Here is a 112,367-nt window from a genome sequence, read left to right on the forward strand (position 1 = left end):
GGGGTGGATGGCGTGGTCATTGCCGGGGCCGCCGGTAGCAGTGATGCACTGCAACAGTTGGCCGCTGATAAAGGGATCCCGGTGGTATTTGCATCACGCGCCAGCTACCTGGATGACGCAGACACCGTCAGGCCCGATAACATGCAGGCTGCACAGTTACTAGTTGAACATCTTATCCGCCACGGACACCAGCGTATTGCCTGGCTGGGCGGGCAGAGTTCTTCATTGACTCGCGCAGAGCGCGTCGGCGGTTATTGTGCAACCTTACTAAAATATGGTTTACCGTTTCATAGCGACTGGGTGTTGGAGTGCTCATCCAGCCAGAAGCAGGCCGCAGAAGAGGTAACGGCGCTGTTACGCCGCAATCCCACGATCAGCGCGGTGGTGTGCTACAACGAAATAATCGCCATAGGCGCCTGGTTTGGCCTGATGAGAGCAGGACGTCAGAGTGGTGAAATTGGTGTCGATCGCTATTTCGAACAGCAAATATCGTTGGCCGGATTCGCTGATGTGGCGGAAAACGCGTTGGACGATATCCCCATTACCTGGGCCTGTTCGCCCGCGCGTGAAATGGGATACACCCTTGCTGAACGTATGCTACAACGCATTGCCCACGATGAAGGTCATTCACGCAATCTGACGCTTTCCGCTCGTCTGGTGGCGGCGAAATAAAAAAGCCCGATAAACTCTGTTATCGGGCCTGTCACCGACGAGTGATTATTGTTGCGGGATGGCAGGGGCGTCCGGCTGTGTAAGAGAAGGCATACCGAACATACCAACAAACTCATCCAGCGGCATTTTTTGTCCGTTCAGCGTCACCTGGCCGTTTGCGTATTGCAGGCTGGTGCCGATAACGTTGTCCTGCAAAGTCGTAATGCGGAACATCTGACCCATCGCCGCCAGGCCATTAACCTGTTGCTTCGCCAGACCAGCCGCTTCTTCCTGCTGATATCCTTCCAGTTTGGCAATTTGCGTCATGAACTCAGTCGCCATATCGACAGGGATGGTCAGTTTCGCATCCAGCGATTTGACGGAACGATCCACTTCCTGGGCCAGCGTTTGCGGCTCCACCATGTTTGCGGTCGGATCTTTTAGCAGCAGTGACAGATTAAATGTGGTTTCACCTTTTGCATTCTTCCAGCTCAGTGGAGCAATGGTGACAACCGGTTCGCCTTTCATCAGAATCGGTAGCGCATTAAAGAAGGCTTCGGTGACTTTCTGCTGATAAAGCTCAGGATTTTGGACCACATCAATCTGCGCCATCAGCGCTTTGGTTTGGGCGCTGTACTGCTGGCTGAACTGGTGCAGCGCTTCACCGTCAATCTGGCCAACTTTCAACGTCAGCTTACCGCTCCCCATATCCTGGCCCTGCAATTTAAGGCTGTTCAGGGTGTAATCCAACTGGCTGTTGACGGTTTTGCCATCGTTAATCAGATCGGATTTGCCATCGATACCCATGCCTTCCAGCACCGCCAGCTCTTTGCCCTCGACTGAAATCGACAGTTTTTCGAGGGACAATTTCTGATCGCCGATGCGCTCACCAAAGCTTGCAATACTGCTGGAACCTTCAGTTTTCAGGTTATTGAAAGTAACTTGTACTTTCTGATCATACTCATTGACGGCGTTAACCAGGCCACTTTGCGCCTCGCCAGTCAGCGACACCGCATTACCATCCTTATCTGCCGTAAACTGGAACTCCCCGCCGCTAAAGGCCACTTTTTCGTCGCCTTTCTCGTAGTTCAGCGGTTTGAGGGAGAGATCGGAACGGGTATCCCCACTGTAGCCAATACGGGAATTAATGATGAATGGCGTCTCACCTTTGGCAATATCAAACAGCGGCTTCGTCACGTCGTTATTGACCAGAGTCGTTTTCACGGAGGCCATTGCCGGAACAAGATTCAGTGATTTCAGCTGAGCCAGCGGGAAAGGGCCGTGATCCACGGTTTCATTCAGGACGATGCTTTGTCCCGGTTTCAGCCAGGAATCTGCCTGCCCGGCGACAGGTTTCACCACCAACTGCAGTTGGCTATTGAACACGCCGCGCTGGTAGTTTTGATAACTCAGTTCAATGCCCGCCTCCGGGGAGTAGCGTTTTAACTGATCGTTTGCCTGCGTCACCATCTCGGCGAGATGCGTTTCGAGTTTCTTTCCTGTGTACCAGGCGCCGCCCGTCCAGACGATACCCAGTGCAACCACCACACCCGCAGCTACCAGCGATTTTTTCATTTTGATATCCATAAAATAAAACCAGGCGTTTGAAGACGCCTGGAGGAGTGACATGTCTTTAACTCACTACAGCTTAGCAAGAGTTGTTAAAAATATCAGTATCTTGCTACAGCTTGTTATAAACCCGAGCTAAACGGCCCGTGCCGCTGACGTTTACCGGCGATTCATTCGCGCTAATAAAGGCCGACTCACCCGGCTGCAGCACCAGACGATGCTCGCCCTTGCTCAGCACGGCTTCACCCTCGACGCAGAACAAAATGGCCGCACTTTGCTGGTTGATATCTGCGCCATTGGCGGTCAGTTCATGCAAGGAGAACGCGAAATCGTCGACCGGAATGGGGAAATCCAGTTCGCTGTCTGTCTTAACTGGCGTGGTCAGCAGTTGATTGGCTGGCTTAGCGACAAACTTAACGTTGGCGACCAGCTCCGGGATATCAATGTATTTTGGCGTCAGTCCGGCGCGCAGCACGTTGTCCGAGTTAGCCATTACCTCCAGCGCCACACCTTGCAGGTAGGCGTGTGGGGTTTCGGCAAATAAGAACATCGCTTCGCCAGGATTGAGTTTCACCACATTGAGCAGCAGCGGGGAGAAGAGCCCGCTGTCATTCGGATAGAAATCGGCGATCAGGCGAATGGTTTGCCACGGTTCACCCTGCTGGCTGTTCAGCGCCGATTTCAGGATCGCCAGCGCATGGGATTTCTCCTCATCCTGCATATTCAGCAAGCTGGCGAAAAGATAGCTCAGACGTTCCGCGCTCGGTTCCTGCAGGAAATGCGCAATAGCCGGATGCGCGGCGGAAACCGGTTGTAACAATGCGACAATGTCAGAGAACTCGCGGAATGCGTTCATCGCCAGGAACGGTGTCAAAGCAAAAACCAGTTCCGGTTTGTGGTTAGGATCTTTGTAATTGCGCTCGGCGGCATCCATCGGGATCCCCGCCGCGTTTTCTTTGGCAAATCCGATTTCAGAGTTGTGCTTGTTAGGATGAACCTGAATCGAAAGAGGTTGCGCGGCGCACAGCACTTTAAACAGGAAAGGCAGTTCACCAAAGCGTTTCGCAACAGCATCGCCTAACAGTGCGGATTTATCGTGTTCGATGACATCACGCAGAGCGACCGTCTGGCCGTCAGCGTTCAGAACCTGTGAACTGCTTTTCGGATGCGCGCCCATCCACAGCTCAGCCATCGGTTGCTGAGTGGGGTTGGCAATCCCATAAAGTTCCGTTAACGCAGTTTTACTTCCCCAGGCGTAGTTCTGCACTGAGTTGATGAGTTTTTGCATTCTCAAGCCCTGTTTCAATGTGGAATTTTCTACGGCTATTAAACCAAGAAACCCTGAGCGAAGTAACCTGCACATGTAAAAAGTCGTACTTGTCTCAGTTTTTGTTAAAAAATTGTGTAGGATATGGTGACTCGCTTTTAATACCCTGAGTAATTCCGGTTGCAGAAAGCCTTTCCTTCTACAACCCGACCTGCGGCAGGGAAGCAGGGCAATGGAACATCTGCCCAGAGAATAACCAGACCGAGCAGTAAGTGAGAGCACAATGTCAAATAAACCCTTTCATTATCAGCATCCTTTCCCCCTCAAAAAGGATGATACCGAATACTATCTGCTGACCAGCGACCATGTCTCCGTTGCCGAATTTGAAGGGCAGGTGATTGTTAAAGTCGCGCCGCAAGCCTTAACGCTGCTGGCTCGTCAGGCCTTCCATGATGCATCGTTTATGCTGCGTCCTGCGCATCAGCAGCAGGTGGCCGACATTCTGCGTGACCCGGAGGCCAGCGAAAACGACAAATATGTGGCCCTGCAATTCCTGCGGAACTCTGATATTGCGGCAAAAGGTATTTTGCCAACCTGTCAGGACACCGGCACCGCGATTATCGTGGGTAAAAAAGGTCAGCACGTCTGGACCGGCGGCGGGGATGAAGCTGCGCTGGCGCGCGGTGTGTATAACACCTACATCGAAGACAACCTGCGCTATTCACAAAACGCCGCGCTGGATATGTATAAAGAGGTGAACACCGGTACCAACCTGCCGGCACAGATAGATTTGTATACCGTCGATGGCGATGAATACAAATTCCTGTGTATTGCCAAAGGAGGTGGTTCGGCGAACAAAACCTATCTGTACCAGGAGACCAAAGCGCTGCTCACGCCGGGCAAATTAAAAAATTACCTGGTTGAGAAAATGCGAACGCTGGGAACAGCGGCCTGTCCACCGTATCACATTGCGTTTGTGATCGGTGGAACGTCAGCGGAAGCCACGCTGAAAACGGTGAAACTGGCGTCGGCTAAATATTACGATGAGCTGCCGACCGAAGGTAACGAACATGGTCAGGCATTCCGCGATGTGGAGCTGGAAAAAGAGCTGCTGATTGAGGCACAGAATTTGGGGCTGGGCGCGCAGTTCGGCGGGAAATACTTCGCTCATGATATCCGCGTGATCCGCCTGCCGCGTCACGGGGCGTCGTGTCCGGTTGGTATGGGCGTTTCTTGCTCAGCCGATCGAAATATCAAAGCTAAGATCAACCGAGAAGGTATCTGGATCGAAAAACTGGAGCATAATCCAGGCAAATATATACCAGAAGAGTTGCGCCAGGCGGGAGAAGGCGAAGCGGTACGCGTTGACCTCAATCGTCCGATGAAAGAGATCCTGGCTCAGTTGTCGCAGTACCCGGTTTCTACACGTCTGTCGCTTAACGGCACCATCATTGTTGGCCGTGATATTGCGCATGCGAAACTGAAAGAACGGCTGGATAACGGCGAAAGTTTGCCGCAGTATGTTAAAGATCATCCGATCTATTACGCTGGCCCGGCAAAAACGCCGGAAGGCTATGCCTCTGGTTCGCTTGGACCAACCACGGCAGGGCGTATGGATTCGTATGTTGACCAGCTTCAGTCCGCAGGTGGCAGCATGATCATGCTGGCGAAAGGCAACCGCAGCCAGCAGGTGACCGATGCCTGTCATAAGCATGGCGGCTTCTACTTAGGCAGTATCGGCGGCCCGGCAGCGGTGCTGGCCCAGGGCAGTATCAAGAGTCTGGAGTGTGTGGAATACCCTGAACTGGGGATGGAAGCCATCTGGAAAATTGAAGTGGAAGATTTCCCGGCGTTTATCCTGGTGGATGACAAAGGCAACGATTTCTTCAAGCAGATTCAGACGTCGCAGTGCGCACGCTGCGTTAAGTAACGTCAGCCGCCCTTCGGGGCGGTTTTTTTTACCGCACGAACCACCAAACGACAGATTAATCCTCGTTAATACTCATAAGACCAATGCAAATAGGCAATGTCGAAACATAACCTAATCAATTGTTAATGTAAGGAGCAGGTAATGGTAACGGTACGCCGCGAGAATGATTCAATGGGGGCGATTGATGTTCCAGCCGATAAGCTTTGGGGCGCGCAAACCCAACGTTCGCTGGAGCATTTTCGTATCTCTACGGAGAAAATGCCGGTCTCGCTGATCCATGCGCTGGCGCTGACGAAACGCGCCGCAGCAAAGGTTAACCAGGATCTCGGGCTACTGGCGGAGGATAAAGCCAGGGCTATTATGCAGGCCGCAGATGAGGTGTTGGCGGATAAACACCGCGATGAGTTTCCGCTGGCCATCTGGCAAACCGGGTCAGGAACACAAAGCAATATGAACATGAACGAGGTGCTGGCAAACCGGGCCAGCGAGTTGCTGGGCGGCGTGCGGGGGATGGAACGGAAAGTTCACCCCAACGATGATGTTAATAAAAGCCAAAGCTCGAATGATGTGTTCCCGACCGCAATGCACGTTGCCGCGCTGCTGGCACTGCGTAACTCACTGATCCCGCAGTTAAATGTGTTAACCAAAACGCTCAGTGATAAATCACACGCTTTCGCGGATATCGTCAAAATTGGTCGTACACATCTGCAAGATGCAACCCCGCTTACGCTCGGCCAGGAGATTTCCGGCTGGGTGGCAATGCTTGAACATAACCTCAGACACATTGAAAACAGCTTACCCCACGTGGCGGAACTGGCGCTGGGAGGAACCGCGGTAGGGACCGGACTGAACACGCATCCGGAATATGCCCGTCGGGTCGCGGATGAATTGCGGGACATTACCTGTGCGCCGTTCGTTACCGCACCGAATAAATTTGAAGCGCTAGCTACCTGCGATGCACTGGTTCACGCCCACGGCGCGCTAAAAGGGCTGGCGGCGTCGCTGATGAAAATCGCCAACGATGTGCGCTGGCTGGCATCCGGTCCGCGTTGCGGGATTGGCGAAATTTCGATTCCTGAAAATGAACCGGGCAGCTCCATTATGCCGGGTAAGGTCAATCCTACCCAGTGTGAAGCGCTGACCATGCTTTGCTGTCAGGTAATGGGCAACGATGTCGCCATCAACATGGGCGGAGCGTCAGGTAATTTTGAGCTCAACGTTTACCGTCCGATGGTCATCCACAATTTCCTGCAGTCGGTGCGTCTGCTGGCTGACGGTATGGAAAGCTTTAACGAGCACTGCGCGACAGGAATCGAGCCTAATCGTGAACGAATCGATCAACTGCTCAACGAGTCGCTAATGCTGGTGACCGCGCTCAATACCCATATCGGTTATGATAAAGCCGCTGAAATTGCCAAAAAGGCGCACAAAGAGGGGCTGACGTTAAAAGCCTCCTCCCTGGCGCTGGGGTATCTAACCGAAGCGGAGTTTGACAGCTGGGTACGCCCGGAACTGATGGTTGGCAGTATGCGGCCAGGCAGTTAATCCGCAACGTACAGGTGCAGCCGGGGAATAATCAATCTCAACGGCTGCGCCTGAGGTTTAAAACGATGCTGAACATTGTCGGCATCATAATTCAGTAACTCGCCGATATCTGGTACGGTCATGCCGTTTTCATTGTTGAGCAACGCGATCAAGGGCGTCGGGCAGGCATATTGCACCTGCTTTTGTTCTCCTTTGAACCAGACGCGGGCGATGGGCTGCACTTTTACCGGCCGTTTAATCTTCAGGCGCGCCTGCTGGCCCAGGGCGGCGACATCCTGATATTCCCGTTCAAGTTTCGCCTGCCACTCTTCCCGCGTCCAGGGATGTACGCTGCGCGGCGACGTCAGGCTTTTTTCCAGTTGCTGTAGTACTTCATCGCGTTTCAGATTTTTAATAATGTGTTTGTTGGCCCAGCCAAATCGCAGGGTGGCAGGCTCTCTGACAAGGGTGAGCGTACGATAGGCATTCAGCGTAATCAGTCCCGGCAGGTGGCGATGCACCCATTCAAAACGCGCTGCCGGTGCCAGCCCTGATTCCACCGTGACAATGCGCTCGAAGGTGGTTTTTAGCTGGTTAATACGCTGTATTTGCTCTTCCAGAGCGCGCTGAGCTGCGTTATCTACCTGATAACACAGTACGCCTGGCAGGCGGACGGCCGCTTTGCTGCTACGATTCTCGGACTGTTGCTGGATAAACAGATGACGATAGTGGCGTAGCGCCAGCGTTTCAGCCTCTTTACTTAAATGCTGCTTAACATCAATGTTCTGCAGTGGAGCATGCTCTGCCTCTTTGACCACTTCCGGTAACGAGAAGACGCGCGCAATCAGCAGCGTCTGCTGCAAAAGATTGTTGTTCAGAAGCGCCAGTTCTTGCTCCATCTGGCGGAAGGTGCCGTTCAGGCGGTCGACGAGATCGTAACGGGCCATAGATTTACCATTTTAGTTACAACATACTTTTTTATAGCACAACCTCCACCATTTGACCACCGAGCCGAATGGGTCAGGCAGCTGAAATTTCAGGAATGTTATGCCAGACGGGCCAACTGAAACAAAAGCGGGCGCCGCCGAGTTCACTTTCATCACAAACGACCGTACCGCCCATAGCCAATGCGATCGAGTGAACAATGGCTAGCCCAAGCCCGCAACCACCGGTCGCCCGGTCACGGCTGGGGTCAAGGCGTACAAACGGTTCAAAAACCTGTTCGCGGGCGTCTGGAGCAATTCCGGGACCGTCATCCTCCACAACCAGCGTCGCCTGATTGCCATTCAATAACAGGCTCGCTTGCACCGTAGACTGGCAATAGCGCAGGGCGTTATTCAGTAGATTATCCAGTACGCGCTCCATCAGGCGCATATCCAGCGCGCCGTAGTCACCAATATTAAGATGGCGTAAGTGCACCGCACGCTCAGGGTTTACGCTTTGCACATCCTCCAGATGGGTTGTCAGCCAAACGGCCAGATCCGGTACGCTGAGCTTCAGTTCATTTTGCGGGCGGTCCAGCCGGGCATAGGTCAGTAATTCTTCGATTAACCCTTCCAGTTGACCAATATCGCGATTCAGCGCCTGGGATTCCTGCGCGGTGAGGTTATCACTCATTTCCAGACGATAACGTAGGCGTACCAGTGGGGTACGAAGCTCATGGGCAATGCCATCGATAAGTTGTTTCTTACTGGCGATTAGCGCATTGATATTGTCTGCCATCTGGTTAAACGCGATACCCAATCGCTCAAAGCTGGAACCGCTGTCAAAATGGAGGCGTTCGCCCAGATGTCCTTCCCCAAAACGCTGTGCAGCAGCTTCCAGTCGTAGCATTTCCTGCCAGTGCGGACGCATCCAGATAAGTACCGGAAAGGCCAGTGAGATAGCAATAAACGCCATCAACGCGATGTCCAGCAAACGCATTTGATGGAGAAAATAGAGATAGGGAAGCGGGCCGACGGCCAGCACGTAATGGCTGCGTGGGATCCGTTGAATAAATGTGTACTGATCGTCAAGCGCCACGATATCGCCTTCGCGCAAACGTTGCATTGTTTGAACGTCCAGCGTGTACTTATTTAGCGGTTCAACGCGCAGGTCAAAGGAGAGGTTCAAATCCATCTCCTTCAGCGTTTTACCCCAGTCACGTGGCGGGATCTCGCGAAGCTCGCTGCGCATCAGGTATAACGAGCTTTTCATTAAATCGTCGAGGGATTGTCTGCCTGCGCGCTCTGCAGTGAATTTATAGACCAGGCCGACCAGCAGGGTCATCACCAGAAAGCAGACAAACAGCAGGAGATAAAACTGTACAAACAGCTTCTTCATAAAAAATCACCGAATACATAATATAATGCTCACCGATACTCTCAAAATTGCTGTGATATAAAAATATGAATTTCAATCGCTGTTGTTATTTACTACTTATTTTCGCAGCGTTAGGCTGCATTTTCACCTCGCATCCCTTTGTTATATGGTTTTTGCTCGCCAACATACTGACGTTGGCAATGTACGGTGCGGATAAAATGGCAGCGCGCAGGGCCTGGCGCCGAGTGCCGGAGTCCACTTTGCTGCTGTTTGGCGTTATTGGCGGGTGGGGGGGCGCGATAGCCGCTCAACAACTCTTTCGCCATAAAACACAAAAACAGCCATTCAAAACCTACTTCATTATCAGTGTGATAGTGAATGTGTCTGTCATCGGAGCGGCCTATCATTTCTATCCCATTTCATCCTGGTGAACGTCAGTGACAGGCAGCCTGCTTACTTGAGACAGGAAACGTACTTTTCACCTGAGCGCTGCACGATGTCATCGGCATTTTTCGTTATGTCTTTCCCTTCAAACGCGCCATAGAGTTGCTTAAATTTCACCGTACTCAGGCGGTGGGTAATGTCGCTGACCGTTGCGGCTGGCAATGGCAACATATTGGGGTAGCTCCACATAAAGGAGACGGCATGCGCCCCAGGGGTGACCTGAACGATATCGCCGGAAAGCACCACGCCTTCATCTCGCGCCCAGTGCAGAACGCAGCCGCCAGCAAAGTGTCCGCCGAGGCGTATCACACTGACGTCGCGTGTCAGTTCCAGGGTGTCGCCATCCCAAAATTTAATCCATGGGCTGTCGCGCATTACCCACTTGCGGTCATTGGCATGGAGATAAATGGGAGCGTTAAATTCGTCAGCCCAGTCTTGCATGGTGGTGTAGTAATGAGGATGCGAAATCGCGATGGCCTTAAGCCCGCCCAGGGACGTTATTAGCATTTTTGTGGCGTCGTCGAGCGTGGCAATGCAGTCCCATAAAATATTGCCTTCCGGAGTACGCAGAATAAACGCCCGTTGATCAATTGCAAAACCAGGAACGGTGCGGATGCTGAGGAGGGTGCTGTCATGTTGCCGCCACTTATTTGTGTGCGAAGCACAAAGTGCGGCAAAATCGACCCATTCCTGCCCGGTCGCGGGGACATACTGACGTTCGTCCTGGCAGATATCGCAATGTTCAGGAAGGGCGTCTGCCACCTCATAGGATGTTCCACAGGCTTTGCATAACGTGATCATCGTGTCTTCCTCTATTGAAAAAACACAGTCAGCATGGCACACCGATACGCAAGGGTGTGCCCTTTAGTGCTCTACACGATAAGCCAGGAATGGTGGGCGTGGGTCGTTGTGGCCCAACCAGCAGAAAGCAGGAATAATGTCTACACCGTCCCTGTCGAGGGTCATTTCCGGCGAAAAAAATGAGGATAATGTTTGGAAAATAGTCTGTTCAACTCCTGGCTCAGCCGTTGGGGACTTACTCCTGATGGCCAACCGCTTGAGACGCACACATCACAGCTTTTGCCCGTGGTGACCAAAGATGGTCAGAAAGCCATACTCAAACTCACCGACGATGACAGTGAACGAAACGGCTGCGAACTAATGGTCTGGTGGAACGGGAATGGTGCTGCGAAAGTGCTTGCTCATGCAGCAGGGGCGATTCTGTTAGAACGTGCAACCGGGGCGGGGTCTTTAGCGGACATGTCCTGGTCCGGCAATGATGCGCAGGCCTGTCGCATTATTTGCCATGCAGCCAGTCGACTCCATCTCCCCCGGAATGCGTCAACGCCTGCGTTAACACCGCTACTTTATTGGTTTCGCGATCTGGCTCCTGCCGCGAAAAAGCATGGCGGCATCCTGACGCATTGTGCAGAGGTGGCAAAGGTATTGCTCTCCTCTCCCCAGAATGAAGTCGTATTGCACGGTGACTTACACCACGGCAATATTCTTGATTTCGGAACGAAAGGATGGCTGGCTATCGATCCTAAAGGGCTGGTGGGCGAGCGTGGCTTTGATTACGCCAATATTTTTACTAATCCCGATCTTGCCGATCCCACCAAACCTGTCGCCATTGAGCCAGAAAGATTCGCACAACGGGTAAATATTGTGTCTGAAATCGCGAGGATTGAACGGCAGCGTTTGCTGATGTGGATTATTGCCTGGTGTGGGTTGTCGTCTGCCTGGTTTCTGCAAGAAGGAGACTGCGCCACGATACCCCTGCGCATCGCAGAGTTAGCGAGCGCGGAACTCGCTTTTGGGGGTAATCAATTTTGATCTACGACACTGGGCTGGTAATTCTTTAGAGTTATCATTAGCCTGGTAAATGTTTTATTAATCAATCAGTGAATGGCGGTGTAGTGTGTTTTTTAGCGCAAATTTGACAGGCTGTGAGCAATGAACGCATTGTTTTTATTATTAAAAAAGCGCCCGAACATTATTTTGTTGATGGTCTTACTCATCGGGGCAAACATCGTGGCGTGGCTGTGGGCTTTCACCGCGTTTAGCAACAACACGTCGTTACTGGCGCTTAGTCTGATCGCATGGTGCTATGGTTTGCGCCATGCTGTTGATGCCGATCATATCGCCGCGATAGATAGCGCTACGCGCAAACTTATGCAGCAGAAAAAACGCGCCCTGACGACGGGAGCCTGGTTTTCCCTGGGGCATTCCACCATTGTGGTACTGGCAAGCATTGGCATTGCGTTGACCACCAGCGTGTTTAAGCAACACATGGCATGGTTTCAGAATGTCGGCGGTCTGATAGGTACCACGGTCTCTGCCGTATTTCTGCTGATTCTGGCTACCATTAATCTCGTTATTTTCTGTCATGTCTGGAAGGCTTTTCGTCATCTAAAACGCACCGGTACTTACGATGGCACCACAGAGGATATGACAGTTTCAGGCCCGCTGAACTGGCTTTTCCGCTCGGCGTTTCGGCTGGTAGGCAAAGACTGGCATATGTATTTTGTCGGCTTTTTGTTTGGCCTGGGTTTTGATACCGCTACTGAAATTTCTCTGCTCGGAATTTCTGCTTCAAGCGCGTCCAGTGGCATGTCGGTGTGGTCAATTCTCGTGTTCCCGGCGCTGTTTACCTGCGGCATGGCGCTGATTGACTGCCTGGACAGTATCCTGATGGTTGAGGCCTACGGATGGGCATTCAATAAGCCGCAGCGTAAGCTCTATTACAATATGACCATCACCGGGACCTCGGTAATTGTTGCGCTATTTATTGGCGGGCTGGAGGCGCTGGGGCTTCTCTCTGACGCATTTTCGCTCCAGGGAGGTTTGTGGGATACCGTCAGCGAGTTGAGTGACCATATGGGGAATGTCGGGTTTGCGATTATTGGCGTCTTTATCGGCTGCTGGATTATTTCTGCAGTAAATTACCGTTGGAAAAAATACGACGGGCTGACGTTTAGTTGACACAAAAGAAAGCCTTCCGTGAAAGGGAAGGCTTGGATCTTACTTGAGGGCTGACTAATTCGCGGTGATGATACACACCATCTTTATCACCCAAATCTGGGTGATATTAAAAGTGACGGTGTAACGTATAATGGTCGGCCCGGAGGGATTACATTTGAGGTTCATCGTCCCAGGCGTGCGGTGCGAACAGATAACCTTTGTTGCGCACCGTTTTGATTCGATAGGGTTCAGTCGCGTTATCGAGCAGTTTTTTGCGTAACCGGGAAATTGCGACATCAACGCTGCGATCCATGCCGTCATAACTTACGCCGCGCAGGTTCTTCAGCAGCGCATCGCGGTCCATAATTTGCCCGGCATGGGTTGCCAGCTCCCACAGTAATTCAAAATCTGCGGTGGAGAGTGAGACTTGCTCGCCGCCGAGCAGCACGGAACGATTGGTTGGGTCGATAGTGAGTGTGCCAAAGCGCAGCGTCGTGTGCGGCGTGATGGTTGCCGCCTGAATGCCTTTAGACTGGACTGAATGTTCATTCTGGCGCAGATGCAGACGCAGGCGAGCAAGCAGCACTGCTGGCGGCGTTGTCTTCAGAATATAGTCACAGGCACCCATTTCCAGCGCCAGAATATGGTTCATATCGCTGTCCAGCGAGGTGAGCAGGACAATAGGACCCTGCCAGCGTCCGCGCAAATCGCGGCAGATAGTCATCCCATCTTTGCCCGGCAGCATGATATCTAATAACACCAAATCGGGTTGAACTTGCAGGATTTTCTCCTCGGCTAAATCACCTCGAGGCTCAACGATAACCTCAATATCATGCCGGGCCAGATAGGCCGCAATCAGCGAGCCAACTTCGGGATCATCTTCAACAAATACGATGGTGTTCATATCATTCATTTTGAATATAAAACGCCAACATACACCGCCCCGGTTTTTCCTTCCATTAATCTTTTCTAAACAAGAACGCTTCCGTTATGCTAGAGGCTGATGTTATTGATGTGTTAAGGCAGGGTGATGGGACTCGTTATAAAAGCGGCGCTCGGTGCGCTGGTGGTGGTGTTAATTGGTGTGCTGGCGAAAACAAAGAACTACTATATTGCCGGATTAATTCCGTTGTTCCCGACCTTTGCGTTGATTGCCCACTATATCGTGGCCAGTGAACGTGGGATCGAAGCGTTACGTACAACCATTGTCTTCAGCATGTGGTCGATTATTCCCTATTTTGTCTACCTCGTTTCGCTGTGGTATTTCACCGGATTTATGCGCTTACCCGTTGCGCTCGGCGGTTCAGTGGTGTGCTGGGGCCTGAGCGCATGGTTGCTTATTTTTTGTTGGATTAAATTGCACTAACGCAGATGACGCCCGCCATCAAGGGCAAAACTACGCCCGGTGACAAAACAGCTGGTCAACAGATAGTCAATTAAATCAATGACCTCTTTTTCACCCGGCGCTGTTTTCATCAGTGATTTGTTCAATGCCTGCTGACGATACTCTGCATCGTCACCCTCGTTAAACAGGATTAGCGAGGGGGCAATCGCGTTCACTTTCACTTCTGGTGCCAGTTTGCGCGCGAACGAGCGGGTCATGTTGTCCAGCGCCGCTTTGCTGGCTGCATAAGCGATGTGCTTATCGCTGCCACGCTCCACAACATAATCTGTAAAATGGATAATATCGCTGGCCGCATGTCCATGCCCGCGCAGCAATCCTTCCAGCGCGTGGTTGAGCAGGTAGGGGGTATTGACGTGAATCTGCATCATGGCCGACAGCACTTCGGTTAACGGCGCACCGGGCTTTTCTGCAAGCCAGGCACTGGCATTATGCACAATACCGCGCAGGCCATCCGTCTGTGCTTTGACCTCATCCGCAAAGGCCAGTACGCCCTCATCGGTGGAAAAATCAGCCTGGATACACAGCGCGCCCGCATCTCGCAGGCCATCAATAGTTGGATAATGCGTACGGTAGCTGACGATAACTGGCTGTTTTTGATTAATAAAGTGCCATGCGACGGCGAGGCCGATACGTCGACCTCCTCCGGTGATAAGAATTGGCAAAGGGGGTTTTTTACCCATCGTAATCTCCATGTGTCGCGAACGATGGGGACAATGTTACCCCATCAACATCCAGGTCGCCGGAACAGCAGCAACTAGCAGCAGGCCGATCAGCGCCATTTCCTGGCGTTTTAATACGTTTTCATGCGCGTGTGTTTTACGGGCATAAAGGAAGACCAGCAGCCCTGGCGCATACAGCACCACAGACAGCAGCAGGTGCATCGGACCTGACGCATACAATAACCATATGCCATAAATACTCGCTCCGATACCGACAGCCTTATGAATTGGACGAGTGGCAATTTTCAGCAGAAATGCGCCGACCAGTAAATAGGGCACCAGAATCATTTCTGAGGCGATGGTTAATAACGTATTGTAGTCGGAACCTGTGAGCCAGATCAGCACCAGGCAAATCTGTACGCAGATATTGGTTAGCCACAGCGACGCCGATGGCGCGCCTTGCGCGTTCTGCCGCGCAAAAATGCGTGGAAACGCTTTGTGCGTGGAGGCGAGGAACGGCACTTCCGCCGCCATAATCGTCCAGCTTAAATAAGCACCGCACACGGAAACAATCAGGCCTGCGGCAATAATAATTTCACCCCATGGCCCCATCATTTTCACCATCAGACCGGCCATTGACGGGTTGCGGATCTCCGCCAGTTCGGGACGCGCGACAACGCCCAAAGACAGCAGGGTGACAAGCAGATAAACGCCCAACGCGGCGAGTACCGCCAGCAGCGTAGCGCGTCCGACATCGCGTTTGTTTCTGGCACGAGCTGAAACCACCACCGCGCCTTCCACACCGATGAAAACCCACAGGGTGATGAGCATGGTGTTTTTTACCTGCTCCCAAACGGGAACGCCCAACGCTACGCCGGTAAAATCGAGGGTAAAGGTGTCGAGCTTAAACAGCATAAACGCCAGCACGATAAACAGACCAAGCGGCAGTAATTTCGCCAGCGTCGCCACCAGGTTAATACTGGCTGCTGTTTGCACACCACGCAGCACCAGAAAATGGACCACCCACAACAGCACCGATGCGCCAACAATCGACTGCCAGGTATTACCATCGCCAAACAGACGTAACTCCGGCGTGTCGGTAAAGAAGCTGAGCGCAGAGAAAACAATCACCAGATACGAAACGTTAGCGATAACAGCACACAGCCAGTATCCCCACGCGGAGCAAAAGCCAATCAGCTCACCGAAACCTTCACGTGCATAGGTAAATATGCCGCCATCCAGTTCAGGACGGATACGCGTCAGAATCAGCATGGCAAAGGCAAGCAAAAGGATACCCGCACCGGTAATCGCCCAACCAATCAGTAATGCAGCCGGGCTTGCTACCGCCGCCATATTTTGTGGCAGGCTGAAAACACCAGCGCCGAGCATTGAGCTTAAAACCAGCGCGGTGAGTGCGCTCAGACCCAATTTCTTTTCCATTTGTATCCAGTGACAAAAACGAGAGTGAGAGAATAATTATTTTGGCAAACCGCATAAAAATGGTGAAAGCCACTAAGGCGCGGGATTTTACGGAGAGAAGAGAACGCATGCAATGGGGATAGAGAGATTTGTGACTAATAGTGTGAAAAGTAGTCTTAATACTGCTGTTTTTGTTTCGCCCGAGGGGAGGATGGCGGGAAATTATCAGGTCTACAAGGCTGTAGACCTGATAAGGTACTGAGTATTACTTATACAGGTCAGCGCTGATGGTCATGTTATTACCACGTTCAGACCACTGGCGGGTGATGTGATAATACTTAGCGCCTTTCTTCGCTGCGCGTTTGGCAACCTGGTAAGAGATTTCAGTCATGTTGCCATAGTTACCGGTGAACTTGATGCTGTCGAACGGCACCATCATAGCGGCGGTTGCTTTATTCAGTTCTTCAACTTTGGTTCCATCCGGCAGCGTGACAGTGTAACGCCCACCTTTGGTGGATTGCGTTTCGAAGAAACGACCGACTTCAGCGCTCGGAGACGCGGTAGTCGCAACGCCTGGGATCTCAACTTTCTTCGCGGCTTCGCCACCGGCGGCTAATGCGGCACGTCCGGCATCTGAATCTGCTGGGATCGCATCAGGGCTTTGTACTACGCGTTTTTTCGCATCAGCTTTATAGATGAATGCGGTAATACGCTGGTTACCACCCTGGTTGGCATCGACCTGGCGCACGATGTAGAAGGAGTAAGCGCCTTTCTCTTTCGCTGCTTTGGTGATGGCATCGTTCACTTCAGGCTGGCTGCGGTAGAAGCCCTGCACCGTAACGGTATCGAATGGTTCTATCAGAACGGCCTGATCTTTCGGTAATTCCATCACGCCGTTAATGACACGGTTTTTGGACGCTTCCGCTTTTTCAGCATCGGCTTTATAGATGTCGGCTACAACGCGCCAGTTACCGCCGCTGCCAAAATCTGAGGTATCAACAACATAAAAGGAGGCTGCACCGTCTTTATCTGCACGGCGTGATACGGCGGTCACCGCGTCACCGATAGCATTAAAACGACCGGTAACCACAATGCGGTCATAGGGTTTCAGGGCAGCCGCTTGCTCCGGCGTCAATTCTGTCGCTGCATTTACAGAAAAAGCAGTCGCAGAAATAAGTGCGGACGCCAGGAGAGTGTTCTTAAGCTTCATAAAAATAATCCTTCGCCTTGCGCAAACCAGGTACTGGTATTGTTATTGACTAGAAACGTCGCTGATTATTGCATTTAAATTGTGTCAGTGTCTGCGTCATTTTTCACTCATCGTGCCACGTGACGTAACAACACAGATAACATTTTGTGATATGTCGAAAATTTCGGCGTTTGGCGACCAAAACTGATAAAGCAGTTGAATTTCATAAGTTAATTTAATGTTAATCAATTGTTTTTGGCAGGCACGTAATCATGTTTTGCCGCTTCGCTTGAGCGAATTATCGGCCTTTGTGGGCTATTTTTAGGGTATTTTATCTGCCAGCGGTTCGATTCATCTCTATTTCGCGAATTTCATAATAAATACTGTTTTTTGGCGCTAGATCACAGGCGTCATTTTCAGTAGGTTATACAGAGTTTGTTACTGTTTTATTTTATTGGGGTAACACTGACCTCTTTCGAGAGTGCGCGCATGCCTCGTGCGAACATTGATAAACCATCATCACAAATACAGATGGAAGGGAACATTATGCGAATTGGCATACCAAGAGAACGGTTAACCAATGAAACCCGCGTCGCAGCTACGCCGAAGACGGTTGAGCAGCTGCTTAAGTTGGGTTTCAGCGTCGCGGTTGAAAGCGGTGCAGGTCAACTGGCAAGTTTTGACGATAAGGCGTTTGTACAAGCAGGCGCAGAAATTGTTGACGGAAATGCCGTCTGGCAGTCAGAGATCATCCTGAAGGTCAACGCGCCGGAAGAGGCGGAAATCCCGTTGCTCAACCCGGGCACGACGCTGGTGAGTTTTCTTTGGCCCGCGCAAAACCCTGAGCTGTTGCAGAAGCTGGCAGAGCGCAACGTGACGGTTATGGCGATGGATTCCGTGCCGCGTATTTCGCGCGCGCAGTCGCTTGATGCCTTAAGCTCGATGGCGAATATCGCCGGGTATCGTGCCATTGTTGAAGCCGCTCATGAATTTGGCCGCTTCTTCACCGGGCAGATCACCGCCGCGGGCAAGGTTCCACCTGCCAAGGTCATGGTGATTGGTGCGGGTGTGGCAGGTCTGGCTGCTATCGGTGCGGCAAACAGCCTGGGCGCTATCGTTCGTGCTTTTGACACCCGTCCGGAAGTGAAAGAGCAAGTTCAGAGTATGGGCGCTGAATTCCTCGAACTGGACTTTAAAGAAGAGGCCGGCAGCGGCGACGGTTACGCCAAGGTGATGTCCGAAGCGTTCATCAAAGCCGAAATGGCGCTCTTCGCCGCGCAGGCGAAAGACGTTGATATTATCGTTACCACCGCGTTGATTCCGGGCAAACCGGCACCGAAACTGATCACCCGTGAAATGGTCGATTCGATGAAGGCGGGCAGCGTGATTGTCGATCTCGCCGCGCAAAACGGCGGTAACTGCGAATATACCGTGCCCAACCAGGTGACCACCACCGAGAACGGGGTGAAGGTTATCGGTTATACCGATCTGCCAGGCCGACTGCCGACGCAGTCTTCCCAGCTTTATGGCACGAACCTCGTTAACCTGCTCAAGCTGTTGTGCAAAGAGAAAGACGGCAATATCACCGTCGATTTTGACGACGTGGTCGTACGTGGCGTTACGGTGGTTCGCGAGGGTGAAATCACCTGGCCTGCGCCGCCTATCCAGGTTTCAGCTCAGCCGCAGGCTGTGCCAAAAGCCGCGCCCGCGCCGAAAGAAGAGAAAAAACCGGCCTCACCGTGGCGCAAATATGCGTTGATGGCACTGGTAGTCATACTGTTTGGCTGGCTTGCTGATGTCGCGCCGAAAGAGTTCCTGGGTCACTTTACGGTGTTCGCGCTTTCCTGTGTAGTGGGTTACTACGTGGTCTGGAATGTGTCGCACGCGCTACACACTCCGCTGATGTCCGTGACAAACGCTATCTCCGGGATCATCGTTGTCGGGGCGTTATTGCAAATTGGCCAGGGTGGCTGGGTGAGTTTCCTGAGCTTTATCGCGGTGCTTATTGCCAGCATTAATATTTTCGGTGGCTTCACCGTGACTCAGCGCATGCTGAAAATGTTCCGGAAAAACTAAGGGGTAACATATGTCTGGAGGATTAGTTACAGCTGCATACATTGTTGCCGCGATCCTGTTTATTTTCAGCCTGGCGGGGCTTTCGAAACACGAAACCTCTCAACAGGGTAACAACTACGGTATCGCCGGGATGGCGATTGCGCTGATTGCCACGATTTTTGGCCCGGAGACCGGCAACGTTGCGTGGATCCTGGTGGCGATGATCATCGGCGGCGCGATTGGTATTCGTCTGGCGAAGAAAGTCGAGATGACCGAGATGCCGGAGCTGGTGGCGATTCTGCACAGCTTCGTCGGTCTGGCGGCGGTACTGGTGGGTTTCAACAGCTACCTGTATCACGACACGGGCCTGGAACCGATTCTGGTGAACATTCACCTGACGGAAGTGTTCCTTGGTATCTTCATCGGTGCGGTGACCTTTACCGGTTCCGTGGTGGCGTTTGGCAAACTGCGCGGTAAGATCTCCTCTAAACCGCTGATGCTGCCGAATCGTCACAAAATGAACCTGGCGGCGCTGGTTGTTTCTTTCCTGTTGCTGGTGGTGTTTGTTCGTACCGAAAGCGTGGGTCTGCAGGTTCTGGCGCTGCTGGTGATGACCATTATTGCGTTAGCCTTTGGCTGGCATCTGGTGGCGTCCATCGGCGGTGCGGATATGCCGGTCGTCGTTTCAATGCTTAACTCCTATTCAGGATGGGCGGCGGCGGCGGCGGGCTTTATGCTCAGCAACGATCTGCTGATCGTCACCGGTGCGCTGGTCGGTTCTTCCGGTGCGATCCTGTCTTACATCATGTGTAAGGCGATGAACCGTTCGTTTATCAGCGTGATTGCCGGTGGCTTTGGTTCTGACGGTTCTTCTACGGGGTCTGATGAAGAAGTCGGTGAGCATCGTGAGATTAATGCGGAAGACACGGCAGAAATGCTGAAGAATTCGCACTCCGTGATAATTACCCCGGGCTATGGCATGGCCGTGGCACAGGCGCAATATCCGGTTGCTGAAATCACCGAGAAACTGCGCGCGCGCGGCATCAAGGTACGTTTCGGTATTCACCCGGTAGCAGGGCGCTTGCCAGGTCATATGAACGTGCTGCTGGCGGAAGCCAAAGTACCCTATGACATCGTGCTGGAAATGGATGAAATCAATGATGATTTCGCCGATACCGATACCGTGCTGGTGATTGGCGCCAACGATACGGTAAACCCGGCGGCGCAGGACGATCCGCGTAGCCCAATCGCCGGTATGCCAGTGCTGGAAGTATGGAAAGCGCAGAACGTTATCGTGTTCAAACGCTCTATGAACACCGGCTATGCTGGCGTGCAGAACCCGCTGTTCTTTAAAGAAAACACCCATATGCTGTTTGGCGATGCCAAAGCCAGCGTGGATGCGATCCTGAAAGCGCTGTAATCGTCAGCGCAAACCAAGACGGCCTCTGCGGAGGCCGTTTTTTTAATACTCCGCTATTCATGATTACCACTCATAAACCCATACGGTTTTAACCGTCTAATCACCGTAAAACGCCGTGTATATACTGCTTCCTGACTTTTTAGAACATAACAGGGCGCTATGCGTACACGTAAACATGCCTCACCGGCGGCTATAGCAAGCCAGACTGGTCTTACTTTTATTCTGATCCTCAGTGGCCTGATGGCCTTTGCCTCGCTTTCCACCGACATTTATCTTCCGGCAATGCCGACAATGGCAGAGGATTTATATGGCAATGTAGAACTGACGATCACCGGTTTTTTGGTAGGTTTCGCCATTGCGCAATTGATTTGGGGGCCGATAAGCGATCATCTGGGACGGCGTAAACCGCTGTTAATTGGCATGGTGCTTTTTATCATCGGCTCCGCAGGATGTGCGATGTCCACGAGTATTACGCAAATTGTTTTCTGGCGAGTTTTTCAGGCGCTTGGGGCCTGTACCGGACCTATGCTGGCGCGAGCGATGATCCGCGATCTCTTTGCACGTACTCGCGCGGCGCAAATGCTTTCAACTCTGGTGCTGGTCATGGCGATTGCGCCAATAGCAGGACCGTTGATTGGCGGACAAATTATTCGCCTGAGCACCTGGCATTCTGTTTTTTGGCTGCTGGCGGTGATAGGGGCGCTGATGTTTATCTCCTTAAACTGGCTGCCGGAAACATTGCCGGAAGAGAAACGGGTGAAAGCTTCTTTAGCTGGCGCATTTCGTAATTATCGTTCGTTATTCGCCAATGGACGTTTTATGCGCTACACCCTGAGCCTGACGTGTTATTACGTTGCCGCGTATGCGTTTATTACCGGTTCGCCGTTTGTTTATATTAGCTATTATCATGTTGAACCACAGCATTACGGCTGGCTGTTTGCGCTCAATATTGTCGGAGTCATGGTCATGAGCGTAGTAAACCGTCGTCTGGTGCAACGGCATTCTCTGGAGCAACTGCTAAAGTATGCGACGATGCTGGCAGCGCTGGCTGCAGTGGCGCTTGCAGTGCTGGTTAAGCTGGAGTCTGGTGGCGTTGAAGCCATTATCATCACCGTTTTTCTGTTTTTCTCAATGAATGGCATTATTGCTGCTACTTCAACCGCTGCCGCGCTGGACGCGGTACCGAGCATCGCCGGTTCAGCCTCCGCGCTGATTGGCGCGTTACAATACGGTAGCGGCATTATCTCGTCATTGCTGCTGGCCGCCTTCAGCGACGGAACGCCATGGACTATGGCCTGGATAATTGCGTTATTTACGTTGTGTAGCGCCGTTCTGGCGCTACGTGCTATGCGCTAAACGATAAAAATGCCCGCAATGGCGGGGCGAATTCACTCTTTATTGAGATCGCTCAGCAACACGGCAATGCTTTGACCGCCGTTGGTTTGCTCAAGCGCGATTTTCACGATGATGGTCAGCGGTACAGAAAGCAGCATCCCGACAGGCCCCAGTAACCAGCCCCAGAAGATTAACGACAGAAACACCACCAGCGTAGACAACCCAAGTCCACGTCCCATGATCCGCGGTTCGAGGATATTCCCGAACACCAGGTTAATGACCAGATAACCTGCGAAAACCACCAGGGCGTCATAAAGGCCGCTAAATACCAGCACCTGAGCAATAGGGGGAATGGCGGCCAGCACCGAACCGATATTAGGAATATAGTTGAGCGCAAACGCCAGCAGTCCCCAGACAAAAGCGAAACGCACGTCGAGTGCGGCGAGCATGCCCCAGGCCACCAGCCCGGTCACAATGCTGATCGCCGTTTTGAGCACCAGATAGTGGGAAACGCTGTCGATGGCGCGTTGAATCGCCGCCATTCCCTCAATGGGACGGCTCATCATTTGTTTGAGTTTGTTGGGTAACTGCGGTACTTCCAGCAGCATAAAAACCACCGTCAACAGCAGTAAAAATATCGAAGACATGGCATTAGACAACTGCGCCAGTAAATTGGTCACCAGCGTCATTGCCGCGTTCGGGTCGATATATTTGACGAGTTCATCCACGGAAACGCCGATCCCTACGCGCTGTAACCACGGCTCAAGGTTTTTGAGTGGGATAACCAGTGAAGAGCGATACTGCGGCAGCGTTCGCGCAAGCTCATTTAAGGATGTACCTAAATACGCTAATAGCAACACCATTAGCATCACAATAATAACAATGAGCAATGATACCGCTATTACGCGCGGTATGCGAAGTTTGACCATCCGCTGCACCACGGGGTTAAGCACGACGGCAATAAATAACGCCAGAATAAATGGGACGATGATATCTGCGGCAACGCGGATGCCGCTCAGGATGATAACCAGCATGCCCAGCATAATGACTATTTTTAGGCCGTTAAGCGTGATGATCGGTTTCGCCATGTGTATTCCTGCATTTTTCATTTTTGAATCTGAATAATAATGTGATTTGCGTCGAGCCGTTATAACAAAAATCAAATGGGGCAGGTAAAGAAGTGAAAAGACTTTGAGTTCGCATTGAAGCTATGGTACAAATCATCTGTGTTTAACTACCGAGGACAATTATCATCCGCGATGATGAGAAGCAACACTGCGGATAATTGTAATATTATGGACAATATGTTCAGGATGTTTTTGCGTTTACCTTCACTTCTTCGTACCTCCTCCACTTTCTTGCTTGCGGGTGAGCAACACTGGCGCAACGCGCTTTAGTCCCTTCTTCTGCCTGAGCTGGCGCTGTGCGCTGAGCTAACTAATTTTATTTTTTGGTTTACTGCATGCAGTAGGCCCAAAGGACTATATTCTCAAGCAGGAGAAGCATTATGTTTTACTGGATATTATTAGGTCTGGCCATCGCGGCTGAAATTACTGGTACGCTGTCAATGAAATGGGCAAGTGTCGGTCATGGTAATTCGGGCTTTATTTTAATGCTGGTAATGATTGCCTTATCGTATATTTTTCTCAGTTTTGCCGTTAAAAAAATTGCCCTTGGTGTGGCCTATGCCTTATGGGAAGGTATCGGTATTTTATTTATTACGCTGTTCAGCGTGCTGTTATTTGACGAAACCTTGTCCACGATGAAGGTGGCTGGACTGGTCTCGCTGGTGTTAGGTATTGTGCTGATTAAATCCGGTACACGAAAACCGACAAAGGCGGGCAGAGAGGTGAGCCATGCAGCAGTTTGAGTGGGTTCACGGCGCATGGCTTGGCATAGCCATTGTGCTCGAAATCGTCGCTAACGTCTTTTTGAAATTTTCAGATGGGTTTCGCCGCAAGACTTATGGCGTGCTGTCGCTGGTAGCCGTGTTAGCGGCCTTTAGCGCGCTGTCCCAGGCGGTAAAAGGTATCGACCTTTCTGTTGCCTACGCCTTGTGGGGCGGCTTCGGGATTGCCGCGACGTTAGCGGCAGGTTGGGTATTGTTTGGTCAGCGCCTGAATCATAAAGGTTGGATCGGTGTGGCGCTGCTGCTTGCCGGAATGGTAATGATTAAACTTGCCTGATCTCAGTGCTGCCCGTTACTACGGGCAGCATAGGTTATTCCTTCGCCAACTCATCCAGCTTATCGCGAAAACCGGTCACGGATATGGCGCGATTATCGGCCCGCCAGCGATCTTTCGCCGCCGGAGCGGAGCTTTGTACGCCAATCAACTGCCAGCCAGTATCTGTCTTCAACATTAATGGTGAACCGCTGTCGCCCGGGAGTGTGTCGCACTGATGCGACAAGACGGTATTCTGTGCCCAACCGGTCACCACGCAATCCTGATGCGTGTACAAATCATCGAGATGATCTTCCGGGTAGCCCGACTGCGTAACTTTACGATCTGCGGTTTTCAGCGCCGCGGTTAATGCCGCTTTATCACCTTCAAATAATGGCAGCGGTGTGATGCCAGAAGGTGGGTAACGCAGCACCACCAGACCAAAATCCCACGGGGCAGCGGAAGACGGCACAATCCAGCCATCGCCATCGGCTTTTAAACGTTTTCCGAGCGAGGGATCTACCCGTCCTTCAATGCCGTGGATCTCGTAGCGCCAGACACCCTTTTTCGACACGAAGCGTAATGCCACGGCTTTATCCGGCTTGCCTTTCGGGGGGGTGAGTAAGCAGTGTCCGGCAGTCAGTGCCAGACGTGGTGATATGAGCGTGGCGGTACACAGGTTACCGCTGGCGGTTTCCAGTTGCCCGATAGCGTCCCAAGGAGATTGCGTTGGGTCAGTAACTTTTATGCGATCGTCATGACCAAAAAACAGCGTTTTTACGTTTTCAGCTTCAGCGCTGGCCGTTGCAGGCTGGTCCGCATGCGCAACGACAGGAAGTAAACAAATTGAACCCAGTAACACAGCAATGGTTTTATGCATATCACACTCTGGTGGGGAATTATGATTTTTAACAGCAAACCCTCAGTTAATACTATAGACGGGACGGCGGGAAAGTGGGAGTAAAATCAGATAACTACACTCAGGAAAGATAAAAATGCATGGCAATGAGGGCGCAAATTATCAGGGTAATAAGAATGAACTCAAAGCGATAATGTGACACCATTTTACCCTCCAAAAGGCGGCGCTAAATCAGGTCGATTTAGCGCCGTATGCTATGGCGTGGGGGACGCCATAGTAACTACAAATGTGTTATGCAGCTGGCTGAGCAGCGGGTTTAGCGGTGTCGTGTTTTACGGCTTTTTTGGTGTGTTTTTTAGCTGCCTGAGCTTTCTGCTCTGGTGCTTTTTGTTCTGCAGCGGGTTTGGTCGCTGCTTTTTTGGTGTGTTTTTTAGCAGCCTGAGCTTTCTGCTCTGGCGCTTTCTGTTCTACAGCCGGTTTTGTGGTGGATTTTTTAGCGTGTTTCTTGGCAGCCTGCGCTTTCTGCGGCGCTGCTTTGTGCTGTTTTTTATGATGAGTGGTTTTTGCCGGAGCTGCTTTGGTGGTTGCAGCAGCAGCCGGAGCGGTGGTAGCAGTTGTTTCAGCAGCAAATGCAGCAGAAGACAGACCCATAGCAGCGGCAACAACCAGAGCTAATACTTTTTTCATTCTCATACCCTCGATTTGGTTTTTCATTCAACCCCACTGCGGGGCCGTTGAAATAACTATATCGCTGTAATCACAGGGCTTCCGTGAGTCATTGGTTTCGGCGTGTAACGATATGTACAATGACTCACGGTATGAGATTACAAATAGCGGGCTTCCAGATGAGCGCGGAAATAACGGCTGCTGAGCGGCTCTCCGGTGGCCTGGGTAATAAGCTGTTCAGTGGTGAAACGGCTGCCATGCTGCCAGATATTCTGACGTAACCAGTCAAACAGGGCACCAAACTCACCTTGCGCAATAGACTGCTCTAAATCAGGCAATGCGCGCTTAGCGGCACTGAATAACTGCGCCGCATACATGGCGCCTAAAGTATAAGAAGGGAAGTAGCCAAAGCCGCCGTCGGTCCAGTGAATATCCTGCATACAACCGTTACGATAGTTGCCGATGGTTGACAGTCCCAGCCAGGACTGCATTTTCTCATTCCACAATGCCGGGATATCATCCACTTCAATATCGCCATTAATGAGCGCGCGTTCGATTTCATAACGCAGGATAACGTGAGCAGGATAGCTCACCTCGTCGGCATCAACACGGATAAAACCGGGTTTAACCTGCTGGTTCCAGGCGATGAAATTGCTTTCTTCAAACGCAGCCTGATCGCCAAAGTGGCGCGTCACAGCAGGAATTAACCGCGTCAGAAATGCTTTACTGCGCCCCAGTTGCATCTCAAAGAACAGACTCTGGGACTCATGAATGGCGGTTGAGCGTGCCAGGGCGATAGGTTGCCCTGACCAACTGTGCGGCAGATTTTGCTCATAGCGGGCGTGACCGGTTTCATGGATCACGCCAAACAGCGCGCTAAGTAATTCGTTTTCATCATAGCGGGTGGTGATACGCACATCTTCAGGTACGCCACCACAGAAGGGGTGCGCACTGATATCCAGTCGACCAGCCGTAAAATCGAATCCCAACTGCGCCATCGTTTCAAGGCCCAACTCTCGCTGGATTGCGGTTGGGAAAGGACCAACCGGGGCGATGAGCGACTGCTGAGACTGCTTTGCCACCACCTTGTTGAGCAGATCCGGTAACCAGCTCTTAACGTCTGCAAACAAGACATCCAATTGGGCACTGGTCATCCCTGGTTCGAATATGTCCAGTAGCGCGTCATACGGCGAACAGCCTGTGGCTTCGGCACGCAGCCGGGCTTCTTCACGACTGTGCTTCACGACCTCTTTCAGGTTTTCGGAAAATCCCTCCCAGTCATTGGCTGGTCGCTGGCTGCGCCAGGCATGCTCACAGCGGCTACCCGCGAGTGATTTCGCTTCTACCAACGATTCAGGTAGTAAGGATGCCTGATGATGCAGTCGCGACATTTCGCGCAGGTTGGCTTGCTCAACATCGTTAAGGTCTTCCTGTTGGGCTGCGGCGATCCACGTTGCCACCTTCGGGTCGGTTAACAACTGGTGCTCAAGCACGCTCAGCTCGGCCAGTGCTTCGCCGCGAGCTTTGCTGCCGCCAGATGGCATCATGGTAAACATGTCCCAACTGGCGATTGCCGAGAGGTGGGAGAAGCGAGAGAGCCGCTGGAACGTGCGGGTGAGCTGATGGTAATTATCATTGTTACTCATTTTTTGTTCTCGTTCTGTTTAGGTGTGGTGAGAAGTTTACCGTGATTCATTCACTTTTCATAAACACACCTTTGTACCCGACTTTGCGTAACAGCTTTTTATAGCGAAAAGCCAGTAGCACGAGAAAACAGAGGGCATAAATAATGGGGAACGGTGATAACACTTTTACCGACCACAGATAATGCAGCGGAAGCAAAACGGCCGCCAGGTAGACGTAGTTGTGCAATGTTTGCCAGCGTTTGCCCATTTTACGTTGCGCGGCTTGCGTGGAGGTCAGCGTCAGCAGGAATAAGATTATCCAACCAGTCATGCCCAACGTTAGCCATGGGCGTGAAACCAATTCACGTCCCAATAATCCCAGATTTTGTATACCCAACTCCAGCAGCGCATAGCTGGTCATATGCAGCGTGGCCCATGCAAAACACCATAACCCTAATAATCGACGGGTGCGATACAACAACGGCTGCTTTGCGTAGCGGGCAAGCGGTGACACCAGCAGGGTAGCAAGCAGAAACTTCAGCGCGGTGATGCCCGTAAAGTGTTGGATATCTTTACCCGGGTCGGCCCCCAACTCACCACGCTGTGCGGCCCAGAAGAGCCATAGCAGGGGTAAAAAACCGGCGAGATGCAGCAGTACTTTCAGGCCGGTTATCTGTTTTGCGGTTAACCTCACTTAAAAATACTCCCGTAGATCCATGCCCTGATATAAAGAAGCCACCTCATCGGCATAACCATTAAAAGGCAACGTGGGCTGTCGCTGAACATCGAGAATGCCACCCGAACCGATAAAACGCTCTGTGGCCTGAGACCAGCGGGGGTGATCGACTTGCGGATTGACGTTGGCGTAAAAACCGTATTCGTTAGGTGCCGACATATTCCAGGTCGTCGGCGGCTGTTCACGCGTCAGCTTAATACTGACTATCGATTTAATTCCCTTGAAGCCGTACTTCCAGGGTACGGTCAGGCGTATTGGCGCTCCGTTTTGCGGCGGCAACGCTTTGCCATAAACGCCCACGGTCAGAAGGGTAAGCGGGTGCATGGCCTCGTCCAGACGTAAACCTTCAACATAGGGATACTTCAACCCGCCACCAATGAAGCGATCTTTCTGGCCGGGCATTTCATCAGGCGCGTAGCGTGTTTCAAAGGCGACGTATTTGGCGTGGCTGGTGGGTTCAACCAGCGCCAATAATTTATGCAAAGGAAAGCCGACCCACGGTACAACCATCGACCACGCCTCAACGCAACGCATCCGGTAAATACGCTCTTCTAATGGAAAACGAGTCGTCAGCGCATCATGATCCAACGTTAAAGGGTTGTTCACTTCACCGCTGATGGTTAACGTCCAGGGATCGGTTTTCAGGCTACCGGCATTCGCGGCAGGATCGGCTTTATCCAGACCAAATTCGTAGAAATTGTTGTAGCCCGTTACCTTGTCTTCCGGCGTCAAGGGAAGATTGTTTTGCCAGATCTCGGGTTTTGTGAACTCGAGCGGTTTGCCCGCCGGTGCAGACGGACGATCGTTGCCTTTAAACCAATTCAGCAGACCGGCCTGTGTCGGGGAAGAGAACGAAGCCGCCGCCGCACCTATCCCAAGAGCTTTGAGGATCTGTCGTCGTTGCATAAAAAAAACGGACTCGGCGGTAACATCAGCTTCCCGAAGTGGATGTTTTTTCTGCATAACTTTTCCTTTTTATTTTCATGTTAAGGAAAACAAATCGACGTTTCCCTGTTGATGCCTGACCTATCTATAACGTCATACTGGACGCATGCGTATCCCTGATTCCTCACGAAAAGTTAAAAATTTTGTGATAACTTCCGCCCCTTGCCTGAGGTAAGCTTTCAGCATGACGAGAGGGGGATGACACTGATGGCAGGCGCAAAAAAGATATTTTTGGTGGAAGATGACAGCGATATTGCCTCACTTTTGCAACTTAGCCTGAAGGATGAGGGGTACGAAATTATTCATGAGGCTGATGGGGCACGAGCGGTCGAGCGACTGGAGAAGCACGTCTGGGATGCCGTTATCCTCGATTTAATGCTGCCGGGGGGGGACGGTCTGGAAATTTGTCGTCGCATTCGGCAAATGAGTTTCTATCTACCTGTCATTATTATCAGCGCTCGCACCAGTGAAACTCACCGCGTACTGGGGCTGGAAATGGGCGCTGATGATTATTTAGCCAAACCTTTCTCGGTGCTGGAATTGATGGCCCGGGTGAAGGCGTTGTTTCGCCGTCAGGAGGCGATGAGTCAGAACCTGCGTATGGAGGCGGGGATTATCACCGTCCATGGTGTGGAGATTGATCCATTAGCCCGGGAAGTCCGCCTGCAGGGTAAATCCCTCGATTTAACGCCGCGTGAATTCGATCTGCTCTATTTTTTCGCCCGCCATCCCGGGGAGGTCTTTTCGCGTCAGGCGTTGTTAGACCAGGTGTGGGGCTACCAGCACGAAGGATATGAGCATACGGTGAACAGTCATATTAATCGCCTGCGCACCAAAATTGAAAAAGATGCTGCGGAGCCGGAAATTATTCTTACCGTTTGGGGACGAGGCTATAAGCTTGCTGCGGTTAACGCGGAGCATCAACCATGATTTATCGATTGTCGCTGAGCCAGCGTCTGACCCTGGTCTTTACCGCTATTATGTTGATTTGCGCGGTTGCGGTCAGCGTTGTCCAGATCCGCAGCAGTAAACAGTATGGCGACGCCATGGTGCAAAGGCTCTCGCTGGAATTGGCAAGCAAAATTGTCAAAAGTGAGTCGCTTATTGATGCCAGCGGGCAGGTTGATCGGCAGACCTTAAAAGGACTGTTTAATCACCTGATGACGCTCAACCCTAGCGTGGAGCTGTATCTGGTTTCACCGTCAGGCGAGATACTTGCTGATGCCGCTCCGCCTGGGCATATTCAGCGCCAGAACATTAGCGTACAGCCGATCCAGGTTTTCCTTAATTCGGACGAGCTGCCCGTTTATGGCAATGATCCGCGCAGCAGCCAGCAAAAGGTATTCAGCGCCGCGCCAGTTTTATTTAATGGCAAGCTGCATGGCTATTTGTACATTATTCTCCAGGGCGAAGATCTCAATATGCTGGCGAATACCGCCTGGCAAAAAACGCTTTGGAACACCGTGACCGGGACGTTAATACTGGTTTTATTAGCCGGTGCAATCGCGGGGTACCTGGTGTGGAGATGGGTGACGAATCCGGTGAAAAGGCTGACCGGTCAGGTGGTTAATCTGGAGCAGGACAGCATTAGCGTCATCAAACAGCTGGCGCATAAAAAGCCCGATTTAACTCCGGCGAATGAAATTGCGTTGCTGAACAATGCATTTATTGAGTTAGCACAGAAAATTGCTCACCAATGGGATTTATTAGCTGACAGCGATCGTCAGCGCAGAGAGTTTATCGCTAATATTTCGCACGATTTACGTACGCCGCTCACTTCACTGCTGGGGTATCTGGAAATGCTGTCACTGAAAGCCGATACGATGACGCCGGAGGAAAATCGGCATTATCTAAGCATTGCACTGCGCCAGGGGCATAAGGTTCGCCATCTGTCACAACAGCTTTTTGAGCTGGCGAGACTTGAGCATGGCGGCATAAAACCACAGCGTGAACGTTTTGCTATTGGCGAGCTGATCCAGGATGTGGCACAGAAATTTGATCTACCCGTTGCCACGCGTCATTTGCAGTTGCACCTTGACGTAATTGGTCCGTTACCGCTGGTGAATGCCGATTTATCGATGATGGAAAGAATCGTCACGAATTTGCTGGATAACGCTATCCGTCATACGCCTGACGGGGGCGAAGTGTGGTTAAAAGTCTGGCGTGAGGAAGACCGCTTGTTAGCAGAAGTGCAGGACAGCGGGCCTGGCGTCGAAGAGGCTGTTCGCGAAGTATTATTTCAGCGCCCGACGGCGTTACTACCCCGTGAGCAGCGGGCTGAGCGTGGTGGTCTGGGCTTACTGATCGTGCGCAGAATGCTCGAACTGCATGGGGGAGATATCCGCCTGATTAATTCGACGGCAGGGGCCTGTTTCCGTTTTTCGTTGCCGCTGGCGGAATCCCCACTGAGTAGCTGATGAGAATGTTCCGCTGAAAAGAGTCTGTAACGCTATACGCGTTGTAAATCGTGGGCATTGCGTAAAAGTTGGTAGGTTGTCAGTGATAATGAGAATTTTTATCATATATTGATAATTCATCAAGTTATCTTTGATAAGCGCAAGGAGATCGTATGTCACTGGATGCCGACAACCTGTATATCGTCAGGACCCAAGCGGTTGCTGGCTGTTTTACCATGTTTTTGCTGATGTTTGGCCTCACGTTTCTTCCGTTGTTTTTCCCCGCCAGCCAGGTTCTGCTTGCCAAAGGGCTACTTTTTCCGCTGCTGTTTGCGCTGGAATTTGTTGTGCTGGTCCCGCTGTATTACTTCTTCTTTAGAAAAAGAGAGGGGCTGGGAAAGGGAATTTTCAACGCCAGATGGTTTGTCATTTTGTTCGTGGCGCTGCTGTTTATTCAGCTTATCCTGCCATGGTTTCTGGGCCTCAGACAAACCGAAGCGTGGGTAACCAGCCAGATATCCCTAAACAGCTACGCGCTGTGGTTATCCACTCTGACCCTGATATTTATTGCGCCAGTGTATGAAGAGATTGTTTTCAGGGGCTGTTTATTCAATGCATTCCAGTATTGGTTCAATAATAAAACCTGGCTGTCGTCGGTGGTGGTATCGGTCATTTTTGCCATCATGCATACCCAGTATGTGGATCTGCGCACGTTGCTGATGCTGTTTCTTGTGTCGCAGGTTTTGATCATCGCCAGACTGAAAAGCAACGGCCTGTTGATGCCGGTTATACTCCATATAGCGATGAACGGGACGGTTATTGCCCTGCAAATGGGGGCTCAGACGTTACAGCCTGGTTGATGAAGGTGATGCCCGGAACCCGGGCATCGTGGATTATACGTGCAGACGATGGTGCAGACGTGCACCGACCAGCAACGCCAGCACCAGCATCAGAGCGATAAATCCGCCCACGCCGTTCCAGCCGTAGCTGTGCCAGAATACGCCACCCAGCGTACCGGCAATACTGGAACCCAGATAATAGCTGAACAGATACAGGGAAGATGCCTGGCCTTTAGCGCGTTTTGCCCGTGGTCCAATCCAACTGCTTGCCACGGAGTGCGCGGCAAAGAACCCGGCTGAAAAGAGCAGCATCCCGGCGAAGATCAGCCACAGCGACGTGAACAGGGTCATCAACAGTCCAACTAGCATCACGCCGGTTGAAAAGAGCATTACCGGACCACGTCCATAGCGGGTGGTCATCGACCCCGCTTTCGGTGAGCTCCAGGTCCCGGTCAGATAGGCCACGGACAACAGACCGACAACCGCCTGGCTGAGTTCCCACGGCGAGAGCATCAGACGGTAGCCGATGTAATTAAACAGCGTGACAAACGACCCCATCAGTAAAAAACCTTCCGCAAACAGCAGCGGCAACCCTCTGTCGCGCCAGTGCAAACGAAAGTTGATAAACAGCGTTTTCGGTCGCAGCGACGTTGGTCTGAAATGACGAGATTCCGGCAAGATTTTCCAGAACATCAGCGCGGAGGCGAGGGCAAAACAACCGATCGCCGCCAGCGCGATACGCCAGTTAAAAAAGTCGGTAAACACGCCGCTTATCAAACGGCCACTCATACCACCAATCGAGTTACCGCTGATATATAAGCCCATTGAGAAGGCGACGAAGCTGGGATGTATTTCCTCGCTCAGATAGGTCATTCCCACTGCCGCCACGCCGCTGAGCGAAAGACCTATCAGCGCACGCATGATTAAAATACCGTGCCAGCTGGTCATCATCGTCGAAAGCAATGTACAACAGGACGCGAGCAGTAGGGCGGTAACCATCACCGGCTTGCGGCCTATCGCATCGGAAAGTGGACCGGTAAACAGTAAACCGATCGCGAGCATCGCCGTTGAGATGGAAAGCGAAATACTGCTGCTGGCGGGAGAGACCCCAAACTCGTGCGAGAGCACTGGCAGTATGGGTTGCACGCAATAGAGGAGAGCAAATGTCGCCAGCCCGGCCGAAAACAGCGCCAGCGTGACGCGCATAAATGGGGATGTTCCGCGTTTGATAAAACTATCCGGCGGGGTAACTCTCTGTTCATCAACATTGCTTGTCGGCGCGGTATCGACAGTTGTTGTACGGCTCACTTGAAATCCTTGCTCAATCAATTACCTCTACATGACTAGCTTTAAGAGTATGAAAATCGCATTATTCTGTCTAATATATTAATAATCTCAAATGATATTTTAAAAATATGAATATCGAGCTGCGTCATTTACGTTACTTTGTAGCGGTTGCCGAAGAATTGCATTTTGGCCGGGCGGCGGCACGGCTGAATATTTCGCAACCGCCGCTGAGCCAGCAAATCCAGATCCTCGAGCAGCAGGTCGGCGCCCGACTTCTGGCGCGCACTAACCGCAGCGTGGCGCTGACCTCAGCCGGAAAGCAGTTTCTGGCAGACAGTCGGCAGATCCTGGGGCTGGTTAATGAGGCCGCTGCCAGGGCTGAGCGTCTGCATCTGGGTGAAGCGGGGGAATTGCGTATCGGCTTTACGTCATCGGCACCGTTTATCAAAGCGGTTTCAGATACGTTATCCCTCTTTCGCCAGAGCTACCCCGCTGTACATATGCAAACCCGTGAAATGAACACGCGCGAGCAAATTGCCCCGCTCAATGAAGGAACGCTGGATTTGGGACTTCTGCGCAACACGCAGCTTCCGGAAACGCTGGAGCGTGAAATCATTCTGCATGAGCCGCTGATGGCGATGATCCCGCGCGCGCATCCGCTGGCGCAAAAGCCGGTGGTCACATTGGCGGAGTTGGCCAATGAGCCATTTGTCTTTTTTGATCCGCATGTGGGGACGGGGTTGTATGACGATATTCTTGGCCTCATGCGTCGCTATGGACTGAAGCCGACTATCACTCAGGAGGTTGGCGAGGCGATGACTATCATCGGGCTGGTGGCCGCAGGATTAGGTGTTTCCATTCTTCCCGCTTCCTTTAAACGGGTGCAATTGTATGAAATGTGTTGGATCCCGATAGCGGAAGACGATGCCGTTTCGGAAATGTGGCTGGTGTGGCCAAAACATCATGAGCAAAGTCACGCCGCGCAACGCTTTCGCGAGCAACTGTTGGCGGCCGTTCAGGCGATTAATTTAGTTTAAAAATGGGCGAAAATGTGCAGTAAATCACAAGGCTAAGTAAAAAGTTGACGGAAGCCATTGAAGTGCTTCACCATAGCCCGCAGATTATTTCGGAGCGCGAAAATAAAGGGAGTAAGTGGTGGTTGCTGATAGTCAGCCTGGGCATATCGATCAAATTAAGCAGACCAATGCGGGCGCGGTTTATCGCCTGATTGATCAGCTGGGTCCGGTATCGCGTATTGATCTCTCTCGCCTGGCACAATTGGCGCCTGCCAGTATTACTAAAATTGTCCGCGAAATGCTCGAAGCGCACCTGGTGCAAGAGTTGGAAATCAAGGAAGCGGGCAGCCGTGGACGTCCGGCCGTTGGGCTGGTTGTGGAAACGGAAGCCTGGCACTATTTATCCATTCGTATCAGTCGCGGCGAGATCTTTCTGGCGCTGCGCGATCTAAGCAGCAAACTGGTGGTTGAAGATTGTCTTGAAATGGCGCTGGTCAGTGAAACACCATTGCTGGAACGCGTTATTACCCAGGTCGATCAGTTTTTCATCCGCCACCAGCAAAAGCTGGAGCGCTTAACCTCCATCGCCATTACCTTACCCGGCATTATTGATACTGAAAACGGTATCGTTCATCGCATGCCATTCTACGACGATGTCAAAGAGATGCCGCTGGGTGAAGCGCTTGAAAATCATACCGGCGTGCCGGTCTATATTCAGCACGATATCAGCGCCTGGACTATGGCCGAGGCGCTTTTTGGCGCATCGCGCGGCGCGCGCGACGTCATTCAGGTGGTGATCGATCATAACGTGGGGGCCGGAGTAATCACCGACGGTCATCTACTGCATGCCGGCAGCAGTAGCCTGGTGGAAATTGGTCATACCCAGGTGGACCCCTACGGCAAACACTGTTATTGCGGCAACCATGGTTGCCTGGAAACGATCGCCAGCGTCGACAGCGTGCTCGAACTGGCACAGGTACGCTTGAAGCAGTCGATGAGTTCTTCTCTACACGGGCAACCGTTAACGGTAGACGCGCTGTGTCTGGCGGCGATGCAGGGGGATTTATTGGCGAAAGATATCATTAGCGGCGTCGGGACCCATGTTGGACGGATTTTGGCCATCATGGTGAATTTGTTCAACCCGCAAAAGATATTGATTGGTTCTCCGCTCAGTAAAGCGGCGGATATTTTGTTTCCCACTATTGCTGACAGCATTCGTCAGCAAGCGCTCCCGGCCTACAGTCAGCATATTGTCGTCGAAAGTACGCAGTTCACCAATCAAGGGACGATGGCAGGGGCGGCGCTCGTGAAGGACGCGATGTATAACGGTTCTTTGTTGATTCGTCTATTACAGGGTTAACATTTTTTAACTGTTGTACGAAAAATTGCGCTATCTCAAGCCGATTCTCGTCGTCATACCTTAGACTTTCTCCACTGTATTATTTTCCTGACTTATATTTTCAAAGCATAACGGTGGAGTTAGTGATGCTGAAGCGTTTCTTTATTACAGGTACAGACACTTCTGTTGGGAAGACCGTGGTTTCCCGCGCATTACTACAAGCGTTAGCGTCAGGGGGTAAAAGCGTTGCGGGCTACAAACCCGTGGCCAAAGGAAGCAAAGAGACACCTGAAGGTCTGCGCAACAAAGATGCGCTGGTGCTGCAAAGCGTCTCCACTATCGAACTGCCCTACGAGGCGGTCAACCCGATTGCGTTGAGTGAGGATGAAAGCAGCGTAGCGCATAGTGGTCCGGTCAATTACACCCTGTTATCCAACGGCCTCGCAAGCCTCAGCGAAAAAGTGGATCACGTAGTTGTGGAAGGCACCGGAGGCTGGCGGAGCCTGATGAACGATCTGCGTCCGTTATCTGAATGGGTGGTGCAGGAACAACTGCCGGTGCTGATGGTGGTGGGTATCCAGGAAGGCTGTATTAATCATGCCATTCTCACCGCGCAGGCGATTGCCAGCGACGGACTGCCTTTGATTGGCTGGGTCGCGAACCGAATCAACCCGGGGCTAGCGCATTATGCGGAAATCATTGATGTGCTGGGCAAAAAATTACCCGCACCGCTGATCGGTGAACTGCCTTATCTGCCTCGTGCAGAGCAGCGCGAGCTGTCTCAGTACATCCGTCTGTCAATGCTCGGCAGCGTGTTGTCGGTAGATAGAGTCCTGGCGTAACGTTCGCGACAGCACAGACGCCACCACACAGGCAATCAGCAATCCGGGGAGCAGACGATACTCCCCGGTCATTTCACAAACCATCAGTGTCGACATTATTGGCGCATGCGTGGTCGCTGCCAGCAGCGTGGCCATCCCCGTTAATCCCAGCAGAATGGCAATCTCATCCGGACCCGGAAGCCATAATCCCCACACTCGTCCCAGCAGCATACCCACCGAAAGACCGACAAACAGCGTTGGCGTAAACACACCGCCAGGCGCACCGGAACCACTGCTGGCAAGCACCGCCAGTAATTTGCAGATGAAGATCCCGCTCACCACGGCCAGCAGCGGTGGGGAGAGTAAATATGACTGCACCACGCTGTAGCCGTTACCCCAGACCGCAGGCGTGAGCAATGACAGCAGGCCAACGATCAGCCCGCCGAGCGCCAGTTGCCACGGGGGCGAGAGTTTTAAGCGCAAAAACCCATTATGGCTGGCGGTCATCAACCACATGAATAGCGGTCCGCAAACGCCGGCAGCCAGACCGGTGCTGATGATCATGACGTATTCCAGCGCATGCAGTTCCCGTGTGAAGTGCACGGCATACAGCAGCGCATTGCTGGCGCTCAGCATATTGGTGGTGAGCAAGGCGACGACGGCGGATACCACCACCGGTCCCAGTGACGCGAGGATCAACGTGCCAAACAACACTTCAGCAATAAATAGACTGCCCGCCAGTGGGGCATGATACGCTCCGGCCATACCCGCAGCGGCTCCGCAGGCAATCCATAACTTCCATTCTGTGCGCGGGGTGAAGCGTTGAGCAAAGCTGGAGGCTGCCAGCGCTGCCAGTAAAATCATGGCACCTTCGCGCCCGATGGCACTCCCGCTGGAGACGACCAGTAACGAGGCAAGCGATTTCACCAGGCTTGCACTGACGTCAAATTGTCCGTTAGTTTGCAAGGCTTCCATGTAATCAGTGGGAGCCTGCGGGCGTAACCGGTTGAACGTTTGCCATCCCCAAAGCAGCAAACCCGCCGCCAGCCCTCCTAACGCAGGTGTCAGCATGCGTCTTACAGGGGAAAGGTTTGTTGCCGCGTTGACCAGACTCCCTGTGTCATTGCTCAGGAACAACCATTCAAGAAGGAGCATGGCGTGGCGAAATCCTGCGACGGCCAACGCAGCAAGGATACCAATCAGCGCAGCAATCAGCAGGCGGCGGAACATGGCGCGCAGGTCAGGATAAGCATGTAAATGATGCATGAGTGGCCAGACAGGAAATTTCAGACGCTTTATTTTGCGGCTATTTGGCAACAGAAGCAAAAGCTCAGCGTGCGCAACAGGATGCTACACAGGCAGGACACATCCTGCCTGTGATGAAACTAACGGAAAAGTGGCTTATCGGCTATCGGGATCAGTAACTGCGACTGCCATTGCGCCAGCGTCAGACGGGCCAGCTCCCCCAGCGCCTGGTAAAACGGGTGATCAGCTTTTTCGATAAACACATCAAGGAAGCGGGATGACCACGGGAACAGATGCCAGGCCAGTAGTTGTTCGCACTCGGTGTGGCGTTCATTTTCAGCAAGCCAGGCCGTCAGCAACAGCAGTGAACCAAAGTGATCTTCTGGCTCATTTTGCTGCATGGCAAACTGGATGCCGTTGTCCCGCATCCACTGACGGAGTGCCAGCGTAGAGTCGCCAAACAACACGTTTTCACGATCCAGCCAGACGGATCCCCAGGGCGGAGAGGGTAGCGCATATGGACCGACAAACAGGCGTTGCCAGGCCTGCGGGAGAGGCTCATCGACCTCGGCTTGTAGCCGTGCAGCCAGCGGGAAAAGCATTGCCTGATCGAGCGGCCACTGCGCCTGCCAGCCATCGGCTCTTAACGCGCTGACTAATGCAGTGGCTTCCGCGCTATCTGGCGCATAGTAAAACAGTGCGCCGAGTACGCGCGCCGCGGTAGAAAAGTTGTCACCTTGCGAAAAATGGGTCATGCAAACAATCCTGAACAGTGCGGGTTGCCCCGCACCCGAAAGTTAACCTGCAACAGCCATTCCGACTGTCATATGTAAACCGTAAAACAATCCGCGGCCAATGATTTCACCGGCGAGGACTAACACCAAGCCCAGCGCCAGGCCGCCGACGGATGGTGCTTTACGACGGATCAGCGGGCATATCCAGCAGCCCAGACCGGCGGCTAGCAGAATGATGCGCCAGACCTGCAAGCTTCCGTAGTCGGGAACCAGCGCGCTGGCGGATTGCACCGAACTGTGGATCCCGCCGAGAGACAGCCCCTGCAGAACAATAACCGCCACGATCACCAGTAGGGCCAAAACGCTTACGTAGGCGAATCTGGCGGTGCCAAAGGAAACACCCGCAGCACGCAGCAGCAGGGCGGCAAACAGCGGTCCGCTCAGCAACATCGTCATAAAAAATGCCACCGTAGTGTAGCCGTTATACCAGGTCGGGACAGTGTCTATCTGGTAGACGCTGGTCATCGCCAGCATAAATACCAGACCCAGCAGCATGCCCACCAGCAGCCAGATTTTACCTAACACTGCGGGCATTTTACCGAGAAACGCCACCAGCCACCACAGGCCACCGACGGCGAAAAACAGTGAACCACTGGCGATTTCGTTACTCAGCGCAGATGCGCCAACTCTGTTCAGCGAGTTAAAGGCGCGCAGTGGCGAACCCAGGTGCATTACCGAGGCGAGAAAGGCGATGCCCATCACCAGCCACAGAAAAAACATGCTGCGCACGATACGTTGTTTTGCCACCTCGTCTTTAGCGGTCAGCCAGCCATAGCCACTCACTATCAGCGCTCCGGCCACGCACTGGCCCAGCACCGTAAACAGGACCAGCGGCCATTCATGCCATCCATTGCCCATGTTACACCTCCTGCGGATTCGCCAGATAACCCGTGGTATCCCCGGTCGGGCGGCTATTGGCGTTGGGTTTGATCACAATGTTCGGTTTGGTGAAGTGCGCACCTGGCAGCGGAGCGACCGCCGCCAGTTCACCGTGCTTTTTGCGCAGCTCATCAATTGGACCAAAGTCCAGCGCGCGCAGCGGACAGGACTCGACGCAGATGGGCTTTTTGCCGTCGGCCACGCGGTCATGACAGCCATCGCACTTGGTCATATGACCTTTGGCGGCATTGTACTGCGGTGCGCCGTAAGGGCAGGCCATGTGGCAGTAGCGACAGCCTATGCATACGTCTTCATCCACCACCACAAAACCATCTTCACGCTTATGCATAGCGCCGCTGGGGCAAACCTTGGTGCAGGCCGGATCTTCGCAGTGGTTACAGGCAATGGAGAGGTAATAGGCGAAGACATTCTGTTGCCAGACGCCGTTATCTTCCAGCCAGTCGCCTCCAGCGTATTCGTAAATACGCCGGAAACTGACGTCGGGAGTGAGATCCTTGTAATCTTTGCAGGCCAGCTCGCAGGTTTTACACCCCGTGCAACGGCTGGAATCAATAAAAAATCCATACTGAGTTGTCATGGGTTAGTCCTTATGCCTTCTCGATCTCGACCAGGTTAGTATGCTGTGGGTTGCCTTTTGCCAGCGGCGACGGGCGCTGAGTTGTCAGCGTATTGACGCAGGCGCCATGGTCAATCTTATCGCCAGCCATATCGGCATCGTGCCATGCACCCTGGCCCATTGCGCTTACTCCGGGCAAAATTCGTGGCGTTACTTTTGCTGGGATACGCAGTTCACCGCGATCGTTAAAGACTCGCACCATATCGCCATTTGCAATCCCCCGTTTTTGGGCATCGATGGGATTTATCCATACTTCCTGACGACAGGACGCCTGGAGAACATCTATATTGCCGTAGCTGGAGTGGGTGCGGGATTTGTAGTGGAAACCAAACATCTGCAGCGGGAATGAACTGCGTTTCGGGTCATCCCAGCCTTCAAATGTGGATGCATAAACGGGAAGCGGACTGATTACTTCGTCCTTTTGCAGTTCCCATGTACTGGCAATTTTCGCCAGTCGGCTGGAGTATATTTCAATCTTGCCAGACGGCGTTTTGAGCGGGTTGGTCTGTGGATCCTCGCGGAATTTTCTATAGGCGACAAAGTGTCCGTTAGGATCTTTGCGTTTATAGATCCCCATTTTTTCAGCTCGTCATAAGTCGGGAGCGCGGGGTCTTTAGCCAGCATTTTTGCATACAAATACTGAAGCCACTGCTCCTGGGTACGGCCTTCAGTAAACCGTTGATAGACATCATCGCCAAGACGTTTTGCGACTTCACTCATTATCCAGTAGATCGGTTTGCGCTCGAACTTAGGCGACGTCGCGGGTTGAATAAAAATGAGGTAACCCATGTTGCCTGCATAATCGTTAGGAATGATGTCTTCCTGTTCGACGGTCATTAAATCAGGCAGCAGAATATCGGCATATTTGGCCGAAGAGGTCATGAAGTTTTCAATGACCACAATCATTTCGCATTTCGTGTCGTCCTGAAGGATCTCATGCGTTTTATTGATATCTGAGTGCTGATTGGTGATGGTGTTGCCCGCGTAGTTCCAGATGGACTCCATTGTCAGACGGATGGACGGACTTGAAGTAGTTGACTTAACGCTACTTAAGGTCTTGATATGACTGACATTAATCATGATAATACTGTATATCCATCCAGTTGTTTGCTAGGGTCTCCCTATCTGTATGGGCAAGGTTACACCCCAAGTCCTGACACAAGGCTGACACAAATCAAGGACCTTGCAGTGCCTCAGATAGTCCGCAGAGCTAACGGTCGGTATACTATCCGTCTACGGCTTAAAGGGGACACCAAGCCATTTCTTTCAGTATCGACCCGCAATACAGACAGGAGAGTCGCCGTCATGCGTCAGAAAGAGTTAGCCGCTACAGCTAAAGCATTCATGTTGGATAAGCCGGAAGTCTCACTACGGGCTCTTACAGCCCACCTGAGGTCTATGGCTGAGCAGTTCCTGACAGACGCTAGTGATGATTATTGGAATGGGGTAGATGTTGCTACTCTGGTCGACGAGAAGTCGAACCTGAGGGAGCTAGCCGCAACGCAGGCGCTGAGTGTTGACCAGCAGAAGGGCATAAGGTTGGCGCTGGAAGTCCTGACCGCAGCGCAGCAGCGCGTAGACACTGGGGATACCTCCGGTCTGATTGATATTGTGATGAATAACCATACAGGTTACTCAACTATAGGTGACTCTACGGCAATTCTGAGTAACGAGCAGGGGGGCAGCCCAGAAGTATTCACGCAGGAGCGCCAACCTGAGGTCGCTATCTGTAGTTTTTCTGAGCTTGTGTCCTCACTGCTGGCTGAGAAGGTCCAGACCTTGAAGTCATCCAGCTACAAGGACCTGTCGTCCTCACTGAATACCGTCTCCCGGTTCCTTACTTCTGGCATGGACCTGATGTCCCGCTCTGAGTGGCTGGCAGTGAGGGACGCTATGCTGTCTGCTGAGGTGAGACCATCGACGATTAACAAGCTGCTGACCAAGGCGAAGATGTGTCTTGATTATGGTCTGATGAATGGGCAACTTGAGGGCCGCAATCCGATTGAGCGCATGAAGCTGACCAAGGATGTCGACTCGAAGCGTAGAGCATTCACTGACGAGGAGCTGGAGAGACTTCTTGTCCGGGTAGAGGCTGAGTATCAGTTCACACGACACACCGCTCACACGACCTCTGAGGCTCGCAGATGGGCGACTTTGGTCTCTGTGGTCACGGGCGCTCGGTCTGCTGAGGTCTGCCACCTGACTAAACGTGACATTGTTACTATCGACGATATGGTTTGTATCGACATTAATGAAGATGGGGACGGGAAGTCCGTAAAGAACAAGCATTCAGTCCGACTTGTACCGCTGACCAGTGGTGCCTATGGGTTCGACCTTGAGTCTTTCCAGCAGTGGGTAGACACTCAGCCTGATGATGGTCCTCTCTTCGGGATGACACCGAGCGCCTACTCTAGCTGGTTTAACTCAAGGGTCCTGACTGAGGCCCTGCCAGACGCTGATAACGTCTCACTTCATAGTCTGAGGCATTGGCTGGCGACCCGCATGAAAGAGCGTGGTGTCAATCTGGTTGACGCTCAGGGCATCTTGGGTCATAGCTCGCAGTCAATCACTTACGACCTGTACGGGAAGGGGCACGCGGTTGGACGTCTGGCTGATGCGCTAAATCTGGCACTGGTAGGGATGTGAGTGGAGAATCGTAATGGTTAAAGAGTTTAAAGTCCGTAAAGAAAATAAGCCGTCATATGAATGTATGATTACTGCTGAAACCTGTTTGGGGTTAGCAGGTCTGGCGACCGAGGAGTGGGAGCGTGAGCACCATTATCGTACAGGTATCATATTCACTGCCTTTGCTATTGAGGCTATGTTCATCTTCTATAGAAAACAGGTTGACCCCGGTTACGATAAGACGAAACCAGAGTGCAGAAAGACAATGCACAAGAAAACGTTAAAATTGTGCGGCTTTACTAATTATATGGGGACAAAACCTTATCAAATTATCAAAGAGTGTCTTGAGGTAAGAGATGCAATTGCTCACGGCGATTCGTACACTTCCAGCTTTAATTTCTCAGCGGATTATTTGGATAACCAAGACGATATTGCAAGAGGTGTCTTGGCGGTAAACTCCGAACAATTCCGGGGATTAACTGCCGACCTCCTTAAGAAATACATTGAGATGGCAAAGCATATTGACCATGAGATTTATGATAACGGTTACAGGCCTTCTGAAGAGGACCTCCCGGCAGCCGAGCGTAGAAACCTGATGTTAGCTTTCGGCGTCAGTGGGGTGTCAATGTGGCCTAGCGCCTGAACGTAGGGGCTTAACTAGCATTTTGAGAATAGATATGGTTCTGCGAAATATTATAATTGATATAGTTTACAAGTGTTACAATTAGCGGGCATTATACCCTCACTATAGGGAAGGGGACTAAACTATCACTATAGGGGGCCCCTAGCCCTCGACCCATACACACATTCATTTAGTCTCAGGCTTCCGGCAGCGGACCCGATTGGAAACCATCCGCAGACGCCTAGTGTTAAATCACCTTGGCCTGAGACCATTCTCTTTTAACGTAGCTATCTCTCTCCTTTGACAGGCGGAGAACATCAGACCTCAGCGGAACTTCCGTCTATGAGACCATCGGTGTGCGAGATTGTGAAGAACCAAGACATCATTGCTGAGGTCTGCCATCCATTTGTGGACAGGCGGAAACTCAAAGAGGTTAGACCAGTAGTGGTGTCTGAGGTTGGACTTTGAGTCCTGACCAGCAGGCTGGAGAGACCATGAGTTTATCTTGTTATGGATTGTGTTATCACAATTCCAATAAAGAGAACTTTAAGTCCAGCCTGCAGTCCTGTCAGCCCGAAGTAAACTATGGTCGCTATGATGTGGTCTCCATGCTTCGGGTCTAACTGGAGGTCAGATTATGGCCTTATCAGGTAGCAAATCTTATACCCTCACTATAGGGACTGGACCCTTAGCTATCACTATAGGGACCATACATTCCGCCTCTGGCCTTGATGCGTCAAGTTATGCGGAAGCTCTCCCGACATTAAGTCTTTCTCCATACCAAGGCTAGCAAGACAGCCTCTGTCAGACTCCCAGCCCGTTAGCGTTCTCGTGTCTTCATTATGACTTGGGTCTATCGCCGCTCACCATCTGGACGTCGGACATGCTGTCTTGCACCTTTATCACTACTGGTCATCGCAGACCACATCACAATTACCCCAAGTCATTCTGTTTGCGTCCTGTTGCCTGCTGGTCTCCCTTTACGTGGGGGCTTGAGTAGGTCAGTGGGGTGCGACTTCAGGGTGCAAACAAAAGGAGTACACGTAAATGTCCCAACAAGAAATCAGCATCATTAACCTCGACCAGCTTGTGTCCATGACCTCAGTTGAAATTGCGGAGCTGACAGGCAAGGAGCACCGAAATGTCCTGCGTGATATTCGCAATATGGCTGAGGAGCTTAACGTCCTCAAAACTGAGCAGTGCTCAAAACTGAGCAGTCATATCGGGGTGACTGAAGATGTCTATCTAAACGCGCAGGGAAAACAGCAGCCGCTGTATCGTCTCGACCGTAAGCATACTTTTATTCTGGTCGCTGGCTATTCCGTTCACCTCCGCGCCAAGTGTTACGACCATATTCAGACGTTAGAGCGTCGAGTCCTTCAACTGGAAGACCAGAAGACGCGAGCAGCCACTCAGTCTGCTAACCGTCGAGGCGTGACTTGGGGCGACTACTGCAAAACCTATGGTCTACCCGCTCAGAAGCTAATGACCGCACTTCTTCAGCATCGTGGTCTATTTCGTAAGAACCCAATCAGTAACGAGTGGTCTGTAAATCCGAAGTATTCCGACTGCTTTCGTATCCTTAAGCCATCTGACCAGAAGTTCTCAGCAGGTGGTTTTAACTTCCGGTTCAACCCTAAGGGGCTTGAGGTCTTCGGTAAGCCTGCGACAGTCGATAAACTGAGAGGCATCCTTATTGCCTTTACTGGCACCGACCAGCAGAAGCAAGAGCACCTCCTGAAGCAGGCCCAATCCGGCAAGCTGGAGGGACTCTGAGATGATTGACCCGCGCACACCTAGCGGTAAATTAACCCTGCGTTACCGGGGTCTTCCCACTTCTATTCTATTGTCGATGCTTGGTGTAGATAAAGAGGCTACGAATGACCGACCATTTTATTCTCGTAATGAGCTAATAGAACAGTTGGTCATTCGCAATATGTCAGTTAACCGAGAAAGTAAGTAAGAAACTTTCTGGTCACTGCGTCAGTAAATCCTATAAGTAATGCGATAGCCGAAGGGATGATATTAATTGCTGCGACTGAAAGTGATTTCATTATTCCTTGTCTTCTAGGTGAGTTTATTAAAACCGCAAAGATAAACACTGGAATGAATGCAAGTAGGGCTACGGTGATTATGCGTTCAAGCATATACAGTGTGTGCCAAGTTATCCCACCTGTTATATATCCAGCGCCGTATCCAACCGCATAAAAGCAGGCTAAGTAAAGCAATAAGCTAATAGCTAATTTAGGCATGAAACATTCCTGAGTGTCTTTGTAAAGGTTGTCGCAGCTTAGCAAATAACCACATACCTATTGATCGTTTGTTCCAATCGTAATGTCTTCAATTGATCGTTCAGAGTGATCAAACCTAACCGTTAGTAGCTCGCCTACTCACTACCCTATTTAAAACCTTTTGAGATGACCGATGCGGGGAGACCGTAGGCATAACTGTGCCTGCGCGACCGATAGTCTCAACCTTCTCAAGAGGAGTATTAACAATGTTATTCGACCAAAACGACTGGAAACTCCAAGTCACCGACATCGACCTTTACGCAAATACTTGCAAGCTGGACGGTGAGCCATACCTGTTATCACTGGCGTTAAAGACTCTCATCCCCGGCTATGTGTCTGGATTTAGTCCGCGAGCTGCCGAACCGATGGAGCTGCTGGAAGTCCTCGCTGAGGCTGGCGTGACCATCGCTAACTTCTTCGGCAAAGACCTTATGTCCGCATATCGTCTCCGCCAGCAGGCCAAGACCAAAGCTGCTGCTGAAGCTGCTGAGACTGTACGCATTCAGGCTGAGCGTATGGCTGAGCTGAACATGACCCCAGAAGAGAGACTCGCAGCGGCCCAGAAGCGTGACCAGCAGAAAGCTGAACGTCAGGCCTATGGTGACTCTATTCGCAACGCTGTGTCTTCCACTGGTCGCTCACGAGCCTCTAAGCTGGTGGAGATTGACGGCATGGACAACTGGATGGACAGCTTGTAATCACAGCCACATTCGGTCCCGGACTTAAAGCTGGGACCTCAAGTATTTACGATTAAGGAGATTGATTATCATGACAACTATTAAAGACGCTTTCCAGTTCGGCATTGAGCCAGCCCGTATCACCAACACTGACAACATTCAGGTCTCTGAGCAGACAGCTACCGAGCCGCAGGTCTACGCGCTTCAGCTAGCCAAGACCGTCAAGGCTATGCTGAATGCAGCACTTCAGGACGCAGAGTCTAACATCCCGTTCCCGGTTGAACTGCTGCCGACCCGTAACAGTTTACCGACCCCGATTATTGCCCATACTCTGGCTGACCGTTCTGTGGTCGTTCCGATGGGCGGTGGTAAGGCTCCTGCTGTAGTTACTGCTGCGGCTGGGACTGAGATAACTGTTGAGCCGATTGAGCAAGCAATCCTTGTCAGCTATCAAACCAAGCTCTGGGACACTAAGACCCTCTCTGGCTTCACGACTGGCACACTTCAACAGGACGCCCTGAACATCTGCGAGTCTGTCGTTCGGTCCATCAACTCCAAGATGGTTGACGTGCTGATGACCTCCCGTCTGGTGAAGACACATCACGAGGTCCCTGTGACCACTGGTAAGATGGTTGATTACGCAGAATCACTGCTGGATGGACTGTATGCCTATACCGAGTCCTCTATGGGCGCTTCGCTGTGTGACTACGGAATCCTGATGCACGAGGACGAGATTCGTGCTCTGGGTCGACTGGCTACGTCTAAGGGCTTCGGTGGTGAAGACGCAATTAAGGATATGCTGGGAACTGACATCGCCTACTATAATGGTCGAGACCGAGGGGCCTTCATGCTGGCTAAAAGGTTCACTGCGCTGAGCTTCGGTTGTCTGCGTACTGATGGCGAGCATATCAATGTGGTCCTGTCTCGTGATGGTAACAGCCAGTCCCACGACCTAGAGATTCGCGGTAAGGTTCACGTAGTCGCAGAACCAGCGGCGACCATTAAGATGGGGACGGGCAGTGTTAACGCTCTGCTGTTTGTCGTACAGCGTCTCGTCTGGGACCGCACTAATCCGTAAGAGCTAACAACTGGTCAGGACCTTCGGGTCTTGGCCTTATTTCAGGTATGGTAGTATATCAATGGTGGGAGGTAGACACATGGACCTACACAAAGTCTATCTCGTGGTCTTCCTCATCAAGATGGCGCTGGTGGTCGTGCTGGTGTCAGCTCGCTGATGGTGGTTCTTAGACGATGAGTTTTGACTGAAAAATGTGAGGACCCATATCACTCTTTAAGCAGACGACAGCTCCCCCATAGGCCCTGCTGAGAGTCCAATAGACCGGGGGTCGGACGGATAGTCCCTCACCTTAGGCTGGTGGTCGAGACGCTGCTAGCTGACTACAAGCACTGGAACTGGATGCCTGAATGACACAAGGCTGACACAAAGGCTGACACAAGGTCTTGACTCAATGTAGGACCTCAGGTGTAATGCGGTCTCGCTTCAAGTCCTTGAAGTTCCAGATAAATTTAATCGGCACGTCGAGCTTATCTTTCCCACGTACGCCATCGCGGGTAGCGGTCATTTCCGGGCCCCGGACGATTGCGTCGGTCCAGTTAAAGCAGGATATCTGGGTCTTAATGGGATTTTCTGGCAGCGGCATACGCTCAATCGTGATGGTGTAGGTTGATTCTCGTGCACCGCTATTGCCGCCGTTGATGCCAACGTTGCCGGTCAGGATCGGCAACATCGCGATTGCGCGTGAGGTCAGCTCGCCGTTAGCCTGGCGTTGCGGACCCCAGCCCTGACAAATATATGCGGGTTTTGTACTGCCGATTTCCCGAGCCAGTTTGATAATGCGCTCGGCTGGGATCCCGGTAACATGTGAGGCCCACTGGGGAGTTTTAGCGATACCGTCATCACCGTTGCCCAAAATATAGGCTTTGTAGTGCCCATTAGCGGGTGCGTCGGCGGGCAGGGTTTTCTCGTCGTAACCGATGCAGTATGTATCCAGAAACGTCTGGTCAACGAGATCTTCGTGAATCAGGACCCAGGCGATTCCGGCTACTAATGCGGCATCGGTCCCCGGACGAATAGGGATCCATTCATCTTCACGACCCGCTGCGGTATCGGTATAACGCGGGTCGATGACGATCATCCGGGCATTAGAGCGCTCCCTGGCCTGTTCCAGGAAGTAAGTTATTCCACCTCCGCTCATACGCGTTTCGGCGGGATTATTGCCGAACATCACCACCAGCTTCGTGTTTTCGATATCGGAGGTGCTGTTGCCTTCGTTTGAACCATATGTATAAGGCATTGCCGCCGCGATTTGTGCGGTACTGTAGGTGCCGTAATGACTCAGGAATCCGCCATAGCAGTTCATCAGGCGAGCGACCAGCGAGGCATAAGGGGAGGAGCGAGTAATGTTGCCGCCTACAATGCCAGAGGTGTAGTTGATATACACGGCCTCGTTACCGTATTTGTGCACGGTATTTTTCAAACTGGCACTGATGGTATCCAGTGCTTCCTGCCAGGTTATACGCTCAAATTTACCTTCACCGCGTTTGCCCACGCGCTTCATGGGGTAATTCAGGCGATCCGGATGATTGATCCGTCGACGGATTGAGCGGCCACGCAAACAGGCGCGAACCTGGTGTTGACCATAAATATCGTTCCCGGTCGTATCGGACTCCACCCATACGATTTCATTATCTTTGACGTGGAGTTGCAGGGCACAACGGCTGCCGCAGTTTACGGAACAAGCGCCCCAAACCACTTTTTCTTCAACGGGTTGTATCGCCTGCTGTACCGCTGCGGCGGCAGTGCGCATTCCGAAAGGTAACGACAGCCCACCCGCGGCAAGCGCCAGCGAACCGATTGCCGAGGATTTCACTAACGTCCTGCGGCTAATGCCTCCATATTGCTCAGTTTTTGACATTACTCACCCCATTATAGTTATCGCTATATATTAATTTCTATAACGAAATTAATAGCATGCTAATAATGGTTTGAGTTTACCCACTTATGGGTATGTCATCTTAATGCATATCAAACTGGAGTGACCCTCCGCGCACGGAGGGCGTGATTTATTGCGGTTCGGCGACGTGCCCGTCCTGGGCAGGGGTGCTATTGGCAGGGGCGTTGCCACTGTTGGTTCGGGTATAGAGAATTTTGTGCGTATCGTTTGCACAATGTCCCACGACCAGTGAATCAGGCTGATCGGCCTGATCGTTGGGAACAATGTTCAGCGTAAAGCTGGATTCAGCAACGCCATTATTAATGATCCGCTGTTCGATATCGCTTTTCACGCGTTCACATGACGCCGGTGCCGCCAAAACCTGCGGGGACGCGACGGCCAGTAAGAGCGCGGCAATTCCTGTTATGTATTTCATCATCAGCTCCTTTATGATCGACCTGGACTAAGATTAGCATTTCTGGTGTAAATAACTGTATTTGCTAATATGATTGAGAATTATCTTCTTATCCCGGTGAAAAATGTGAAGAAAAAGATCTTATTAGGTTTCCTGTGCGTCGTGCTGGCCGGGTGTGATAACGCCAAAGGCCTGGATTCCTTTACGCCGGAAATGGCCAGTTTTTCCAATGAATTTGATTTCGATCCGCTGCGCGGGCCGGTTAAAGATTTCAGCCAGACGCTGCTTAATGACAAAGGTGAAGTCACCAAGCGCGTTGTCGGTACGCTCTCACAGGAAGGGTGCTTCGATACGCTTGAATTGCATGATATTGAAAGCAATACCGGCATGGCGCTGGTCCTGGATGCTAACTATTACCGGGACGCCAAAACGCTGGAAAAACGGATCCGCTTACAGGGTAAATGTCAGTTAGCAGAACTGCCTGCGGCGGGCGTGGTATGGGATACCGACGATAACGGTTTTGTCGTTTCCGCCACGGGAAAAGAGATGAAGGTGCAATATCGCTATGATGCGGAAGGTTACCCGCTGGGTAAAACCACCGTCAATAAGGACAATACCTTGCAGGTTGATGCCAAACCGTCGGTTGACCCGTTGAAGAAGCTGGATTACACCGCGGTAAGCCTGCTCAATAACCATCCGTTAGGTAATGTAAAACAAACGTGCAAGTATGATGACTATGCTAATCCGGTCAACTGCCAGCTTATTATCGTTGACGAGAGCGTGAAGCCGGCAGTTGAACACCATTACTCGATTGAAAACACCATCGATTACTATTAGTCAGTCTTTATTGAGCGGTAGGTTGCAGCAGGTTGGGACCTGACGTTTTATGTTCTGCCAGATACTGCTGCTGGAAGATACACATGCGGATAGTGTTGCGGTATTGACCGTTGATAAAGAATTCATGAATCAGCTCGCCTTCGACCATAAACCCGAGTTTACGGTAGATGTGGACGGCTTTTTCGTTCTCTTTATCAACGATCAGATACAGCTTATATAAGTTAAGTACGGTAAAGCCGTAATCCATCGCCAGCTTAGCAGCCCGGGAAGCCAAGCCTTTGCCCTGATACTCCGGCGAAATAATGATCTGGAATTCTGCCCGGCGGTGCACATGGTTAATTTCAACCAGCTCCACCAGTCCGGCTTTTTCACCGTCGCATTCCACAACAAAGCGACGTTCACTTTGGTCGTGGATATGCTTGTCATACAGATCTGACAGCTCAACAAATGCTTCGTAAGGTTCTTCAAACCAGTAACGCATTACGCTGGCGTTGTTATCAAGCTGATGGACAAATCGTAAATCTTCACGCTCCAGCGGGCGCAGCTTAACACTGAGGGCGCTAGTCATATCGTATCCTTTCAATATCTTTCAAAGTGCAATCATTATGGGGCAACGGTGCGGCCAGTGCGGCGGTCGAGGCAGCGCAAGGTGTTGGGCTCCCAGTACGCATTAATATTAGCGCTCTGTTCGCATTTATCACGGCTATCGAAAGCTGCGTCGGTTTTGTCCCACTCTTTCTCTGCACGCTTGTTGACCTTCTGGCGTAACTGACGCGTATCGTTCCATTGTTCCTTTTCCATTGCTGCCTGTTGACGACTTTGCGCACTGTCCCCGGATTCAATGATCAATTTACTGGTTTCAGCAAATGCGGAAGAGGTGTACACAGCCGCAGCCAGCGTCAGCATAGCCGTCAGGCACAGGCGTTTGGTCAGTGTAATATTCATGGTGAATTCCTTTTATGGGAAAGGGAAAAAACAATAAAACAGGGCTAAATTCTACACTATTCTGGCTTGCGGGCATACCCACTCTGCGGTGATGGATACGCTAACGACATTCTGTCGTATCATGGTTAAACCGAAGGTAACTGAATAACATCAATGCTTAAGACCACATTCCTTTTTTTCATCACCGCGTTATGCGAAATCATTGGCTGCTTTTTACCCTGGCTCTGGCTTAAGCGAGGGGCTACGGCCTGGCTGCTGATACCCGCCGGGATGTCACTGGCCTTATTCGTCTGGTTACTGACGCTGCATCCGGCAGCAAGTGGGCGTGTGTACGCGGCCTATGGTGGAGTTTACGTGGTGACTGCGTTGCTTTGGCTACGCATTGTTGACGGCGTAAAACTTAGCCTGTACGACTGGTCAGGTGCGCTGGTGGCCCTGTGCGGCATGCTGATTATTGTGGTTGGATGGGGGCGCGCATAGCGCCTTTTTTGTGATCAATCAGCGCTTTTTTGATCTTCATACTTGTATGGTAGTAGCTCAGTTGGGTAAATTTCCTGCATCACAAGAACAAATGCAAGGAATAAGAGATGAAGATTGTTGGGGCTGAAGTGTTTGTCACCTGTCCGGGGCGTAATTTTGTCACGTTGAAAATTACGACAGACGATGGGATCACTGGGCTGGGAGATGCCACGTTAAACGGACGCGAGTTATCCGTAGCGTCCTATCTGAAAGATCATGTTTGTCCGCAGCTGATTGGTCGCGATGCGCACCGAATTGAGGATATCTGGCAGTTTTTCTACAAAGGCGCGTACTGGCGTCGTGGTCCGGTCACCATGTCGGCGATTTCCGCGGTGGATATGGCATTGTGGGACATCAAAGCGAAAGCGGCGAATATGCCGTTGTACCAGCTGCTCGGCGGTGCATCTCGTGAAGGCGTTATGGTTTACTGTCACACCACAGGCCATACCGTTGATGACGTACTCGAAGATTATGCGCGTCATAAAGAGATGGGCTTTAAAGCAATTCGCGTGCAGTGCGGCGTGCCGGGTATGAAAACCACTTACGGTATGTCTAAAGGCAAAGGACTGGCCTACGAACCCGCCACCAAAGGGCAGTGGCCAGAAGAGCAGTTATGGTCAACGGAGAAGTACCTCGATTTCACACCAACACTGTTTGAAGCCGTGCGCGACAAGTTTGGTTTCAACGAACATCTTTTGCACGATATGCACCACCGTCTGACGCCAATTGAAGCGGCCCGTTTCGGCAAAAGCATCGAGCAATACCGTCTGTTCTGGATGGAAGACCCAACCCCGGCTGAAAACCAGGAATGCTTCCGCCTGATCCGCCAGCATACGGTCACGCCGATTGCGGTAGGGGAAGTTTTCAACAGCATCTGGGACTGCAAACAGCTTATCGAAGAGCAATTGATCGACTATATCCGCACCACCATCACCCATGCGGGCGGTATCACTGGCATGCGTCGAATTGCCGATTTCGCGTCGCTGTATCAGGTACGTACCGGTTCGCATGGACCTTCCGATCTGTCTCCAGTATGCATGGCCGCCGCGTTGCACTTTGATCTGTGGGTGCCGAACTTCGGCGTACAGGAATATATGGGGTATTCCGAGCAAATGTTGGAAGTGTTCCCGCACAACTGGACCTTTGATAACGGCTATATGCATCCTGGAGACAAACCAGGTCTTGGGATCGAGTTTGATGAAAAGCTGGCGGCGAAATATCCGTATGACCCTGCATATCTGCCTGTTGCTCGTCTGGAAGATGGCACGTTGTGGAACTGGTAAATATAAATTTTACGTACGAAAGATGTTGATTAACTCAATACCCTACAGAAGGTAAAACTTATGGTTAGTTCAGTCGATATTAAAAATAACGTAGATAATAAACCCATTATTCGCAGAGTGGCTTCAGCCTCCGCAATTGGTACTGCTGCCGAATACTATGACTTCTTTGCATATGGGACAGCAGCCGTACTCTTTTTTGGTCATTTATTTTTCCCAAGTGACGATCCGTTAATTAGTACGCTGGCTGCTTTTGCAACCTATGCCGTTGGTTTCCTGGCTAGACCATTAGGAGGAATTGTCTTTGGGCATATTGGCGATAAGGTCGGGCGCAAAAAAGCACTGGTTATTACTATATTAATCGTTGGCTTAGGGACATTCTGTATTGGGTTGTTACCTACATATGAAAAAATAGGTGTATGGGCTCCAGCTTTACTTATATTTATTCGTGTATTACAGGGCTTTGGTGTTGGAGGAGAACAAGCCGGTGCAGTATTGATGACTGCTGAATATTCTGAGCCCAAACATCGTGGATTTTTTTCGAGTTGGGTTCAAATCGGTGCCCCAGTTGGTTTTCTTCTGCCGTTAGCACTCTTTGCGTTGTTAAATGCCACACTTTCTCCAGAGGCAATGATGGATTACGGGTGGCGTATACCGTTCCTGTTAAGTCTGTTGCTGGTTATTGTTGGGTTATTTATCCGCTTAAAAATTGATGAATCACCAGTCTTTGCTCAGATTAGGGAGACAAAAGCAGAAGAATCACGTCCATTAGTTGAAGTTATCCGTGATTTTCCGGGAATTGTCGTTAAGGGAGTATGTGCGAAGCTGATTGAGGCCTGCACATTTGCAATGTTTACAGTGATTGTCCTTGCATACGGTAAGGCAAACAATCTCGATCCAAATATCTTGATGGAGACAATGATTGTTGCGGTGATTATAGAAATAATTGCAATACCGATGATGGGCTCGCTATGCGACAAAATTGGGCGTAAACCAGTTTATATTATCGGCGCATTGCTCCAGGTTGTTATGATTATTCCTTTCTTCCTTGCAATCAATCAGGATAGCTTTTGGCTTACGCAAATAGTAATGATCCTGGTACTGAGCGTTGGGCATAGTATGTGTTATGCACCTCAGGCATCTTATTTCCCAGAGCTTTTCCCGACTCATATTCGTTGTAGCGGAATAGCATTAATTTGGCAGTTGGGATCGCTAATTGGTAGTGGGATTCTTGGTTTAGTAGCAGTAAAAATTCTGCAAGTAACTGGTGGACATTATTATGGACTCGCAACCTATGTGATTGTACTTGGCGTCATCTCAGTTATTGGTTTGCTGATGATGCCGGAAACTGCACCGCAAAGGCTTAAACGTGAATACCAGCAGTGGCAGAAACATTAATATCCTTTGGCGGCAATATGCCGCCAAATTTACCTTTTATGGTACACAGCTTTAAGTGATGTCATACCAATCATTAAAAGCTTAATGCAAATCAAAACATACAACCATACAGGCGTTACTCTGAATCAATCCTGATTTCATTGATAAGTAGGTCATACCATGCAAAACAAGCTCTTAACGGCAAAGGCTGCACTTCCCGACTACGATCGTACAAAATTGGTCCCGCGTATTGTTCATCTGGGGTTTGGCGCATTTCACCGCGCACATCAGGGGGTTTACGCTGACATTCTCGCTGCGGATCACGGCAGTGACTGGGGCTATTGCGAAGTGAACCTGATTGGCGGCGAGCAGCAGATTGCCGATCTGAAACAGCAAGATAACCTGTATACCGTTGCAGAAATGTCTGCGGATGCATGGACTGCAAGAGTCGTGGGCGTGGTGAAAAATGCGCTGCATGCGCAGGTTGATGGTCTGGAAAGCGTACTGGCTGCGATGAGTGAACCGCAGGTTGCGATTGTTTCCCTGACCATTACCGAGAAAGGGTATTGCCATTCTCCGGCGACCGGTCAATTGATGTTAGACAACCCGATGATTTCCGCCGATCTACAAAATCCAAAACAGCCAAAAACTGCGCCAGGCGTTGTGGTTGAGGCGCTTGCACGCCGCAAAGCTGCGGGGTTACCCGCTTTTACCGTGATGTCCTGCGACAACATGCCGGAAAACGGTCATGTGATACGCAATGTTGTCACCGCGTATGCCCGGGCGGTGGATGCGGAACTGGCTGCGTGGATCGAACAACATGTCACATTCCCGTCGACTATGGTTGACCGTATTGTCCCTGCAGTTACCCAGGATACGCTGGACAAAATTGAACACATCACCGGCGTACGCGACCCGGCAGGCGTGGCATGTGAACCGTTCCGTCAGTGGGTTATTGAAGATAACTTTGTCGCTGGCCGCCCTGAATGGGAGAAGGCGGGAGCGGAGCTGGTTGCTGATGTCATTCCGTTTGAAGAGATGAAACTGCGTATGCTCAACGGCAGCCACTCTTTCCTTGCTTATCTGGGATATCTGGCGGGATATCAGCACATTAACGATTGCATGGGCGATGAAAATTATCGCCTCGCCGCGCGCGCGCTGATGTTGCAGGAACAAGCGCCCACGTTAAAAGTGAAAGGTGTGGATCTTCCGCACTATGCCGATCTGTTAATTGAGCGCTACAGCAACCCGGCACTGCGTCATCGCACCTGGCAGATCGCGATGGACGGCAGTCAAAAACTGCCGCAGCGTATGCTGGACTCCATTCGCTGGCACATTGCGCACGGTAGCCACTTTGAACTGCTGGCGCTGGGCGTTGCCGGCTGGATGCGTTACGTCGGCGGTGTCGATGATCAGGGTCAGGCGATTGAAATCAGCGATCCGCTGTTACCGGTGATCCAGAAAACGGTGCATAGCAGTAACGAGGGCGAAGATCGTGTCCAGGCGCTGCTGGCGATCGATGCTATTTTTGGTCGTGAACTGCCGCAGGTAGAATTGTTCAAGAACCAGGTCACACAAGCCTATCTTGCTTTACTGGCTGAAGGGGCGAAAGCAACCGTTGCGAAGTATGCTGCAAAACTGAAGTAACGAGAACATCATTTAAGTCGCCATCTGGCTATAAACAGGCCAGATGGCGCATTGTTTTTTGGCATTCACACCAATTAGTTCATGCCCAAACGAATCAGTTCGAGGGGGGCATATTTACCTTCACACCCTTCGATTTCCACTGTTTTCCCGCGGCGAATTTGCTCAGCGGTCAGGCCATCGGTATCTATCGCTGTAATGCGGCCTGTAAGTCCGGTGTCGCTAATCATGACGCGGCTGCCAGTGGTGATTGCGTTACGGTTACGATCGTATGTTTTCATGGTGTTTTCTCCTTTCCAACTTACCGTCAAAGCCCGTGGGCTCTAGTCCCACGTAACGGGCGCAATATAAATACGCTTCTCGTTAATGATTTTTTTTGTTTTCGATCAAAATCACAGCTTTTTTTATGCAGATGTGCGGGAGAGGGGGAAGGCAGGAGAAACTCACCTCGGTGTGAGGTGAGCGTAATATTAATCTTCGCTGAACCAGTCGCTATTTTCCTGACGGATTAGCTGAACGGACTCACCAATTTCCTGGAGATGCAGCATCATTGCGCGCTCTACGGCATCGCCATCATGTTTCTCAAGTGCGGTAAAAATATCGTGATGCTGACGCAGCAGCATTTCAGGCGGAGAGATATGATCCAGGCTCATATAACGAACGCGGTCAATCGTGGCCTTAATATTCTCAACGGTGTCCCAGGCGAGTTGGCACTCGGCGATTAAAGCCAGTTTCTGATGAAATTCGTCATCTAGCTGGAAGAAATCATTGATTTGTTTTCGATCAATCGCGATGCGCTGCTGATGCAGATTTTGTTCGAGCTGATAGCACTGTTTATCAGTGATCAGTGATGCGGCGCGGCGGACCACGGCACATTCAATTGCCTGGCGAACAAAACAGCCGTTCTGCACCTGCGACAGCGAAATTTTGTTTACGTAGCTGCCACGCTGCGGGCGGATCTGAATCAGACCGTTCTCTGCCAGTTTGATGAATGCTTCTCGTACCGGCTGGCGTGACACATTAAAGCGTACGGAAACCTCTTTCTCCGACAGCGGCGTACCGGGTGCAATCAGACAGTGCACGATATCACGACGAAGAATACGGTAAATCTGTTGATTTACCGGTTGTGTAGGGTTGAGCTGCGTTTCTACGGTCATTCATTCTTACTTTTTAGAGAGTTAACCCGGAGATCTTATCACTTATTTCAGGCTATCTATACCCGGCGCAAGGCCGGGCAGAGAAATTAGCTCCGATGAATACTCAGTCCGGCAAAAGACTGTGTGACAGGCATCATTTCAAGGGTGTTAATGTTGACATGAGCGGGTAAGGACGCCACCCACCATACCGCTTCTGTAACATCTTGCGGGGTCAGCGCAGTGGTATTTTCGTAGGCTTTTTCAGCTTTAGCGTCATCGCCTTTAAAACGTACGTTAGAGAATTCCGTACCGCCAACCAGACCAGGTTCAATGTCGGTAACGCGAATCGCAGTGCCGTGTAAGTCAGTACGTAAATTCAGGCTAAACTGGCGAACAAACGCTTTGGTCGCACCGTAGACGTTCCCACCAGCGTATGGCCAACTTCCCGCGGTAGAACCGATATTGATAATATGACCGCGGTTGCGCTCAACCATGCCTGGCAGAACGGCACGGGTCATATAAACCAGGCCTTTGTTGTTGGTGTCGATCATATTTTCCCAGTCTTCAACGCTGGCCTTGTGGGCTGGCTCAAGGCCCAGCGCCAGACCCGCGTTGTTGACCAGAACATCAATATCGCGCCATTCAGCGGGTAAGGCGTTCAGCATCTCTTCAATTGATGCACGATTACGTACGTCCAGTTGCGCGGTATAGAGGCGGTCACCCAGCTCATCTTTGAGTTCCTGCAGGCGCTCCTGGCGGCGTCCGGTGGCAATAACTTTATGCCCATTCTCAATAAAACGACGCGTAATGCACTCACCAAAACCTGCGGTTGCTCCGGTTACTAAAACGATCATCTCACTGTTCCTCAACGCTTTTTATGTAGTACTACCATAGCACGTCATTTCCGTTCAGAGCTATTCCTGCTTAACGCGATTGCGGTCGATTCCCGGGAAGTCTACTCTGGTAAACAAATCGTTTTCAGGAGTGAAAGATGTCGTTAACGAATCCATTTTTACACCACAGCACATTGCCGTATCAGGCGCCGCAGTTTGATCAGATCGACGTGCAGCATTATCGTCCAGCGTTTGATGAAGGCGTGAGGCAAAAACGCGCCGAGATCGACGCTATTGTGCAAAACTCACAGGTTCCTGATTTTGCTAATACGTTGCTGGCGCTTGAACAAAGCGGGGGGCTGCTCACGCGCGTGACCAGCGTTTTCTTCGCGATGACGGCGGCGCACACCAACGATGAACTACAGCGCCTTGACGAAGAGTTTTCCGCAGAGCTGGCGAACCTTGCCAATGATATTTATCTCAATGGCGCGCTTTTCGCCCGTGTCGAAGCTGTCTGGCAACGGCGTGGTACGTTAAGTCTGGATAGCGAATCAATACGTCTGCTGGAGGTCGTGTATCAGCGTTTTGTACTGGCCGGCGCCCGTCTGAACGAGACCGATAAAGCTAAACTTAAAGCGCTCAATACGGAGTCAGCCACGCTGACCAGCCAGTTCAATCAACGGTTGCTGGCAGCAAACACGTCAGGTGCTATGGTGGTGGATGATATCCGGCAGCTGGAGGGGCTGAGCACAGAAGAAATTGCCGTTGCTGCCGAAGCTGCAAGGGCGAAAGGGCTTGAAGCGCGTTGGGTTATCCCGCTATTAAACACAACACAGCAACCGGCGCTTGCGGTTTTACGCGATCGTCAGACCCGCGAAAAACTGTTCACCCGCGCATGGACGCGGGCTGAAAATGATGATGGCAACGACACGCGAGCTATTATTCAGCGACTGGTAGCAATCCGGATGCAGCAGGCGCAACTGCTTGGTTTTGCCAATTACGCAGCCTGGAAAATTGCCGACCAGATGGCAAAAACGCCGGAAGCGGCACTGACATTTATGCGATCTATTGTTCCAGCCGCGCGGGCGCGGGCGTTGGATGAGCAGGCTGAAATCCAGAACGTTATCTTTCAAGAACACGAGTCGTTTAGCGCCGAGGCCTGGGACTGGTCGTTTTATGCCGAGCAGGTCCGTCGTGAGAAATATGACCTTGATGAGGCACAGCTCAAACCTTACTTTGCCCTGGATTCGGTGCTGAACGAGGGCGTTTTCTGGACGGCCAATCAACTCTTTGGCATCAAATTCGTTGAACGATTCGATATTTCGGTTTATCACCCGGATGTTCGGGTATGGGAAATATTCGATCATGATGGCGTAGGGTTGGCGCTATTTTACGGTGATTTCTTTGCCCGGGAATCAAAAAGCGGCGGAGCCTGGATGGGCAATTTTGTCGAGCAATCGCTGCTTAACGAAACCAGACCGGTTATTTACAACGTCTGTAATTATCAAAAACCTGCGCAGGATCAGCCTGCATTGCTGCTGTGGGATGATGTTATTACGCTATTTCATGAATTTGGACATACATTGCACGGTCTGTTCGCCACTCAGCGTTATGCCACGCTTTCTGGAACCAACACTCCGCGTGATTTTGTCGAGTTTCCTTCACAGATCAACGAACACTGGGCGAGCCATCCTCAGGTCTTTGCCCGTTTTGCCCGACATGTTGATTCCGGGGAGCAAATGCCGCAGGCATTGCGGGATAAAATGCAGCGGGCCAGTCTGTTTAACAAAGGTTACGACATGACCGAACTGCTCAGCGCTGCATTGCTGGATATGCGCTGGCACTCTCTGGAGTTGAGCGAGTCATCTCATCCGGTCGATCAATTTGAACAGCAGGCGCTGGCGGCGGAAGGTTTGGATCTCAAGGCCGTGCCGCCGCGTTATCGCAGCAGTTATTTTGCCCATATCTTCGGTGGCGGTTATGCCGCAGGTTATTATGCCTATCTGTGGACGCAAATGCTGGCCGATGACGGCTACCAGTGGTTCGTAGAGCAGGGCGGATTAACCCGTGAAAACGGACAGAAATTCCGCGAAGCAATTTTGTCCCGCGGAAACAGCACTGATTTAACTGAACTTTATCGCCAGTGGAGCGGGCGTGAACCGCGCATGGAACCCATGCTGGAACATCGTGGCTTGAGCGCTTAAGACAGGTCAGCCAGAAAATTGAACCGGGCGTGGTGCCCGGTTGTTAGCTGGATTTTTTCTTCAGCAAAATGAATCGTTGTTGGGTATTGATGCCTTGCATCTCATAGAGACGCTCGGGTAGGGAGTGCTGCTGGTGAAAGGTCGGCATTGTTTTCCTGTCCTTACGTTACTTGACTGGTTTGCTTTGGGAAGGAAGGTAGGTATTGCCGCAGTTGGGGCAGACTAACGTTATGTTGTTTTTTATTCTCGACAGGCTGTGCATTGACTGGCGGCAGCAGTGAGGACAGGTACTTTTCACTGGTCGTAAAGTACGCATCTTAATATCTTTGAGTATCGACATATTGATTGTCCTTGTGATGGGGTGCTTACCATACACTATGAAGCAATAAATAGCTCATTTTATAACCATTGCGATGACATGGATTACTGTACGGTTTGCAAGAATCTCATTAGCGGCCAACATGTCTTATAGAAGGTAGTTACGTTTCGTTTAACGTTCATTGGGGTTGTCGATGATAGATTAGCCAACTATCCGTTATCTTCGCAGGGAATTGCCAGGTAGCGTATAAAAGCAAAACACAAATCTATCCATGCAAGCATTTACCGCTGGTTTATCCGGCGGTTTTTTTTATCTGTACATCAGGGAAAAGGTGCCGGGAGGGGGAGTTCAGGTAAAAAAATGGCCCCTTGTGCAGCTACGCAGCAAGGGGCCGGGTCGGTTCAGGACTATCTCCGTTCATCAATCATCCCATCTGTGGCTAAAATACGCGGCCAGGAAACCGGAAAATAAAATAATTCCCAGAACAGCCATAAAAATATTCATATTACCCAGCATAGTAAATGCTCCTTTATTTGTGAGTTTCCTCTCTTACCTTAAGTTCACCTCGCTTATGACTATAGTAGCAATTCAATCTTAAACAAAGGCTGAACTGTGTGATTATTTCGGCGGAAAAGTAAAATTTTGACGTGATTACGTCGGGAAAAATAAATAATAGTGACAAGGCACGGTTATCTGCGAACAAATAACCATGTTTTTATACCGGGGCACGCCGTTATGACCGTGTGTGACAGACACAGATTGTTGCACGTTTATAATGCAGAGTTGTCTCATTGTGGTTCAATGTTTCACGCGATTAATCCTTCTGGCGGCAAAAATTAATACTGCTTTTTGTGCCTAAAATTATAATTCATTGATTTTATATGATGTTTTAATATCTGGCATCGTTTTTGCCTTATCACTTCTGAATACCCTTAATTTGCACCGTTTTGTCTGCCCGGCTGCACCGGAGCTTTCAACAAGACTAATTTCAGGAGTGAAACTATGCAGCGTCGTACATTTTTAAAAGCTTTTGCGCTTTCCGCCTCTGTTGTCGCAATGGGAATGAGTTTTAGTGTTCAGGCGGCCGATACTATTAAGGTTGGCATCATGCATTCGTTATCCGGCACCATGGCTATTTCCGAAACGCCGCTGAAAGATGTGGCGTTGATGACTATTAATGAAATCAATGCGCAGGGCGGTGTATTGGGCAAAAAGCTGGAACCGGTGGTGGTTGACCCGGCTTCGAACTGGCCGTTATTTGCTGAAAAAGCACGTCAGTTACTGAGTCAGGACAAGGTAGCGGCGGTTTTCGGCTGCTGGACATCGGTTTCGCGTAAATCGGTTTTACCGGTATTTGAAGAATTGAACGGTCTGCTGTTTTACCCGGTGCAATATGAAGGTGAGGAGATGTCGCCTAACGTCTTCTATACCGGCGCTGCGCCTAACCAGCAGGCGATCCCGGCGGTTGAGTATCTGATGAGTGAGGACGGCGGCAGCGCTAAGCGCTTCTACCTGCTGGGTACGGACTATGTCTATCCGCGTACGACTAACAAAATTTTACGCGCCTTTTTGCATTCGAAAGGCGTGGCCGATAAAGACATCGAAGAGGTGTATACCCCATTCGGACACAGCGATTACCAGACCATTGTTGCCAGTATTAAAAAATTCGCCGCAGGAGGAAAAACGGCGGTGGTATCGACCATCAACGGGGATTCTAACGTTCCATTCTATAAAGAGTTAGCGAACCAGGGCCTGAAAGCCACGGATGTTCCGGTGGTGGCATTCTCTGTGGGTGAGGAGGAGTTGCGCGGTATCGATACTAAACCGCTGGTGGGCAACCTGGCTGCGTGGAACTACTTTGAGTCTGTAGATAATGCGGCCAACAAGAAGTTCGTCGCGGATTACCGGGCGTATGCTAAAGCGCATAAGCTGCCGAATGCTGATTCGGTGGTGACCAACGACCCTATGGAAGCCACTTATGTTGGCCTGCATATGTGGGCGCAGGCAGTAGAAAAAGCCGGAACTACCGATGTGGATAAAGTCAGGGCGGCTATGGCAGGACAATCATTCGCGGCACCATCAGGATTTACCCTGACCATGGATGCGACCAACCATCACCTGCATAAACCCGTCATGATTGGCGAGATTGAAGGCAACGGCCAGTTTAACGTGGTGTGGCAAACCGAAGCGCCGGTTCGCGCCCAGCCGTGGAGTCCATATATCGCCGGTAATGATAAAAAATCTGAACAGCCCGTTAAAACCGCCAGCAACTGATCTTACGCCCTCCTGCGGGAGGGCAACGCTTTGGAGAATGCTCATGAAAGCCATGCGCTTTATTCGTGGTGTGTTGTTGCTGACGTGGCTTTTGCCGTGGATAGCGCAGGCCGCAGATGCCGATACCTTTACCGCCGCCAACCGGACTCAGCAGGCCGCCTTGCTTGAACAATGGTCGGTAAAACCCGACGTTCAACGCTTGCCGGTGCTCAAAGCGCTGAGTGATGAGAACCTGCTGACAGATAACGCGAAAAACGCGTTCATCATGAACGGCTCGCACGTACAACCGCTAGGAACGGCGGCAGGCCCGAACGGCGAGCTAAAAAAAATCCGCCTGACTAACCGCCTGCGTAATCTGGTTGCCGGAACCTTGGCCGTCCACCAGCTCTTAAGTGACAGTGTCACGCAAAGGGGCGGGGCAGCGCGTGCATTACAGCGTGAGGCCCAGCCGGGGATGCTGCCGTTTTTGCAGCAACGACTGGCCCAGGAGTCCGATGCTGACGTGAAATCCTTACTGGCTATTGCACTGGCAAACCTGCAACTGACCAGCACCTCGCCTGAAATCAGACGTCAGGCAATCGTACTGCTAGGGGCGTCGAACGATCCTGAAACCCAGGCGCGTCTGCAGCCATTCACCCATGCTGAACATGAACCTGATGCCCGCGTTCGTGCTGCCGCTGACGAAAGCCTGAATGCCATCGCGCATCGCATGAAGGTTGGCGATCTTCTTGGACAGGCATTTATGGGATTGTCGCTAGGCTCCATTTTGCTGCTGGCGGCATTGGGTCTGGCGATAACCTACGGCTTACTTGGCGTCATTAATATGGCGCATGGTGAGATGTTAATGCTCGGCGCTTACGGTACCTGGATGGTGCAACAGCTGATGGGCCAGTTTTTCCCGCAATGGTTGGCCTGGTATCCGGTTATTGCGCTTCCGGTCGCCTTTTTGCTTACCGCTGGGGTTGGAATGCTACTCGAGCGCGGAGTGATCCGCCATTTATACGGGCGTCCGCTCGAAACCCTGCTGGCAACGTGGGGGATCAGTCTGATGCTTATCCAGTTGGTGCGTATGTCCTTCGGCGCGCAAAACCTTGAAGTCGCTAATCCGGATTGGCTTTCCGGGGGCATTCAGGTTTATGCCAATCTGATTTTGCCGTGGAACCGAATTGTGGTGTTTGGCTTTGCCATTCTGGTGCTGTTCTTCACCTGGCTGTTGTTGAATAAAACCCGTCTCGGACTGCGCGTACGTGCGGTGACGCAAAATCGCAATATGGCGGCCTGCTGCGGCGTACCTACCGGACGAGTGGATATGCTGGCCTTTGGTCTTGGTTCAGGGATTGCCGGACTGGGGGGCGTAGCGCTCTCGCAGTTAGGCAACGTAGGACCGGAGCTGGGGCAAAGCTACATTATCGATTCGTTTCTGGTGGTGGTGCTGGGCGGCGTGGGACAACTCGCGGGGAGTGTAGCCGCTGCGTTTGGGCTTGGGATTTTCAACAAAATTCTTGAGCCTCAGGTGGGAGCGGTTCTCGGTAAGATTATGATTCTGGTGCTGATTATTTTGTTTATTCAGAAACGTCCTCAGGGGCTGTTCGCGTTGAAAGGGAGGGTTATTGACTGATGACGATGCCAATGACATTAACGCTGGCGCGTAAAGCGCCGCGCGCGACACGCGTCCTGGGGCTGGGTTTACTGCTGGCGCTGATTATTCTGCCGTTTCTGGCGCTGTTACCTGCGGATCATCCGCTGGCCATATCGGTGTGGACATTGACTCTGGCCGGGAAAATTCTCTGTTATGCCATTGTGGCGGTGGCGCTGGATCTGGTGTGGGGCTATGCGGGAATGCTCTCGCTGGGCCACGGTATTTTCTTTGCGCTGGGGGGATATGCGATGGGAATGTATCTGATGCGCCAGGCTTCCGGCGAAGGATTACCGGCCTTTATGTCGTTTCTGTCGTGGACCGAGCTGCCCTGGTTTTGGTGGGGAACGCAACATTTTATCTGGGCGATGTTGTTGGTTGTGCTGGTGCCGGGCCTGCTGGCGCTGGTATTTGGCTGGTTTGCCTTCCGTTCAAAAATCAAAGGGGTCTATTTCTCCATCATGACTCAGGCCCTGACTTTCGCCGGAATGTTACTGTTTTTCCGCAACGAAACCGGCTTTGGGGGAAATAACGGTTTTACCGGTTTTACCACCATTCTGGGATTTCCGGTGACCGCGACCTCAACCCGTATCGCGCTGTTTCTGGCGACGGTCATGCTGCTGGTGCTGGCAATATGGCTGGGACTGGCGCTGGCCCGCAGTAAGTTTGGTCGAATTCTCACTGCCGTGCGCGACGCCGAGAACCGTCTGATGTTCTGTGGTTACGATCCGAAAGGGTTCAAGCTGCTGGTGTGGACGCTTTCCGCTGTGCTGTGTGGCCTGGCGGGGGCGTTGTATGTCCCGCAGGTGGGAATCATTAACCCCAGCGAAATGTCGCCGACCAACTCGATAGAAGCGGCGATTTGGGTTGCCCTCGGCGGGCGTGGAACCCTGATTGGCCCGGTATTTGGCGCCGTACTGGTGAACGGCGCTAAAAGCCTGTTTACCGTCATTATGCCGGAATACTGGCAACTGTTTCTTGGCCTGATCTTTATTGGCGTTACGTTGTTTTTACCTCGTGGTGTGATGGGTCTGTTTCGCAAGGGAGACAAATAATGCAGCCAGATGAAGGGCTTTTTACTCGCCAGATGCCAGGCGATCGGTTTCGCAACCAAACGGACCCGGTGCTCCAGCTGGAAAAAATTAACGTTAACTTCGATGGATTCCAGGCGTTAACGGATCTCACGCTCAATATTGGCGTTGGGGAGCTGCGTTGCATCATTGGTCCCAACGGTGCCGGAAAAACGACGCTAATGGATGTTATTACCGGTAAAACCAGGCCGCAAAGTGGTCGGGCGATATACGATCAGTCGACCGATTTAACAACGCTGGACCCCATCGCCATTGCACGTCAGGGGATTGGGCGGAAGTTTCAGAAACCCACGGTGTTTGAAGCGTTAACGGTAGAGGAGAATCTGGAGCTGGCGCTGAAAAGCGATAAATCTGTCTGGGGTTCTTTACGGGCGCACCTCACCGGCGAACAACGGGATCGTATAGATGAAATACTGGCGCTGTTGCGGCTGGGCAACGAGCGGGCCCGCCGCGCCGGGCTGCTTTCTCACGGGCAAAAACAGTTTCTCGAAATTGGCATGCTGTTGGTACAGGAGCCGCATTTACTGCTGCTGGATGAACCCGCGGCGGGCATGACGGATGCGGAGACGGAATACACTGCGGAGCTGTTTCGTAAGCTTGCCGGGAAGCACTCGCTGATGGTTGTTGAGCACGATATGGGATTTGTCGAAACCATTGCCGATCGCGTCACGGTCTTACACCAGGGACGCGTTCTGGCTCAGGGAAGTCTGCGCGAAGTGCAGGCCAATGAGCAGGTTATTGAAGTTTATCTCGGGCGTTAAGGAGCACAGATGCTGCAGGTGAAAGAACTGAATCAATATTATGGTGGCAGCCATATTCTGCGAAGTGTGAACTTTGAGGCGCGTATCGGCGAGGTGACATGTCTGCTGGGGCGTAACGGCGTGGGGAAAACGACGCTTCTGAAGTGCCTGATGGGGCTTATTCCTGCCCGCAGCGGGAGTGTGTTCTGGCAGGAGAAAAATGTCACTCACTGGAAGCCGCATCAGCGGGTCAGGGCCGGTGTGGCGTATGTACCACAGGGTCGCGATATTTTCCCGCGTCTGACGGTAGAAGAGAACCTGCTGCTCGGCCTTTCCCGTTTTTCAGCACAGGAGGCCAGACGTGTGCCGGATGATATCTATGCGCTTTTTCCGGTGCTACAGGAGATGAAACATCGGCGGGGCGGAGATTTGTCCGGCGGGCAACAACAGCAACTGGCGATTGGACGAGCGCTGGCCAGTCGCCCGCAGTTGTTGATCCTCGATGAACCCACGGAGGGGATCCAGCCGTCAGTGATTAAAGAAATTGGGCAGGTGATTTCTCAACTGGCGCACCGGGGTGACATGGCCATTTTGCTGGTGGAGCAGTTCTATGATTTTGCGCAGCAACTGGCCGACAAATACTTACTCATGTCGCGAGGCAGCATTATTCAAAGCGGTGACGGTAAAAATATGGAATCCGAAGGCGTTCGAGGGCTGGTCGCCATTTGAGATTCGCGACAGAGCGGCTTTGGCTCTGTCGCGATCATCATTAGCAGACCGCCGTCTGGCCCCAGGGTTTGGCGCGCATGCCTTTTATCATTAGCGCCCAGGCAAGAACGATCGCCACCATCAGCGCCACAAACAGCGACCACGGCGGCAATGTGGTTAAAATGACGCCGCTGACTAATGGGTTTACCGCTGCGCCCAACCAGCCTAACGACTGGGCGGAAAAATAGCTGGCTTTCATTCCTGCAGGCGCGATGTTGTCGATGAGCATGTATTCACCCGGTGCGTAAATGACTTCGCCGATAGTGAAAAAGGCTGCAGAAATGCCCCATAACACCAGGTTGTTGCCGGAGAAGGTGAAGCCAACCAGACCGACCACAAAGAACAGCGTGCCTAAAGTCATTAGCGGGCGGATATTGGTGGCGGTGAGCCTGCGCCCGAGGGCATATTGCAGTGATACCACAATGGCGGCGTTAACAGGCAGGACGACTGCCACCACTTTCTCGGCAAAATCGCCGTCTGCAACCACCATAACGTATTGCGAAATACAGGACGCAAAGGCACCACCAACGAATGACGCCAAAAATGCTGACAGCGTAAACCAGAATAATGCTCTGTCGCGCAGCAGTACCGAGGGGGACCAAACTGCGGCGTTCAAACCTTCTGATGCTGCTGGTGAACGTTTTACCCAGGTCTGGATAAACACCAGAGGGAATGCTGAACATGCAGCAGCGAGCCAGAACGGCAGGTTAATGCTTTGCATCACCAGTAGCGTGCCCAGCGGTGGGCCTACGGTCCAGCCGATGTTCAGCACGGTATAGTTAAGCGAGAAAATTTTAGTCTTGTTGGTCGCAGAGAGATTATCGGCAAACCAGGCTTTCAGCACCGTGGCGAAGACGGAGTAGGCGCAGTTGATCAGGGCAAAGAGCAAAACCACTACCACTACGTTATGCACCAGTGGAATAGCAATAAAGCCAGAGGCAAAGCCGCAGATAGCCAGCAGCATATAGCGTTTTTTATCAAACTTGTCGGCCAGAATACCAAAGCCAAGGCTGAACACGACGCCAATGGTCAGTGCGACCGTCATCGCATAACCGATCAGGTCAACGCTCAGATTGTACTGTCGGCTGAGGTAGATCGTCATAAAGGGCAGCGTGGCGCCACGCCCAATCGTTAATAACAATGATGACGCGAGTAACGCGAGAGTGGACCTTCTCAGAGAGATATTCATTTTCCTGCCCGACAATGCATGTTGTTATGTTTTTTTAGATATCAGAAACAAATAGCATGCTAAAAGTGTGATGTACACTCAATAAGTTGTCCGAAAATGCCCTGTGTGGCCTACCTGAATTAATGATCTGTTACGGCACAACGATTTCCGTTACTTTAATTTGTTTACAAAAATTTAATATTCGCAGGGGCGGTGGTATGTCGCGTAAAGACGGGTTATTAGCGTTACTGGTTGTTGTGGTTTGGGGGCTGAACTTTGTCGTCATCAAAGTGGGGCTGCACAATATGCCACCGTTAATGCTGGCAGGGTTGCGTTTTTTACTGGTGGCATTTCCGGCGATTTTCTTTGTTGCCCGGCCGAAAATTCCGCTTTCACTGCTGCTCGGCTATGGGTTGACCATCAGTTTTGGGCAGTTCGCGTTTCTCTTTAGCGCCATCAAATTCGGTATGCCTGCCGGGTTAGCTTCTCTGGTATTACAGGCTCAGGCGTTTTTCACCATCATTCTGGGGGCATTCGCCTTTGGTGAACGTCTGCAAGGTAAACAACGGGTAGGAATCGCACTGGCCATATTTGGCGTGCTGGTGCTGATTGAGGCCAGTCTGAATGGACAGCATGTTGGCATGCTCGGTTTTATGCTGACGTTGGCGGCGGCGCTAAGCTGGGCCAGCGGTAATATCTTTAATAAAAAAATCATGCAGCATACGTCACGCCCGGCGGTGATGTCGTTGGTGGTATGGAGTGCGTTGATTCCTGTTGTCCCATTCTTCCTCGCCTCAATACTTCTCGATGGCCCAACGCAAATTATCCAAAGTCTGGTGACGATAGATATGACCACCATTCTGTCACTGGTTTATCTGGCGTTTGTGGCGACCATTGTGGGTTATGGCATCTGGGGATCTTTACTCGGGCGTTATGAAACCTGGCGTGTCGCGCCGTTGTCGCTGTTGGTGCCGGTTGTTGGACTGGCGAGCGCGGCCGTGCTGCTGGATGAAACGCTTACCGGATTACAACTGCTCGGTGCGCTGCTGATCATGGCAGGATTGTACATTAATGTGTTTGGCTTTCGGTTGCGTAAGACTGCGCAGGCGAGAGGGTAAAAAAAAGCCCCGCAGTGACGGGGCAAAAAAATTACAGGTTGCGCATATTGTAATAAGGCACACCTAATTCGTCGGATTTGTCGCTGCCTGCACCCATATGATTAAAATCGAACGGGGACCGATCGTGCGCAGGCGGCATAATCATCGCGTCACGACTGTTTTGTGTGGCAGGTTGCGCGGTCTGTTCCGCCATGCTCTGGCCCGAAACAACATACAGCAGGGCCAGCATCGCATAAGACAGAAGTTTCATGATTTCCTCGGTTACGTCGTTAACTGGCGATTAGCAATTACATTGATTGAGTGGCAGCAAATAGCGTGATTCGCCGTGCATATTCGTCATACGGTACTTATGCGGCGGAACATCAAAATAGTTTTTGAATGTCCGGGTCAGCGTTTGCTGGGACTCAAAGCCGTAACGCTCCGCCAGATAAAGGATTGGCTCGTTACTCTCTTTTAATTTTTGCGCTATTTCAGTCATTTTACGGCTACGGATGTATTGACCCAGTGAATGACCGGTTTCTTTTTTAAACATCCGTTGCAGGTGCCATTTGGAGTAACCTGAACGCTCTGACACCTTTTCCAGCGAGAGCGGCGATTCAAGGTTATTTTCGATCCAGTCCAAAATGCTATGAATAGTGATTGTGTCAGTATTGCGTCTGGACATCGTCATACCTCTTTCTGTTTACGGCAGGATTTTCTTCAGCAAATGCTCAAGCGTGGTCACTTCATCCGCCGTTAAGTTTTTTGTTAGTTCCTGGTGCAGGTCTTGCCCTACTAATTGATGACACTGCTCGCAAATTGCCGCGCCATGCTCGGTGAGTTTCACCAGCACGCCTCGCTTGTCATGTGGATTCGGAAGCCTTTCTATCCAGCCTTTACAGGCCAGCCTGTCCAGCATCCGCGTCAGGGCACCGAGATCGACAGACAGCACTTTTTTCAATTCGACAGGGGTAATACACACCGCGCAACGGATGGAGCAGAGCACCTTGAACTGTGATGCCGTGATATCCAGCGGTGACAGATAGTCGTTTAGTAAACGATCTTTTTTCTGATTAACCATGTAGATCAAACGACCCAGTGGGATGATTTCGTTAAACAGAGCACTGGTGCTTTTCACAATGGTTGCCCTGGCAAGTAGTTAGTCACGGCTGATATTATTGCTTAGGCAAATATAAGTCAAATGAATGGGTCAGCAAATGCCACGTTTTGCTAAATCATCAGACTCAATTTTTGGCGAGTGGAATTTTAACGGTTTGAAAATTATGGCTTATACGTGCGGATGAAAAATGAATCCTTACACCGCGAAAATGGCTTATCTCCCGGATTTCACCGTATACTTGCCGTTGACGATTAACGCACAGGAAAGATGACATTATGATGGACTTGTTTAAAGCAATAGGACTGGGGCTGGTAGTCCTGTTACCGTTGGCAAACCCGTTAACCACCGTGGCGTTGTTCCTCGGCCTTGCCGGCAACATGAACAGCGCAGAGCGTAACCGTCAGTCACTCATGGCGTCCGTTTACGTGTTTGCCATCATGATGGTGGCGTATTATGCCGGACAACTGGTGATGAATACCTTCGGGATTTCGATTCCCGGGTTACGTATCGCGGGTGGGTTAATCGTTGCGTTTATCGGCTTTCGAATGTTGTTTCCACAGCAGAAGGCACATGACTCTCCGGAAGCGAGAAGCAAATCAGAAGAACTGGAAGATGAACCGACGGCGAATATTGCATTTGTTCCGCTGGCCATGCCAAGCACCGCGGGTCCGGGTACGATTGCAATGATCATCAGCTCGGCGTCCACCGTGCGTCATGGGGCTGAGTTTCCTGACTGGGTGATAATGGTCGCACCGCCGATTATTTTTGCCGTGGTCGGGGTTATCCTGTGGGGCTGTTTGCGCAGTTCTGGCGGAATTATGCGCCTGGTCGGTAAAGGTGGTATTGAGGCGATCTCCCGTCTGATGGGCTTCCTGCTGGTATGTATGGGCGTGCAGTTTATTATTAACGGCGTGCTGGAAATCATTAAAACTTACGCTTAAAACAACGTGCCCGGTATTGTCTACCGGGCACGCTTTTATGAATGCTGAGGCTGCTCTTCCAGTGATACTGGCCATTTACGGAAGATAATCACCGACCATATGAACGCCACAATCGCAGGCACTGCACCTACGTAACCAATCGTAGACATTGACCAGTGCAGACTCACCTGATTTCCCACCAGCGCGCCAGCGCCTATCCCGATATTAAAGATACCAGAGAAAAGGGCCATTGCGACGTCGGTGGCATCCGGGGCCAGCGCCAGCACTTTGACCTGCATACCCAGGCCTATCAACATAATGGCGATGCCCCAGAATATACTCAGGACGGCCAGATGCATTTCGCTGTCCGCTGCGGGCAGTAACAGCACCAGGCACACCGTCAGCAGGGCAATGGCGCTACTAATCAATACGGAAGCATGTTGATTACCCAGCTTGCCAAAAATGACGCTACCGACAATACCTGCGCCACCCAGAACCAGCAGCAGCACGGTGGCAAAGTTTGCGCTCAGCCCGGCGACGGTCTGTACAAACGGTTCGATATAGCTGTAGGCCGTGTAATGCGCGGTGACCACAATCACCGTCAGCAGATACAGGCTCATCAATGCCGGACGGCGGAATAAAACCGGCAGGCTTTTTAATGAACCGGAATGCTCACTGGGTAATTTTGGCAGGAGCTTAATCAAGCAAAGTAGGGTGACTAACGCCCCCATACCGATGGCGAAGAAGGTAGTACGCCAGCCAAAATACTGGCCAACGATGCGCCCGATAGGCAGGCCTAACACCATCGCCAGCGCGGTACCGGTCGCAATCAGGCTGAGAGCCTGCGCGCGTTTCCCGGCAGGAGCCAGGCGAATCGCCAGCGATGCGGTGATCGACCAGAAAATCGCGTGGGCAAAAGCAATACCAATACGGCTGATCACCAGCACGGTAAAATTCCATGCCAGGAAAGAGAGAACGTGGCTGGCGATAAAAACGACAAACAGGCAGATCAGAAGTTTGCGGCGTTCTACCTGGCTGGTAAGCAGCATGAAAGGCAGCGACATCAGGGCGACAACCCAGGCGTAGATCGTCAGCATGATCCCGACCTGAGCGGTCTGCATATTAAAACTTTGTGCGATGTCGGATAACAAACCGACAGGGACAAACTCAGTGGTATTGAAAATAAAACCGGCAATGGCAAGCGTAACTACCCGAAGCCACGCGACCTTGCGGGAAACAGTGTCTGTTGTCATATCAATTAGGTGGATTAGCTGCGAAAAGGTAAGGCCACGATCTTAAAACTTTTGCTGGCTAAAATACAATCATTTCGTGATGCAGATCTCATTTCATTGACTGGGTGGCAAAATTGACTGCCGAACATTTCGCGTAATTTTAACTATTTCATTATTAATGAAATTCCGGACGTGCGAATTCACCCGGAACGCTATTTATGGCGTTGTTTGAGAATCGCGAATTATTCCGTGCTTTTCGACAACTGAGGGTTCAATACCTCAATAAACGCTTCCAGTTGCCTCGTCATTGCCCCTCTGCGCCAGACCAGCCACGTATTCAGCCAGCGCCAGTTTTCGCTTAGCGGCCAGGCGTGGACCTGATGGTGTCCTGGCATGCTCTCCAGCATCGAACGCGGGATCAGCGCGATACCCGCACCGGCAATGACGCAAGCCAGCATGCCGTGATACGACTCCATTTCATGAATGGTGCCAGGCATTGCGCGATCGGCATGAAACCAGCTTTCAAAATGGCGACGATAGGAACAGTTGGCGCGAAAGGCGTAAATGCTGCAACCGTTAACGTCGCTGGCCCGCTGGATAGGGGGATGACCGTGCGGAGTGACTATCATCATCTCTTCACGGTAGACCGGCATTCCTTCAAGACCTGGATGAGTAATTGGGCCGTCGACAAAGGCGGCGTTCAGCGTCCCGTCGAGCACGCCGTCCAGCATCGTGCCTGAAGGACCTGTCGCCAGCGCAAACTGAATTTTGGGGTAACGCTGATTATATTCAGCCAGCGTGGCAGGGATCCGCACAGCGGCAGTACTCTCGAGCGAGCCAAGAGAGAACAACCCCTGCGGTTCATCGCCGGCGACGACCATTCTCGCCTCGTCAACCAGGGCGAGGATCCGCTGGCTGTAGCGTAAAAAATTGTGCCCGGACGGGGAAAGCCGCAAACGCTGATTTTCACGAATAAACAGATCGACGCCAAGGTCGGCTTCAAGCTGGCGAATACGGGTGGTGAGATTGGATGGCACGCGATGCACCTTCGCGGCGGCCTGCGTAATACTGCCTGTCTCCGCGACGGCGTTAAACATTTCCAGTTGCGTCAGATCCATAATATTCTCTGTTCGTGAATGGTGTGGTTAATATTATTCATTTTTCAGAAAGAGTAAATATGCGCATGATATGACCATACCCTGCGATAAAGAGAGGCATTTATGACTATCACAGCAGCAACACATGCGATTTCCGTTAACCCTACCAACGGTGAAAGGTTGGCGGCAATGCCGTGGGCCAGTACTGAAGAGATTGCACATGCGCTGAGCCTTGCCGCGAATGGCTACAGTGAATGGAAACACACTGCCGTTGAGCACCGTGCGCAAACGCTGCGTCATATCGGGCAGGCTCTGCGTCATCGCGCGGAAGAGATGGCGCAGTGTATCTCACGTGAAATGGGGAAACCCATCAAGCAGGCGCGTGGTGAAGTTGCCAAATCAGCCGCATTGTGTGACTGGTACGCCGAACATGGACCGGCGATGCTCAACCCGGAACCTACGCTGGTGGAGAACAACCAGGCGGTGATTGAGTATCGCCCCGTTGGAACTATTCTGGCGATCATGCCGTGGAACTTCCCGCTCTGGCAGGTACTTCGCGGCGCCGTTCCAATTCTGCTGGCCGGAAATGGCTATCTGTTAAAGCATGCACCAAACGTAACCGGCTGTGCTGCGATTATCGCGCAGGTTTTTGCTGATGCGGGCGTTCCCGCGGGTGTTTATGGTTGGGTGAATGCCGATAACGCCGGGGTAAGTCAGATGATCAATGACCCGCGTATCGCGGCGGTAACGGTGACGGGCAGCGTTCGAGCCGGTGCGGCGATTGGTGCTCAGGCGGGTGCGGCGCTGAAAAAATGCGTGCTTGAACTGGGGGGTTCCGATCCGTTTATTGTTCTTAATGATGCTGACCTCGATCTGGCCGTTAAGGCGGCGGTCGCCGGTCGTTATCAGAATACCGGGCAGGTTTGTGCGGCAGCAAAGCGCTTTATTATCGAAGAAGGAATTGCGGCAGAATTTACGGCTCGTTTTGTGGCGGCCGCGAGCGCGCTCAAAATGGGCGACCCGCTGAACGAAGAAAACGATCTGGGTCCGATGGCAAGATTTGATCTGCGCGATGAGCTGCATCAGCAGGTCGAAGCCTCCCTTGCCGAAGGCGCGCGGTTACTTCTCGGCGGGGAAAAAATCGCGGGTCAGGGCAATTACTATGCCGTGACGGTTCTGGGGGATGTCACCCCGGAGATGACGGCTTTTCGTCAGGAGCTGTTTGGCCCTGTTGCAGCGATTACCGTTGCAAAGAATGCGGAACATGCCTTAGCGCTGGCTAATGACAGTGATTTCGGCTTATCAGCCACGGTGTTCACCGCGGATGAAGCTCTGGCGCAGAAGATGGCGTCACGCCTGGAGTGTGGGGGCGTATTTATCAATGGTTACAGCGCCAGCGATGCCCGCGTTGCTTTTGGCGGCGTGAAGAAAAGTGGTTTTGGCCGCGAGCTTTCACACTTTGGTCTGCATGAGTTTTGTAATGTACAGACCGTCTGGAAAAACCGCCTCTGATGGTGTGGGTGCCTCCGACGGGGGCACCGGCCTTAATTCTGCAATGTTTCTGTCTACGGCATGAATCTCACCCGCTCATGCAGACCGTGGCCAGATTCCGCCTTCCGGCCTGACGCTGCGTATTCAGCTCTGTTATACTCGCAGGCCTTTCATACCTGCGAGCAAGGAGCATGTTGTGGCCAGGGCCATGGACAATTCAATTTTAGAGACCATTGTGCAGCAGGTTCGTCCGCTGATTGGTCAGGGTAAAGTCGCTGATTACATTCCTGCCTTAGCTTCTGTCGACGGTTCAAAACTGGGTATTGCTATTTGCACCGTCGATGGACAGCACTATCAGGCGGGGGATGCGCAAGAGCGCTTTTCAATTCAGTCAATTTCAAAGGTGCTCAGTCTGGTCGTGGCGATGCGTCACTATCAGGAAGATGAGATCTGGCAACGTGTCGGCAAGGATCCTTCCGGGCATCCTTTTAATTCCCTGGTGCAGCTGGAAATGGAGCAAGGGATCCCACGCAATCCCTTTATCAACGCCGGGGCGCTGGTGGTTTGCGATATGCTGCAAGGACGTCTGAGCGCACCGCGTCAACGGATGCTGGAAGTGGTACGGGCGCTAAGCGGCGTTTCGGATATCGCCTATGATGCGACGGTGGCGCGTTCTGAGTTTGAGCACTCGGCGCGTAACGCGGCTATTGCCTGGTTAATGAAGTCCTTTGGCAATTTTCACCATGACGTGACCACCGTTTTGCAAAATTACTTTCACTACTGCGCACTGAAAATGAGCTGTGTGGAGCTGGCGCGCACGTTCGTCTTTCTGGCAAATCAGGGACATGCTTTTCATCTTGCTGAGCCCGTGGTGACGCCCATGCAGGCCCGGCAAATCAACGCGCTGATGGCGACCAGTGGCATGTATCAGAACGCAGGGGAATTTGCCTGGCGAGTGGGCTTACCGGCGAAATCTGGTGTGGGGGGCGGTATCGTGGCTATCGTGCCTCACGAGATGGCGATTGCCGTCTGGAGTCCGGAACTGGATGCGGCGGGAAATTCGCTGGCGGGTATCGCCGTGCTGGAACAATTAACGCAACAACTGGGGCGCTCGGTTTACTGATGAACACGCTCGATCCTCTTTTTGCCCGGCTGGCGAAATCAACATTTCGCTCGCGGTTTCGCCTTGGCCAGAAAGAAAGGCAGTATTGTCTGGATAAAGGCGCGCCGGTTATCGAACAACACGCCACGGATTTTATTGCCAAACGGCTGGCGCCTGCGTTTCCTGCCAATGACGGTAAGCAGACGCCCATGCGCGGGCATCCGGTATTTATCGCTCAACATGCCACGGCGACCTGTTGTCGGGGATGTCTGGCGAAATGGCATGATATCCCTCAGGGTGTGGCGTTAAACGATGAACAGCAGCGTTACGTTGTCACGGTTATCTATCACTGGCTAGTGATCCAGATGAACAAGCCATAGATAACATAATCCTATGATATGACTCCTTGTGTTGTGCAATTGTTAAAAGCAGTATGAAGGGGTCATTCTAAGGAGAAAAAAATGGCTTCCTGTAAACCCTGCTTTGTGCTGAGTGCGGCCCAGATTCTGTCGAGAATCGATGAATTCAGCGACATCCTTGAAACATGCGTCAATGATGGCGCCTCTGTCAGCTTTATGCTCCCTTTTAGTGGTGATAAATCACGGCCTTTCTGGATAAGTGTCGCGCAAAGCGTTGACCGTGGAGAAAGGATTGTTCTGGGAACGCAGAACGCACAGGGGGGGCTTGTCGGTACCGTCCAGCTCATTATCGATCAACCCGAAAACCAACCTCATCGTGCTGATGTCGCCAAGCTGCTGGTTCACCCCTCAGCGCGGCGCGGTGGTGTTGCCCGGACGTTGATGAACGAACTCGAAAACTGCGCGCGTCAGCAAGGGAAAACGCTGCTGGTGCTTGATACAGCGACGGGCAGCAGCGCTGAGTTGTTCTACCACAATTGTGGATGGCAAAAAGTAGGGGTGATACCGGACTATGCAAAAATGCCTGACGGGAAGCTGACCGGGACCACACTTTTCTACAAAACTCTCTAATTTGTCGCCGGGGATTGATCAAAACAGGGTTTCAATGTATTAAAGTTTGCTAACCTATTGGACCAATTCAATCGGGTTGTATGACTAATTAAAAAGGGAACCCATTGTGCAAACACTAAATCGTCGCGATTTCCCCGGTGCTCAGTATCCTGAACGCATTATTCAGTTTGGTGAAGGAAACTTCCTGCGCGCCTTTGTTGACTGGCAAGTCGATTTGCTGAACGAACATACCGATCTGAACGCTGGTGTAGTCATTGTTCGTCCTATCGAAAGTACCTTCCCGCCATCGCTGAGTACGCAGGATGGTCTCTATACCACCATCATTCGTGGTTTGAATGAGAAGGGCGAGGCCGTAAGCGATGCCCGTTTGATCCGTTCGGTTAACCGCGAAATCAGCGTCTATAGCGAATACGATGAGTTCCTGAAGTTGGCGCATAATCCAGATATGCGTTTTGTGTTCTCCAACACGACTGAAGCTGGCATCAGCTACCACGCGGGCGATAAGTTTGAGGATGCACCGGCGGTGAGTTATCCGGCTAAACTGACCCGACTGTTGTTCGAACGCTTCAGCCATTTTAACGGCGCGTCGGATAAAGGCTGGATTATCATTCCTTGCGAACTGATTGATTACAATGGTGATGCGCTGCGTGAACTGGTCCTGCGCTACGCTCAGGAGTGGGCGCTGCCGGAGGCATTTATTCAGTGGCTGGATCAGGCCAACGCATTTTGCTCCACGCTGGTGGACCGCATTGTTACCGGTTATCCGCGTGACGAAGTGGAGAAACTGGAAGCTGAGTTGGGCTATCACGATGCCTTCCTCGACACTGCAGAACACTTCTATCTGTTCGTTATTCAGGGACCGAAGTCATTAGCTGCAGAGCTGCGTCTGGATAAATATCCGCTTAATGTCCTGATTGTTGATGACATCAAACCGTACAAAGAACGAAAAGTGGCGATTCTCAACGGGGCACACACCGCACTGGTTCCCGTTGCCTGGCAGGCAGGGCTGGACACCGTGGGTGAGGCGATGAATGACGCAGAGATTTGCGCCTTCGTTGAAAAAGCGATTTATGAAGAGATCATTCCGGTACTGGATTTACCCCGCGATGAGCTGGCGTCTTTCGCCAGCGCGGTGACCGGTCGATTCTGCAACCCGTACATCAAGCATCAGTTGCTGTCGATTGCCCTGAACGGCATGACTAAATTCCGTACCCGTATTTTGCCCCAGCTGCTGGCAGGGCAACAGGCCAGCGGCAAACTGCCGGCGCGCCTGACGTTTGCGCTTGCCGCGCTGATTGCTTTCTATCGTGGAGAGCGTAACGGTGAGGCTTATCCGGTCCAGGATGATGCGCACTGGGTGGCACGTTTTCAACAGCTGTGGTCCCAGCATCATGACCGCCAGATAAGCACCGACGAGTTAGTCAAATCGGTACTGGGCGTTAAAGAACACTGGGAACAGGATCTGACTCAGGTTTCCGGACTCGTGGAGCAGGTTTCAGCCGATCTGGATACCATTCTGGCCAAAGGCATGCGTGAAGCCGTTAAGCCATTGTGCTAAGAAGACAACCCGGCTCAGGCCGGGTTTTTTATAGAACATTCATTAGTTACAACATACTATTGTTTATTAATAACTACACCGTTCTGTAACTCCGGTGCGCGGTGGTTCTGGCAGCGCAAAAGTTGTTTAGTTAATGTTGCGATTAACTTGCAACATTGATCATGATCGCGTCTAATGTGATGGATTTCACATTTTCCCGAAGAAAACCATGATCGTTCGCCCCCAACAACACTGGCTACGCCTGATATTCGTCTGGCATGGGTCAGTATTATCCAAAATGCCAGTAAAATTTTGCCATTTTCCTGCAGTGGATATTGCTCCTGAAGTAGTTCGTGGTAGCGCGCCAGATACTGACGTTGCTCGCTTTCTCTCAAATCCTGTAACCAGGGGCGCAGGCCTGTAGAACTTACCCAGTCGATAATTGCTTGATGAGAATCCATAATGTGATAATACGTGGTGCGCCAGATATCCACCTCACAGCCAGTTTCGGTCAAAATATCATAGTAGGCATGTACGCCAGGAAGTGGCGCACGGCCCCGGTCCGGGAAACCCTGTTCATAAGCCACTTCGCGCATCAGAACATGCGTGGGTTCCAGCCAGTTATCCGGCATTTGTACGGCCAGAACGCCGTTGCGACCCAGCAGCGATACCAGGTTCGGCAACAGTTCATAGTGATCGGGTACCCATTGTAAAGACGCATTTGCGTAAAGCAGATCCACAGGATGCTCGGGCTGGAACTGACTGATATCCGCTTCAATAAAATGGCATTGCGGTAATGCGTTGCGCGCTTCATTCAGCATGGCGGGTGAGGAATCAACCCCGTTTATTACAGCCGAAGGCCAGCGCTGATGCAGTAATGCCGTGCTGTTTCCCGGACCACAGCCAAGATCAACAACTGAACGAACACTCTCTAACGCCACTCTGTTGAGTAATTCCGCTGCGGGTCTTGAACGTTCAGTTTCATATTGCAGATAAAGCGAAGGGTTCCAGTCAGCCATGAATGAATCTCCAGTATGAGAGAAAAAGGCAGAAAGGACCGCATAAGTCCTTGCCGGTGAGCCATTTCATTTAGAAGATTATATGATAATGAAGGATAAGGGCAGAAATATGCCAGGAAGACAGATTGGCATGTCTGTGGTTTGCCTGCGTGAAATACAGTTATCAATTTTGATGTTCAGTGAGTGATGTGGCAGAGGTCGAAAATGGTTAGCGCTGGTAACGGCATTTGAAAAGAGGTTTGACCATCATTATCGAGCAGCACAAGGATTACCATAAAGCATCAGATTCTACCTTACTCAACACTAGTGCGCATAATGTCAACGCGTTATGTTGAAAAGGCCGCTGCGAAAATAGAATCCCGCAGCGGCCTCTTTAGCATAACGTCATTATGCGCATTAGGGCGTCATTCCTCAGGGTTTCTTCTTCCAATCCCCTGTTTTTCATGGCTTTCTTTTATCATGTTAAAGTAGTGGTTTTCTGCCGCATCTACAATTTTTCCCATGCTGCGCCTTTCTGGGCCATCACGTCCGTCCAGACCTTCACCTTCTGGCCTCTCCATTTTGACAAAATTGTAGATTGTTTTTACGAGGAATCTTGCTAATTCTGCTCTTGCTACGGGGCTGTCATTCTCTGTTTCATTAAGTACTTGTATTATCTGGTCTTTGTTCATTACCTATACCTTTTATAGTGCGTCATTTGATCTTTGCATAATGGCGTATTTTTGTTTAATCGTTTGACGTCCAGCTTATCTTAATTCCGATTTCGCAAGCTCTGCTGTTGTTCGTTTTTTCGCCGCGAAGCGGTTCGGGGTTCTGTGACACCCGAACTTTAGTACGGTTTCCCGTATTTTCTCCCTGCTCGCTTATTTTTTTTTGCTTTCTGTCTTCAGGAACTTGCGGTAGTCGTCTTCTGTGATCGTCTCTAGCCCTTTGGCGATTATCCATTCGAGCATTTTGGTATCTTTAACTGGAACAGCTAGAGTTGATACCGCTCTAACGGTTTCTTTCTCTATTTTTCGCCATTGAACATCGTTTATGTGCTTTGTAGGCATGCTCTTTCCTCATTCTGCTAGCTTTGCATCATATCTCTAAATTCTTAGAAATGTTGACACTTAGTTTCTCAGGTCTTATAAAAGCACCATGAAATAATTTCTGAGAATCTAAGAAAGGGCGCTATGTTCTTCGACTGGTTAAGTATTGAACAGGATTTCGGCTTTCAACTTCCTATTCTCTCGGATGTTGCTTACCAGCGTATTCATCTTGAAAGTGGTGAGGCTAGTGCGCTTTCTCAGCCAACTTTTCAGCACCGGGGATCTTTCTGTGATGTCGTTTCTATCTCTATCCGTGGATCTGTTCTAAAAATGACGGGCAACCCTTCGCGGTGGGGGCGGCTTGATAATTTATTTGGCTTACCTACCGTTGATGCTTGCGTTATGGTTTTCAATAAGATCCTTCTTGATCTTAAATTGCCTGTTTTCACAAAATGCACTCGTTTAATGCCCGGTCAGTCTAAAGAAACCGAAAAATCTCATATGGTCACTGATGGGGCGTTAATTAAAGAGCTTCACATAACATCTAATAAATCTGTTGGCAAAGGGAATGAGGACGATTATATTTCAGGGCTTTCGACTCAACCCTATAGGAATAGTGTCCCACGGTTGCATTCAAACGGTAAATCTGTTGACTGGTTGTCTAAAAAAGGGAATGTTAATCTTATTTATCCGACTGTATATAATAAGTCACATGAGATTGAGTTACATAGTTTATTAAAAATAAAAAATAAATTCTCTGAGCAGTCAAAAGAGTTTAATTATATTGTTAGTGTGATTGATTATTGTAAGGAAAATGGAATAGTCAGATTTGAACAAAAATTGAAGTCTCGTTTTATTCAAAAACACTCTCTAGGTTTTTGGGGGTTATCTGATTATTCTGTGTTAAATAAGTTACATTCTGATTTTCTGGCGCTTGATGAAAAGTTATCGGTGAATGCTATGGATTTTGAAACTATTAGTGAACATCTTATTACCCGTGGAATAGTTGAAACTACACGGGCAGCTAATACTACAGCTATGTACGCGATCCAATGGTTTCATGGTCATGTTTTTGATTTAAGTAAAAATCAAGTGCGTATTCATCGAGCAAGACTCCGCAAGATTGGTATTGACATTGCGCAAAAATGTAATGTTTCGAAATTCTCTCCTGTTGTTGTCAAGCAAACGCGAGAGATTAAAGTTTCTGATTGTGTTATTCCATCGTGGTATGTAAAACCGTCTCATTTACGAGTTGCATAGAATATAAGGTGTTATTATGAGTAATTTACTTAATTTAGAAACTACTGTTACCGGAAAGATTAAACGCTTTAATAATAGTGGCGGTTTTTATTATACAACAATTGTTTCTCCTGCGGCTGATGCTTATAGCTTTCCGCCTGTCATTCGTATTAAATCAAAGAAATCATTAGGCCGTATTGGTGATGAAATTACAGACGTACATTGCCGTATTACTGGTTATGAACGGAGTTTCCCATACACTGATAAGCAGACAGGTGAGCAGTCTAAAGGGTATAACGTTGATATGCTGCTTGAATTATTAGAATGAGTTAAGGCGATACTTTTATGTCAGATGAGGTAATCATCAAGACAAAATATTGCAATCCGAATATGAGCTTTGGTAGCCCTGACGGATGCGATGAAGTGACTTTGAAATTACCGAAGTCAGAAGTTGTTAAATTACAGTCTTCGGTAGTTTCTCAGGATAAGCCTGTTCCCGATATTGATTATTCAGTCGCGGCGCAATTCTGGGGGCTGGCTTTTACGACAACCTTTTTCCTGTGGCTCTTTGCAAAGGGAATAGGTGAAATTCTTAAACACGTAAGAAATGCATAAAAGGAGTTTTTATGTTTGGTAAGACTAAACAGGCTTTAACCCGTATTGGTGCTTTTACTCTGGCTGTTGCTGCACCTGCTGTATTTGCTGCTGAAGGTGATGTTGTTGGTGGTAAAGTATTGACCTTACGCCGCTGACTAACAGCGTTAATTTCGGTTCCGTCCTGACCGGAATTATGGCGGTAGCGGGTTCTCTTATTGTTCTGTATGCAGGTTCTGCGGGCGTCCGCTGGATTTTGCGTATGGTTCGTGGCGCTTAATTCATAAAGGTAAGGGGCGTAACAGCCCCTTTATATTTATGGCTCAATATCTTTTTGATTTTATGTGTTTTTTATGGGGGCTTTTATGCGCCTGGGCGGTCATTCAGGGTCTGGAAGGTTAGGTATTACTATATTGTCCTTACTGGTTTCATCCGGTGTACATGCTGATGCAGTAACAGCAGACGGATTTGGACGTGTAATTCAGCAAATGGTTGAAACCCGTGAAGCTCAGGTTGTTTCTCAATCTGCGGGGCGTGTATTCGCAACGGGTGCCAGTTCTCTCGGTATGGGCGCGGGTATCGCTGTCGCTGCGGAGGTTATACGCGAACGTCCTGACGTTTTTGATTCAATCCGCATGTGTGGCGAGAAAGTTGGCAATCCTCAGCTTTGCACCGGAACGTCAGTTTTCGCGGCTGCTTATGGCCTTGCGAAGCATACAATTGACGATTCGATATCTACGGGTATTTCAAGTTTTGGCAGTAATATGATGGCTGCCGGACAGACAACATGGGGATTGCTGGGGCAGGCTGCGGGTGTTATTTCCGTTGCTGACCTTGCTTTAAAGCAGGGCGCAAAAGCTGTTGAATATATTACAAGTGGAATAAAACAGGATGATGGAACTTATTTACTTAATTTGTCCAATGGCGCTACTGTTACTTCTTCTGTTGCACCTTCACCTAAAAGCCCTGTTGCTGTTTATTTGCCCTCTGATGCTACTGGCTTTTCTGCGAAGAATATTCAGGACTCGATAACCCCTTATAATCAGCAGGTTAAACCTGTTCAGATTGCGCCAACCTATTACAATATTGACGCACCACCGCCGATAAGCCAGCCATTTCCGAATGATGTATATCGTGTGTCAGTAAAGGTACGAAATATCCTTATTCGACTGATATCAGGGATGCAAAGGGCGATGCTGTACTTGTCAGTGATAATCCGGTAATGATTGCGCTTTATAAGTCGATTAATGGTTATTCTCATTCCAATGTGACTTATCATGAGGCTTCTGACGACAATAACTTACATATCAGGATGCCAAGAAATTTTAAGGTTTATTCGGTTTCCGTTAAAGACTTTCAGTATGAAAAGCCGAATCCTTATTTTGGTGGATATTCATCGATTGTAACTGTTGTTTTATCTGTTGCGACAACAACGGTTACGCTTGAAAATTCATGGGATTTATGTAAAAGCGAGAAAGTACCTGCGCCGGGCAGTACGGCTGATAATCCCAAAACGCAGTGGAAAAGTATTTGCCACCCTGAGAAGGCCGTGTATAAAACGACGAATGATGTTCAGGATGTTAAAGACCAGATATTTTTTAATACAGAATTTGATACATCAAATTTACCTCAGGTAATTAATGGCGAGGTTATTGATAATATAGATTTCAAGCCGGAGGAACAGTTAAACCCGGCTGCGCTGGTTAATCTTATTAATGGCCTTGCAGGTCAGACTGTTGTTCAGGAAGGATATCAGGGGATACCGCTTGATAAACCTTTTACGGCGGCTGAACTGACGGCTGCGGCTAATGCTGTTGGCGTAAAACTGATAAGGGCTTGCTTTATAGTCCGGTTGTCGTCCTCAGTCGTGGGTTAATGCCAGACCGGTGCGGGAACGGATACAGGTGTACACCCTGGTACAGGCACAGATACCGATACTTCTGTTGATTTAGGTGAAGACCCCGGCATTAAAGCGCCGGAACTTGAAAAACCGCCTACAGGTGAGGAAATTCTCAAGCCAATTACGGAATTAATGCCGGACATTAAAAACCTGAGTATTTCATCGAAGGATGTTCAGTGTCCGGTATGGTCGTTCGAACTCTGGGACAATAAATATTCAATTGATTCTCACTGCGAGCTTCTGGAAAAAATCAGGCCACTTCTGAAAGCGGTATTCCTGCTTATCTGGGGCATTATTTCGCTGCGTATCATTCTGACTGCGTGACGGAGGCGTTATGTTTGGTATTCTGGTTTCAGCCTTTAACGTGGCGCTGGGTTTTGTGCTGCGAACGGTGGTTGTCAAATTTATTCTGTTTTTTGGCCTGTACTTTGTCGTACAGGCGTTTGTTCCGGTTCTGGCGTCACTGTTGCCAAAATCTGTTGATATTGCCGGGTTGTTTTCCTCACTGCCTGATAGTGTATGGTATTTCGTGAATCTGTTTATGGTCACGGAAGGGATTAAACTGATGTTTTCAGCATTGTTAACGCGCTTTATTATTCGTCGCATTCCTTTGATTGGTTAATTTATGGCTATTTCTGCGTATGTGGGCATCCCCGGGAGCGGTAAATCTTACGAAGTGGTGGCAAGCGTCATTATTCCCGCCTGTATCGCGGGGCGTCGCATTGTCAGTAATATTTACGGCCTTGCCACGCAAAGTATTTATGATTACTGCGTTGATATTAAAAAGGCAGACAGAGAATCACTTGGAGAAATTTTACTTGTTCAGAATGAAGACGTTCAGAACGAGAATTTCTTTCCCTACAAAACGGATTCAGGCATTGCGGATGATACGTTCTGCCGTCCGGGGGATTTAATCTGTATTGATGAAGCATGGCGCATATGGGAGAACGATAAAGGGATTCCTGCAAATCATCGCTCTTTCATTGCAGAACACCGCCATTTTGCCGATGAAAAAACGGGCGTAACCTGTGATTTAGTGGTTATGAATCAGTCGGTTGCCAACCTTCCGCGATTCATTAAAGACCGGGTGGAAACAACGTATCGCATGAGTAAGCATGTGGCGCTGGGTCTGCATAACCGCTACCGTGTGGACGTATTTACGGGTATCAAACTGTTTAAGTCGAATCTGACGAACAGTTATCAGAATAAATATGACAAGGCGATATTCCCTTTATATAAATCCCATGAAAACGGGCAGGGAAGGGAGCTTGTTACGGATAAGCGTCAGAATATTTTTAGTTCTAAAATGCTGTGGTTTAAAGCCGCTGGTTTACTGATTCTGGCGGTAATTGCCATTTTTATTTGTTCTGGTTTTTCACGTCAAACGGTAGTTCAGAGCCTGAACAGCAGACTAAAGATTTACCCGCCGCAAATAATTCAGCGTCTTTTGTACCTGCCGCGCCAGCTAAGCCCGTTGTGTCGGACAAATGGCGACTTGCCGGACGGCTTAAACGTGATGGTCAGGCATGGGTTGTTGTTGCAGACACGTCAGGCAGATTGCGTATAGAGCCGGCTTCGCAGTTCAGCTTTGACGGCATGATGATGACGGGTGAAATCGACGGCGAAACGGTGACGGTTTATTCAGGGGCGATACGATGAAGCTGATAACAGGTTTACTTTTTTTACTGGTTCCGGGGCTGGTTATGGCGAAGGGCGTCAGTCTGGAGCTCAACGCTGTTCCGCTGCCGCAGGCGCTGAACATGATTTACGTTCAGGTGTTCGATAAGCCGTTTATGCTTGACCCGGAGCTTGCCAAATCCGATAAGGTGGTGACGTTCCGTATCACGCCGGATATCGATGAACGGGCATTTATTAAGCGCTATCTCGGCAATATGAACATTGCGATTTATAACAAACAGGGCATTGACTACGTGGCGCCGTTCACGCCGAAAGCGTATGTGCCGCCGCAGGAGACCTTTGTTTATCGGCCTCGCTTCCGTTCCGTGGCGTATCTGTCTGACATTCTGGCCGGACAGTTTACCGGGCAGTTTAACAGTCAGCGTAACTCGTTACCGTCCGGGCAGATATCGCCGGAAGCGGCCGTAGCGGGTACGGCATCGGACTTTATGAACCGTACCGGGGATGTGCTGGTTTATTATGGCCGGAAGTCAGAGATTAAGCGGTTGCAGACGCTTTTACCGCTGATTGATACTGCCTCTGAAGAAGTGATTGTCGCAGCTTACGTGTTTGAGGTTCAGACCAGTGAGCGTAATGGTTCCGGGCTGGCACTGGCGGCGAAGCTGCTTTCCGGCAAGCTGAATATACAGATTGGCGCGTCTGGCGGCTTTGATAACTTTATCCGGGTGAATACAGGCTCTCTTGATGCGCTGTATGAGCTTTTCAGGACGGACAGTCGTTTTCATGTCGTCAGTTCCCCGCGGCTCAGGGTGAAGGATGGCGCATCTGCCACGTTTTCAGTCGGTAACGAGGTTCCGGTGCTGGGTCAGGTGAGCTACGCCGACAACAGGCCGATCCAGTCGATTGAATACCGCTCCAGTGGCGTTATCCTCGACGTGAAACCGCAAATCCGGACTGACAATATTGACCTTGTGATTAAGCAGCAGCTTTCCAGCTTTGCGAAGACGGATACGGGCGTGAATAACAGCCCGACGCTGATTAAGCGCGAGGTTAATACGGAGGTATCAGCGGCTGACGGGGATATTATTCTGCTGGGTGGCCTGGCTGAATCGAAGGTCACAAACGCCGATACCGGGTTCAGCTTTCTGCCAAAAGGCTGGCTCACCAGTTCATCTGACGAGAAGAACAAGACGGATATTCTTGTCGTGTTACAGGCGAAAAAAGTCAGGCGCGCCAGCGCCGTGCACGCACCGAGTTCCCACGAGGAGCGCGCGCGGTGATGGTGGCGACGGACGCAGACAGGCGGTGACGTGACGGAATGGCCGGTTTTTATGCCGTCAGGCATGGGAGGCGCTTAGCGCCGGAAGCCCCGCAGCGAAGCGAGGACATAAACAGCATTATGGCGTCAGCCATAATCATTCCCGGCACTGCATAGCCTGTTTTTCATTCCGGCGCACTCAGAAGCGATACGAATGGCGGACGGTCGAAGACGAAAGAACGTACCAGCGATGACCGTTTAATGCCGTGGTGACGGTTACAGGCTGATTTCTGGCTTATCTGCGCACTGGTGCGCATAATGTCAACGCGTTATGTTGAAAAGGCCGCTGCGAAAATAGAATCCCGCAGCGGCCTCTTTAGCATAACGTCATTATGCGCATTAGGGCGTCATTCCTCAGGGTTTCTTCTTCCAATCCCCTGTTTTTCATGGCTTTCTTTTATCATGTTAAAGTAGTGGTTTTCTGCCGCATCTACAATTTTTCCCATGCTGCGCCTTTCTGGGCCATCACGTCCGTCCAGACCTTCACCTTCTGGCCTCTCCATTTTGACAAAATTGTAGATTGTTTTTACGAGGAATCTTGCTAATTCTGCTCTTGCTACGGGGCTGTCATTCTCTGTTTCATTAAGTACTTGTATTATCTGGTCTTTGTTCATTACCTATACCTTTTATAGTGCGTCATTTGATCTTTGCATAATGGCGTATTTTTGTTTAATCGTTTGACGTCCAGCTTATCTTAATTCCGATTTCGCAAGCTCTGCTGTTGTTCGTTTTTTCGCCGCGAAGCGGTTCGGGGTTCTGTGACACCGAACTTTAGTACGGTTTCCCGTATTTTCTCCCTGCTCGCTTATTTTTTTTTGCTTTCTGTCTTCAGGAACTTGCGGTAGTCGTCTTCTGTGATCGTCTCTAGCCCTTTGGCGATTATCCATTCGAGCATTTTGGTATCTTTAACTGGAACAGCTAGAGTTGATACCGCTCTAACGGTTTCTTTCTCTATTTTTCGCCATTGAACATCGTTTATGTGCTTTGTAGGCATGCTCTTTCCTCATTCTGCTAGCTTTGCATCATATCTCTAAATTCTTAGAAATGTTGACACTTAGTTTCTCAGGTCTTATAAAAGCACCATGAAATAATTTCTGAGAATCTAAGAAAGGGCGCTATGTTCTTCGACTGGTTAAGTATTGAACAGGATTTCGGCTTTCAACTTCCTATTCTCTCGGATGTTGCTTACCAGCGTATTCATCTTGAAAGTGGTGAGGCTAGTGCGCTTTCTCAGCCAACTTTTCAGCACCGGGGATCTTTCTGTGATGTCGTTTCTATCTCTATCCGTGGATCTGTTCTAAAAATGACGGGCAACCCTTCGCGGTGGGGGCGGCTTGATAATTTATTTGGCTTACCTACCGTTGATGCTTGCGTTATGGTTTTCAATAAGATCCTTCTTGATCTTAAATTGCCTGTTTTCACAAAATGCACTCGTTTAATGCCCGGTCAGTCTAAAGAAACCGAAAAATCTCATATGGTCACTGATGGGGCGTTAATTAAAGAGCTTCACATAACTCTAATAAATCTGTTGGCAAAGGGAATGAGGACGATTATATTTCAGGGCTTTCGACTCAACCCTATAGGAATAGTGTCCCACGGTTGCATTCAAACGGTAAATCTGTTGACTGGTTGTCTAAAAAAGGGAATGTTAATCTTATTTATCCGACTGTATATAATAAGTCACATGAGATTGAGTTACATAGTTTATTAAAAATAAAAAATAAATTCTCTGAGCAGTCAAAAGAGTTTAATTATATTGTTAGTGTGATTGATTATTGTAAGGAAAATGGAATAGTCAGATTTGAACAAAAATTGAAGTCTCGTTTTATTCAAAAACACTCTCTAGGTTTTTGGGGGTTATCTGATTATTCTGTGTTAAATAAGTTACATTCTGATTTTCTGGCGCTTGATGAAAAGTTATCGGTGAATGCTATGGATTTTGAAACTATTAGTGAACATCTTATTACCCGTGGAATAGTTGAAACTACACGGGCAGCTAATACTACAGCTATGTACGCGATCCAATGGTTTCATGGTCATGTTTTTGATTTAAGTAAAAATCAAGTGCGTATTCATCGAGCAAGACTCCGCAAGATTGGTATTGACATTGCGCAAAAATGTAATGTTTCGAAATTCTCTCCTGTTGTTGTCAAGCAAACGCGAGAGATTAAAGTTTCTGATTGTGTTATTCCATCGTGGTATGTAAAACCGTCTCATTTACGAGTTGCATAGAATATAAGGTGTTATTATGAGTAATTTACTTAATTTAGAAACTACTGTTACCGGAAAGATTAAACGCTTTAATAATAGTGGCGGTTTTTATTATACAACAATTGTTTCTCCTGCGGCTGATGCTTATAGCTTTCCGCCTGTCATTCGTATTAAATCAAAGAAATCATTAGGCCGTATTGGTGATGAAATTACAGACGTACATTGCCGTATTACTGGTTATGAACGGAGTTTCCCATACACTGATAAGCAGACAGGTGAGCAGTCTAAAGGGTATAACGTTGATATGCTGCTTGAATTATTAGAATGAGTTAAGGCGATACTTTTATGTCAGATGAGGTAATCATCAAGACAAAATATTGCAATCCGAATATGAGCTTTGGTAGCCCTGACGGATGCGATGAAGTGACTTTGAAATTACCGAAGTCAGAAGTTGTTAAATTACAGTCTTCGGTAGTTTCTCAGGATAAGCCTGTTCCCGATATTGATTATTCAGTCGCGGCGCAATTCTGGGGGCTGGCTTTTACGACAACCTTTTTCCTGTGGCTCTTTGCAAAGGGAATAGGTGAAATTCTTAAACACGTAAGAAATGCATAAAAGGAGTTTTTATTGTTTGGTAAGACTAAACAGGCTTTAACCCGTATTGGTGCTTTTACTCTGGCTGTTGCTGCACCTGCTGTATTTGCTGCTGAAGGTGATGTTGTTGGTGGTAAAGGTATTGACCTTACGCCGCTGACTAACAGCGTTAATTTCGGTTCCGTCCTGACCGGAATTATGGCGGGTAGCGGGTTCTCTTATTGTTCTGTATGCAGGTTCTGCGGGCGTCCGCTGGATTTTGCGTATGGTTCGTGGCGCTTAATTCATAAAGGTAAGGGGCGTAACAGCCCCTTTATATTTATGGCTCAATATCTTTTTGATTTTATGTGTTTTTTATGGGGGCTTTTATGCGCCTGGGCGGTCATTCAGGGTCTGGAAGGTTAGGTATTACTATATTGTCCTTACTGGTTTCATCCGGTGTACATGCTGATGCAGTAACAGCAGACGGATTTGGACGTGTAATTCAGCAAATGGTTGAAACCCGTGAAGCTCAGGTTGTTTCTCAATCTGCGGGGCGTGTATTCGCAACGGGTGCCAGTTCTCTCGGTATGGGCGCGGGTATCGCTGTCGCTGCGGAGGTTATACGCGAACGTCCTGACGTTTTGATTCAATCCGCATGTGTGGCGAGAAAGTTGGCAATCCTCAGCTTTGCACCGGAACGTCAGTTTTCGCGGCTGCTTATGGCCTTGCGAAGCATACAATTGACGATTCGATATCTACGGGTATTTCAAGTTTTGGCAGTAATATGATGGCTGCCGGACAGACAACATGGGGATTGCTGGGGCAGGCTGCGGGTGTTATTTCCGTTGCTGACCTTGCTTTAAAGCAGGGCGCAAAAGCTGTTGAATATATTACAAGTGGAATAAAACAGGATGATGGAACTTATTTACTTAATTTGTCCAATGGCGCTACTGTTACTTCTTCTGTTGCACCTTCACCTAAAAGCCCTGTTGCTGTTTATTTGCCCTCTGATGCTACTGGCTTTTCTGCGAAGAATATTCAGGACTCGATAACCCCTTATAATCAGCAGGTTAAACCTGTTCAGATTGCGCCAACCTATTACATATTGACGCACCACCGCCGATAAGCCAGCCATTTCCGAATGATGTATATCGTGTGTCAGTAAAGGGTACGAAATATCCTTATTCGACTGATATCAGGGATGCAAAGGGCGATGCTGTACTTGTCAGTGATAATCCGGTAATGATTGCGCTTTATAAGTCGATTAATGGTTATTCTCATTCCAATGTGTGACTTATCATGAGGCTTCTGACGACAATAACTTACATATCAGGATGCCAAGAAATTTTAAGGTTTATTCGGTTCGTTAAAGACTTTCAGTATGAAAAGCCGAATCCTTATTTTGGTGGATATTCATCGATTGTAACTGTTTTGTTTTATCTGTTGCGACAACAACGGTTACGCTTGAAAATTCATGGGATTTATGTAAAAGCGAGAAAGTACCTGCGCCGGGCAGTACGGCTGATAATCCCAAACGCAGTGGAAAAGTATTTGCCACCCTGAGAAGGCCGTGTATAAAAACGACGAATGATGTTCAGGATGTTAAAGACCAGATATTTTTTAATACAGAATTTGATACATCAAATTTACCTCAGGTAATTAATGGCGAGGTTATTGATAATATAGATTTCAAGCCGGAGGAACAGTTAAACCCGGCTGCGCTGGTTAATCTTATTAATGGCCTTGCAGGTCAGACTGTTGTTCAGGAAGGATATCGGGGATACCGCTTGATAAACCTTTTACGGCGGCTGAACTGACGGCCTGCGGCTAATGCTGTTGGCGTAAAACTTGATAAGGGCTTGCTTTATAGTCCGTTGTCGTTCCTCAGTCGTGGGTTAATCCAGACCCGGTGCGGGAACGGATACAGGTGTACACCCTGGTACAGGCACAGATACCGATACTTCTGTTGATTTAGGTGAAGACCCCGGCATTAAAGCGCCGGAACTTGAAAAAAACCGCCTACAGGTGAGGAAAATTCTCAAGCCAATTACGGAATTAATGGCCGGACATTAAAAACCTGAGTATTTCATCGAAGGATGTTCAGTGTCCGGTATGGTCGTTCGAACTCTGGGACAATAAATATTCAATTGATTCTCACTGCGAGCTTCGGAAAAAATCAGGCCACTTCTGAAAGCGGTATTCCTGCTTATCTGGGGCATTATTTCGCTGCGTATCATTCTGACTGCGTGACGGAGGCGTTATTTTGGTATTCTGGTTTCAGCCTTTAACGTGGCGCTGGGTTTTGTGCTGCGAACGGTGGTTGTCAAATTTATTCTGTTTTTTGGCCTGTACTTTGTCGTACAGGCGTTTTGTTCCGGTTCTGGCGTCACTGTTTGCCAAAATCTGTTGATATTGCCGGGTTGTTTTCCTCACTGCCTGATAGTGTATGGTATTTCGTGAATCTGTTTATGGTCACGGAAGGGTTAAACTGATGTTTTCAGCATTGTTAACGCGCTTTATTATTCGTCGCATTCCTTGATTGGTTAATTTATGGCTATTTCTGCGTATGTGGGCATCCCGGGAGCGGTAAATCTTACGAAGTGGTGGCAAGCGTCATTATTCCCGCCTGTATCGCGGGGCGTCGCATGTAGTAATATTTACGGCCTTGCCACGCAAAGTATTTATGATTACTGCGTATGCGTTGATATTAAAAGGCAGACAGAGAATCACTTGGAGAAATTTTACTTGTTCAGAATGAAGACGTTCAGAACGAGAATTTCTTTCCCTACAAAACGGATTCAGGCATTGCGGATGATACGTTCTGCCGTCGCGGGGATTTAATCTGTATTGATGAAGCATGGCGCATATGGGAGAACGATAAAGGGATTCCTGCAAATCATCGCTCTTTCATTGCAGAACACCGCCATTTTGCCGATGAAAAAACGGGCGTAACCTGTGATTAGTTTGGTTATGAATCAGTCGGTTGCCAACCTTCCGCGATTCATTAAAGACCGGGTGGAAACAACGTATCGCATGAGTAAGCATGTGGGCTGGGTCTGCATAACCGCTACCGTGTGGACGTATTTACGGGTATCAAACTGTTTAAGTGAATCTGACGAACAGTTATCAGAATAAATATGACAAGGCGATATTCCCTTTATATAAATCCCATGAAAACGGGCAGGGAAGGGAGCTTGTTACGGATAAGCGTCACAGAATATTTTTAGTTCTAAAATGCTGTGGTTTAAAGCCGCTGGTTTACTGATTCTGGCGGTAATTGCCATTTTTTATTTGTTCTGGTTTTTCACGTCAAACGGTAGTTCAGAGCCTGAACAGCAGACTAAAGATTTACCCGCCGCAAATAATTCAGCAGTCTTTGTGTACCTGCCGCGCCAGCTAAGCCCGTTGTGTCGGACAAATGGCGACTTGCCGGACGGCTTAAACGTGATGGTCAGGCATGGGTTGTTGTTGCAGACACGTCAGGCAGATTGCGTATAGAGCCGGCTTCGCAGTTCAGCTTTGACGGCATGATGATGACGGGTAAATCGACGGCGAAACGGTGACGGTTTATTCAGGGGCGATACGATGAAGCTGATAAACAGGTTTACTTTTTTTACTGGTTCCGGGGCTGGTTATGGCGAAGGGCGTCAGTCTGGAGCTCAACGCTGTTCCGCTGCCGCAGGCGCTGAAATGATTTACGTTCAGGTGTTCGATAAGCCGTTTATGCTTGACCCGGAGCTTGGCAAATCCGATAAGGTGGTGACGTTCCGTATCACGCCGGATATCGATGAACGGGCATTTATTAAGCGCTATCTCGGCAATATGAACATTGCGATTTATAACAAACAGGGCATTGACTACGTGGCGCCGTTCACGCCGAAAGCGTATGTGCCGCCGCAGGAGACCTTTGTTTATCGGCCTCGCTTCCGTTCCGTGGCGTATCTGTCTGACATTCTGGCCGGACAGTTTACCGGGCAGTTTAACAGTCAGCGTAACTCGTTACCGTCCGGGCAGATATCGCCGGAAGCGGCCGTAAGCGGGTACGGCATCGGACTTTATGAACCGTACCGGGGGATGTGCTGGTTTATTATGGCCGGAAGTCAGAGATTAAGCGGTTGCAGACGCTTTTACCGCTGATTGATACTGCCTCTGAAGAAGTGATTGTCGCAGCTTACGTGTTTGAGGTTCAGACCAGTGAGCGTAATGGTTCCGGGCTGGCACTGGCGGCGAAGCTGCTTTCCGGCAAGCTGAATATACAAGATTGGCGCGTCTGGCGGCTTTGATAACTTTATCCGGGTGAATACAGGCTCTCTTGATGCCTGTATGAGCTTTTCAGGACGGACAGTCGTTTTCATGTCGTCAGTTCCCCCCCGCGGCCTCAGGTGAAGGATGGCGCATCTGCCACGTTTTTCAGTCGGTAACGAGGTTCCGGTGCTGGGTCAGGTGAGCTACGCCGACAACAGGCCGATCCAGTCGATTGAATACCGCTCCAGTGGCGTTATCCTCGACGTGAAACCGCAAATCCGGACTGACAATATTGACCTTGTGATTAAGCAGCAGCTTTCCCGCTTTGCGAAGACGGATACGGGCGTGAATAACAGCCCGACGCTGATTAAGCGCGAGGTTAATACGGAGGTATCAGCGGCTGACGGGGATATTATTCTGCTGGGTGGCCTGGCTGAATCGAAGGTCACAAACGCCGATACCGGGTTCAGCTTTCTGCCAAAAGGCTGGCTCACCAGTTCATCTGACGAGAAGAACAAGACGGATATTCTTGTCGTGTTACAGGCGAAAAAAGTCAGGCGCGCCAGCGCCGTGCACGCACCGAGTTCCCACGAGGAGCGCGCGCGGTGATGGTGGCGACGGACGCAGACAGGCGGTGACGTGACGGAATGGCCGGTTTTTATGCCGTCAGGCATGGGAGGCGCTTAGCGCCGGAAGCCCCGCAGCGAAGCGAGGACATAAACAGCATTATGGCGTCAGCCATAATCATTCCCGGCACTGCATAGCCTGTTTTTCATTCCGGCGCACTCAGAAGCGATACGAATGGCGGACGGTCGAAGACGAAAGAAACGTACCAGCGATGACGTTTAATGCCGTGGTGACGGTTACAGGCTGATTTCTGGCTTATCTGCGCACTGGTGCGCATAATGTCAACGCGTTATGTTGAAAAGGCCGCTGCGAAAATAGAATCCCCAGCGGCCTCTTTAGCATAACGTCATTATGCGCATTATGCGCATTAGGGCGTCATTCCTCAGGGTTTCTTCTTCCAATCCCCTGTTTTTCATGGCTTTCTTTTATCATGTTAAAGTAGTGGTTTTTCTGCCGCATCTACAATTTTTCCCATGCTGCGCCTTTCTGGGCCATCACGTCCGTCCAGACCTTCACCTTCTGGCCTCTCCATTTTGACAAAATTGTAGATTGTTTTTACGAGGAATCTTGCTAATTCTGCTCTTGCTACGGGGCTGTCATTCTCTGTTTCATTAAGTACTTGTATTATCTGGTCTTTGTTCATTACCTATACCTTTTATAGTGCGTCATTTGATCTTTGCATAATGGCGTATTTTTGTTTAATCGTTTGACGTCCAGCTTATCTTAATTCCGATTTCGCAAGCTCTGCTGTTGTTCGTTTTTTCGCCGCGAAGCGGTTCGGGGTTCTGTGACACCCGAACTTTAGTACGGTTTCCCGTATTTTCTCCCTGCTCGCTTATTTTTTTTTGCTTTCTGTCTTCAGGAACTTGCGGTAGTCGTCTTCTGTGATCGTCTCTAGCCCTTTGGCGATTATCCATTCGAGCATTTTGGTATCTTTAACTGGAACAGCTAGAGTTGATACCGCTCTAACGGTTTCTTTCTCTATTTTTCGCCATTGAACATCGTTTATGTGCTTTGTAGGCATGCTCTTTCCTCATTCTGCTAGCTTTGCATCATATCTCTAAATTCTTAGAAATGTTGACACTTAGTTTCTCAGGTCTTATAAAAGCACCATGAAATAATTTCTGAGAATCTAAGAAAGGGCGCTATGTTCTTCGACTGGTTAAGTATTGAACAGGATTTCGGCTTTCAACTTCCTATTCTCTCGGATGTTGCTTACCAGCGTATTCATCTTGAAAGTGGTGAGGCTAGTGCGCTTTCTCAGCCAACTTTTCAGCACCGGGGATCTTTCTGTGATGTCGTTTCTATCTCTATCCGTGGATCTGTTCTAAAAATGACGGGCAACCCTTCGCGGTGGGGGCGGCTTGATAATTTATTTGGCTTACCTACCGTTGATGCTTGCGTTATGGTTTTCAATAAGATCCTTCTTGATCTTAAATTGCCTGTTTTCACAAAATGCACTCGTTTAATGCCCGGTCAGTCTAAAGAAACCGAAAAATCTCATATGGTCACTGATGGGGCGTTAATTAAAGAGCTTCACATAACATCTAATAAATCTGTTGGCAAAGGGAATGAGGACGATTATATTTCAGGGCTTTCGACTCAACCCTATAGGAATAGTGTCCCACGGTTGCATTCAAACGGTAAATCTGTTGACTGGTTGTCTAAAAAAGGGAATGTTAATCTTATTTATCCGACTGTATATAATAAGTCACATGAGATTGAGTTACATAGTTTATTAAAAATAAAAAATAAATTCTCTGAGCAGTCAAAAGAGTTTAATTATATTGTTAGTGTGATTGATTATTGTAAGGAAAATGGAATAGTCAGATTTGAACAAAAATTGAAGTCTCGTTTTATTCAAAAACACTCTCTAGGTTTTTGGGGGTTATCTGATTATTCTGTGTTAAATAAGTTACATTCTGATTTTCTGGCGCTTGATGAAAAGTTATCGGTGAATGCTATGGATTTTGAAACTATTAGTGAACATCTTATTACCCGTGGAATAGTTGAAACTACACGGGCAGCTAATACTACAGCTATGTACGCGATCCAATGGTTTCATGGTCATGTTTTTGATTTAAGTAAAAATCAAGTGCGTATTCATCGAGCAAGACTCCGCAAGATTGGTATTGACATTGCGCAAAAATGTAATGTTTCGAAATTCTCTCCTGTTGTTGTCAAGCAAACGCGAGAGATTAAAGTTTCTGATTGTGTTATTCCATCGTGGTATGTAAAACCGTCTCATTTACGAGTTGCATAGAATATAAGGTGTTATTATGAGTAATTTACTTAATTTAGAAACTACTGTTACCGGAAAGATTAAACGCTTTAATAATAGTGGCGGTTTTTTATTATACAACAATTGTTTCTCCTGCGGCTGATGCTTATAGCTTTCCGCCTGTCATTCGTATTAAATCAAAGAAATCATTAGGCCGTATTGGTGATGAAATTACAGACGTACATTGCCGTATTACTGGTTATGAACGGAGTTTCCCATACACTGATAAGCAGACAGGTGAGCAGTCTAAAGGGTATAACGTTGATATGCTGCTTGAATTATTAGAATGAGTTAAGGCGATACTTTTATGTCAGATGAGGTAATCATCAAGACAAAATATTGCAATCCGATATGAGCTTTGGTAGCCCTGACGGATGCGATGAAGTGACTTTGAAATTACCGAAGTCAGAAGTTGTTAAATTACAGTCTTCGGTAGTTTCTCAGGATAAGCCTGTTCCCGATATTGATTATTCAGTCGCGGCGCAATTCTGGGGGCTGGCTTTTACGACAACCTTTTTCCTGTGGCTCTTTGCAAAGGGAATAGGTGAAATTCTTAAACACGTAAGAAATGCATAAAAGGAGTTTTTATGTTTGGTAAGACTAAACAGGCTTTAACCCGTATTGGTGCTTTTACTCTGGCTGTTGCTGCACCTGCTGTATTTGCTGCTGAAGGTGATGTTGTTGGTGGTAAAGGTATTGACCTTACGCCGCTGACTAACAGCGTTAATTTCGGTTCCGTCCTGACCGGAATTATGGCGGTAGCGGGTTCTCTTATTGTTCTGTATGCAGGTTCTGCGGGCGTCCGCTGGATTTTGCGTATGGTTCGTGGCGCTTAATTCATAAAGGTAAGGGGCGTAACAGCCCCTTTATATTTATGGCTCAATATCTTTTTGATTTTATGTGTTTTTTATGGGGGCTTTTATGCGCCTGGGCGGTCATTCAGGGTCTGGAAGGTTAGGTATTACTATATTGTCCTTACTGGTTTCATCCGGTGTACATGCTGATGCAGTAACAGCAGACGGATTTGGACGTGTAATTCAGCAAATGGTTGAAACCCGTGAAGCTCAGGTTGTTTCTCAATCTGCGGGGCGTGTATTCGCAACGGGTGCCAGTTCTCTCGGTATGGGCGCGGGTATCGCTGTCGCTGCGGAGGTTATACGCGAACGTCCTGACGTTTTTGATTCAATCCGCATGTGTGGCGAGAAAGTTGGCAATCCTCAGCTTTGCACCGGAACGTCAGTTTTCGCGGCTGCTTATGGCCTTGCGAAGCATACAATTGACGATTCGATATCTACGGGTATTTCAAGTTTTGGCAGTAATATGATGGCTGCCGGACAGACAACATGGGGATTGCTGGGGCAGGCTGCGGGTGTTATTTCCGTTGCTGACCTTGCTTTAAAGCAGGGCGCAAAAGCTGTTGAATATATTACAAGTGGAATAAAACAGGATGATGGAACTTATTTACTTAATTTGTCCAATGGCGCTACTGTTACTTCTTCTGTTGCACCTTCACCTAAAAGCCCTGTTGCTGTTTATTTGCCCTCTGATGCTACTGGCTTTTCTGCGAAGAATATTCAGGACTCGATAACCCCTTATAATCAGCAGGTTAAACCTGTTCAGATTGCGCCAACCTATTACAATATTGACGCACCACCGCCGATAAGCCAGCCATTTCCGAATGATGTATATCGTGTGTCAGTAAAGGGTACGAAATATCCTTATTCGACTGATATCAGGGATGCAAAGGGCGATGCTGTACTTGTCAGTGATAATCCGGTAATGATTGCGCTTTATAAGTCGATTAATGGTTATTCTCATTCCAATGTGACTTATCATGAGGCTTCTGACGACAATAACTTACATATCAGGATGCCAAGAAATTTTAAGGTTTATTCGGTTTCCGTAAAGACTTTCAGTATGAAAAGCCGAATCCTTATTTTGGTGGATATTCATCGATTGTAACTGTTGTTTTATCTGTTGCGACAACAACGTTACGCTTGAAAATTCATGGATTTATGTAAAAGCGAGAAAGTACCTGCGCCGGGCAGTACGGCTGATAATCCCAAAACGCAGTGGAAAAGTATTTGCCACCCTGAGAAGGCCGTGTATAAAACGACGAATGATGTTCAGGATGTTAAAGACCAGATATTTTTTAATACAGAATTTGATACATCAAATTTACCTCAGGTAATTAATGGCGAGGTTATTGATAATATAGATTTCAAGCCGGAGGAACAGTTAAACCCGGCTGCGCTGGTTAATCTTATTAATGGCCTTGCAGGTCAGACTGTTGTTCAGGAAGGATATCAGGGGATACCGCTTGATAAACCTTTTACGGCGGCTGAACTGACGGCTGCGGCTAATGCTGTTGGCGTAAAACTTGATAAGGCTTGCTTTATAGTCCGGTTGTCGTTCCTCAGTCGTGGGTTAATGCCAGACCCGGTGCGGGAACGGATACAGGTGTACACCCTGGTACAGGCACAGATACCGATACTTCTGTTGATTTAGGTGAAGACCCCGGCATTAAAGCGCCGGAACTTGAAAAACCGCCTACAGGTGAGGAAATTCTCAAGCCAATTACGGAATTAATGCCGGACATTAAAAACCTGAGTATTTCATCGAAGGATGTTCAGTGTCCGGTATGGTCGTTCGAACTCTGGGACAATAAATATTCAATTGATTCTCACTGCGAGCTTCTGGAAAAAATCAGGCCACTTCTGAAAGCGGTATTCCTGCTTATCTGGGGCATTATTTCGCTGCGTATCATTCTGACTGCGTGACGGAGGCGTTATGTTTGGTATTCTGGTTTCAGCCTTTAACGTGGCGCTGGGTTTTGTGCTGCGAACGGTGGTTGTCAAATTATTCTGTTTTTTGGCCTGTACTTTGTCGTACAGGCGTTTGTTCCGGTTCTGGCGTCACTGTTGCCAAAATCTGTTGATATTGCCGGTGTTTTTTCCTCACTGCCTGATAGTGTATGGTATTTCGTGAATCTGTTTATGGTCACGGAAGGGATTAAACTGATGTTTTCAGCATTGTTAACGCGCTTTATTATTCGTCGCATTCCTTTGATTGGTTAATTTATGGCTATTTCTGCGTATGTGGGCATCCCCGGGAGCGGTAAATCTTACGAAGTGGTGGCAAGCGTCATTATTCCCGCCTGTATCGCGGGGCGTCGCATTGTCAGTAATATTTACGGCCTTGCCACGCAAAGTATTTATGATTACTGCGTTGATATTAAAAAGGCAGACAGAGAATCACTTGGAGAAATTTTACTTGTTCAGAATGAAGACGTTCAGAACGAGAATTTCTTTCCCTACAAAACGGATTCAGGCATTGCGGATGATACGTTCTGCCGTCCGGGGGATTTAATCTGTATTGATGAAGCATGGCGCATATGGGAGAACGATAAAGGGATTCCTGCAAATCATCGCTCTTTCATTGCAGAACACCGCCATTTTGCCGATGAAAAAACGGGCGTAACCTGTGATTTAGTGGTTATGAATCAGTCGGTTGCCAACCTTCCGCGATTCATTAAAGACCGGGTGGAAACAACGTATCGCATGAGTAAGCATGTGGCGCTGGGTCTGCATAACCGCTACCGTGTGGACGTATTTACGGGTATCAAACTGTTTAAGTCGAATCTGACGAACAGTTATCAGAATAAATATGACAAGGCGATATTCCCTTTATATAAATCCCATGAAAACGGGCAGGGAAGGGAGCTTGTTACGGATAAGCGTCAGAATATTTTTAGTTCTAAAATGCTGTGGTTTAAAGCCGCTGGTTTACTGATTCTGGCGGTAATTGCCATTTTTTATTTGTTCTGGTTTTTCACGTCAAACGGTAGTTCAGAGCCTGAACAGCAGACTAAAGATTTACCCGCCGCAAATAATTCAGCGTCTTTTGTACCTGCCGCGCCAGCTAAGCCCGTTGTGTCGGACAAATGGCGACTTGCCGGACGGCTTAAACGTGATGGTCAGGCATGGGTTGTTGTTGCAGACACGTCAGGCAGATTGCGTATAGAGCCGGCTTCGCAGTTCAGCTTTGACGGCATGATGATGACGGGTGAAATCGACGGCGAAACGGTGACGGTTTATTCAGGGGCGATACGATGAAGCTGATAACAGGTTTACTTTTTTTACTGGTTCCGGGGCTGGTTATGGCGAAGGGCGTCAGTCTGGAGCTCAACGCTGTTCCGCTGCCGCAGGCGCTGAACATGATTTACGTTCAGGTGTTCGATAAAGCCGTTTATGCTTGACCCGGAGCTTGCCAAATCCGATAAGGTGGTGACGTTCCGTATCACGCCGGATATCGATGAACGGGCATTTATTAAGCGCTATCTCGGCAATATGAACATTGCGATTTATAACAAACAGGGCATTGACTACGTGGCGCCGTTCACGCCGAAAGCGTATGTGCCGCCGCAGGAGACCTTTGTTTATCGGCCTCGCTTCCGTTCCGTGGCGTATCTGTCTGACATTCTGGCCGGACAGTTTACCGGGCAGTTTAACAGTCAGCGTAACTCGTTACCGTCCGGGCAGATATCGCCGGAAGCGGCCGTAGCGGGTACGGCATCGGACTTTATGAACCGTACCGGGGATGTGCTGGTTTATTATGGCCGGAAGTCAAGATTAAGCGGTTGCAGACGCTTTTACCGCTGATTGATACTGCCTCTGAAGAAGTGATTGTCGCAGCTTACGTGTTTGAGGTTCAGACCAGTGAGCGTAATGGTTCCGGGCTGGCACTGGCGGCGAAGCTGCTTTCCGGCAAGCTGAATATACAGATTGGCGCGTCTGGCGGCTTTGATAACTTTATCCGGGTGAATACAGGCTCTCTTGATGCGCTGTATGAGCTTTTCAGGACGGACAGTCGTTTTCATGTCGTCAGTTCCCCGCGGCTCAGGGTGAAGGATGGCGCATCTGCCACGTTTTCAGTCGGTAACGAGGTTCCGGTGCTGGGTCAGGTGAGCTACGCCGACAACAGGCCGATCCAGTCGATTGAATACCGCTCCAGTGGCGTTATCCTCGACGTGAAACCGCAAATCCGGACTGACAATATTGACCTTGTGATTAAGCAGCAGCTTTCCAGCTTTGCGAAGACGGATACGGGCGTGAATAACAGCCCGACGCTGATTAAGCGCGAGGTTAATACGGAGGTATCAGCGGCTGACGGGGATATTATTCTGCTGGGTGGCCTGGCTGAATCGAAGGTCACAAACGCCGATACCGGGTTCAGCTTTCTGCCAAAAGGCTGGCTCACCAGTTCATCTGACGAGAAGAACAAGACGGATATTCTTGTCGTGTTACAGGCGAAAAAAGTCAGGCGCGCCAGCGCCGTGCACGCACCGAGTTCCCACGAGGAGCGCGCGCGGTGATGGTGGCGACGGACGCAGACAGGCGGTGACGTGACGGAATGGCCGGTTTTTATGCCGTCAGGCATGGGAGGCGCTTAGCGCCGGAAGCCCCGCAGCGAAGCGAGGACATAAACAGCATTATGGCGTCAGCCATAATCATTCCCGGCACTGCATAGCCTGTTTTTCATTCCGGCGCACTCAGAAGCGATACGAATGGCGGACGGTCGAAGACGAAAGAACGTACCAGCGATGACCGTTTAATGCCGTGGTGACGGTTACAGGCTGATTTCTGGCTTATCTGCGCACTGGTGCGCATAATGTCAACGCGTTATGTTGAAAAGGCCGCTGCGAAAATAGAATCCCGCAGCGGCCTCTTTAGCATAACGTCATTATGCGCATTAGGGCGTCATTCCTCAGGGTTTCTTCTTCCAATCCCCTGTTTTTCATGGCTTTCTTTTATCATGTTAAAGTAGTGGTTTTCTGCCGCATCTACAATTTTTCCCATGCTGCGCCTTTCTGGGCCATCACGTCCGTCCAGACCTTCACCTTCTGGCCTCTCCATTTTGACAAAATTGTAGATTGTTTTTACGAGGAATCTTGCTAATTCTGCTCTTGCTACGGGGCTGTCATTCTCTGTTTCATTAAGTACTTGTATTATCTGGTCTTTGTTCATTACCTATACCTTTTATAGTGCGTCATTTGATCTTTGCATAATGGCGTATTTTTGTTTAATCGTTTGACGTCCAGCTTATCTTAATTCCGATTTCGCAAGCTCTGCTGTTGTTCGTTTTTTCGCCGCGAAGCGGTTCGGGGTTCTGTGACACCCGAACTTTAGTACGGTTTCCCGTATTTTCTCCCTGCTCGCTTATTTTTTTTTGCTTTCTGTCTTCAGGAACTTGCGGTAGTCGTCTTCTGTGATCGTCTCTAGCCCTTTGGCGATTATCCATTCGAGCATTTTGGTATCTTTAACTGGAACAGCTAGAGTTGATACCGCTCTAACGGTTTCTTTCTCTATTTTTCGCCATTGAACATCGTTTATGTGCTTTGTAGGCATGCTCTTTCCTCATTCTGCTAGCTTTGCATCATATCTCTAAATTCTTAGAAATGTTGACACTTAGTTTCTCAGGTCTTATAAAAGCACCATGAAATAATTTCTGAGAATCTAAGAAAGGGCGCTATGTTCTTCGACTGGTTAAGTATTGAACAGGATTTCGGCTTTCAACTTCCTATTCTCTCGGATGTTGCTTACCAGCGTATTCATCTTGAAAGTGGTGAGGCTAGTGCGCTTTCTCAGCCAACTTTTCAGCACCGGGGATCTTTCTGTGATGTCGTTTCTATCTCTATCCGTGGATCTGTTCTAAAAATGACGGGCAACCCTTCGCGGTGGGGGCGGCTTGATAATTTATTTGGCTTACCTACCGTTGATGCTTGCGTTATGGTTTTCAATAAGATCCTTCTTGATCTTAAATTGCCTGTTTTCACAAAATGCACTCGTTTAATGCCCGGTCAGTCTAAAGAAACCGAAAAATCTCATATGGTCACTGATGGGGCGTTAATTAAAGAGCTTCACATAACATCTAATAAATCTGTTGGCAAAGGGAATGAGGACGATTATATTTCAGGGCTTTCGACTCAACCCTATAGGAATAGTGTCCCACGGTTGCATTCAAACGGTAAATCTGTTGACTGGTTGTCTAAAAAAGGGAATGTTAATCTTATTTATCCGACTGTATATAATAAGTCACATGAGATTGAGTTACATAGTTTATTAAAAATAAAAAATAAATTCTCTGAGCAGTCAAAAGAGTTTAATTATATTGTTAGTGTGATTGATTATTGTAAGGAAAATGGAATAGTCAGATTTGAACAAAAATTGAAGTCTCGTTTTATTCAAAAACACTCTCTAGGTTTTTGGGGGTTATCTGATTATTCTGTGTTAAATAAGTTACATTCTGATTTTCTGGCGCTTGATGAAAAGTTATCGGTGAATGCTATGGATTTTGAAACTATTAGTGAACATCTTATTACCCGTGGAATAGTTGAAACTACACGGGCAGCTAATACTACAGCTATGTACGCGATCCAATGGTTTCATGGTCATGTTTTTGATTTAAGTAAAAATCAAGTGCGTATTCATCGAGCAAGACTCCGCAAGATTGGTATTGACATTGCGCAAAAATGTAATGTTTCGAAATTCTCTCCTGTTGTTGTCAAGCAAACGCGAGAGATTAAAGTTTCTGATTGTGTTATTCCATCGTGGTATGTAAAACCGTCTCATTTACGAGTTGCATAGAATATAAGGTGTTATTATGAGTAATTTACTTAATTTAGAAACTACTGTTACCGGAAAGATTAAACGCTTTAATAATAGTGGCGGTTTTTATTATACAACAATTGTTTCTCCTGCGGCTGATGCTTATAGCTTTCCGCCTGTCATTCGTATTAAATCAAAGAAATCATTAGGCCGTATTGGTGATGAAATTACAGACGTACATTGCCGTATTACTGGTTATGAACGGAGTTTCCCATACACTGATAAGCAGACAGGTGAGCAGTCTAAAGGGTATAACGTTGATATGCTGCTTGAATTATTAGAATGAGTTAAGGCGATACTTTTATGTCAGATGAGGTAATCATCAAGACAAAATATTGCAATCCGAATATGAGCTTTGGTAGCCCTGACGGATGCGATGAAGTGACTTTGAAATTACCGAAGTCAGAAGTTGTTAAATTACAGTCTTCGGTAGTTTCTCAGGATAAGCCTGTTCCCGATATTGATTATTCAGTCGCGGCGCAATTCTGGGGGCTGGCTTTTACGACAACCTTTTTCCTGTGGCTCTTTGCAAAGGGAATAGGTGAAATTCTTAAACACGTAAGAAATGCATAAAAGGAGTTTTTATGTTTGGTAAGACTAAACAGGCTTTAACCCGTATTGGTGCTTTTACTCTGGCTGTTGCTGCACCTGCTGTATTTGCTGCTGAAGGTGATGTTGTTGGTGGTAAAGGTATTGACCTTACGCCGCTGACTAACAGCGTTAATTTCGGTTCCGTCCTGACCGGAATTATGGCGGTAGCGGGTTCTCTTATTGTTCTGTATGCAGGTTCTGCGGGCGTCCGCTGGATTTTGCGTATGGTTCGTGGCGCTTAATTCATAAAGGTAAGGGGCGTAACAGCCCCTTTATATTTATGGCTCAATATCTTTTTGATTTTATGTGTTTTTTATGGGGGCTTTTATGCGCCTGGGCGGTCATTCAGGGTCTGGAAGGTTAGGTATTACTATATTGTCCTTACTGGTTTCATCCGGTGTACATGCTGATGCAGTAACAGCAGACGGATTTGGACGTGTAATTCAGCAAATGGTTGAAACCCGTGAAGCTCAGGTTGTTTCTCAATCTGCGGGGCGTGTATTCGCAACGGGTGCCAGTTCTCTCGGTATGGGCGCGGGTATCGCTGTCGCTGCGGAGGTTATACGCGAACGTCCTGACGTTTTTGATTCAATCCGCATGTGTGGCGAGAAAGTTGGCAATCCTCAGCTTTGCACCGGAACGTCAGTTTTCGCGGCTGCTTATGGCCTTGCGAAGCATACAATTGACGATTCGATATCTACGGGTATTTCAAGTTTTGGCAGTAATATGATGGCTGCCGGACAGACAACATGGGGATTGCTGGGGCAGGCTGCGGGTGTTATTTCCGTTGCTGACCTTGCTTTAAAGCAGGGCGCAAAAGCTGTTGAATATATTACAAGTGGAATAAAACAGGATGATGGAACTTATTTACTTAATTTGTCCAATGGCGCTACTGTTACTTCTTCTGTTGCACCTTCACCTAAAAGCCCTGTTGCTGTTTATTTGCCCTCTGATGCTACTGGCTTTTCTGCGAAGAATATTCAGGACTCGATAACCCCTTATAATCAGCAGGTTAAACCTGTTCAGATTGCGCCAACCTATTACAATATTGACGCACCACCGCCGATAAGCCAGCCATTTCCGAATGATGTATATCGTGTGTCAGTAAAGGGTACGAAATATCCTTATTCGACTGATATCAGGGATGCAAAGGGCGATGCTGTACTTGTCAGTGATAATCCGGTAATGATTGCGCTTTATAAGTCGATTAATGGTTATTCTCATTCCAATGTGACTTATCATGAGGCTTCTGACGACAATAACTTACATATCAGGATGCCAAGAAATTTTAAGGTTTATTCGGTTTCCGTTAAAGACTTTCAGTATGAAAAGCCGAATCCTTATTTTGGTGGATATTCATCGATTGTAACTGTTGTTTTATCTGTTGCGACAACAACGGTTACGCTTGAAAATTCATGGGATTTATGTAAAAGCGAGAAAGTACCTGCGCCGGGCAGTACGGCTGATAATCCCAAAACGCAGTGGAAAAGTATTTGCCACCCTGAGAAGGCCGTGTATAAAACGACGAATGATGTTCAGGATGTTAAAGACCAGATATTTTTTAATACAGAATTTGATACATCAAATTTACCTCAGGTAATTAATGGCGAGGTTATTGATAATATAGATTTCAAGCCGGAGGAACAGTTAAACCCGGCTGCGCTGGTTAATCTTATTAATGGCCTTGCAGGTCAGACTGTTGTTCAGGAAGGATATCAGGGGATACCGCTTGATAAACCTTTTACGGCGGCTGAACTGACGGCTGCGGCTAATGCTGTTGGCGTAAAACTTGATAAGGGCTTGCTTTATAGTCCGGTTGTCGTTCCTCAGTCGTGGGTTAATGCCAGACCCGGTGCGGGAACGGATACAGGTGTACACCCTGGTACAGGCACAGATACCGATACTTCTGTTGATTTAGGTGAAGACCCCGGCATTAAAGCGCCGGAACTTGAAAAACCGCCTACAGGTGAGGAAATTCTCAAGCCAATTACGGAATTAATGCCGGACATTAAAAACCTGAGTATTTCATCGAAGGATGTTCAGTGTCCGGTATGGTCGTTCGAACTCTGGGACAATAAATATTCAATTGATTCTCACTGCGAGCTTCTGGAAAAAATCAGGCCACTTCTGAAAGCGGTATTCCTGCTTATCTGGGGCATTATTTCGCTGCGTATCATTCTGACTGCGTGACGGAGGCGTTATGTTTGGTATTCTGGTTTCAGCCTTTAACGTGGCGCTGGGTTTTGTGCTGCGAACGGTGGTTGTCAAATTTATTCTGTTTTTTGGCCTGTACTTTGTCGTACAGGCGTTTGTTCCGGTTCTGGCGTCACTGTTGCCAAAATCTGTTGATATTGCCGGGTTGTTTTCCTCACTGCCTGATAGTGTATGGTATTTCGTGAATCTGTTTATGGTCACGGAAGGGATTAAACTGATGTTTTCAGCATTGTTAACGCGCTTTATTATTCGTCGCATTCCTTTGATTGGTTAATTTATGGCTATTTCTGCGTATGTGGGCATCCCCGGGAGCGGTAAATCTTACGAAGTGGTGGCAAGCGTCATTATTCCCGCCTGTATCGCGGGGCGTCGCATTGTCAGTAATATTTACGGCCTTGCCACGCAAAGTATTTATGATTACTGCGTTGATATTAAAAAGGCAGACAGAGAATCACTTGGAGAAATTTTACTTGTTCAGAATGAAGACGTTCAGAACGAGAATTTCTTTCCCTACAAAACGGATTCAGGCATTGCGGATGATACGTTCTGCCGTCCGGGGGATTTAATCTGTATTGATGAAGCATGGCGCATATGGGAGAACGATAAAGGGATTCCTGCAAATCATCGCTCTTTCATTGCAGAACACCGCCATTTTGCCGATGAAAAAACGGGCGTAACCTGTGATTTAGTGGTTATGAATCAGTCGGTTGCCAACCTTCCGCGATTCATTAAAGACCGGGTGGAAACAACGTATCGCATGAGTAAGCATGTGGCGCTGGGTCTGCATAACCGCTACCGTGTGGACGTATTTACGGGTATCAAACTGTTTAAGTCGAATCTGACGAACAGTTATCAGAATAAATATGACAAGGCGATATTCCCTTTATATAAATCCCATGAAAACGGGCAGGGAAGGGAGCTTGTTACGGATAAGCGTCAGAATATTTTTAGTTCTAAAATGCTGTGGTTTAAAGCCGCTGGTTTACTGATTCTGGCGGTAATTGCCATTTTTTATTTGTTCTGGTTTTTCACGTCAAACGGTAGTTCAGAGCCTGAACAGCAGACTAAAGATTTACCCGCCGCAAATAATTCAGCGTCTTTTGTACCTGCCGCGCCAGCTAAGCCCGTTGTGTCGGACAAATGGCGACTTGCCGGACGGCTTAAACGTGATGGTCAGGCATGGGTTGTTGTTGCAGACACGTCAGGCAGATTGCGTATAGAGCCGGCTTCGCAGTTCAGCTTTGACGGCATGATGATGACGGGTGAAATCGACGGCGAAACGGTGACGGTTTATTCAGGGGCGATACGATGAAGCTGATAACAGGTTTACTTTTTTTACTGGTTCCGGGGCTGGTTATGGCGAAGGGCGTCAGTCTGGAGCTCAACGCTGTTCCGCTGCCGCAGGCGCTGAACATGATTTACGTTCAGGTGTTCGATAAGCCGTTTATGCTTGACCCGGAGCTTGCCAAATCCGATAAGGTGGTGACGTTCCGTATCACGCCGGATATCGATGAACGGGCATTTATTAAGCGCTATCTCGGCAATATGAACATTGCGATTTATAACAAACAGGGCATTGACTACGTGGCGCCGTTCACGCCGAAAGCGTATGTGCCGCCGCAGGAGACCTTTGTTTATCGGCCTCGCTTCCGTTCCGTGGCGTATCTGTCTGACATTCTGGCCGGACAGTTTACCGGGCAGTTTAACAGTCAGCGTAACTCGTTACCGTCCGGGCAGATATCGCCGGAAGCGGCCGTAGCGGGTACGGCATCGGACTTTATGAACCGTACCGGGGATGTGCTGGTTTATTATGGCCGGAAGTCAGAGATTAAGCGGTTGCAGACGCTTTTACCGCTGATTGATACTGCCTCTGAAGAAGTGATTGTCGCAGCTTACGTGTTTGAGGTTCAGACCAGTGAGCGTAATGGTTCCGGGCTGGCACTGGCGGCGAAGCTGCTTTCCGGCAAGCTGAATATACAGATTGGCGCGTCTGGCGGCTTTGATAACTTTATCCGGGTGAATACAGGCTCTCTTGATGCGCTGTATGAGCTTTTCAGGACGGACAGTCGTTTTCATGTCGTCAGTTCCCCGCGGCTCAGGGTGAAGGATGGCGCATCTGCCACGTTTTCAGTCGGTAACGAGGTTCCGGTGCTGGGTCAGGTGAGCTACGCCGACAACAGGCCGATCCAGTCGATTGAATACCGCTCCAGTGGCGTTATCCTCGACGTGAAACCGCAAATCCGGACTGACAATATTGACCTTGTGATTAAGCAGCAGCTTTCCAGCTTTGCGAAGACGGATACGGGCGTGAATAACAGCCCGACGCTGATTAAGCGCGAGGTTAATACGGAGGTATCAGCGGCTGACGGGGATATTATTCTGCTGGGTGGCCTGGCTGAATCGAAGGTCACAAACGCCGATACCGGGTTCAGCTTTCTGCCAAAAGGCTGGCTCACCAGTTCATCTGACGAGAAGAACAAGACGGATATTCTTGTCGTGTTACAGGCGAAAAAAGTCAGGCGCGCCAGCGCCGTGCACGCACCGAGTTCCCACGAGGAGCGCGCGCGGTGATGGTGGCGACGGACGCAGACAGGCGGTGACGTGACGGAATGGCCGGTTTTTATGCCGTCAGGCATGGGAGGCGCTTAGCGCCGGAAGCCCCGCAGCGAAGCGAGGACATAAACAGCATTATGGCGTCAGCCATAATCATTCCCGGCACTGCATAGCCTGTTTTTCATTCCGGCGCACTCAGAAGCGATACGAATGGCGGACGGTCGAAGACGAAAGAACGTACCAGCGATGACCGTTTAATGCCGTGGTGACGGTTACAGGCTGATTTCTGGCTTATCTGCGCACTGGTGCGCATAATGTATATTATGTTAAATGCAATTTGGTATTTGATGGATGCTTAGTTCATACCCCTTAGCTGACGCCGTTCCATCAAATCCTTACCCTTCCCTTATCTGCTACGGTAACAAGTTTTCGTCAGATGACCCCGAATGCAGATCCCTCTTTAGCCATTCTCAGTTTGGCGGTTCCGGTTGGTACACAGTGATGAAAAACGATAAGGTCAGAGCTGTTGTCGCCTTCGAGTCAGGAAGCCAGGAAGCGGTTTTTTTCATTCCTGGAAAAGCTCCCCCTGCTAATCCTGACTGAAAACTGCTGGACATGACTGTCTGCCTTGAGCAAAAGCAGACAGTCACTTTGATTTTCTACCGTAAATTTTTTCTTTTTTTATAATCAATGTATCGGGCTAGATATTTTTGTAACAACTTTATAAGTTAAAGATCTGCCGCAATAACAGATTCCTTTATTTATAATTAGAGGTTTGCAACGTTGTGATAGACTTTTTGAACATCATCGTCATCTTCAAGGGCATCAACGAGTCCTGCAAAGATTTCTAAATCTTCTGGTGAAAGTTCAACTTCTGATTGAGCAATCATTTCTAATTCTGTTGTTGAGAATTCATTAATCCCAGCGGCTTTCAGGGCTGCAATTCCTTTATGAAGGTCTGTAGATTCAGTATAAATAACGATGTTTCCCTCTTCTTCGGTTACATCGCGAACATCTACATCAGCATTAAGCAAAATTTCAAAAATATGGTCAGGATCTGTTCCTTCAAATACAATCACCCCGGTATTGTCAAACATATAGCTGACAGCACCTGCCGCTCCGATATTCCCGCCTTTTTTATTGAAAATTGAGCGGACATTAGCAATCGTACGGTTAACATTTGACGTCAACGTTTCAGCGATAATCAGTGAACCACTTGGACCAAAGCCTTCATAGCGCCCTTGCACGAACGTTTCATCGCTGCCGCCTTTGGCTTTATCAATTGCTTTATCAATAACGTGTTTGGGAACCTGTGCTTGTTTCGCACGTTCAATAACGAATTTTAAAG

The 112,367-nt window shown here is 49.7% G+C and carries 117 protein-coding genes and 10 pseudogenes (2 of these 127 only partly in view); 80 read left to right on the forward strand and 47 right to left on the reverse strand.

Translation table 11 applies throughout. From position 1 onward, the window contains the following. On the forward strand, window positions 1-672 hold the 3' portion of the coding sequence (locus GPJ68_RS11610; RefSeq protein WP_180837355.1) for a Mal regulon transcriptional regulator MalI. The gene continues 357 nt to the left of window position 1, outside the view; the window shows 672 of its 1,029 coding nt (coding positions 358-1,029); its start codon lies beyond the left edge, outside the window; it ends in the stop codon at window positions 670-672. A 45-nt stretch (window positions 673-717) separates the two neighbouring features. Here GPJ68_RS11610 and GPJ68_RS11615 read toward each other — a convergent pair whose 3' ends face one another. Continuing rightward, on the reverse strand, window positions 718-2,226 hold the full coding sequence (locus tag GPJ68_RS11615) for a YdgA family protein (protein WP_180837357.1): 1,509 nt from the start codon (window positions 2,224-2,226) through the stop codon (window positions 718-720). 106 nt (window positions 2,227-2,332) lie between these two features. Then, complete coding sequence (gene manA / locus GPJ68_RS11620) at window positions 2,333-3,508, reverse strand: mannose-6-phosphate isomerase (RefSeq protein WP_104652095.1); 1,176 nt, start codon at window positions 3,506-3,508, stop codon at window positions 2,333-2,335. A gap of 262 nt (window positions 3,509-3,770) precedes the next feature. On the opposite strand from manA, the gene fumB reads away from it, so the two are divergent. Further along, complete coding sequence (fumB, locus tag GPJ68_RS11625) at window positions 3,771-5,417, forward strand: class I fumarate hydratase (RefSeq protein WP_104652094.1); 1,647 nt, start codon at window positions 3,771-3,773, stop codon at window positions 5,415-5,417. A gap of 141 nt (window positions 5,418-5,558) precedes the next feature. Then, complete coding sequence (fumC, locus tag GPJ68_RS11630) at window positions 5,559-6,962, forward strand: class II fumarate hydratase (RefSeq protein WP_047417577.1); 1,404 nt, start codon at window positions 5,559-5,561, stop codon at window positions 6,960-6,962. Here the strand turns inward: fumC and tus are convergent. Beyond that, the gene (gene tus / locus GPJ68_RS11635) at window positions 6,959-7,888 is read right to left on the reverse strand and encodes a DNA replication terminus site-binding protein (RefSeq protein WP_180837359.1); all 930 of its coding nucleotides are present in this window, start codon (window positions 7,886-7,888) and stop codon (window positions 6,959-6,961) included. The genes fumC and tus overlap by 4 nt on opposite strands. Before the next feature lie 73 nt (window positions 7,889-7,961). Next, complete coding sequence (rstB, locus tag GPJ68_RS11640; RefSeq protein WP_047417574.1) at window positions 7,962-9,263, reverse strand: two-component system sensor histidine kinase RstB; 1,302 nt, start codon at window positions 9,261-9,263, stop codon at window positions 7,962-7,964. 65 nt (window positions 9,264-9,328) lie between these two features. Between rstB and GPJ68_RS11645 the strand changes: the two genes are divergently transcribed. Further along, the gene (locus GPJ68_RS11645; RefSeq protein WP_104652092.1) at window positions 9,329-9,673 is read left to right on the forward strand and encodes a DUF1294 domain-containing protein; all 345 of its coding nucleotides are present in this window, start codon (window positions 9,329-9,331) and stop codon (window positions 9,671-9,673) included. A gap of 22 nt (window positions 9,674-9,695) precedes the next feature. On the opposite strand, the gene GPJ68_RS11650 is transcribed toward GPJ68_RS11645, so the two are convergent. Beyond that, window positions 9,696-10,487, reverse strand: coding sequence for an MBL fold hydrolase (locus GPJ68_RS11650; protein WP_019076747.1), 792 nt, complete (start codon window positions 10,485-10,487; stop codon window positions 9,696-9,698). Between the two features lie 192 nt (window positions 10,488-10,679). Between GPJ68_RS11650 and GPJ68_RS11655 the strand changes: the two genes are divergently transcribed. Further along, window positions 10,680-11,519: an aminoglycoside phosphotransferase family protein gene (locus GPJ68_RS11655; protein WP_104652091.1), complete on the forward strand. Its 840-nt coding sequence runs from the start codon at window positions 10,680-10,682 to the stop codon at window positions 11,517-11,519. Between the two features lie 120 nt (window positions 11,520-11,639). After that, window positions 11,640-12,668, forward strand: coding sequence for a HoxN/HupN/NixA family nickel/cobalt transporter (locus GPJ68_RS11660; protein WP_101700679.1), 1,029 nt, complete (start codon window positions 11,640-11,642; stop codon window positions 12,666-12,668). A 148-nt stretch (window positions 12,669-12,816) separates the two neighbouring features. On the opposite strand, the gene rstA is transcribed toward GPJ68_RS11660, so the two are convergent. Next, the gene (gene rstA / locus GPJ68_RS11665; RefSeq protein WP_016153025.1) at window positions 12,817-13,560 is read right to left on the reverse strand and encodes a two-component system response regulator RstA; all 744 of its coding nucleotides are present in this window, start codon (window positions 13,558-13,560) and stop codon (window positions 12,817-12,819) included. Between the two features lie 117 nt (window positions 13,561-13,677). On the opposite strand from rstA, the gene GPJ68_RS11670 reads away from it, so the two are divergent. Continuing rightward, the gene (locus GPJ68_RS11670; protein ID WP_016153026.1) at window positions 13,678-14,013 is read left to right on the forward strand and encodes a GlpM family protein; all 336 of its coding nucleotides are present in this window, start codon (window positions 13,678-13,680) and stop codon (window positions 14,011-14,013) included. Here the strand turns inward: GPJ68_RS11670 and folM are convergent. The 3 genes from folM to ydgH form a co-directional block, all read right to left on the reverse strand. Continuing rightward, window positions 14,010-14,732, reverse strand: a complete 723-nt coding sequence (folM, locus tag GPJ68_RS11675; RefSeq protein WP_104652090.1) for a dihydromonapterin reductase — start codon at window positions 14,730-14,732, stop codon at window positions 14,010-14,012. The genes GPJ68_RS11670 and folM overlap by 4 nt on opposite strands. Window positions 14,733-14,768: 36 nt before the next feature. Next, complete coding sequence (locus tag GPJ68_RS11680; RefSeq protein WP_016153028.1) at window positions 14,769-16,151, reverse strand: amino acid permease; 1,383 nt, start codon at window positions 16,149-16,151, stop codon at window positions 14,769-14,771. 244 nt (window positions 16,152-16,395) lie between these two features. Then, window positions 16,396-17,340 (reverse strand): DUF1471 family protein YdgH, encoded by a 945-nt coding sequence (ydgH, locus tag GPJ68_RS11685; protein WP_016156455.1) that lies wholly within the window; start codon window positions 17,338-17,340, stop codon window positions 16,396-16,398. Window positions 17,341-17,865: 525 nt separating this feature from the next. Here ydgH and pntA point away from each other — a divergent pair. The 3 genes from pntA to GPJ68_RS11700 all read left to right on the forward strand — a co-directional run bounded on the left by pntA (window position 17,866) and on the right by GPJ68_RS11700 (window position 22,150). Continuing rightward, complete coding sequence (gene pntA / locus GPJ68_RS11690; RefSeq protein WP_104652106.1) at window positions 17,866-19,395, forward strand: Re/Si-specific NAD(P)(+) transhydrogenase subunit alpha; 1,530 nt, start codon at window positions 17,866-17,868, stop codon at window positions 19,393-19,395. A 10-nt stretch (window positions 19,396-19,405) separates the two neighbouring features. Then, on the forward strand, window positions 19,406-20,794 hold the full coding sequence (gene pntB, locus GPJ68_RS11695; RefSeq protein WP_016153031.1) for a Re/Si-specific NAD(P)(+) transhydrogenase subunit beta: 1,389 nt from the start codon (window positions 19,406-19,408) through the stop codon (window positions 20,792-20,794). A 159-nt stretch (window positions 20,795-20,953) separates the two neighbouring features. Next, window positions 20,954-22,150 (forward strand): multidrug effflux MFS transporter, encoded by a 1,197-nt coding sequence (locus GPJ68_RS11700; protein ID WP_180837362.1) that lies wholly within the window; start codon window positions 20,954-20,956, stop codon window positions 22,148-22,150. Window positions 22,151-22,182: 32 nt separating this feature from the next. On the opposite strand, the gene GPJ68_RS11705 is transcribed toward GPJ68_RS11700, so the two are convergent. Continuing rightward, window positions 22,183-23,217, reverse strand: coding sequence for an AI-2E family transporter (locus tag GPJ68_RS11705; protein ID WP_065554464.1), 1,035 nt, complete (start codon window positions 23,215-23,217; stop codon window positions 22,183-22,185). Window positions 23,218-23,633: 416 nt separating this feature from the next. On the opposite strand from GPJ68_RS11705, the gene mdtJ reads away from it, so the two are divergent. Next, window positions 23,634-23,999: a multidrug/spermidine efflux SMR transporter subunit MdtJ gene (gene mdtJ, locus GPJ68_RS11710; RefSeq protein WP_161623250.1), complete on the forward strand. Its 366-nt coding sequence runs from the start codon at window positions 23,634-23,636 to the stop codon at window positions 23,997-23,999. Continuing rightward, window positions 23,986-24,315, forward strand: a complete 330-nt coding sequence (gene mdtI, locus GPJ68_RS11715) for a multidrug/spermidine efflux SMR transporter subunit MdtI (protein WP_065554463.1) — start codon at window positions 23,986-23,988, stop codon at window positions 24,313-24,315. The genes mdtJ and mdtI overlap by 14 nt, the downstream gene beginning before the upstream one ends. A 34-nt stretch (window positions 24,316-24,349) precedes the next feature. Here mdtI and GPJ68_RS11720 read toward each other — a convergent pair whose 3' ends face one another. From GPJ68_RS11720 to msrP, 5 genes are all read right to left on the reverse strand, one after another. Further along, entirely contained in the window at window positions 24,350-25,171 is an 822-nt protein-coding gene (locus GPJ68_RS11720; RefSeq protein ID WP_104651635.1) for a serine protease, read from the reverse strand. Window positions 25,172-25,441: 270 nt separating this feature from the next. After that, complete coding sequence (gene asr, locus GPJ68_RS11725) at window positions 25,442-25,837, reverse strand: acid resistance repetitive basic protein Asr (RefSeq protein WP_003028934.1); 396 nt, start codon at window positions 25,835-25,837, stop codon at window positions 25,442-25,444. Window positions 25,838-25,974: 137 nt separating this feature from the next. Further along, a complete protein-coding gene (locus tag GPJ68_RS11730) occupies window positions 25,975-27,462 on the reverse strand; it encodes a carboxypeptidase M32 (protein WP_016156460.1) in 1,488 nt (495 codons plus the stop codon). Between the two features lie 46 nt (window positions 27,463-27,508). Continuing rightward, window positions 27,509-28,135: a protein-methionine-sulfoxide reductase heme-binding subunit MsrQ gene (gene msrQ, locus GPJ68_RS11735; RefSeq protein ID WP_016153038.1), complete on the reverse strand. Its 627-nt coding sequence runs from the start codon at window positions 28,133-28,135 to the stop codon at window positions 27,509-27,511. Continuing rightward, window positions 28,136-29,140 carry a protein-methionine-sulfoxide reductase catalytic subunit MsrP gene (msrP, locus tag GPJ68_RS11740; protein WP_104651634.1) on the reverse strand — a complete coding sequence of 335 codons (1,005 nt, stop codon included), beginning with the start codon at window positions 29,138-29,140 and terminating at the stop codon, window positions 28,136-28,138. Between the two features lie 189 nt (window positions 29,141-29,329). Between msrP and GPJ68_RS11745 the strand changes: the two genes are divergently transcribed. From GPJ68_RS11745 to GPJ68_RS11755, 3 genes are all read left to right on the forward strand, one after another. Next, on the forward strand, window positions 29,330-30,052 hold the full coding sequence (locus GPJ68_RS11745) for a response regulator transcription factor (RefSeq protein WP_104651633.1): 723 nt from the start codon (window positions 29,330-29,332) through the stop codon (window positions 30,050-30,052). Further along, entirely contained in the window at window positions 30,049-31,539 is a 1,491-nt protein-coding gene (locus GPJ68_RS11750) for an ATP-binding protein (RefSeq protein WP_104651632.1), read from the forward strand. Before GPJ68_RS11745 ends, GPJ68_RS11750 begins: the two co-directional genes overlap by 4 nt. 152 nt (window positions 31,540-31,691) lie before the next feature. Further along, window positions 31,692-32,378, forward strand: a complete 687-nt coding sequence (locus GPJ68_RS11755) for a CPBP family intramembrane glutamic endopeptidase (protein ID WP_104651631.1) — start codon at window positions 31,692-31,694, stop codon at window positions 32,376-32,378. A 33-nt stretch (window positions 32,379-32,411) separates the two neighbouring features. Here the strand turns inward: GPJ68_RS11755 and GPJ68_RS11760 are convergent, their stop codons facing one another. After that, complete coding sequence (locus GPJ68_RS11760) at window positions 32,412-33,665, reverse strand: MFS transporter (RefSeq protein WP_049268644.1); 1,254 nt, start codon at window positions 33,663-33,665, stop codon at window positions 32,412-32,414. 107 nt (window positions 33,666-33,772) lie between these two features. Between GPJ68_RS11760 and GPJ68_RS11765 the strand changes: the two genes are divergently transcribed. From GPJ68_RS11765 to bioD, 3 genes are all read left to right on the forward strand, one after another. Continuing rightward, entirely contained in the window at window positions 33,773-34,681 is a 909-nt protein-coding gene (locus GPJ68_RS11765; protein WP_047358410.1) for a LysR family transcriptional regulator, read from the forward strand. A 118-nt stretch (window positions 34,682-34,799) separates the two neighbouring features. Continuing rightward, window positions 34,800-36,020 carry a sugar metabolism global transcriptional regulator Mlc gene (gene mlc, locus GPJ68_RS11770; protein ID WP_104651637.1) on the forward strand — a complete coding sequence of 407 codons (1,221 nt, stop codon included), beginning with the start codon at window positions 34,800-34,802 and terminating at the stop codon, window positions 36,018-36,020. Between the two features lie 125 nt (window positions 36,021-36,145). Then, window positions 36,146-36,841, forward strand: coding sequence for a dethiobiotin synthase (gene bioD, locus GPJ68_RS11775; protein WP_016153046.1), 696 nt, complete (start codon window positions 36,146-36,148; stop codon window positions 36,839-36,841). Here the strand turns inward: bioD and clcB are convergent. The 5 genes and pseudogenes from clcB to GPJ68_RS11800 form a co-directional block, all read right to left on the reverse strand. Continuing rightward, window positions 36,797-38,086, reverse strand: coding sequence for a voltage-gated ClC-type chloride channel ClcB (gene clcB, locus GPJ68_RS11780; protein WP_049281797.1), 1,290 nt, complete (start codon window positions 38,084-38,086; stop codon window positions 36,797-36,799). The genes bioD and clcB overlap by 45 nt on opposite strands. 119 nt (window positions 38,087-38,205) lie before the next feature. Continuing rightward, window positions 38,206-38,820 carry a Tat proofreading chaperone DmsD gene (gene dmsD, locus GPJ68_RS11785; RefSeq protein ID WP_019076764.1) on the reverse strand — a complete coding sequence of 205 codons (615 nt, stop codon included), beginning with the start codon at window positions 38,818-38,820 and terminating at the stop codon, window positions 38,206-38,208. Between the two features lie 42 nt (window positions 38,821-38,862). Then, a complete protein-coding gene (locus GPJ68_RS11790) occupies window positions 38,863-39,717 on the reverse strand; it encodes a dimethyl sulfoxide reductase anchor subunit family protein (RefSeq protein WP_104651630.1) in 855 nt (284 codons plus the stop codon). Window position 39,718: 1 nt separating this feature from the next. Continuing rightward, window positions 39,719-40,336, reverse strand: a complete 618-nt coding sequence (locus GPJ68_RS11795; protein WP_047417533.1) for a DMSO/selenate family reductase complex B subunit — start codon at window positions 40,334-40,336, stop codon at window positions 39,719-39,721. Window positions 40,337-40,346: 10 nt separating this feature from the next. Then, a pseudogene (locus GPJ68_RS11800) lies at window positions 40,347-41,371 on the reverse strand (molybdopterin dinucleotide binding domain-containing protein); the annotation flags it as partial. A gap of 309 nt (window positions 41,372-41,680) precedes the next feature. Here GPJ68_RS11800 and GPJ68_RS11805 point away from each other — a divergent pair. The 4 genes from GPJ68_RS11805 to GPJ68_RS25145 all read left to right on the forward strand — a co-directional run bounded on the left by GPJ68_RS11805 (window position 41,681) and on the right by GPJ68_RS25145 (window position 45,585). Beyond that, window positions 41,681-43,021, forward strand: a complete 1,341-nt coding sequence (locus GPJ68_RS11805; protein WP_255489759.1) for a site-specific integrase — start codon at window positions 41,681-41,683, stop codon at window positions 43,019-43,021. A gap of 13 nt (window positions 43,022-43,034) precedes the next feature. Next, window positions 43,035-43,643, forward strand: coding sequence for a hypothetical protein (locus GPJ68_RS11810; protein ID WP_180837366.1), 609 nt, complete (start codon window positions 43,035-43,037; stop codon window positions 43,641-43,643). A gap of 1,026 nt (window positions 43,644-44,669) precedes the next feature. Then, a complete protein-coding gene (locus GPJ68_RS11815) occupies window positions 44,670-45,398 on the forward strand; it encodes a Rha family transcriptional regulator (protein WP_180837367.1) in 729 nt (242 codons plus the stop codon). Window position 45,399: 1 nt separating this feature from the next. Next, on the forward strand, window positions 45,400-45,585 hold the full coding sequence (locus tag GPJ68_RS25145) for a hypothetical protein (protein WP_255489765.1): 186 nt from the start codon (window positions 45,400-45,402) through the stop codon (window positions 45,583-45,585). On the opposite strand, the gene GPJ68_RS11820 is transcribed toward GPJ68_RS25145, so the two are convergent. Continuing rightward, a complete protein-coding gene (locus GPJ68_RS11820; RefSeq protein WP_180837369.1) occupies window positions 45,566-45,874 on the reverse strand; it encodes a hypothetical protein in 309 nt (102 codons plus the stop codon). The two genes, GPJ68_RS25145 and GPJ68_RS11820, sit on opposite strands and share 20 nt — an antisense overlap. Window positions 45,875-46,119: 245 nt before the next feature. Between GPJ68_RS11820 and GPJ68_RS11825 the strand changes: the two genes are divergently transcribed. Both GPJ68_RS11825 and GPJ68_RS11830 read left to right on the forward strand, forming a co-directional pair. Continuing rightward, window positions 46,120-46,611 carry a hypothetical protein gene (locus tag GPJ68_RS11825; RefSeq protein ID WP_180837371.1) on the forward strand — a complete coding sequence of 164 codons (492 nt, stop codon included), beginning with the start codon at window positions 46,120-46,122 and terminating at the stop codon, window positions 46,609-46,611. A gap of 70 nt (window positions 46,612-46,681) precedes the next feature. After that, window positions 46,682-47,668, forward strand: coding sequence for a hypothetical protein (locus tag GPJ68_RS11830; RefSeq protein ID WP_180837373.1), 987 nt, complete (start codon window positions 46,682-46,684; stop codon window positions 47,666-47,668). 433 nt (window positions 47,669-48,101) lie between these two features. Here GPJ68_RS11830 and GPJ68_RS11835 read toward each other — a convergent pair. Together GPJ68_RS11835 and GPJ68_RS11840 are read right to left on the reverse strand one after the other, a co-directional pair. Beyond that, window positions 48,102-49,526, reverse strand: a pseudogene (locus tag GPJ68_RS11835) (molybdopterin-dependent oxidoreductase); the annotation flags it as partial. A gap of 148 nt (window positions 49,527-49,674) precedes the next feature. After that, the gene (locus GPJ68_RS11840; protein WP_085951053.1) at window positions 49,675-49,983 is read right to left on the reverse strand and encodes a DUF1161 domain-containing protein; all 309 of its coding nucleotides are present in this window, start codon (window positions 49,981-49,983) and stop codon (window positions 49,675-49,677) included. A 102-nt stretch (window positions 49,984-50,085) separates the two neighbouring features. On the opposite strand from GPJ68_RS11840, the gene GPJ68_RS11845 reads away from it, so the two are divergent. Then, on the forward strand, window positions 50,086-50,796 hold the full coding sequence (locus GPJ68_RS11845; RefSeq protein ID WP_104651636.1) for a YnfC family lipoprotein: 711 nt from the start codon (window positions 50,086-50,088) through the stop codon (window positions 50,794-50,796). Between the two features lie 7 nt (window positions 50,797-50,803). Here the strand turns inward: GPJ68_RS11845 and speG are convergent, their stop codons facing one another. Next, complete coding sequence (speG, locus tag GPJ68_RS11850) at window positions 50,804-51,364, reverse strand: spermidine N1-acetyltransferase (RefSeq protein WP_180837377.1); 561 nt, start codon at window positions 51,362-51,364, stop codon at window positions 50,804-50,806. Between the two features lie 35 nt (window positions 51,365-51,399). Beyond that, window positions 51,400-51,741: a DUF1283 family protein gene (locus tag GPJ68_RS11855; protein ID WP_016153054.1), complete on the reverse strand. Its 342-nt coding sequence runs from the start codon at window positions 51,739-51,741 to the stop codon at window positions 51,400-51,402. Window positions 51,742-51,894: 153 nt separating this feature from the next. On the opposite strand from GPJ68_RS11855, the gene GPJ68_RS11860 reads away from it, so the two are divergent. The 4 genes from GPJ68_RS11860 (at window position 51,895) to GPJ68_RS11875 (ending at window position 56,564) form a co-directional block, all read left to right on the forward strand. Then, the gene (locus GPJ68_RS11860) at window positions 51,895-52,221 is read left to right on the forward strand and encodes a YnfA family protein (protein WP_075848236.1); all 327 of its coding nucleotides are present in this window, start codon (window positions 51,895-51,897) and stop codon (window positions 52,219-52,221) included. 107 nt (window positions 52,222-52,328) lie between these two features. Beyond that, entirely contained in the window at window positions 52,329-53,543 is a 1,215-nt protein-coding gene (gene rspA, locus GPJ68_RS11865; protein WP_016153056.1) for a starvation-sensing protein RspA, read from the forward strand. 60 nt (window positions 53,544-53,603) lie between these two features. Beyond that, window positions 53,604-54,938, forward strand: a complete 1,335-nt coding sequence (locus GPJ68_RS11870) for an MFS transporter (RefSeq protein ID WP_052134158.1) — start codon at window positions 53,604-53,606, stop codon at window positions 54,936-54,938. A gap of 159 nt (window positions 54,939-55,097) precedes the next feature. Further along, a complete protein-coding gene (locus GPJ68_RS11875) occupies window positions 55,098-56,564 on the forward strand; it encodes a mannitol dehydrogenase family protein (protein WP_080858765.1) in 1,467 nt (488 codons plus the stop codon). 74 nt (window positions 56,565-56,638) lie between these two features. Here GPJ68_RS11875 and ydfZ read toward each other — a convergent pair whose 3' ends face one another. From ydfZ to ydfG, 3 genes are all read right to left on the reverse strand, one after another. After that, window positions 56,639-56,842 carry a putative selenium delivery protein YdfZ gene (gene ydfZ, locus GPJ68_RS11880; RefSeq protein ID WP_003032393.1) on the reverse strand — a complete coding sequence of 68 codons (204 nt, stop codon included), beginning with the start codon at window positions 56,840-56,842 and terminating at the stop codon, window positions 56,639-56,641. A 189-nt stretch (window positions 56,843-57,031) separates the two neighbouring features. Further along, the gene (locus GPJ68_RS11885) at window positions 57,032-57,718 is read right to left on the reverse strand and encodes a GntR family transcriptional regulator (RefSeq protein ID WP_016153060.1); all 687 of its coding nucleotides are present in this window, start codon (window positions 57,716-57,718) and stop codon (window positions 57,032-57,034) included. A gap of 86 nt (window positions 57,719-57,804) precedes the next feature. Continuing rightward, entirely contained in the window at window positions 57,805-58,551 is a 747-nt protein-coding gene (gene ydfG / locus GPJ68_RS11890) for a bifunctional NADP-dependent 3-hydroxy acid dehydrogenase/3-hydroxypropionate dehydrogenase YdfG (protein ID WP_016153061.1), read from the reverse strand. A 137-nt stretch (window positions 58,552-58,688) separates the two neighbouring features. Here ydfG and dcp point away from each other — a divergent pair, with 137 nt between their 5' ends. After that, complete coding sequence (gene dcp / locus GPJ68_RS11895; protein ID WP_104651628.1) at window positions 58,689-60,734, forward strand: peptidyl-dipeptidase Dcp; 2,046 nt, start codon at window positions 58,689-58,691, stop codon at window positions 60,732-60,734. 166 nt (window positions 60,735-60,900) lie between these two features. On the opposite strand, the gene GPJ68_RS25355 is transcribed toward dcp, so the two are convergent. Both GPJ68_RS25355 and mgtS read right to left on the reverse strand, forming a co-directional pair. Continuing rightward, the gene (locus GPJ68_RS25355) at window positions 60,901-61,074 is read right to left on the reverse strand and encodes a YnfU family zinc-binding protein (protein WP_213083734.1); all 174 of its coding nucleotides are present in this window, start codon (window positions 61,072-61,074) and stop codon (window positions 60,901-60,903) included. A 399-nt stretch (window positions 61,075-61,473) separates the two neighbouring features. After that, window positions 61,474-61,569 (reverse strand): protein MgtS, encoded by a 96-nt coding sequence (gene mgtS / locus GPJ68_RS11900; RefSeq protein WP_003032406.1) that lies wholly within the window; start codon window positions 61,567-61,569, stop codon window positions 61,474-61,476. 486 nt (window positions 61,570-62,055) lie between these two features. On the opposite strand from mgtS, the gene urtA reads away from it, so the two are divergent. Genes urtA through urtE form a run of 5 tightly spaced genes read left to right on the forward strand, consistent with a single transcriptional unit; the run spans window position 62,056 to window position 67,523 of the window. Further along, entirely contained in the window at window positions 62,056-63,327 is a 1,272-nt protein-coding gene (gene urtA, locus GPJ68_RS11905; RefSeq protein WP_016156478.1) for an urea ABC transporter substrate-binding protein, read from the forward strand. 43 nt (window positions 63,328-63,370) lie between these two features. After that, a complete protein-coding gene (gene urtB / locus GPJ68_RS11910; RefSeq protein ID WP_104651627.1) occupies window positions 63,371-64,945 on the forward strand; it encodes an urea ABC transporter permease subunit UrtB in 1,575 nt (524 codons plus the stop codon). Further along, window positions 64,945-66,018: an urea ABC transporter permease subunit UrtC gene (urtC, locus tag GPJ68_RS11915; RefSeq protein ID WP_016153066.1), complete on the forward strand. Its 1,074-nt coding sequence runs from the start codon at window positions 64,945-64,947 to the stop codon at window positions 66,016-66,018. Before urtB ends, urtC begins: the two co-directional genes overlap by 1 nt. Further along, window positions 66,018-66,815, forward strand: a complete 798-nt coding sequence (gene urtD / locus GPJ68_RS11920; protein ID WP_103928204.1) for an urea ABC transporter ATP-binding protein UrtD — start codon at window positions 66,018-66,020, stop codon at window positions 66,813-66,815. Before urtC ends, urtD begins: the two co-directional genes overlap by 1 nt. Before the next feature lie 9 nt (window positions 66,816-66,824). Then, complete coding sequence (gene urtE / locus GPJ68_RS11925; RefSeq protein WP_046276386.1) at window positions 66,825-67,523, forward strand: urea ABC transporter ATP-binding subunit UrtE; 699 nt, start codon at window positions 66,825-66,827, stop codon at window positions 67,521-67,523. 40 nt (window positions 67,524-67,563) lie between these two features. On the opposite strand, the gene ydeE is transcribed toward urtE, so the two are convergent. Beyond that, window positions 67,564-68,751, reverse strand: coding sequence for an efflux MFS transporter YdeE (gene ydeE / locus GPJ68_RS11930; protein ID WP_180837380.1), 1,188 nt, complete (start codon window positions 68,749-68,751; stop codon window positions 67,564-67,566). A 197-nt stretch (window positions 68,752-68,948) separates the two neighbouring features. On the opposite strand from ydeE, the gene eamA reads away from it, so the two are divergent. Beyond that, window positions 68,949-69,848, forward strand: a complete 900-nt coding sequence (gene eamA / locus GPJ68_RS11935) for an O-acetylserine/cysteine exporter (RefSeq protein WP_019076776.1) — start codon at window positions 68,949-68,951, stop codon at window positions 69,846-69,848. 31 nt (window positions 69,849-69,879) lie between these two features. On the opposite strand, the gene marB is transcribed toward eamA, so the two are convergent. From marB to marR, 3 genes are read right to left on the reverse strand one after another with little or no spacing between them, the layout of a single operon-like run. After that, the gene (gene marB / locus GPJ68_RS11940) at window positions 69,880-70,098 is read right to left on the reverse strand and encodes a multiple antibiotic resistance protein MarB (protein WP_016153071.1); all 219 of its coding nucleotides are present in this window, start codon (window positions 70,096-70,098) and stop codon (window positions 69,880-69,882) included. A 30-nt stretch (window positions 70,099-70,128) separates the two neighbouring features. Beyond that, on the reverse strand, window positions 70,129-70,512 hold the full coding sequence (gene marA, locus GPJ68_RS11945) for an MDR efflux pump AcrAB transcriptional activator MarA (protein WP_003032424.1): 384 nt from the start codon (window positions 70,510-70,512) through the stop codon (window positions 70,129-70,131). Window positions 70,513-70,530: 18 nt separating this feature from the next. Next, a complete protein-coding gene (gene marR / locus GPJ68_RS11950; protein WP_180837382.1) occupies window positions 70,531-70,965 on the reverse strand; it encodes a multiple antibiotic resistance transcriptional regulator MarR in 435 nt (144 codons plus the stop codon). 257 nt (window positions 70,966-71,222) lie between these two features. Here marR and GPJ68_RS11955 point away from each other — a divergent pair, with 257 nt between their 5' ends. Then, on the forward strand, window positions 71,223-71,888 hold the full coding sequence (locus GPJ68_RS11955; protein ID WP_016153073.1) for a MarC family NAAT transporter: 666 nt from the start codon (window positions 71,223-71,225) through the stop codon (window positions 71,886-71,888). Between the two features lie 35 nt (window positions 71,889-71,923). Here the strand turns inward: GPJ68_RS11955 and GPJ68_RS11960 are convergent, their stop codons facing one another. Continuing rightward, window positions 71,924-73,120, reverse strand: coding sequence for a sugar transporter (locus GPJ68_RS11960; protein WP_016156486.1), 1,197 nt, complete (start codon window positions 73,118-73,120; stop codon window positions 71,924-71,926). A gap of 221 nt (window positions 73,121-73,341) precedes the next feature. Next, window positions 73,342-74,217, reverse strand: a complete 876-nt coding sequence (locus GPJ68_RS11965) for a LysR family transcriptional regulator (RefSeq protein WP_016153075.1) — start codon at window positions 74,215-74,217, stop codon at window positions 73,342-73,344. A gap of 102 nt (window positions 74,218-74,319) precedes the next feature. On the opposite strand from GPJ68_RS11965, the gene sad reads away from it, so the two are divergent. From sad to GPJ68_RS25150, 6 genes and pseudogenes are all read left to right on the forward strand, one after another. Beyond that, window positions 74,320-75,708, forward strand: coding sequence for a succinate-semialdehyde dehydrogenase (sad, locus tag GPJ68_RS11970; RefSeq protein ID WP_104651625.1), 1,389 nt, complete (start codon window positions 74,320-74,322; stop codon window positions 75,706-75,708). 175 nt (window positions 75,709-75,883) lie between these two features. Beyond that, complete coding sequence (gene glsB, locus GPJ68_RS11975) at window positions 75,884-76,810, forward strand: glutaminase B (protein ID WP_016153077.1); 927 nt, start codon at window positions 75,884-75,886, stop codon at window positions 76,808-76,810. Then, window positions 76,810-77,169: a DUF4186 domain-containing protein gene (locus GPJ68_RS11980; protein WP_016153078.1), complete on the forward strand. Its 360-nt coding sequence runs from the start codon at window positions 76,810-76,812 to the stop codon at window positions 77,167-77,169. Before glsB ends, GPJ68_RS11980 begins: the two co-directional genes overlap by 1 nt. A gap of 81 nt (window positions 77,170-77,250) precedes the next feature. Continuing rightward, on the forward strand, window positions 77,251-77,778 hold the full coding sequence (locus GPJ68_RS11985) for an N-acetyltransferase (protein WP_104651624.1): 528 nt from the start codon (window positions 77,251-77,253) through the stop codon (window positions 77,776-77,778). Window positions 77,779-77,884: 106 nt separating this feature from the next. Continuing rightward, complete coding sequence (locus GPJ68_RS11990) at window positions 77,885-79,336, forward strand: tagaturonate reductase (RefSeq protein ID WP_046276380.1); 1,452 nt, start codon at window positions 77,885-77,887, stop codon at window positions 79,334-79,336. Between the two features lie 208 nt (window positions 79,337-79,544). Continuing rightward, window positions 79,545-79,616: pseudogene (locus GPJ68_RS25150) on the forward strand (hypothetical protein); the annotation flags it as partial. Here GPJ68_RS25150 and tam read toward each other — a convergent pair. The 3 genes and pseudogenes from tam to GPJ68_RS12005 form a co-directional block, all read right to left on the reverse strand. Continuing rightward, a pseudogene (gene tam, locus GPJ68_RS11995) lies at window positions 79,585-80,334 on the reverse strand (trans-aconitate 2-methyltransferase); the annotation flags it as partial. The pseudogenes GPJ68_RS25150 and tam sit on opposite strands and share 32 nt — an antisense overlap. A gap of 404 nt (window positions 80,335-80,738) precedes the next feature. Then, window positions 80,739-81,005: a hypothetical protein gene (locus GPJ68_RS12000; RefSeq protein WP_023277130.1), complete on the reverse strand. Its 267-nt coding sequence runs from the start codon at window positions 81,003-81,005 to the stop codon at window positions 80,739-80,741. Between the two features lie 192 nt (window positions 81,006-81,197). Next, window positions 81,198-81,386 carry a hypothetical protein gene (locus GPJ68_RS12005; RefSeq protein ID WP_003033726.1) on the reverse strand — a complete coding sequence of 63 codons (189 nt, stop codon included), beginning with the start codon at window positions 81,384-81,386 and terminating at the stop codon, window positions 81,198-81,200. 123 nt (window positions 81,387-81,509) lie between these two features. Between GPJ68_RS12005 and GPJ68_RS12010 the strand changes: the two genes are divergently transcribed. The 10 genes and pseudogenes from GPJ68_RS12010 to GPJ68_RS12055 all read left to right on the forward strand — a co-directional run bounded on the left by GPJ68_RS12010 (window position 81,510) and on the right by GPJ68_RS12055 (window position 88,016). After that, the gene (locus GPJ68_RS12010; protein ID WP_094543570.1) at window positions 81,510-82,625 is read left to right on the forward strand and encodes a phage/plasmid replication protein; all 1,116 of its coding nucleotides are present in this window, start codon (window positions 81,510-81,512) and stop codon (window positions 82,623-82,625) included. A gap of 16 nt (window positions 82,626-82,641) precedes the next feature. Next, entirely contained in the window at window positions 82,642-82,932 is a 291-nt protein-coding gene (locus GPJ68_RS12015) for a hypothetical protein (RefSeq protein WP_003033731.1), read from the forward strand. 17 nt (window positions 82,933-82,949) lie between these two features. Next, window positions 82,950-83,219 carry a hypothetical protein gene (locus GPJ68_RS12020; protein ID WP_003033734.1) on the forward strand — a complete coding sequence of 90 codons (270 nt, stop codon included), beginning with the start codon at window positions 82,950-82,952 and terminating at the stop codon, window positions 83,217-83,219. 11 nt (window positions 83,220-83,230) lie between these two features. Then, window positions 83,231-83,356 (forward strand): hypothetical protein, encoded by a 126-nt coding sequence (locus GPJ68_RS25360; RefSeq protein WP_370461217.1) that lies wholly within the window; start codon window positions 83,231-83,233, stop codon window positions 83,354-83,356. 207 nt (window positions 83,357-83,563) lie between these two features. Beyond that, complete coding sequence (locus tag GPJ68_RS12030) at window positions 83,564-84,421, forward strand: hypothetical protein (protein ID WP_180837384.1); 858 nt, start codon at window positions 83,564-83,566, stop codon at window positions 84,419-84,421. Beyond that, window positions 84,421-85,074, forward strand: a complete 654-nt coding sequence (locus GPJ68_RS12035) for a hypothetical protein (RefSeq protein ID WP_180837386.1) — start codon at window positions 84,421-84,423, stop codon at window positions 85,072-85,074. The genes GPJ68_RS12030 and GPJ68_RS12035 overlap by 1 nt, the downstream gene beginning before the upstream one ends. Before the next feature lie 156 nt (window positions 85,075-85,230). Beyond that, complete coding sequence (locus GPJ68_RS12040; RefSeq protein ID WP_126325776.1) at window positions 85,231-85,422, forward strand: hypothetical protein; 192 nt, start codon at window positions 85,231-85,233, stop codon at window positions 85,420-85,422. Window positions 85,423-85,432: 10 nt separating this feature from the next. Beyond that, window positions 85,433-85,720: a DUF2523 family protein gene (locus GPJ68_RS12045; protein ID WP_003033743.1), complete on the forward strand. Its 288-nt coding sequence runs from the start codon at window positions 85,433-85,435 to the stop codon at window positions 85,718-85,720. Window positions 85,721-85,723: 3 nt separating this feature from the next. Further along, window positions 85,724-86,757 (forward strand): annotated as a pseudogene (locus GPJ68_RS12050) (zonular occludens toxin family protein). Then, the gene (locus GPJ68_RS12055) at window positions 86,754-88,016 is read left to right on the forward strand and encodes a type II secretion system protein GspD (RefSeq protein WP_180837388.1); all 1,263 of its coding nucleotides are present in this window, start codon (window positions 86,754-86,756) and stop codon (window positions 88,014-88,016) included. The pseudogene GPJ68_RS12050 and the gene GPJ68_RS12055 overlap by 4 nt, the downstream one beginning before the upstream one ends. A 385-nt stretch (window positions 88,017-88,401) precedes the next feature. Here GPJ68_RS12055 and GPJ68_RS12060 read toward each other — a convergent pair whose 3' ends face one another. After that, on the reverse strand, window positions 88,402-88,668 hold the full coding sequence (locus GPJ68_RS12060) for a hypothetical protein (RefSeq protein ID WP_023277130.1): 267 nt from the start codon (window positions 88,666-88,668) through the stop codon (window positions 88,402-88,404). 191 nt (window positions 88,669-88,859) lie between these two features. Continuing rightward, on the reverse strand, window positions 88,860-89,048 hold the full coding sequence (locus tag GPJ68_RS12065) for a hypothetical protein (RefSeq protein WP_003033726.1): 189 nt from the start codon (window positions 89,046-89,048) through the stop codon (window positions 88,860-88,862). 123 nt (window positions 89,049-89,171) lie between these two features. Between GPJ68_RS12065 and GPJ68_RS25155 the strand changes: the two genes are divergently transcribed. The 8 genes and pseudogenes from GPJ68_RS25155 to GPJ68_RS25365 all read left to right on the forward strand — a co-directional run bounded on the left by GPJ68_RS25155 (window position 89,172) and on the right by GPJ68_RS25365 (window position 95,695). Continuing rightward, window positions 89,172-89,765, forward strand: coding sequence for a hypothetical protein (locus tag GPJ68_RS25155; RefSeq protein WP_255489785.1), 594 nt, complete (start codon window positions 89,172-89,174; stop codon window positions 89,763-89,765). Continuing rightward, window positions 89,684-90,286, forward strand: a complete 603-nt coding sequence (locus tag GPJ68_RS25160; protein ID WP_255489786.1) for a phage/plasmid replication protein — start codon at window positions 89,684-89,686, stop codon at window positions 90,284-90,286. Before GPJ68_RS25155 ends, GPJ68_RS25160 begins: the two co-directional genes overlap by 82 nt. 16 nt (window positions 90,287-90,302) lie before the next feature. Beyond that, the gene (locus tag GPJ68_RS12075; RefSeq protein ID WP_003033731.1) at window positions 90,303-90,593 is read left to right on the forward strand and encodes a hypothetical protein; all 291 of its coding nucleotides are present in this window, start codon (window positions 90,303-90,305) and stop codon (window positions 90,591-90,593) included. A gap of 17 nt (window positions 90,594-90,610) precedes the next feature. Then, complete coding sequence (locus tag GPJ68_RS12080) at window positions 90,611-90,880, forward strand: hypothetical protein (protein WP_003033734.1); 270 nt, start codon at window positions 90,611-90,613, stop codon at window positions 90,878-90,880. Between the two features lie 60 nt (window positions 90,881-90,940). Then, window positions 90,941-91,142, forward strand: a pseudogene (locus GPJ68_RS12085) (hypothetical protein). Between the two features lie 354 nt (window positions 91,143-91,496). Further along, on the forward strand, window positions 91,497-91,967 hold the full coding sequence (locus GPJ68_RS12090; protein WP_180837390.1) for a hypothetical protein: 471 nt from the start codon (window positions 91,497-91,499) through the stop codon (window positions 91,965-91,967). A gap of 2,281 nt (window positions 91,968-94,248) precedes the next feature. Beyond that, entirely contained in the window at window positions 94,249-94,404 is a 156-nt protein-coding gene (locus tag GPJ68_RS25165) for a hypothetical protein (RefSeq protein WP_255489787.1), read from the forward strand. Window positions 94,405-94,475: 71 nt separating this feature from the next. Next, window positions 94,476-95,695 (forward strand): annotated as a pseudogene (locus tag GPJ68_RS25365) (type II secretion system protein GspD). A 451-nt stretch (window positions 95,696-96,146) separates the two neighbouring features. Here the strand turns inward: GPJ68_RS25365 and GPJ68_RS12105 are convergent. Then, complete coding sequence (locus GPJ68_RS12105; protein WP_255489792.1) at window positions 96,147-96,356, reverse strand: hypothetical protein; 210 nt, start codon at window positions 96,354-96,356, stop codon at window positions 96,147-96,149. Between the two features lie 192 nt (window positions 96,357-96,548). Beyond that, the gene (locus GPJ68_RS12110; RefSeq protein ID WP_003033726.1) at window positions 96,549-96,737 is read right to left on the reverse strand and encodes a hypothetical protein; all 189 of its coding nucleotides are present in this window, start codon (window positions 96,735-96,737) and stop codon (window positions 96,549-96,551) included. A gap of 123 nt (window positions 96,738-96,860) precedes the next feature. Between GPJ68_RS12110 and GPJ68_RS12115 the strand changes: the two genes are divergently transcribed. From GPJ68_RS12115 to GPJ68_RS25375, 10 genes and pseudogenes are all read left to right on the forward strand, one after another. Next, the gene (locus GPJ68_RS12115) at window positions 96,861-97,976 is read left to right on the forward strand and encodes a phage/plasmid replication protein (RefSeq protein WP_094543570.1); all 1,116 of its coding nucleotides are present in this window, start codon (window positions 96,861-96,863) and stop codon (window positions 97,974-97,976) included. 77 nt (window positions 97,977-98,053) lie between these two features. Continuing rightward, on the forward strand, window positions 98,054-98,284 hold the full coding sequence (locus GPJ68_RS12120) for a DNA-binding protein G5P (RefSeq protein WP_255489794.1): 231 nt from the start codon (window positions 98,054-98,056) through the stop codon (window positions 98,282-98,284). 61 nt (window positions 98,285-98,345) lie between these two features. Then, window positions 98,346-98,570 (forward strand): hypothetical protein, encoded by a 225-nt coding sequence (locus tag GPJ68_RS12125; protein WP_180837392.1) that lies wholly within the window; start codon window positions 98,346-98,348, stop codon window positions 98,568-98,570. 11 nt (window positions 98,571-98,581) lie between these two features. Further along, window positions 98,582-98,830 carry a hypothetical protein gene (locus GPJ68_RS12130; protein ID WP_003033737.1) on the forward strand — a complete coding sequence of 83 codons (249 nt, stop codon included), beginning with the start codon at window positions 98,582-98,584 and terminating at the stop codon, window positions 98,828-98,830. A gap of 85 nt (window positions 98,831-98,915) precedes the next feature. Continuing rightward, window positions 98,916-99,956: a hypothetical protein gene (locus tag GPJ68_RS12135; protein WP_180837394.1), complete on the forward strand. Its 1,041-nt coding sequence runs from the start codon at window positions 98,916-98,918 to the stop codon at window positions 99,954-99,956. A gap of 45 nt (window positions 99,957-100,001) precedes the next feature. Continuing rightward, a complete protein-coding gene (locus GPJ68_RS12140) occupies window positions 100,002-100,502 on the forward strand; it encodes a hypothetical protein (protein ID WP_180837396.1) in 501 nt (166 codons plus the stop codon). Window positions 100,503-100,582: 80 nt separating this feature from the next. Beyond that, on the forward strand, window positions 100,583-100,774 hold the full coding sequence (locus GPJ68_RS12145) for a hypothetical protein (protein WP_126325776.1): 192 nt from the start codon (window positions 100,583-100,585) through the stop codon (window positions 100,772-100,774). 10 nt (window positions 100,775-100,784) lie between these two features. Continuing rightward, a pseudogene (locus tag GPJ68_RS25370) lies at window positions 100,785-101,071 on the forward strand (DUF2523 family protein). 3 nt (window positions 101,072-101,074) lie between these two features. Next, window positions 101,075-102,109, forward strand: a complete 1,035-nt coding sequence (locus GPJ68_RS12155; protein WP_045911737.1) for a zonular occludens toxin family protein — start codon at window positions 101,075-101,077, stop codon at window positions 102,107-102,109. After that, window positions 102,106-103,368 (forward strand): annotated as a pseudogene (locus tag GPJ68_RS25375) (type II secretion system protein GspD). Before GPJ68_RS12155 ends, GPJ68_RS25375 begins: the two are co-directional and overlap by 4 nt. Window positions 103,369-103,753: 385 nt before the next feature. On the opposite strand, the gene GPJ68_RS12165 reads toward GPJ68_RS25375, so the two are convergent. Together GPJ68_RS12165 and GPJ68_RS12170 are read right to left on the reverse strand one after the other, a co-directional pair. Further along, window positions 103,754-104,020, reverse strand: a complete 267-nt coding sequence (locus GPJ68_RS12165) for a hypothetical protein (protein ID WP_023277130.1) — start codon at window positions 104,018-104,020, stop codon at window positions 103,754-103,756. 192 nt (window positions 104,021-104,212) lie between these two features. Beyond that, a complete protein-coding gene (locus GPJ68_RS12170; protein ID WP_003033726.1) occupies window positions 104,213-104,401 on the reverse strand; it encodes a hypothetical protein in 189 nt (62 codons plus the stop codon). A gap of 123 nt (window positions 104,402-104,524) precedes the next feature. Between GPJ68_RS12170 and GPJ68_RS12175 the strand changes: the two genes are divergently transcribed. The 9 genes and pseudogenes from GPJ68_RS12175 to GPJ68_RS25380 all read left to right on the forward strand — a co-directional run. After that, entirely contained in the window at window positions 104,525-105,640 is a 1,116-nt protein-coding gene (locus tag GPJ68_RS12175) for a phage/plasmid replication protein (RefSeq protein WP_094543570.1), read from the forward strand. Between the two features lie 16 nt (window positions 105,641-105,656). Next, window positions 105,657-105,947 carry a hypothetical protein gene (locus GPJ68_RS12180; protein ID WP_003033731.1) on the forward strand — a complete coding sequence of 97 codons (291 nt, stop codon included), beginning with the start codon at window positions 105,657-105,659 and terminating at the stop codon, window positions 105,945-105,947. A 17-nt stretch (window positions 105,948-105,964) separates the two neighbouring features. Next, entirely contained in the window at window positions 105,965-106,234 is a 270-nt protein-coding gene (locus GPJ68_RS12185) for a hypothetical protein (RefSeq protein WP_003033734.1), read from the forward strand. A gap of 11 nt (window positions 106,235-106,245) precedes the next feature. After that, on the forward strand, window positions 106,246-106,494 hold the full coding sequence (locus GPJ68_RS12190) for a hypothetical protein (protein WP_003033737.1): 249 nt from the start codon (window positions 106,246-106,248) through the stop codon (window positions 106,492-106,494). Window positions 106,495-106,579: 85 nt separating this feature from the next. Beyond that, complete coding sequence (locus GPJ68_RS12195) at window positions 106,580-108,442, forward strand: hypothetical protein (RefSeq protein ID WP_180837397.1); 1,863 nt, start codon at window positions 106,580-106,582, stop codon at window positions 108,440-108,442. 10 nt (window positions 108,443-108,452) lie between these two features. After that, entirely contained in the window at window positions 108,453-108,740 is a 288-nt protein-coding gene (locus GPJ68_RS12200; protein WP_003033743.1) for a DUF2523 family protein, read from the forward strand. Window positions 108,741-108,743: 3 nt separating this feature from the next. Further along, the gene (locus tag GPJ68_RS12205; RefSeq protein WP_045911737.1) at window positions 108,744-109,778 is read left to right on the forward strand and encodes a zonular occludens toxin family protein; all 1,035 of its coding nucleotides are present in this window, start codon (window positions 108,744-108,746) and stop codon (window positions 109,776-109,778) included. Then, the gene (locus tag GPJ68_RS12210) at window positions 109,775-111,037 is read left to right on the forward strand and encodes a type II secretion system protein GspD (protein ID WP_180837388.1); all 1,263 of its coding nucleotides are present in this window, start codon (window positions 109,775-109,777) and stop codon (window positions 111,035-111,037) included. The genes GPJ68_RS12205 and GPJ68_RS12210 overlap by 4 nt, the downstream gene beginning before the upstream one ends. 438 nt (window positions 111,038-111,475) lie before the next feature. Beyond that, window positions 111,476-111,610 (forward strand): annotated as a pseudogene (locus tag GPJ68_RS25380) (alpha/beta hydrolase); the annotation flags it as partial. A gap of 176 nt (window positions 111,611-111,786) precedes the next feature. On the opposite strand, the gene GPJ68_RS12215 reads toward GPJ68_RS25380, so the two are convergent. After that, a protein-coding gene (locus GPJ68_RS12215; RefSeq protein ID WP_049271531.1) for a YebC/PmpR family DNA-binding transcriptional regulator crosses the window boundary here: on the reverse strand, window positions 111,787-112,367 show its 3' portion. The gene runs 136 nt beyond the window's last position; 581 of the gene's 717 nt are visible here — the last part of the coding sequence; its start codon lies beyond the right edge, outside the window; its stop codon occupies window positions 111,787-111,789.

The sequence above is a fragment of the Citrobacter sp. 172116965 genome (assembly GCF_013458095.1).
In the GTDB taxonomy this organism is placed as follows: domain Bacteria; phylum Pseudomonadota; class Gammaproteobacteria; order Enterobacterales; family Enterobacteriaceae; genus Citrobacter; species Citrobacter braakii.

What these genes read in the sequence shown, in the direction of transcription:
- GPJ68_RS12090 (WP_180837390.1), top strand. Translation starts at nt 91,497, where the DNA reads ATGTGTGGCGAGAAAGTTGGCAATCCTCAGCTTTGCACCGGAACGTCA.
- GPJ68_RS11795 (WP_047417533.1), bottom strand. Translation starts at nt 40,336, where the DNA reads ATGACAACTCAGTATGGATTTTTTATTGATTCCAGCCGTTGCACGGGG.
- GPJ68_RS11885 (WP_016153060.1), bottom strand. Translation starts at nt 57,718, where the DNA reads ATGACCGTAGAAACGCAGCTCAACCCTACACAACCGGTAAATCAACAG.
- bioD (WP_016153046.1), top strand. Translation starts at nt 36,146, where the DNA reads ATGCTGAAGCGTTTCTTTATTACAGGTACAGACACTTCTGTTGGGAAG.
- ydfG (WP_016153061.1), bottom strand. Translation starts at nt 58,551, where the DNA reads ATGATCGTTTTAGTAACCGGAGCAACCGCAGGTTTTGGTGAGTGCATT.
- ydfZ (WP_003032393.1), bottom strand. Translation starts at nt 56,842, where the DNA reads ATGAAAACATACGATCGTAACCGTAACGCAATCACCACTGGCAGCCGC.
- GPJ68_RS11855 (WP_016153054.1), bottom strand. Translation starts at nt 51,741, where the DNA reads ATGAATATTACACTGACCAAACGCCTGTGCCTGACGGCTATGCTGACG.
- urtE (WP_046276386.1), top strand. Translation starts at nt 66,825, where the DNA reads ATGCTGCAGGTGAAAGAACTGAATCAATATTATGGTGGCAGCCATATT.
- GPJ68_RS11980 (WP_016153078.1), top strand. Translation starts at nt 76,810, where the DNA reads ATGAACACGCTCGATCCTCTTTTTGCCCGGCTGGCGAAATCAACATTT.
- GPJ68_RS12075 (WP_003033731.1), top strand. Translation starts at nt 90,303, where the DNA reads ATGAGTAATTTACTTAATTTAGAAACTACTGTTACCGGAAAGATTAAA.
- speG (WP_180837377.1), bottom strand. Translation starts at nt 51,364, where the DNA reads ATGACTAGCGCCCTCAGTGTTAAGCTGCGCCCGCTGGAGCGTGAAGAT.
- GPJ68_RS12205 (WP_045911737.1), top strand. Translation starts at nt 108,744, where the DNA reads ATGGCTATTTCTGCGTATGTGGGCATCCCCGGGAGCGGTAAATCTTAC.
- marB (WP_016153071.1), bottom strand. Translation starts at nt 70,098, where the DNA reads ATGAAACTTCTGTCTTATGCGATGCTGGCCCTGCTGTATGTTGTTTCG.
- GPJ68_RS12115 (WP_094543570.1), top strand. Translation starts at nt 96,861, where the DNA reads ATGTTCTTCGACTGGTTAAGTATTGAACAGGATTTCGGCTTTCAACTT.
- GPJ68_RS11660 (WP_101700679.1), top strand. Translation starts at nt 11,640, where the DNA reads ATGAACGCATTGTTTTTATTATTAAAAAAGCGCCCGAACATTATTTTG.
- GPJ68_RS11820 (WP_180837369.1), bottom strand. Translation starts at nt 45,874, where the DNA reads ATGCCTAAATTAGCTATTAGCTTATTGCTTTACTTAGCCTGCTTTTAT.
- GPJ68_RS12065 (WP_003033726.1), bottom strand. Translation starts at nt 89,048, where the DNA reads ATGCCTACAAAGCACATAAACGATGTTCAATGGCGAAAAATAGAGAAA.
- urtD (WP_103928204.1), top strand. Translation starts at nt 66,018, where the DNA reads ATGCAGCCAGATGAAGGGCTTTTTACTCGCCAGATGCCAGGCGATCGG.
- GPJ68_RS11765 (WP_047358410.1), top strand. Translation starts at nt 33,773, where the DNA reads ATGAATATCGAGCTGCGTCATTTACGTTACTTTGTAGCGGTTGCCGAA.
- dmsD (WP_019076764.1), bottom strand. Translation starts at nt 38,820, where the DNA reads ATGACCCATTTTTCGCAAGGTGACAACTTTTCTACCGCGGCGCGCGTA.
- GPJ68_RS12005 (WP_003033726.1), bottom strand. Translation starts at nt 81,386, where the DNA reads ATGCCTACAAAGCACATAAACGATGTTCAATGGCGAAAAATAGAGAAA.
- GPJ68_RS12200 (WP_003033743.1), top strand. Translation starts at nt 108,453, where the DNA reads ATGTTTGGTATTCTGGTTTCAGCCTTTAACGTGGCGCTGGGTTTTGTG.
- urtA (WP_016156478.1), top strand. Translation starts at nt 62,056, where the DNA reads ATGCAGCGTCGTACATTTTTAAAAGCTTTTGCGCTTTCCGCCTCTGTT.
- GPJ68_RS11825 (WP_180837371.1), top strand. Translation starts at nt 46,120, where the DNA reads ATGTTATTCGACCAAAACGACTGGAAACTCCAAGTCACCGACATCGAC.
- asr (WP_003028934.1), bottom strand. Translation starts at nt 25,837, where the DNA reads ATGAAAAAAGTATTAGCTCTGGTTGTTGCCGCTGCTATGGGTCTGTCT.
- rspA (WP_016153056.1), top strand. Translation starts at nt 52,329, where the DNA reads ATGAAGATTGTTGGGGCTGAAGTGTTTGTCACCTGTCCGGGGCGTAAT.
- GPJ68_RS11815 (WP_180837367.1), top strand. Translation starts at nt 44,670, where the DNA reads ATGTCCCAACAAGAAATCAGCATCATTAACCTCGACCAGCTTGTGTCC.
- GPJ68_RS12145 (WP_126325776.1), top strand. Translation starts at nt 100,583, where the DNA reads ATGCCGGACATTAAAAACCTGAGTATTTCATCGAAGGATGTTCAGTGT.
- GPJ68_RS11680 (WP_016153028.1), bottom strand. Translation starts at nt 16,151, where the DNA reads ATGGAAAAGAAATTGGGTCTGAGCGCACTCACCGCGCTGGTTTTAAGC.
- GPJ68_RS12190 (WP_003033737.1), top strand. Translation starts at nt 106,246, where the DNA reads ATGTTTGGTAAGACTAAACAGGCTTTAACCCGTATTGGTGCTTTTACT.
- urtB (WP_104651627.1), top strand. Translation starts at nt 63,371, where the DNA reads ATGAAAGCCATGCGCTTTATTCGTGGTGTGTTGTTGCTGACGTGGCTT.
- mgtS (WP_003032406.1), bottom strand. Translation starts at nt 61,569, where the DNA reads ATGCTGGGTAATATGAATATTTTTATGGCTGTTCTGGGAATTATTTTA.
- GPJ68_RS11955 (WP_016153073.1), top strand. Translation starts at nt 71,223, where the DNA reads ATGATGGACTTGTTTAAAGCAATAGGACTGGGGCTGGTAGTCCTGTTA.
- GPJ68_RS12130 (WP_003033737.1), top strand. Translation starts at nt 98,582, where the DNA reads ATGTTTGGTAAGACTAAACAGGCTTTAACCCGTATTGGTGCTTTTACT.
- GPJ68_RS11730 (WP_016156460.1), bottom strand. Translation starts at nt 27,462, where the DNA reads ATGAGTAACAATGATAATTACCATCAGCTCACCCGCACGTTCCAGCGG.
- GPJ68_RS12140 (WP_180837396.1), top strand. Translation starts at nt 100,002, where the DNA reads ATGGATTTATGTAAAAGCGAGAAAGTACCTGCGCCGGGCAGTACGGCT.
- fumB (WP_104652094.1), top strand. Translation starts at nt 3,771, where the DNA reads ATGTCAAATAAACCCTTTCATTATCAGCATCCTTTCCCCCTCAAAAAG.
- fumC (WP_047417577.1), top strand. Translation starts at nt 5,559, where the DNA reads ATGGTAACGGTACGCCGCGAGAATGATTCAATGGGGGCGATTGATGTT.
- GPJ68_RS12035 (WP_180837386.1), top strand. Translation starts at nt 84,421, where the DNA reads ATGATTGCGCTTTATAAGTCGATTAATGGTTATTCTCATTCCAATGTG.
- eamA (WP_019076776.1), top strand. Translation starts at nt 68,949, where the DNA reads ATGTCGCGTAAAGACGGGTTATTAGCGTTACTGGTTGTTGTGGTTTGG.
- GPJ68_RS11615 (WP_180837357.1), bottom strand. Translation starts at nt 2,226, where the DNA reads ATGAAAAAATCGCTGGTAGCTGCGGGTGTGGTGGTTGCACTGGGTATC.
- urtC (WP_016153066.1), top strand. Translation starts at nt 64,945, where the DNA reads ATGACGATGCCAATGACATTAACGCTGGCGCGTAAAGCGCCGCGCGCG.
- GPJ68_RS11650 (WP_019076747.1), bottom strand. Translation starts at nt 10,487, where the DNA reads ATGATCACGTTATGCAAAGCCTGTGGAACATCCTATGAGGTGGCAGAC.
- GPJ68_RS11705 (WP_065554464.1), bottom strand. Translation starts at nt 23,217, where the DNA reads ATGGCGAAACCGATCATCACGCTTAACGGCCTAAAAATAGTCATTATG.
- GPJ68_RS12180 (WP_003033731.1), top strand. Translation starts at nt 105,657, where the DNA reads ATGAGTAATTTACTTAATTTAGAAACTACTGTTACCGGAAAGATTAAA.
- GPJ68_RS12020 (WP_003033734.1), top strand. Translation starts at nt 82,950, where the DNA reads ATGTCAGATGAGGTAATCATCAAGACAAAATATTGCAATCCGAATATG.
- dcp (WP_104651628.1), top strand. Translation starts at nt 58,689, where the DNA reads ATGTCGTTAACGAATCCATTTTTACACCACAGCACATTGCCGTATCAG.
- GPJ68_RS12080 (WP_003033734.1), top strand. Translation starts at nt 90,611, where the DNA reads ATGTCAGATGAGGTAATCATCAAGACAAAATATTGCAATCCGAATATG.
- GPJ68_RS25145 (WP_255489765.1), top strand. Translation starts at nt 45,400, where the DNA reads ATGATTGACCCGCGCACACCTAGCGGTAAATTAACCCTGCGTTACCGG.
- GPJ68_RS12105 (WP_255489792.1), bottom strand. Translation starts at nt 96,356, where the DNA reads ATGAACAAAGACCAGATAATACAAGTACTTAATGAAACAGAGAATGAC.
- GPJ68_RS11810 (WP_180837366.1), top strand. Translation starts at nt 43,035, where the DNA reads ATGGTTAAAGAGTTTAAAGTCCGTAAAGAAAATAAGCCGTCATATGAA.
- pntB (WP_016153031.1), top strand. Translation starts at nt 19,406, where the DNA reads ATGTCTGGAGGATTAGTTACAGCTGCATACATTGTTGCCGCGATCCTG.
- GPJ68_RS11870 (WP_052134158.1), top strand. Translation starts at nt 53,604, where the DNA reads ATGGTTAGTTCAGTCGATATTAAAAATAACGTAGATAATAAACCCATT.
- GPJ68_RS11745 (WP_104651633.1), top strand. Translation starts at nt 29,330, where the DNA reads ATGGCAGGCGCAAAAAAGATATTTTTGGTGGAAGATGACAGCGATATT.
- GPJ68_RS11720 (WP_104651635.1), bottom strand. Translation starts at nt 25,171, where the DNA reads ATGCATAAAACCATTGCTGTGTTACTGGGTTCAATTTGTTTACTTCCT.
- pntA (WP_104652106.1), top strand. Translation starts at nt 17,866, where the DNA reads ATGCGAATTGGCATACCAAGAGAACGGTTAACCAATGAAACCCGCGTC.
- GPJ68_RS11645 (WP_104652092.1), top strand. Translation starts at nt 9,329, where the DNA reads ATGAATTTCAATCGCTGTTGTTATTTACTACTTATTTTCGCAGCGTTA.
- GPJ68_RS11840 (WP_085951053.1), bottom strand. Translation starts at nt 49,983, where the DNA reads ATGATGAAATACATAACAGGAATTGCCGCGCTCTTACTGGCCGTCGCG.
- GPJ68_RS12015 (WP_003033731.1), top strand. Translation starts at nt 82,642, where the DNA reads ATGAGTAATTTACTTAATTTAGAAACTACTGTTACCGGAAAGATTAAA.
- ydgH (WP_016156455.1), bottom strand. Translation starts at nt 17,340, where the DNA reads ATGAAGCTTAAGAACACTCTCCTGGCGTCCGCACTTATTTCTGCGACT.
- GPJ68_RS12175 (WP_094543570.1), top strand. Translation starts at nt 104,525, where the DNA reads ATGTTCTTCGACTGGTTAAGTATTGAACAGGATTTCGGCTTTCAACTT.
- GPJ68_RS12155 (WP_045911737.1), top strand. Translation starts at nt 101,075, where the DNA reads ATGGCTATTTCTGCGTATGTGGGCATCCCCGGGAGCGGTAAATCTTAC.
- GPJ68_RS12045 (WP_003033743.1), top strand. Translation starts at nt 85,433, where the DNA reads ATGTTTGGTATTCTGGTTTCAGCCTTTAACGTGGCGCTGGGTTTTGTG.
- rstB (WP_047417574.1), bottom strand. Translation starts at nt 9,263, where the DNA reads ATGAAGAAGCTGTTTGTACAGTTTTATCTCCTGCTGTTTGTCTGCTTT.
- tus (WP_180837359.1), bottom strand. Translation starts at nt 7,888, where the DNA reads ATGGCCCGTTACGATCTCGTCGACCGCCTGAACGGCACCTTCCGCCAG.
- marA (WP_003032424.1), bottom strand. Translation starts at nt 70,512, where the DNA reads ATGTCCAGACGCAATACTGACACAATCACTATTCATAGCATTTTGGAC.
- sad (WP_104651625.1), top strand. Translation starts at nt 74,320, where the DNA reads ATGACTATCACAGCAGCAACACATGCGATTTCCGTTAACCCTACCAAC.
- GPJ68_RS25155 (WP_255489785.1), top strand. Translation starts at nt 89,172, where the DNA reads ATGTTCTTCGACTGGTTAAGTATTGAACAGGATTTCGGCTTTCAACTT.
- GPJ68_RS12000 (WP_023277130.1), bottom strand. Translation starts at nt 81,005, where the DNA reads ATGAACAAAGACCAGATAATACAAGTACTTAATGAAACAGAGAATGAC.
- GPJ68_RS11965 (WP_016153075.1), bottom strand. Translation starts at nt 74,217, where the DNA reads ATGGATCTGACGCAACTGGAAATGTTTAACGCCGTCGCGGAGACAGGC.
- GPJ68_RS11755 (WP_104651631.1), top strand. Translation starts at nt 31,692, where the DNA reads ATGTCACTGGATGCCGACAACCTGTATATCGTCAGGACCCAAGCGGTT.
- GPJ68_RS25360 (WP_370461217.1), top strand. Translation starts at nt 83,231, where the DNA reads ATGTTTGGTAAGACTAAACAGGCTTTAACCCGTATTGGTGCTTTTACT.
- GPJ68_RS12170 (WP_003033726.1), bottom strand. Translation starts at nt 104,401, where the DNA reads ATGCCTACAAAGCACATAAACGATGTTCAATGGCGAAAAATAGAGAAA.
- GPJ68_RS11860 (WP_075848236.1), top strand. Translation starts at nt 51,895, where the DNA reads ATGCTTAAGACCACATTCCTTTTTTTCATCACCGCGTTATGCGAAATC.
- clcB (WP_049281797.1), bottom strand. Translation starts at nt 38,086, where the DNA reads ATGCATCATTTACATGCTTATCCTGACCTGCGCGCCATGTTCCGCCGC.
- GPJ68_RS12125 (WP_180837392.1), top strand. Translation starts at nt 98,346, where the DNA reads ATGAGCTTTGGTAGCCCTGACGGATGCGATGAAGTGACTTTGAAATTA.
- GPJ68_RS11670 (WP_016153026.1), top strand. Translation starts at nt 13,678, where the DNA reads ATGGGACTCGTTATAAAAGCGGCGCTCGGTGCGCTGGTGGTGGTGTTA.
- mdtI (WP_065554463.1), top strand. Translation starts at nt 23,986, where the DNA reads ATGCAGCAGTTTGAGTGGGTTCACGGCGCATGGCTTGGCATAGCCATT.
- GPJ68_RS11750 (WP_104651632.1), top strand. Translation starts at nt 30,049, where the DNA reads ATGATTTATCGATTGTCGCTGAGCCAGCGTCTGACCCTGGTCTTTACC.
- GPJ68_RS11985 (WP_104651624.1), top strand. Translation starts at nt 77,251, where the DNA reads ATGGCTTCCTGTAAACCCTGCTTTGTGCTGAGTGCGGCCCAGATTCTG.
- rstA (WP_016153025.1), bottom strand. Translation starts at nt 13,560, where the DNA reads ATGAATGATATGAACACCATCGTATTTGTTGAAGATGATCCCGAAGTT.
- GPJ68_RS11790 (WP_104651630.1), bottom strand. Translation starts at nt 39,717, where the DNA reads ATGGGCAATGGATGGCATGAATGGCCGCTGGTCCTGTTTACGGTGCTG.
- GPJ68_RS12055 (WP_180837388.1), top strand. Translation starts at nt 86,754, where the DNA reads ATGAAGCTGATAACAGGTTTACTTTTTTTACTGGTTCCGGGGCTGGTT.
- GPJ68_RS12110 (WP_003033726.1), bottom strand. Translation starts at nt 96,737, where the DNA reads ATGCCTACAAAGCACATAAACGATGTTCAATGGCGAAAAATAGAGAAA.
- GPJ68_RS12165 (WP_023277130.1), bottom strand. Translation starts at nt 104,020, where the DNA reads ATGAACAAAGACCAGATAATACAAGTACTTAATGAAACAGAGAATGAC.
- folM (WP_104652090.1), bottom strand. Translation starts at nt 14,732, where the DNA reads ATGGGTAAAAAACCCCCTTTGCCAATTCTTATCACCGGAGGAGGTCGA.
- GPJ68_RS12185 (WP_003033734.1), top strand. Translation starts at nt 105,965, where the DNA reads ATGTCAGATGAGGTAATCATCAAGACAAAATATTGCAATCCGAATATG.
- manA (WP_104652095.1), bottom strand. Translation starts at nt 3,508, where the DNA reads ATGCAAAAACTCATCAACTCAGTGCAGAACTACGCCTGGGGAAGTAAA.
- GPJ68_RS12210 (WP_180837388.1), top strand. Translation starts at nt 109,775, where the DNA reads ATGAAGCTGATAACAGGTTTACTTTTTTTACTGGTTCCGGGGCTGGTT.
- GPJ68_RS12010 (WP_094543570.1), top strand. Translation starts at nt 81,510, where the DNA reads ATGTTCTTCGACTGGTTAAGTATTGAACAGGATTTCGGCTTTCAACTT.
- GPJ68_RS11875 (WP_080858765.1), top strand. Translation starts at nt 55,098, where the DNA reads ATGCAAAACAAGCTCTTAACGGCAAAGGCTGCACTTCCCGACTACGAT.
- GPJ68_RS12195 (WP_180837397.1), top strand. Translation starts at nt 106,580, where the DNA reads ATGCGCCTGGGCGGTCATTCAGGGTCTGGAAGGTTAGGTATTACTATA.
- GPJ68_RS11830 (WP_180837373.1), top strand. Translation starts at nt 46,682, where the DNA reads ATGACAACTATTAAAGACGCTTTCCAGTTCGGCATTGAGCCAGCCCGT.
- GPJ68_RS11960 (WP_016156486.1), bottom strand. Translation starts at nt 73,120, where the DNA reads ATGACAACAGACACTGTTTCCCGCAAGGTCGCGTGGCTTCGGGTAGTT.
- GPJ68_RS12135 (WP_180837394.1), top strand. Translation starts at nt 98,916, where the DNA reads ATGCGCCTGGGCGGTCATTCAGGGTCTGGAAGGTTAGGTATTACTATA.
- GPJ68_RS11700 (WP_180837362.1), top strand. Translation starts at nt 20,954, where the DNA reads ATGCGTACACGTAAACATGCCTCACCGGCGGCTATAGCAAGCCAGACT.
- GPJ68_RS11805 (WP_255489759.1), top strand. Translation starts at nt 41,681, where the DNA reads ATGCGTCAGAAAGAGTTAGCCGCTACAGCTAAAGCATTCATGTTGGAT.
- GPJ68_RS12030 (WP_180837384.1), top strand. Translation starts at nt 83,564, where the DNA reads ATGCGCCTGGGCGGTCATTCAGGGTCTGGAAGGTTAGGTATTACTATA.
- ydeE (WP_180837380.1), bottom strand. Translation starts at nt 68,751, where the DNA reads ATGAATATCTCTCTGAGAAGGTCCACTCTCGCGTTACTCGCGTCATCA.
- msrP (WP_104651634.1), bottom strand. Translation starts at nt 29,140, where the DNA reads ATGCAGAAAAAACATCCACTTCGGGAAGCTGATGTTACCGCCGAGTCC.
- GPJ68_RS12040 (WP_126325776.1), top strand. Translation starts at nt 85,231, where the DNA reads ATGCCGGACATTAAAAACCTGAGTATTTCATCGAAGGATGTTCAGTGT.
- GPJ68_RS25355 (WP_213083734.1), bottom strand. Translation starts at nt 61,074, where the DNA reads ATGTCGATACTCAAAGATATTAAGATGCGTACTTTACGACCAGTGAAA.
- GPJ68_RS12060 (WP_023277130.1), bottom strand. Translation starts at nt 88,668, where the DNA reads ATGAACAAAGACCAGATAATACAAGTACTTAATGAAACAGAGAATGAC.